At 41.8% G+C, this 115,343-nt stretch carries 117 protein-coding genes and 2 pseudogenes (2 of these 119 cut by a window edge); 61 read left to right on the top strand and 58 right to left on the bottom strand.

Annotated elements, in window-relative coordinates; translation table 11 throughout:
• The 3 genes in view from trpE to trpD are tightly spaced (each overlapping or abutting the next) and all read right to left on the bottom strand, a layout consistent with a single transcriptional unit that may run on beyond the window.
• Window positions 1–670 carry the beginning of an anthranilate synthase component I gene (gene trpE, locus EFE42_RS04450; protein WP_123136102.1) on the bottom strand. Its footprint begins 896 nt before the window's first position, so only the first 670 of its 1,566 coding nucleotides appear in the window; it begins with the start codon at window positions 668–670; its stop codon lies beyond the left edge, outside the window.
• Window positions 670–1,332 carry a phosphoribosylanthranilate isomerase gene (locus tag EFE42_RS04445; protein ID WP_158599191.1) on the bottom strand — a complete coding sequence of 221 codons (663 nt, stop codon included), beginning with the start codon at window positions 1,330–1,332 and terminating at the stop codon, window positions 670–672. Before EFE42_RS04445 ends, trpE begins: the two co-directional genes overlap by 1 nt.
• Window positions 1,283–2,398, bottom strand: a complete 1,116-nt coding sequence (trpD, locus tag EFE42_RS04440; protein WP_233564714.1) for an anthranilate phosphoribosyltransferase — start codon at window positions 2,396–2,398, stop codon at window positions 1,283–1,285. Before trpD ends, EFE42_RS04445 begins: the two co-directional genes overlap by 50 nt.
• A gap of 79 nt (window positions 2,399–2,477) precedes the next feature.
• Here trpD and corA point away from each other — a divergent pair, with 79 nt between their 5' ends.
• Together corA and EFE42_RS04430 are read left to right on the top strand one after the other, a co-directional pair.
• Window positions 2,478–3,545, top strand: a complete 1,068-nt coding sequence (gene corA / locus EFE42_RS04435; protein WP_123136100.1) for a magnesium/cobalt transporter CorA — start codon at window positions 2,478–2,480, stop codon at window positions 3,543–3,545.
• A gap of 103 nt (window positions 3,546–3,648) precedes the next feature.
• The gene (locus EFE42_RS04430) at window positions 3,649–5,937 is read left to right on the top strand and encodes an ATP-binding protein (protein ID WP_233564713.1); all 2,289 of its coding nucleotides are present in this window, start codon (window positions 3,649–3,651) and stop codon (window positions 5,935–5,937) included.
• On the opposite strand, the gene EFE42_RS04425 is transcribed toward EFE42_RS04430, so the two are convergent.
• Complete coding sequence (locus EFE42_RS04425; RefSeq protein ID WP_123136099.1) at window positions 5,934–6,848, bottom strand: UbiA family prenyltransferase; 915 nt, start codon at window positions 6,846–6,848, stop codon at window positions 5,934–5,936. The two genes, EFE42_RS04430 and EFE42_RS04425, sit on opposite strands and share 4 nt — an antisense overlap.
• A 193-nt stretch (window positions 6,849–7,041) precedes the next feature.
• Here EFE42_RS04425 and EFE42_RS04420 point away from each other — a divergent pair, with 193 nt between their 5' ends.
• Window positions 7,042–7,461, top strand: a complete 420-nt coding sequence (locus EFE42_RS04420) for a PleD family two-component system response regulator (RefSeq protein ID WP_123136098.1) — start codon at window positions 7,042–7,044, stop codon at window positions 7,459–7,461.
• Between the two features lie 5 nt (window positions 7,462–7,466).
• Here EFE42_RS04420 and EFE42_RS04415 read toward each other — a convergent pair whose 3' ends face one another.
• The gene (locus EFE42_RS04415) at window positions 7,467–8,282 is read right to left on the bottom strand and encodes a winged helix-turn-helix domain-containing protein (protein WP_123136097.1); all 816 of its coding nucleotides are present in this window, start codon (window positions 8,280–8,282) and stop codon (window positions 7,467–7,469) included.
• Window positions 8,283–8,427: 145 nt separating this feature from the next.
• Complete coding sequence (locus EFE42_RS04410) at window positions 8,428–9,900, bottom strand: cobyric acid synthase (protein ID WP_123136096.1); 1,473 nt, start codon at window positions 9,898–9,900, stop codon at window positions 8,428–8,430.
• Between the two features lie 82 nt (window positions 9,901–9,982).
• On the opposite strand from EFE42_RS04410, the gene cbiT reads away from it, so the two are divergent.
• From cbiT to EFE42_RS04375, 7 genes are read left to right on the top strand one after another with little or no spacing between them, the layout of a single operon-like run.
• Window positions 9,983–10,558: a precorrin-6Y C5,15-methyltransferase (decarboxylating) subunit CbiT gene (cbiT, locus tag EFE42_RS04405; protein ID WP_123136095.1), complete on the top strand. Its 576-nt coding sequence runs from the start codon at window positions 9,983–9,985 to the stop codon at window positions 10,556–10,558.
• Entirely contained in the window at window positions 10,552–11,169 is a 618-nt protein-coding gene (locus tag EFE42_RS04400; protein WP_123136094.1) for a cobalt-factor II C(20)-methyltransferase, read from the top strand. The genes cbiT and EFE42_RS04400 overlap by 7 nt, the downstream gene beginning before the upstream one ends.
• Entirely contained in the window at window positions 11,170–11,898 is a 729-nt protein-coding gene (locus tag EFE42_RS04395) for a cobalt-precorrin-4/precorrin-4 C(11)-methyltransferase (RefSeq protein WP_123136093.1), read from the top strand.
• Between the two features lie 17 nt (window positions 11,899–11,915).
• Window positions 11,916–12,407 (top strand): cobalamin biosynthesis protein CbiG, encoded by a 492-nt coding sequence (locus tag EFE42_RS04390; protein ID WP_123136092.1) that lies wholly within the window; start codon window positions 11,916–11,918, stop codon window positions 12,405–12,407.
• A complete protein-coding gene (locus EFE42_RS04385) occupies window positions 12,404–12,757 on the top strand; it encodes a cobalamin biosynthesis protein (protein WP_123136091.1) in 354 nt (117 codons plus the stop codon). Before EFE42_RS04390 ends, EFE42_RS04385 begins: the two co-directional genes overlap by 4 nt.
• A complete protein-coding gene (cobJ, locus tag EFE42_RS04380) occupies window positions 12,726–13,523 on the top strand; it encodes a precorrin-3B C(17)-methyltransferase (RefSeq protein WP_123136090.1) in 798 nt (265 codons plus the stop codon). The genes EFE42_RS04385 and cobJ overlap by 32 nt, the downstream gene beginning before the upstream one ends.
• On the top strand, window positions 13,513–14,226 hold the full coding sequence (locus EFE42_RS04375) for a precorrin-8X methylmutase (protein WP_123136089.1): 714 nt from the start codon (window positions 13,513–13,515) through the stop codon (window positions 14,224–14,226). The genes cobJ and EFE42_RS04375 overlap by 11 nt, the downstream gene beginning before the upstream one ends.
• On the opposite strand, the gene EFE42_RS04370 is transcribed toward EFE42_RS04375, so the two are convergent.
• From EFE42_RS04370 to EFE42_RS04340, 7 genes are all read right to left on the bottom strand, one after another.
• Window positions 14,227–14,868, bottom strand: a complete 642-nt coding sequence (locus EFE42_RS04370) for a cytochrome c biogenesis CcdA family protein (RefSeq protein WP_123136088.1) — start codon at window positions 14,866–14,868, stop codon at window positions 14,227–14,229. It abuts the gene before it with no gap.
• Window positions 14,869–14,886: 18 nt separating this feature from the next.
• Window positions 14,887–15,390, bottom strand: coding sequence for a co-chaperone YbbN (locus tag EFE42_RS04365; RefSeq protein WP_123136087.1), 504 nt, complete (start codon window positions 15,388–15,390; stop codon window positions 14,887–14,889).
• Between the two features lie 82 nt (window positions 15,391–15,472).
• Complete coding sequence (locus EFE42_RS04360) at window positions 15,473–16,153, bottom strand: 2,5-diamino-6-(ribosylamino)-4(3H)-pyrimidinone 5'-phosphate reductase (RefSeq protein WP_123136086.1); 681 nt, start codon at window positions 16,151–16,153, stop codon at window positions 15,473–15,475.
• A 27-nt stretch (window positions 16,154–16,180) separates the two neighbouring features.
• Window positions 16,181–17,038 carry a CBS domain-containing protein gene (locus tag EFE42_RS04355; protein ID WP_123136085.1) on the bottom strand — a complete coding sequence of 286 codons (858 nt, stop codon included), beginning with the start codon at window positions 17,036–17,038 and terminating at the stop codon, window positions 16,181–16,183.
• 35 nt (window positions 17,039–17,073) lie between these two features.
• A complete protein-coding gene (locus EFE42_RS04350) occupies window positions 17,074–17,523 on the bottom strand; it encodes a universal stress protein (protein WP_123136084.1) in 450 nt (149 codons plus the stop codon).
• Window positions 17,524–17,550: 27 nt separating this feature from the next.
• Complete coding sequence (locus EFE42_RS04345) at window positions 17,551–18,660, bottom strand: amidohydrolase family protein (RefSeq protein ID WP_123136139.1); 1,110 nt, start codon at window positions 18,658–18,660, stop codon at window positions 17,551–17,553.
• Between the two features lie 55 nt (window positions 18,661–18,715).
• Window positions 18,716–19,045, bottom strand: a complete 330-nt coding sequence (locus EFE42_RS04340; RefSeq protein WP_123136083.1) for a pyrimidine dimer DNA glycosylase/endonuclease V — start codon at window positions 19,043–19,045, stop codon at window positions 18,716–18,718.
• Between the two features lie 136 nt (window positions 19,046–19,181).
• Between EFE42_RS04340 and hisS the strand changes: the two genes are divergently transcribed.
• The 15 genes and pseudogenes from hisS to EFE42_RS04260 all read left to right on the top strand — a co-directional run bounded on the left by hisS (window position 19,182) and on the right by EFE42_RS04260 (window position 30,032).
• Complete coding sequence (gene hisS / locus EFE42_RS04335) at window positions 19,182–20,423, top strand: histidine--tRNA ligase (protein ID WP_123136082.1); 1,242 nt, start codon at window positions 19,182–19,184, stop codon at window positions 20,421–20,423.
• A gap of 317 nt (window positions 20,424–20,740) precedes the next feature.
• Window positions 20,741–21,298, top strand: a pseudogene (locus EFE42_RS10875) (PAS domain-containing protein).
• A gap of 39 nt (window positions 21,299–21,337) precedes the next feature.
• A pseudogene (locus EFE42_RS04320) lies at window positions 21,338–21,532 on the top strand (IS5/IS1182 family transposase); the annotation flags it as partial.
• Between the two features lie 158 nt (window positions 21,533–21,690).
• Complete coding sequence (locus tag EFE42_RS04315; protein WP_123136078.1) at window positions 21,691–22,005, top strand: DUF6951 family protein; 315 nt, start codon at window positions 21,691–21,693, stop codon at window positions 22,003–22,005.
• A gap of 43 nt (window positions 22,006–22,048) precedes the next feature.
• Window positions 22,049–22,393 (top strand): uroporphyrinogen decarboxylase family protein, encoded by a 345-nt coding sequence (locus EFE42_RS04310; RefSeq protein WP_233564712.1) that lies wholly within the window; start codon window positions 22,049–22,051, stop codon window positions 22,391–22,393.
• Window positions 22,386–22,547: a uroporphyrinogen decarboxylase family protein gene (locus EFE42_RS10735; RefSeq protein WP_233564711.1), complete on the top strand. Its 162-nt coding sequence runs from the start codon at window positions 22,386–22,388 to the stop codon at window positions 22,545–22,547. The genes EFE42_RS04310 and EFE42_RS10735 overlap by 8 nt, the downstream gene beginning before the upstream one ends.
• A gap of 94 nt (window positions 22,548–22,641) precedes the next feature.
• Window positions 22,642–23,319, top strand: coding sequence for a class I SAM-dependent methyltransferase (locus tag EFE42_RS04305; protein WP_123136077.1), 678 nt, complete (start codon window positions 22,642–22,644; stop codon window positions 23,317–23,319).
• A 242-nt stretch (window positions 23,320–23,561) separates the two neighbouring features.
• Complete coding sequence (locus EFE42_RS04300; RefSeq protein WP_233564710.1) at window positions 23,562–23,960, top strand: threonyl-tRNA synthetase editing domain-containing protein; 399 nt, start codon at window positions 23,562–23,564, stop codon at window positions 23,958–23,960.
• Window positions 23,961–24,093: 133 nt separating this feature from the next.
• Complete coding sequence (locus tag EFE42_RS04295; RefSeq protein WP_158599190.1) at window positions 24,094–24,675, top strand: GTP-binding protein; 582 nt, start codon at window positions 24,094–24,096, stop codon at window positions 24,673–24,675.
• A 248-nt stretch (window positions 24,676–24,923) separates the two neighbouring features.
• On the top strand, window positions 24,924–25,382 hold the full coding sequence (locus EFE42_RS04285; RefSeq protein ID WP_123136074.1) for a 30S ribosomal protein S15: 459 nt from the start codon (window positions 24,924–24,926) through the stop codon (window positions 25,380–25,382).
• Between the two features lie 214 nt (window positions 25,383–25,596).
• Entirely contained in the window at window positions 25,597–26,919 is a 1,323-nt protein-coding gene (locus tag EFE42_RS04280; RefSeq protein WP_123136073.1) for a DHH family phosphoesterase, read from the top strand.
• On the top strand, window positions 26,909–27,139 hold the full coding sequence (locus EFE42_RS04275; protein WP_123136138.1) for a KEOPS complex subunit Pcc1: 231 nt from the start codon (window positions 26,909–26,911) through the stop codon (window positions 27,137–27,139). The genes EFE42_RS04280 and EFE42_RS04275 overlap by 11 nt, the downstream gene beginning before the upstream one ends.
• A complete protein-coding gene (locus tag EFE42_RS04270) occupies window positions 27,132–27,668 on the top strand; it encodes a uracil-DNA glycosylase family protein (protein WP_123136072.1) in 537 nt (178 codons plus the stop codon). Before EFE42_RS04275 ends, EFE42_RS04270 begins: the two co-directional genes overlap by 8 nt.
• Before the next feature lie 122 nt (window positions 27,669–27,790).
• A complete protein-coding gene (locus EFE42_RS04265) occupies window positions 27,791–29,299 on the top strand; it encodes a serine--tRNA ligase (RefSeq protein WP_123136071.1) in 1,509 nt (502 codons plus the stop codon).
• Between the two features lie 130 nt (window positions 29,300–29,429).
• On the top strand, window positions 29,430–30,032 hold the full coding sequence (locus tag EFE42_RS04260) for a 30S ribosomal protein S3ae (RefSeq protein ID WP_123136070.1): 603 nt from the start codon (window positions 29,430–29,432) through the stop codon (window positions 30,030–30,032).
• A gap of 26 nt (window positions 30,033–30,058) precedes the next feature.
• On the opposite strand, the gene EFE42_RS04255 is transcribed toward EFE42_RS04260, so the two are convergent.
• The 3 genes from EFE42_RS04255 to EFE42_RS04245 are packed head-to-tail and all read right to left on the bottom strand — an operon-like array spanning window position 30,059 to window position 32,837.
• Window positions 30,059–31,771 (bottom strand): glutamate--tRNA ligase, encoded by a 1,713-nt coding sequence (locus EFE42_RS04255; RefSeq protein ID WP_123136069.1) that lies wholly within the window; start codon window positions 31,769–31,771, stop codon window positions 30,059–30,061.
• Window positions 31,772–31,812: 41 nt separating this feature from the next.
• Window positions 31,813–32,112: a hypothetical protein gene (locus tag EFE42_RS04250; protein WP_123136068.1), complete on the bottom strand. Its 300-nt coding sequence runs from the start codon at window positions 32,110–32,112 to the stop codon at window positions 31,813–31,815.
• Window positions 32,112–32,837: a fumarylacetoacetate hydrolase family protein gene (locus EFE42_RS04245; RefSeq protein WP_123136067.1), complete on the bottom strand. Its 726-nt coding sequence runs from the start codon at window positions 32,835–32,837 to the stop codon at window positions 32,112–32,114. The genes EFE42_RS04250 and EFE42_RS04245 overlap by 1 nt, the downstream gene beginning before the upstream one ends.
• 181 nt (window positions 32,838–33,018) lie before the next feature.
• Here EFE42_RS04245 and EFE42_RS04240 point away from each other — a divergent pair, with 181 nt between their 5' ends.
• Window positions 33,019–33,345, top strand: a complete 327-nt coding sequence (locus EFE42_RS04240) for a hypothetical protein (RefSeq protein ID WP_123136066.1) — start codon at window positions 33,019–33,021, stop codon at window positions 33,343–33,345.
• 3 nt (window positions 33,346–33,348) lie between these two features.
• Here EFE42_RS04240 and EFE42_RS04235 read toward each other — a convergent pair whose 3' ends face one another.
• The 10 genes from EFE42_RS04235 to ahbD form a co-directional block, all read right to left on the bottom strand.
• Window positions 33,349–34,125 (bottom strand): dihydroorotate dehydrogenase electron transfer subunit, encoded by a 777-nt coding sequence (locus tag EFE42_RS04235; RefSeq protein WP_123136065.1) that lies wholly within the window; start codon window positions 34,123–34,125, stop codon window positions 33,349–33,351.
• Window positions 34,125–35,024: a dihydroorotate dehydrogenase gene (locus EFE42_RS04230; protein WP_123136064.1), complete on the bottom strand. Its 900-nt coding sequence runs from the start codon at window positions 35,022–35,024 to the stop codon at window positions 34,125–34,127. The genes EFE42_RS04235 and EFE42_RS04230 overlap by 1 nt, the downstream gene beginning before the upstream one ends.
• A gap of 6 nt (window positions 35,025–35,030) precedes the next feature.
• The gene (gene hemC, locus EFE42_RS04225) at window positions 35,031–35,957 is read right to left on the bottom strand and encodes a hydroxymethylbilane synthase (RefSeq protein ID WP_123136063.1); all 927 of its coding nucleotides are present in this window, start codon (window positions 35,955–35,957) and stop codon (window positions 35,031–35,033) included.
• Window positions 35,958–35,971: 14 nt separating this feature from the next.
• Window positions 35,972–37,234, bottom strand: coding sequence for a glutamate-1-semialdehyde 2,1-aminomutase (gene hemL / locus EFE42_RS04220; RefSeq protein WP_123136062.1), 1,263 nt, complete (start codon window positions 37,232–37,234; stop codon window positions 35,972–35,974).
• Window positions 37,235–37,253: 19 nt separating this feature from the next.
• Window positions 37,254–38,231, bottom strand: a complete 978-nt coding sequence (gene hemB, locus EFE42_RS04215; protein WP_123136061.1) for a porphobilinogen synthase — start codon at window positions 38,229–38,231, stop codon at window positions 37,254–37,256.
• Between the two features lie 15 nt (window positions 38,232–38,246).
• The gene (hemA, locus tag EFE42_RS04210; protein ID WP_123136060.1) at window positions 38,247–39,518 is read right to left on the bottom strand and encodes a glutamyl-tRNA reductase; all 1,272 of its coding nucleotides are present in this window, start codon (window positions 39,516–39,518) and stop codon (window positions 38,247–38,249) included.
• The gene (locus EFE42_RS04205) at window positions 39,515–40,237 is read right to left on the bottom strand and encodes a bifunctional precorrin-2 dehydrogenase/sirohydrochlorin ferrochelatase (RefSeq protein ID WP_123136059.1); all 723 of its coding nucleotides are present in this window, start codon (window positions 40,235–40,237) and stop codon (window positions 39,515–39,517) included. Before EFE42_RS04205 ends, hemA begins: the two co-directional genes overlap by 4 nt.
• 23 nt (window positions 40,238–40,260) lie before the next feature.
• Window positions 40,261–40,731, bottom strand: coding sequence for a siroheme decarboxylase subunit beta (gene ahbB / locus EFE42_RS04200; protein WP_123136058.1), 471 nt, complete (start codon window positions 40,729–40,731; stop codon window positions 40,261–40,263).
• A complete protein-coding gene (ahbA, locus tag EFE42_RS04195) occupies window positions 40,721–41,176 on the bottom strand; it encodes a siroheme decarboxylase subunit alpha (RefSeq protein ID WP_123136057.1) in 456 nt (151 codons plus the stop codon). The genes ahbB and ahbA overlap by 11 nt, the downstream gene beginning before the upstream one ends.
• A gap of 245 nt (window positions 41,177–41,421) precedes the next feature.
• The gene (gene ahbD / locus EFE42_RS04190) at window positions 41,422–42,477 is read right to left on the bottom strand and encodes a heme b synthase (RefSeq protein WP_123136056.1); all 1,056 of its coding nucleotides are present in this window, start codon (window positions 42,475–42,477) and stop codon (window positions 41,422–41,424) included.
• Window positions 42,478–42,622: 145 nt separating this feature from the next.
• Between ahbD and EFE42_RS10980 the strand changes: the two genes are divergently transcribed.
• The 21 genes from EFE42_RS10980 (at window position 42,623) to EFE42_RS04085 (ending at window position 60,928) form a co-directional block, all read left to right on the top strand.
• Complete coding sequence (locus EFE42_RS10980; protein WP_123136055.1) at window positions 42,623–42,742, top strand: CcmD family protein; 120 nt, start codon at window positions 42,623–42,625, stop codon at window positions 42,740–42,742.
• 10 nt (window positions 42,743–42,752) lie between these two features.
• Window positions 42,753–43,133 (top strand): cytochrome c maturation protein CcmE, encoded by a 381-nt coding sequence (locus EFE42_RS04180; protein WP_123136054.1) that lies wholly within the window; start codon window positions 42,753–42,755, stop codon window positions 43,131–43,133.
• Window positions 43,134–43,161: 28 nt separating this feature from the next.
• Window positions 43,162–44,040, top strand: coding sequence for a polyprenyl synthetase family protein (locus tag EFE42_RS04175; RefSeq protein ID WP_123136053.1), 879 nt, complete (start codon window positions 43,162–43,164; stop codon window positions 44,038–44,040).
• Window positions 44,041–44,052: 12 nt separating this feature from the next.
• The gene (locus tag EFE42_RS04170; RefSeq protein WP_123136052.1) at window positions 44,053–45,237 is read left to right on the top strand and encodes a radical SAM protein; all 1,185 of its coding nucleotides are present in this window, start codon (window positions 44,053–44,055) and stop codon (window positions 45,235–45,237) included.
• A 266-nt stretch (window positions 45,238–45,503) separates the two neighbouring features.
• Window positions 45,504–45,830, top strand: a complete 327-nt coding sequence (gene ahaH / locus EFE42_RS04165; RefSeq protein ID WP_123136051.1) for an ATP synthase archaeal subunit H — start codon at window positions 45,504–45,506, stop codon at window positions 45,828–45,830.
• Entirely contained in the window at window positions 45,823–47,754 is a 1,932-nt protein-coding gene (locus EFE42_RS04160) for a V-type ATP synthase subunit I (protein ID WP_123136050.1), read from the top strand. Before ahaH ends, EFE42_RS04160 begins: the two co-directional genes overlap by 8 nt.
• Window positions 47,755–47,758: 4 nt before the next feature.
• Complete coding sequence (locus tag EFE42_RS04155; protein ID WP_123136049.1) at window positions 47,759–47,995, top strand: V-type ATP synthase subunit K; 237 nt, start codon at window positions 47,759–47,761, stop codon at window positions 47,993–47,995.
• 55 nt (window positions 47,996–48,050) lie between these two features.
• Entirely contained in the window at window positions 48,051–48,602 is a 552-nt protein-coding gene (locus tag EFE42_RS04150) for a V-type ATP synthase subunit E (protein WP_123136048.1), read from the top strand.
• A 7-nt stretch (window positions 48,603–48,609) separates the two neighbouring features.
• The gene (locus EFE42_RS04145) at window positions 48,610–49,683 is read left to right on the top strand and encodes a V-type ATP synthase subunit C (RefSeq protein WP_123136047.1); all 1,074 of its coding nucleotides are present in this window, start codon (window positions 48,610–48,612) and stop codon (window positions 49,681–49,683) included.
• Window positions 49,683–49,985 carry a V-type ATP synthase subunit F gene (locus EFE42_RS04140; RefSeq protein WP_123136046.1) on the top strand — a complete coding sequence of 101 codons (303 nt, stop codon included), beginning with the start codon at window positions 49,683–49,685 and terminating at the stop codon, window positions 49,983–49,985. The genes EFE42_RS04145 and EFE42_RS04140 overlap by 1 nt, the downstream gene beginning before the upstream one ends.
• Complete coding sequence (locus tag EFE42_RS04135) at window positions 49,976–51,712, top strand: ATP synthase subunit A (protein ID WP_123136045.1); 1,737 nt, start codon at window positions 49,976–49,978, stop codon at window positions 51,710–51,712. Before EFE42_RS04140 ends, EFE42_RS04135 begins: the two co-directional genes overlap by 10 nt.
• 2 nt (window positions 51,713–51,714) lie before the next feature.
• Complete coding sequence (locus tag EFE42_RS04130; protein WP_123136044.1) at window positions 51,715–53,097, top strand: ATP synthase subunit B; 1,383 nt, start codon at window positions 51,715–51,717, stop codon at window positions 53,095–53,097.
• A gap of 17 nt (window positions 53,098–53,114) precedes the next feature.
• Complete coding sequence (locus tag EFE42_RS04125; protein ID WP_123136043.1) at window positions 53,115–53,732, top strand: V-type ATP synthase subunit D; 618 nt, start codon at window positions 53,115–53,117, stop codon at window positions 53,730–53,732.
• Window positions 53,733–54,139: 407 nt separating this feature from the next.
• On the top strand, window positions 54,140–55,453 hold the full coding sequence (ablA, locus tag EFE42_RS04120; RefSeq protein ID WP_123136042.1) for a lysine 2,3-aminomutase: 1,314 nt from the start codon (window positions 54,140–54,142) through the stop codon (window positions 55,451–55,453).
• Complete coding sequence (gene ablB, locus EFE42_RS04115; RefSeq protein WP_123136041.1) at window positions 55,446–56,276, top strand: putative beta-lysine N-acetyltransferase; 831 nt, start codon at window positions 55,446–55,448, stop codon at window positions 56,274–56,276. Before ablA ends, ablB begins: the two co-directional genes overlap by 8 nt.
• A gap of 64 nt (window positions 56,277–56,340) precedes the next feature.
• Window positions 56,341–57,777 carry a FlaD/FlaE family flagellar protein gene (locus EFE42_RS04110; protein ID WP_123136040.1) on the top strand — a complete coding sequence of 479 codons (1,437 nt, stop codon included), beginning with the start codon at window positions 56,341–56,343 and terminating at the stop codon, window positions 57,775–57,777.
• Window positions 57,778–57,825: 48 nt separating this feature from the next.
• On the top strand, window positions 57,826–58,800 hold the full coding sequence (locus tag EFE42_RS04105; RefSeq protein WP_123136039.1) for a hypothetical protein: 975 nt from the start codon (window positions 57,826–57,828) through the stop codon (window positions 58,798–58,800).
• Window positions 58,791–59,315, top strand: a complete 525-nt coding sequence (locus EFE42_RS04100) for a hypothetical protein (RefSeq protein WP_233564709.1) — start codon at window positions 58,791–58,793, stop codon at window positions 59,313–59,315. The genes EFE42_RS04105 and EFE42_RS04100 overlap by 10 nt, the downstream gene beginning before the upstream one ends.
• Window positions 59,303–59,764, top strand: coding sequence for a hypothetical protein (locus EFE42_RS04095; protein ID WP_123136038.1), 462 nt, complete (start codon window positions 59,303–59,305; stop codon window positions 59,762–59,764). The genes EFE42_RS04100 and EFE42_RS04095 overlap by 13 nt, the downstream gene beginning before the upstream one ends.
• Window positions 59,761–60,204: a hypothetical protein gene (locus EFE42_RS04090; RefSeq protein WP_123136037.1), complete on the top strand. Its 444-nt coding sequence runs from the start codon at window positions 59,761–59,763 to the stop codon at window positions 60,202–60,204. The genes EFE42_RS04095 and EFE42_RS04090 overlap by 4 nt, the downstream gene beginning before the upstream one ends.
• Window positions 60,197–60,928, top strand: coding sequence for a hypothetical protein (locus EFE42_RS04085; protein ID WP_158599189.1), 732 nt, complete (start codon window positions 60,197–60,199; stop codon window positions 60,926–60,928). The genes EFE42_RS04090 and EFE42_RS04085 overlap by 8 nt, the downstream gene beginning before the upstream one ends.
• On the opposite strand, the gene EFE42_RS04080 is transcribed toward EFE42_RS04085, so the two are convergent.
• From EFE42_RS04080 to EFE42_RS04070, 3 genes are all read right to left on the bottom strand, one after another.
• On the bottom strand, window positions 60,921–63,152 hold the full coding sequence (locus EFE42_RS04080) for a VWA domain-containing protein (protein ID WP_123136035.1): 2,232 nt from the start codon (window positions 63,150–63,152) through the stop codon (window positions 60,921–60,923). The two genes, EFE42_RS04085 and EFE42_RS04080, sit on opposite strands and share 8 nt — an antisense overlap.
• 63 nt (window positions 63,153–63,215) lie before the next feature.
• Window positions 63,216–65,960, bottom strand: a complete 2,745-nt coding sequence (locus EFE42_RS04075) for a VWA domain-containing protein (RefSeq protein WP_158599188.1) — start codon at window positions 65,958–65,960, stop codon at window positions 63,216–63,218.
• Between the two features lie 70 nt (window positions 65,961–66,030).
• Window positions 66,031–66,648, bottom strand: coding sequence for a glycerophosphoryl diester phosphodiesterase membrane domain-containing protein (locus tag EFE42_RS04070; protein ID WP_123136033.1), 618 nt, complete (start codon window positions 66,646–66,648; stop codon window positions 66,031–66,033).
• A gap of 183 nt (window positions 66,649–66,831) precedes the next feature.
• On the opposite strand from EFE42_RS04070, the gene EFE42_RS04065 reads away from it, so the two are divergent.
• Entirely contained in the window at window positions 66,832–67,188 is a 357-nt protein-coding gene (locus tag EFE42_RS04065; protein WP_123136032.1) for a hypothetical protein, read from the top strand.
• Window positions 67,189–67,196: 8 nt separating this feature from the next.
• Here EFE42_RS04065 and EFE42_RS04060 read toward each other — a convergent pair whose 3' ends face one another.
• Both EFE42_RS04060 and hcp (EFE42_RS04055) read right to left on the bottom strand, forming a co-directional pair.
• Complete coding sequence (locus tag EFE42_RS04060; RefSeq protein WP_123136031.1) at window positions 67,197–67,535, bottom strand: cupin domain-containing protein; 339 nt, start codon at window positions 67,533–67,535, stop codon at window positions 67,197–67,199.
• Between the two features lie 32 nt (window positions 67,536–67,567).
• On the bottom strand, window positions 67,568–69,256 hold the full coding sequence (gene hcp / locus EFE42_RS04055) for a hydroxylamine reductase (protein ID WP_123136030.1): 1,689 nt from the start codon (window positions 69,254–69,256) through the stop codon (window positions 67,568–67,570).
• A 118-nt stretch (window positions 69,257–69,374) separates the two neighbouring features.
• Between hcp (EFE42_RS04055) and EFE42_RS04050 the strand changes: the two genes are divergently transcribed.
• Window positions 69,375–69,749, top strand: coding sequence for a helix-turn-helix domain-containing protein (locus EFE42_RS04050; protein ID WP_123136029.1), 375 nt, complete (start codon window positions 69,375–69,377; stop codon window positions 69,747–69,749).
• Between the two features lie 9 nt (window positions 69,750–69,758).
• On the opposite strand, the gene EFE42_RS04045 is transcribed toward EFE42_RS04050, so the two are convergent.
• Window positions 69,759–71,153 carry an NAD(P)/FAD-dependent oxidoreductase gene (locus EFE42_RS04045; RefSeq protein WP_123136028.1) on the bottom strand — a complete coding sequence of 465 codons (1,395 nt, stop codon included), beginning with the start codon at window positions 71,151–71,153 and terminating at the stop codon, window positions 69,759–69,761.
• 144 nt (window positions 71,154–71,297) lie between these two features.
• On the opposite strand from EFE42_RS04045, the gene EFE42_RS04040 reads away from it, so the two are divergent.
• Window positions 71,298–71,957: a rhodanese-like domain-containing protein gene (locus tag EFE42_RS04040; RefSeq protein ID WP_370448661.1), complete on the top strand. Its 660-nt coding sequence runs from the start codon at window positions 71,298–71,300 to the stop codon at window positions 71,955–71,957.
• A 352-nt stretch (window positions 71,958–72,309) separates the two neighbouring features.
• Here the strand turns inward: EFE42_RS04040 and EFE42_RS10610 are convergent, their stop codons facing one another.
• Together EFE42_RS10610 and EFE42_RS04030 are read right to left on the bottom strand one after the other, a co-directional pair.
• On the bottom strand, window positions 72,310–72,657 hold the full coding sequence (locus EFE42_RS10610) for a hypothetical protein (protein WP_199724080.1): 348 nt from the start codon (window positions 72,655–72,657) through the stop codon (window positions 72,310–72,312).
• 337 nt (window positions 72,658–72,994) lie between these two features.
• A complete protein-coding gene (locus tag EFE42_RS04030) occupies window positions 72,995–76,495 on the bottom strand; it encodes a PAS domain S-box protein (protein ID WP_123136026.1) in 3,501 nt (1,166 codons plus the stop codon).
• A gap of 516 nt (window positions 76,496–77,011) precedes the next feature.
• Between EFE42_RS04030 and hcp (EFE42_RS04025) the strand changes: the two genes are divergently transcribed.
• From hcp (EFE42_RS04025) to EFE42_RS04010, 4 genes are all read left to right on the top strand, one after another.
• Window positions 77,012–78,631, top strand: coding sequence for a hydroxylamine reductase (hcp, locus tag EFE42_RS04025; protein WP_123136025.1), 1,620 nt, complete (start codon window positions 77,012–77,014; stop codon window positions 78,629–78,631).
• Window positions 78,632–78,889: 258 nt separating this feature from the next.
• A complete protein-coding gene (locus EFE42_RS04020; protein ID WP_123136024.1) occupies window positions 78,890–79,297 on the top strand; it encodes a DUF2209 domain-containing protein in 408 nt (135 codons plus the stop codon).
• Between the two features lie 31 nt (window positions 79,298–79,328).
• Window positions 79,329–80,585: a GTPase HflX gene (hflX, locus tag EFE42_RS04015; protein ID WP_123136023.1), complete on the top strand. Its 1,257-nt coding sequence runs from the start codon at window positions 79,329–79,331 to the stop codon at window positions 80,583–80,585.
• Between the two features lie 56 nt (window positions 80,586–80,641).
• Entirely contained in the window at window positions 80,642–81,295 is a 654-nt protein-coding gene (locus EFE42_RS04010) for a PHP domain-containing protein (RefSeq protein ID WP_123136022.1), read from the top strand.
• A 7-nt stretch (window positions 81,296–81,302) separates the two neighbouring features.
• Here the strand turns inward: EFE42_RS04010 and EFE42_RS04005 are convergent, their stop codons facing one another.
• From EFE42_RS04005 to EFE42_RS03960, 10 genes are all read right to left on the bottom strand, one after another.
• The gene (locus EFE42_RS04005) at window positions 81,303–82,316 is read right to left on the bottom strand and encodes an AI-2E family transporter (RefSeq protein WP_123136021.1); all 1,014 of its coding nucleotides are present in this window, start codon (window positions 82,314–82,316) and stop codon (window positions 81,303–81,305) included.
• 76 nt (window positions 82,317–82,392) lie between these two features.
• Window positions 82,393–83,445, bottom strand: a complete 1,053-nt coding sequence (gene endA / locus EFE42_RS04000) for a tRNA-intron lyase (RefSeq protein WP_199724079.1) — start codon at window positions 83,443–83,445, stop codon at window positions 82,393–82,395.
• Between the two features lie 67 nt (window positions 83,446–83,512).
• On the bottom strand, window positions 83,513–84,958 hold the full coding sequence (gene cfbB / locus EFE42_RS03995; protein ID WP_123136020.1) for a Ni-sirohydrochlorin a,c-diamide synthase: 1,446 nt from the start codon (window positions 84,956–84,958) through the stop codon (window positions 83,513–83,515).
• An 8-nt stretch (window positions 84,959–84,966) separates the two neighbouring features.
• Window positions 84,967–85,764, bottom strand: coding sequence for a Ni-sirohydrochlorin a,c-diamide reductive cyclase ATP-dependent reductase subunit (cfbC, locus tag EFE42_RS03990; protein ID WP_123136019.1), 798 nt, complete (start codon window positions 85,762–85,764; stop codon window positions 84,967–84,969).
• A 1-nt stretch (window position 85,765) separates the two neighbouring features.
• Entirely contained in the window at window positions 85,766–86,875 is a 1,110-nt protein-coding gene (gene cfbD / locus EFE42_RS03985) for a Ni-sirohydrochlorin a,c-diamide reductive cyclase catalytic subunit (protein ID WP_123136018.1), read from the bottom strand.
• A gap of 15 nt (window positions 86,876–86,890) precedes the next feature.
• The gene (cfbE, locus tag EFE42_RS03980) at window positions 86,891–88,225 is read right to left on the bottom strand and encodes a coenzyme F430 synthase (RefSeq protein ID WP_123136017.1); all 1,335 of its coding nucleotides are present in this window, start codon (window positions 88,223–88,225) and stop codon (window positions 86,891–86,893) included.
• Window positions 88,226–88,243: 18 nt separating this feature from the next.
• Window positions 88,244–88,639, bottom strand: coding sequence for a sirohydrochlorin nickelochelatase (cfbA, locus tag EFE42_RS03975; protein ID WP_072561627.1), 396 nt, complete (start codon window positions 88,637–88,639; stop codon window positions 88,244–88,246).
• A 174-nt stretch (window positions 88,640–88,813) separates the two neighbouring features.
• Window positions 88,814–89,440, bottom strand: a complete 627-nt coding sequence (locus EFE42_RS03970; protein ID WP_123136016.1) for a DUF2150 family protein — start codon at window positions 89,438–89,440, stop codon at window positions 88,814–88,816.
• Between the two features lie 37 nt (window positions 89,441–89,477).
• Entirely contained in the window at window positions 89,478–89,921 is a 444-nt protein-coding gene (locus EFE42_RS03965) for a UPF0179 family protein (protein ID WP_123136015.1), read from the bottom strand.
• Between the two features lie 25 nt (window positions 89,922–89,946).
• Entirely contained in the window at window positions 89,947–91,008 is a 1,062-nt protein-coding gene (locus EFE42_RS03960; protein WP_370448657.1) for an NAD(P)-dependent glycerol-1-phosphate dehydrogenase, read from the bottom strand.
• 124 nt (window positions 91,009–91,132) lie between these two features.
• Here EFE42_RS03960 and EFE42_RS03955 point away from each other — a divergent pair, with 124 nt between their 5' ends.
• From EFE42_RS03955 to EFE42_RS03930, 6 genes are all read left to right on the top strand, one after another.
• Window positions 91,133–91,984, top strand: a complete 852-nt coding sequence (locus EFE42_RS03955; protein WP_123136014.1) for a DUF63 family protein — start codon at window positions 91,133–91,135, stop codon at window positions 91,982–91,984.
• 1 nt (window position 91,985) lies between these two features.
• Window positions 91,986–92,600, top strand: coding sequence for a stage II sporulation protein M (locus EFE42_RS03950; RefSeq protein WP_123136013.1), 615 nt, complete (start codon window positions 91,986–91,988; stop codon window positions 92,598–92,600).
• A gap of 67 nt (window positions 92,601–92,667) precedes the next feature.
• Window positions 92,668–93,825 carry a formate--phosphoribosylaminoimidazolecarboxamide ligase family protein gene (locus tag EFE42_RS03945; RefSeq protein ID WP_123136012.1) on the top strand — a complete coding sequence of 386 codons (1,158 nt, stop codon included), beginning with the start codon at window positions 92,668–92,670 and terminating at the stop codon, window positions 93,823–93,825.
• Between the two features lie 180 nt (window positions 93,826–94,005).
• A complete protein-coding gene (locus EFE42_RS03940; protein ID WP_123136011.1) occupies window positions 94,006–94,206 on the top strand; it encodes a DUF5371 family protein in 201 nt (66 codons plus the stop codon).
• Window positions 94,207–94,220: 14 nt separating this feature from the next.
• On the top strand, window positions 94,221–94,637 hold the full coding sequence (locus EFE42_RS03935; RefSeq protein WP_123136010.1) for a type IV pilin: 417 nt from the start codon (window positions 94,221–94,223) through the stop codon (window positions 94,635–94,637).
• A gap of 172 nt (window positions 94,638–94,809) precedes the next feature.
• On the top strand, window positions 94,810–95,637 hold the full coding sequence (locus EFE42_RS03930; protein WP_148039249.1) for a LamG-like jellyroll fold domain-containing protein: 828 nt from the start codon (window positions 94,810–94,812) through the stop codon (window positions 95,635–95,637).
• Between the two features lie 62 nt (window positions 95,638–95,699).
• On the opposite strand, the gene gatD is transcribed toward EFE42_RS03930, so the two are convergent.
• From gatD to EFE42_RS03900, 6 genes are all read right to left on the bottom strand, one after another.
• The gene (gene gatD / locus EFE42_RS03925) at window positions 95,700–96,944 is read right to left on the bottom strand and encodes a Glu-tRNA(Gln) amidotransferase subunit GatD (protein ID WP_123136008.1); all 1,245 of its coding nucleotides are present in this window, start codon (window positions 96,942–96,944) and stop codon (window positions 95,700–95,702) included.
• Window positions 96,945–96,971: 27 nt separating this feature from the next.
• Window positions 96,972–98,450, bottom strand: a complete 1,479-nt coding sequence (argH, locus tag EFE42_RS03920) for an argininosuccinate lyase (RefSeq protein ID WP_123136007.1) — start codon at window positions 98,448–98,450, stop codon at window positions 96,972–96,974.
• A gap of 128 nt (window positions 98,451–98,578) precedes the next feature.
• On the bottom strand, window positions 98,579–101,389 hold the full coding sequence (locus EFE42_RS03915; protein ID WP_158599187.1) for a PAS domain S-box protein: 2,811 nt from the start codon (window positions 101,387–101,389) through the stop codon (window positions 98,579–98,581).
• A 56-nt stretch (window positions 101,390–101,445) separates the two neighbouring features.
• Complete coding sequence (locus tag EFE42_RS03910; RefSeq protein ID WP_123136005.1) at window positions 101,446–102,258, bottom strand: metal ABC transporter permease; 813 nt, start codon at window positions 102,256–102,258, stop codon at window positions 101,446–101,448.
• Between the two features lie 11 nt (window positions 102,259–102,269).
• Window positions 102,270–103,037 (bottom strand): metal ABC transporter ATP-binding protein, encoded by a 768-nt coding sequence (locus EFE42_RS03905; protein WP_123136004.1) that lies wholly within the window; start codon window positions 103,035–103,037, stop codon window positions 102,270–102,272.
• Window positions 103,021–103,818, bottom strand: coding sequence for a metal ABC transporter solute-binding protein, Zn/Mn family (locus tag EFE42_RS03900; RefSeq protein ID WP_233564708.1), 798 nt, complete (start codon window positions 103,816–103,818; stop codon window positions 103,021–103,023). The genes EFE42_RS03905 and EFE42_RS03900 overlap by 17 nt, the downstream gene beginning before the upstream one ends.
• Window positions 103,819–104,144: 326 nt before the next feature.
• Between EFE42_RS03900 and budA the strand changes: the two genes are divergently transcribed.
• Entirely contained in the window at window positions 104,145–104,942 is a 798-nt protein-coding gene (gene budA / locus EFE42_RS03895) for an acetolactate decarboxylase (RefSeq protein WP_123136002.1), read from the top strand.
• Between the two features lie 227 nt (window positions 104,943–105,169).
• On the opposite strand, the gene EFE42_RS03890 is transcribed toward budA, so the two are convergent.
• The 8 genes from EFE42_RS03890 to EFE42_RS03855 all read right to left on the bottom strand — a co-directional run.
• Window positions 105,170–105,358 carry a hypothetical protein gene (locus EFE42_RS03890; RefSeq protein ID WP_123136001.1) on the bottom strand — a complete coding sequence of 63 codons (189 nt, stop codon included), beginning with the start codon at window positions 105,356–105,358 and terminating at the stop codon, window positions 105,170–105,172.
• Window positions 105,359–105,536: 178 nt separating this feature from the next.
• Window positions 105,537–107,051, bottom strand: coding sequence for a type I restriction-modification system subunit M (locus EFE42_RS03885; protein WP_123136000.1), 1,515 nt, complete (start codon window positions 107,049–107,051; stop codon window positions 105,537–105,539).
• Complete coding sequence (locus EFE42_RS03880) at window positions 107,045–108,190, bottom strand: restriction endonuclease subunit S (protein ID WP_123135999.1); 1,146 nt, start codon at window positions 108,188–108,190, stop codon at window positions 107,045–107,047. Before EFE42_RS03880 ends, EFE42_RS03885 begins: the two co-directional genes overlap by 7 nt.
• A complete protein-coding gene (locus tag EFE42_RS03875; protein WP_123135998.1) occupies window positions 108,187–108,561 on the bottom strand; it encodes a hypothetical protein in 375 nt (124 codons plus the stop codon). Before EFE42_RS03875 ends, EFE42_RS03880 begins: the two co-directional genes overlap by 4 nt.
• Before the next feature lie 183 nt (window positions 108,562–108,744).
• Window positions 108,745–109,677, bottom strand: a complete 933-nt coding sequence (locus EFE42_RS03870; protein ID WP_158599186.1) for a transglutaminase-like domain-containing protein — start codon at window positions 109,675–109,677, stop codon at window positions 108,745–108,747.
• A gap of 42 nt (window positions 109,678–109,719) precedes the next feature.
• The gene (locus tag EFE42_RS03865) at window positions 109,720–110,109 is read right to left on the bottom strand and encodes a hypothetical protein (RefSeq protein WP_148039247.1); all 390 of its coding nucleotides are present in this window, start codon (window positions 110,107–110,109) and stop codon (window positions 109,720–109,722) included.
• 85 nt (window positions 110,110–110,194) lie between these two features.
• A complete protein-coding gene (locus EFE42_RS03860) occupies window positions 110,195–112,942 on the bottom strand; it encodes a DEAD/DEAH box helicase family protein (RefSeq protein ID WP_123135995.1) in 2,748 nt (915 codons plus the stop codon).
• A gap of 64 nt (window positions 112,943–113,006) precedes the next feature.
• Window positions 113,007–115,343, bottom strand: partial view of a hypothetical protein gene (locus tag EFE42_RS03855; RefSeq protein WP_123135994.1) — the 3' portion only. The gene runs 288 nt beyond the window's last position; only the last 2,337 of its 2,625 coding nucleotides appear in the window; its start codon lies off the right edge, out of view; it ends in the stop codon at window positions 113,007–113,009.

The raw sequence follows: 115,343 nt of genomic DNA, 5'->3' as shown, positions 1-115,343 counted from the left end.
CTTCTTCGAGTACATCATTATAGACCTGCGCTGCATTTGAGGAATTTGCAAGTGGAGTTTTCACGTAATAAGTCCTCTTTTCAAGATGATCAAAAACAAAGGTACTTGTAGTGAACATAAACTGCATGTCCGGTTCCTCTGCGCCTTTTGGAATTTCCTGTTTCAACCAGCAGTCATAGATAATGTCATATCCGGCATATCCCATTGCTCCACCCAGGAAAGTCTGCCTGTCAAATCGATTTGCATTGAGAAGGGGCAGTGACTCATCGGTCACGAATACTTTCCTGAGGGCATCTAAAACTTCATATCCGGTTTTTATGATTCCTTCAAAATGACAGGATTTGGATTCAAGAGAATCGCAGACATTTCCCAGTCTTTTTTCCATCAAATCTGTCAGGGCTGATTCATGTGACATTGTCAGGCAAACACGTCTGCCTTTTACGGAAAGTAAGGCAAGGGGGTCTGCACCTACAAAAGAGAAACGTGCGTGCCTGCTCTCTTTTTCTACAGATTCCAGAATATAGGAGTAATCAAAATGATTTTCCAGAAGAGTATAGAGGTCAAGTGGGGAAAGGGACGTTTCCACCTCGGCTACCAGCTGTACAAGGGCCGGATTGACTTCCTTATTTACAAGTGAAATGAACTCATCCTTTCCAATATCAAATTCCATCAATTACTACACCTCACAGCTCCTATAAAATCACAAACAAGATCCAAATCTTTTTTACCTTTCACTTCAACCCCGGAGGAAACATCCACTCCATAGGGGGATACAATGTTCACACATTCGTCCACATTTTGTGGGTTAAGGCCTCCTGCCACAATCAACGGGACAGGGATGTTCTTTGCCACTTCGCTGCTTATATTCCAGTCATGGGTCAGGCCACTACCTCCGCCGCTGCTACAGGCAGTATCCAGGATTACGGCATCAAGCAGGTTATATTCTGCAAGTTCATTGATGATTTTAATCGTTTCCTGGACCTTTGTCTTATCAGAAATCGAAAATTTCTGGATTATCCGGACATGCGTTGCCCGCAGTGCAGTGAGTAATTCCTTGTCAGCAGTGGAATGTACCTGCACCATGTCCGGTCTTGCATTACTTACAAGTTTTTTAGCATGTTCAATCGATTCTGGCATTATTACCATAACCGTGGTGACAAAGGGGGGAGTGGCTTTTATGAGCTCAGTGCTTAATTCCAGATTCAGATTGCGAGGCGTATCCACCGGCACTTCTGTTATAAAGCCTACTGCATCAGCACCACACTTTGCTGCAATACCTATATCATCCACAGACTTCATTCCGCAGATTTTCACCCTTATGGCAGGTTGCATTTGATCCCCTGGAATTTGTGAATTGTGCAAGTTCTTCGAGTTTTTCAAGAGCTTTGCCATTGTCGATTACCTTTTCAGCAATTCTTGCGGCTTCATTGAGAGTCGAGGCTTTGTCTGCAACATAGATGGCAGCGGCAGCATTAGCCACCACTATATCCCTTTTGGGCCCTTTTTCCCCCTCCAGGATATACCTTATGTCCTTTGCATTCTCTTCAGGAGTCCCACCTACAATATCAGGTGCAGTTGCCCTTTTAAATCCAAGGTCTTCGGGTTTTATTTCATAGGTAGTGATTACTCCGTCCTTTAGTTCTGCTACATAGGTTTCCGAGAGGGTGGATATTTCATCCATCCCGTCACCATGAACCACCAGTACTCTTTCTTTGCCAAGTTTACTGAGGACCTGCGCAAAGGGTTTGCAAAGAGCTTTATCATATACACCGACAACCTGCCTGGAAGCGAGCGTTGGGTTTGAGAGAGGGCCCAGCAGATTAAAGATTGACCGGAATCCAAGTTCTTTCCTGATCGGCGCAACCCTTTTCATGGCAGGATGGAAATATGGCGCAAAGAGAAAACCGATTCCCACAGACTCCATACATCTTTTCACTTCTGCCGGTGAGCAGTTCAGGTCAACACCGAGAGATTCAAGCACATCGGCACTTCCCGAAAGAGACGTCACGGCACGGTTTCCGTGCTTTGCGATTGGCACACCGGCAGCTGCAGCTATAATGGCTGCGGAGGTGGAAATGTTGATTGTATTATGACGATCCCCGCCCGTCCCCACAATATCCACAAGTGGTCCGGCAATTGCTGGTTTTATTATGACAGCTTCATCAAGCATTCCTTCTACAAAACCACTTATTTCTTCCACACTTTCCCCTTTGACGCTCAAAGCCCCGAGAAAAGCTCCTATCTGGGCATCCGTTGCCTCCTGTAGGATATATTTCAGAGTTTTCTTTGCTTCAGTAGCATTCAGGTCTTCTCCGTTTACTATTTTTTGCAGGCACCGTTGCATATAATCACCATACATGAATGTATCAAGTTGTACAATTATGTACAGGTATTTCATGGTATAAAAATATAACTCCCATCAGGCAACACCCAAAATAAAAATACAATAAAACGAATAATAAAGAGAGGAGCAATGAGTGAGAGATTATAATTCTGAATTCTCCGTAAAGGCAGGAATGGACCCCGGCACATTGATCCATGTTGGGGATAAAAAGGTGGAAGAACCTAAACTGACAGTGGTGGAGTACAATGAAAAATATCTGGAAGTACATGTTAATCCGGTCATCGACATAATTAAAAATCTTAAATTTACAGAAGAAAGGAAAATATGGATCAATGTAGATGGTTTGCACCAAACAGAATTAATTGAAAGTATTGGGAAAATTTTTGGGGTTCACCCCCTTGTGCTGGAAGATATTCTGAATACCAATCAGCGGCCCAAAACCGAATCATATGACGATTATATCTATGTTACAATAAGGACTCTGTTTTACGAACGTCTGGAAAACGCAGTCAACTCAGACCAGATAAGCATAATACTGGGAAATAACTTTATTCTCTCATTTCAGGAAATGGGTACTGATTTATTCAAGCAGATCAGACAGAGAATGGAAAGACCTGCAGGTAACATTCGGAAAAGGGGTATAGATTACCTTACCTATTCCCTCCTGGATTCTATTGTGGATAATTATTACCTGCTTCTGGAAGATATCGGGGAAGAAATTGAGAGGCTGGAAGACGAACTAATAAAAGAGCCTGCTCCTGCAACCTTGCAAAGTATCCATGAGCTTAAAAGGGAAATGATCATTTTACGCAGGTCCCTCTGGCCACTCAGGGAAATAATTGTATCCCTGCAACGTGATGAATCCGGTTTAATCAGGGAAAGTACTGGCATATATTTGCGTGACCTTTACGACCACTCAATCCAGGTCATCGAAACCGTGGAAACCTACAGGGAAATGTTATCCGGTATGCAGGACCTTTATATTTCAACGGTTAGTAACCGGATGAATGAAGTGATGAAAGTATTGACAATCATTGCTACCATTTTTATCCCTCTCACTTTTATTGCAGGCATCTATGGAATGAACTTCGAGTACATGCCCGAATTGAAATGGGAATGGGGTTATCCTGCAGTTATGATCTTTATGGCCACTATATCTGTGATTATGCTGTATTATTTCAAAAAGAAGACCTGGCTGTAAACCTTTTGTAGAAGCCACATAACTATGAACGTCAAATAATACTAAATAGAACATATATCAATATATATCAAATAAAAAACATTGAAACTATTTTATTAATTGTGTGGAAGGGGTATTTAGGATAAAGTGGAAAAACATAAATCTTGAAACCAAACTGCTATTTCTGATTACAATTGGAACTATAATTATTTTACTGGCTACCACGATGGCTATCACTTCTACAGTTACGGATCAGGAAAGGGACCTCGCATACGATAAATCGGCCAGGACTGCAGAAACCTATGCCAGTCAGTTCAATACGGATATGCAATCAAGTATGTCCATTGCACGTACCCTTGCAAGCAGCCTGGAAAGATACGATACAAGGAACCGGACTGAAACCAATGCCATGCTGGAACAAATACTGCGGGATAATCCCGATTTGATAGGTAGCTACGTCTGTTTTGAACCAAATGCCTTCGACGGGATGGATAGTAGTTATGTAAACACAACCGGCCATGATGCAACCGGCAGGTTCATTCCGTACTGGAATAGAATTGGGGGCGAGGTGAAACTCGATCCACTTGTAGATTACCAGACTTCCTCCTACTACCAGTTGCCCAAAAAGCTGGAAAAAGACGTAGTTACCAAACCTTACCTGTACGAAGGAGCATTGATTGTCAGTTTTGTCTCACCAATAATGAAGGAAGGGAATTTTCAGGGAATCGGTGGTGTGGATGTTTCTTTGAATTATATTGATGATATTGTCAGTGATATAGAAATATTCGATACCGGTTATGCTACTGTGGTGAGCAGGACAGGAATTCTAATGTCCCACCCCACCGAAAAGGAATGGATTGGCCAGAAATCATTGAACTCATTTGACATACCAAACATACGGAAATTGAGAGTCGACGTATTTTTGGGACGAAGTGGCCATATCAATACCCTTGATCCGATTACCGGAAAAGAAGTAACTATTTTCTATGAACCTGTAGAAACAGGCGATTTCTCATTTTTGCTTATTGTCCCTAAAGAAGAAATGCTTGCAGGAGTGACCACACTCCAAAAACAACTTGCAGGCATTTCCTTTATAGCAATTTGTTTCATGGGAGGAGGAGCATTATTAATAGCCCGCTCCATTACAAAGCCAATAAAACGAATAGTTGGCAATTTCGATACGATATCGGATGAAGCAATCGAAGGGAAACTGGACACACGGGCAAATACAGATGTAGACATTGATTTCCGGAAAATTCCGGAAGGGTTAAACAGCATACTTGATGCCCTTGAGAAATCAAATGCTTCGATCCAGGAAATGAGAGAAGTTATGGACAGCAGTCCTGTGATTATTTTCAAATGGAAAGCTACACCCAGCTGGCCGGTAGAGCTTGTATCCACTAACATCAATTTGCTGGGATATTCCGCAGAAGATTTTAATTCAGGATATTTATGGTATGGCGATATAGTACATCCTCAAGACCTCGGCAGGGTTCAGAAAAATCTTGATAAACAGATGGCAGAAGGACAGAATGATTTCTCACAGGAGTATCGTGTAACCACCAAATCCGGGGAGATCAGATGGGTTGATGAAAGGACACTCATTAAGAGAGATACAAAAGGTAACATAAAATATCTGCAGGGAATCATTCTTGACATCACCGAAAGGAAGGAAGCTGAAAAAGCAATTATAGAAGCAAAAATGATGGCAGAGGCGGCAAACCAGACCAAGAGCCAGTTTCTGGCTAATATGAGCCATGAATTGCGCACACCCCTAAACTCTATAATCGGTTTCTCAGATGTGCTGTTAGAAGGGGCGTTCGGAAAACTAAATGAAAAGCAAAAGAAATATACTAATAACATAAACACCAGTGGGAGACATCTTCTTGAAATCATCAATGATATACTGGATCTTTCCAAAATTGAAGCTGGAAAAATGGAGTTAAAACCTGAACAATTCGGACTCGAAGAAATAATTTCCGGATTGAAAAATACACTGCAACCTCTTGTCAAAAAGAAACAGCTAATTTTGGCTATAGATACTAGTTTGGAGTATCCTGTTTATGCGGACAAGCTGAAGATCAAACAGGTGCTATATAATTTACTTAGCAATGCAATCAAGTTCACACCTGAAAAAGGAAAGATTGCAATTGACATTGATTACGGGGATAAAGATATCACTATTAGTGTGTCTGATAGCGGGATTGGTATTCCTCCAGAAGAACAGGACAAACTTTTCGAACCCTTCAGACAAATTGATTCTGATTCCAACAGGCAATATCAGGGCACGGGTCTGGGATTGGCTCTGGTGAGGAATATTGTAGAGATGCACGGAGGTCAGATATGGGTTGAAAGTGAAGTGGGAAGGGGCAGCACTTTCAAGTTCACCCTCCCCCCGCAAAATGATCTTTAAGCAGCTACACCCATACTTGTTGCAACTATCAACAGTCCTCCCAGTATTATAAACTGGCCATCTGCCATCAGGTCGCACAGGGAATTATTTTCTTCAATCTTCCCAAAGAAAATAACGTAGCAGAGTGCATAAATAACGCCTGCTGCCAGTACTAACAAAGAGGCAGTGCCCAACTGTTGCATACCAGTATTTATCATGAAATAACCTGCTGTAAGTGTCAGGCAGATTAATAATATGCGGGTTTTTTCTGCACCAAGCAGTACAGGAATAGTGTCAATTCCTGAAATACTGTCACCTTCGATGTCTCTCATATCAAAAATAACAGTATTGACAAATACCAGGGAAAAAAAGTAAATAAACGTTACAAAGACCAGGTCTCCCATTTGCTGTCCATATACCAGTGAAGGGAGAAAGGCAGGAGTTGATGCCCATGCCATTGCTATTACCAGGTTTTTTACAGATGGGATTTCCTTGAGCCTACGATAACGAAAACCTGAAGGAAGCCATGCAAAACTGTAAAGCAAACCACTGACAAGAGGTATAGCAGTAACAAGAAGAGCTTTATATCCGTAGGGATAAGCAAGCAGGAAAGCAAAAAGATAAGCAAGAATTGAAGATAGGAACAAGAACTTTTCATATTTCTTGGTAAAGGAATAACGTTCTGAGTGGTTTATGGAATCTTCATCCTCGTCTGCTTTACGATCAATATTATATACAGAATATGTGACAAAAAACATTATAGCCATCGTCTGCCAGGATAGGGCAAATCCCTGTAACTGACAGGCCATGTATGCCATTACAGCTCCGGCTATCGAAAGATAAACAGAACTGTAGGTAAGGAAATCAAGAATTCTTTTGACAACTGTACCATCTAGGTTCACCTCGGATGCAGGATATTTAAATTCACTCATGCATGTAATGTTTATAATAGGGGTAAACGTTAGTTGTGGCTCTTAATATTAATCGATCCGATTAATCTTAGTCATAATAATATATGTATAGTTCTCAGCTTATATTGTATATTAGAGGTCAAAGTTCATCCGGGAGATTTACATTATGTAATCTTCCGGAGGTCCCTTCAAAAACAACAGGTGTGTAGAGAACATGCTAAAAGAAGATCCCAGAATTTTGATAATCGATGACGAACCTGACATAATCGAATTACTGGAAATTTTTCTTGAAAATTTCAAGACAATATCATCCTCTTCTCCGATAGAGGGACTTAAGCTCGCAAAAACAGAACATCCTGATCTAATTATACTTGATGTGATGATGTCTCAGATGAATGGTTATGAGTTGTGCAGGGAAATTAAGCAGAATTGCTCTACAAAAAACATCCCTGTTTTCATGTACTCGGCACTTTTTGATAGTTCTGACATTAAAAAAGGACTGCAGGCCGGGGCAGATGAGTACCTGAAAAAACCAATCCATCCCTGTGAACTTGAAACAAAGGTACAGCAGACTCTGCTTAAAAAAAAAGCTGAATGTAGGGATCCTATCGATGGACCCATACGACAAAGATAATACAGTTAGATCAAATCCAATTCAACTGCATCATCCAGATAGTACTCAAACAAATTTTCACCCCATTTGATGGCAGTTTCATCATAACTGAAAAGGTCTGTTGTAGTATCATATGTAACTCCATCATTCTTGTACAAACCCAGGGAAAGACATTTATCAGTGACAGTAAATCCGAGATTTATATCATTATCGACCATGAAAATCCGGAAATTGGGCAATTTTTGAAGCTGGTGAATTTCCTCAATGTAGGGTTGTTGTCTTAATTCTTCAACCACACTTTTTGTGACTATTAATTTTACAGGGATGCCTTCCTGTATTCTGTTCCCAAGAATCTCAGCATGTCCCGAACTCATAATCGCAGTTACTCCATATATATGACCTGCTTTTTTAATCATATCCAGAAAGTGGTGGTACACATTGAAAATTTCCACATTCGTATCACTGACGATTTTCGAATCATAAAGATGGCCTATGGACTCGAGTAGGGGTTGTGGTATAGCCTCCATGTAATGGGACTGCCAGAATTCTTTATGTTCCAATACAGTACCCATGGTCATGACAGAATCTGCAACTCTGGAGGCTACAATTTTACCCAGGGGTGTTAGCCTGTATTCATGTTCCACACTTTCGATCAACTTGTTGGATTCAAGAATTCTTATCTTTGGCAGCAAGGCCTGTGAAGTACTTCCTGTCACTTCACGCAGTCTGGCCAGTGTGTTGTTATCCACATAGAGCGACAAAAGCATTTGTGCCTGCAATCTTGACCTATAGATAGCCTGCACTTCCTTTTGTACATCTTCATATATATCGAGTATATCCATCCGATCTCACTCTCTCTGGAAGAAAGTGGCATTTAATCTATTTAATAATTTCATATTAGATAATTTTGGATATTGCAGCCGCTTTTCATAGACAAATCCAAAAAAAAGAAGATGGCAAACCAAAAGCTACTTTGTATATCCACCTTCAATTCTCTTTCAGGCCCAGGATGGAATATACTTTCCCGATATCCAGGTACTCTTCCATCAACTGTGCTAATTCTTCATAGGGATCATCTTCGAGGTCTTCTTCATTGTACTCGATTCCCTTTTTCTCCAGAAGATAGGATACAAAGGCTTTCCTTATGTTGGCATTGGAAAACAAACCATGTAGATAGGTTCCCACTACCATTCCGCTTTCATCCACACAGCCATCGTCACCAAATACAGGAGCAGTTGAACCAGTATCTCCCATGTGGATTTCATAACCACCTATGGTTTCACCTTTTATTGAATCAAAAAGGGGACTTGCCCGGTTTACTTTCTTGGTTACCTGAACGGTTTTTTTCTTGTATGCATCAAATATGGTGTGAATGTCCAGCAGGCCAAGTCCTTCATAGATCGCATTTGCTTCGCCCTCTATCGCTGCATCTTCTATTTGTTTACCCAGCATCTGGTAGCCGCCACAAATGCCCAGTATAGGTACTTTCCCGTACAGCGATTTGATCTTTTCAGCCATACCGCTATCAAGCAAATCCTGCAAATCACTTATGGTGTTCTTGGTACCGGGAATGATCACTGCATCAGGCGTGCCTAATTCATCATCCAGATCCACATAGCGTATATTTACCAGGCGCTCCAAGGGTTCAAAATCTGTAAAATTGGAGATTCTGGGAAGCCGGATAACAGCCACATCGACATCATACATTCCTGATGGGGATGACTTATCCCCGATAGATACCGAATCCTCGGAAGGGATTCCAAGTTTTGAATAGGGCATGACTCCCAGTACAGGAATGCCAGTTATTTGTTCCAGTTCTTCTACACCAGCCTGAAGGATGGCGGGATCTCCCCTAAATTTATTAATTATCATTCCCCTGACATTTTGCCTGACATCTTCAGGCAGAAGCTGGATAGTACCATAAAGACTTGCAAAGACCCCACCTCTTTCGATGTCCCCTACAAGTATTATTGGCGCATTGGTGATCCTTGCAGTACCCAGGTTTACAATATCCCTTTCATAAAGATTTATTTCAGCTGCTCCGCCTGCGCCTTCCATTACGATTACTTCATAATCGTTTCCCAGTGTTTCAAGGGCCTGGCGAAGTACGCCATGAGTTTCCTCTATTGAATCGTAGTAGGCACCAGCGCTTTTGTCGGCATAAGGTTTGCCCATAAGTATGACCTGTGAAACCCTGTCACCTTTTGGTTTCAGAAGCACGGGGTTCATCTCAGCTGTGGGTTCAACACCTGCAGCCATTGCCTGTATTGCCTGTGCGATTCCTATTTCCTTGCCATCCGTTGTGATCCACGAATTCAGGCTCATGTTCTGTGCCTTAAACGGGGCAACCCTGTATTTGCGGGAAAATATCCTGCAAAGGCCGGTGACGATCGCACTCTTGCCTACATGCGAGGCCGTACCCAGAACAAGTACACTTTTGGGAATACCATCTCTTTCCATTTACAACAACCTTTTATGTAGCTAGTGATATTGTATAGGTACAATATCCAATCAATTCCAATAAACTTTACTTGGGAGAACAATGTCTGAGCTACTACATATAAGCGGCGGGCCTACGAAACCCGAAATAATAGCTGTATCATTATCTAAACTTGACTTGAGTGAAGGATGCACCTTTTATGATATAGGATGTGGTACAGGTGCAGTTTCCATTGCTGCTTCAAAGTTGGCAAGGAATATAAAATTCACTGCCATTGATGCGCGTCAGGAAGCCATTGAAGTTGCAGAAAAGAATTTCAAAAATTTCGGACTCGATCGTGTAAAGCTCATACACGGCGAATCATCGGAAATTCTAGAACAAATTCCTCCCGAAGAAAAAATTGATTGTGCCTTTGTAGGCGGTACAAAGAATATTGATGCTATTCTCAAATCTCTTGTAAAACATAAAGCAGGAAGCATCATCGTCAATGCAGTAAGGATTGAAACTGTGGTTTCTGTAATGAACCAAATGAAAGAACTTGGAATTTTTGACACTATTACTAATATATCAATATCAAGAGGATATCCAATTACCGGGGAAACTATGTTTAAACCAGAAAATCCCGTGTACATGATATCCGGAAAATACAGTAACATTCAAGGTGATAAAAAATGTTGATAGGAGTAGGACTTGGACCGGGTGACCCGGATCTTCTCACGCTTAAAGCTGTAAATGCCCTTAAGGACAGTGACAAGGTATATGTGCCTGGCAAAATGGCAGAGGAACTGGTTAAACCATATACTGATTCGGAAATACTGGATTTCCCGATGTTGCGTGATTATGATGTGCTAAACGAAATATGGAAAAAGAATGCTGACATCATTGCCAATGAAGCAAGAAATGGAACCGTTGTATTCGGTCTGATTGGTGATCCTAACTTTTTCTCAACATTTACACATTTGAAGAGAGTCATGCATAAATACTACCCGGATGTTGAAACTGCAACAGTGCCTGGTATCAGTTCAATTACTTCTTTTGCCTCACGTACCGATTCCGAAATCGATTCATCTTTTGAGGTCTCTGATGGCTCTGATAAAAAATCAAAGATTGTACTGAAAGCAAAACACACACAGGACATCATCCGCAACCTGACAGAAGAAGGATATGATAATTTCATATTTGCTGAAAGGCTGTTTTTGGATCGGGAAAGGATTATAAAGGGCAAGGAGAACATTCCCGGGAAAGGTAATTACTTCAGTATTCTCTATGCAGAAAAGGGGGGTGAATGAATGGATGACAAAATCGCTTTTGTTGGAGCCGGTCCGGGAAACGCCAAATTGATCACCGTATTTGGTAAGGAGAAACTGGAAGAAGCTGATCTTGTGGTGTATGCCGGTTCACTGGTAAATCCTGAAGTGCTTGAATATTCAAAAGGCAAAAAGGTAGACAGCTATGGAATGACCCTTGAAGAGACTACCAAAGTGATGGTGGATGCACTCAAGGAAGGCAAGAAAGTTGTCCGTCTGCACAGTGGAGATCCATCCCTTTATGGTTCTATCATCGAACAGATGGAAGAATTGAAAAAATATGATGTTGAAGTCGAAAGAGTGCCGGGAGTATCCTCCGTGTTTGCAGTTGCTTCAGCTCTTAACACCCAGCTGACATTAAACGGTGTTTCCGATTCCCTTATAATAACCCGGCCTGCAGGCAAAACACTGGGGGAAGATAAAATTCCTGCCCTTTCCAGACATGGTGAAACGATGGCAATCTTTTTGGGGACCCAGAAGATTGAGCAGATCATGGAAAAACTGGAATGTCCTTCAGACACTCCGGTTGCTGTAATTTACCATGCATCCTGGGATGATGAACAGGTAATCTACGGAAACGTGGAAACAATTGCCCAAAAGGTTAAAGAAGCGGGAATCCAGCGCTCTGCCATGATTATTATCGGAGGTGTGGTGGATCCGAAAAATTACAGGAGGTCACACCTATACGGAGTACACCAGCCACCGCTGTAATAACCTTCAATCGCAATATGGATATGGCCCGCCAAATAGCAGAACATGTGGGAGCAGACCTGCTTATCTATAGCAAGGATATTTTCAAGGAGGCCTTTGAAAAATATGACCGGATAATTGCTGTTTTTGCTACAGGTATAGTTGTCCGGGATATCGCTCCTCTCATAAAAGATAAGTGGACAGACCCGGCGATTGTGGTGGTGGATTCGAATCTCAATTTTGCAATCCCTGTCCTGGGGGGGCACCATGGAGGCAATGAACTGGTCCGAAAGATTGCTGAAATTGGTGCGACACCCGTAATCACAACGGCAACTGAAGTCCATAATCGCAACTCTGTCGAAGGTATTGCCAAAAAAATGGGATGCGACATAGTGAACAAGGAATCCACAAAGGATGTGAATTGTGCACTGCTAGAGCAGGATGTCGAGGTTTTGAAAATAAAGGGACCAAAAATTGTGATCGTGGATAGTGATGTGTCCGTACTTAAAAAGGAACAGGAAGACACATGATTATAGGAATTGGTGCCCGCAGGGGAGTCCACGAGGAAGAAGTCCTCGAAGCCATCGCACAGGCACTGGAAACAACAAATACCAGAAAGGAAGATATAGAAGCACTGGCCTCAGCGGAACTTAAAAAAGATGAACAGGGACTTAAAAGTGCAGCTGGAACTATAGGCGTACCTATTCACTTCCTGTCCCACTCCAGGATTAACGAAATTGATGTACCTTCTAAATCCAGGGCATCAAGATTTGGCCTCAAAGGTGTGGCAGAACCCTGTGCACTTGCACTTTCTACTAACAAGAATCTGATAATGAATAAAAAAGTATATGGAAGGGTTACAATTGCAATCGCAGACTGATAAAAAAGGAAAACTCTATGTAATCGGGATTGGACCCGGTTCGGTGGAACAACTTACCATTGCATCCAGGGATGCTATCCTGAATTCTGATTATGTAATCGGCAATGGTACATACCTGGACCAGGTCAAGGAACTCCTCAATAACCAGGAAATCATCAGGAGTCATATGGGAAAGGAAGTTGACCGTGCCAAAAAGGCAGTGGAACTTGCAGAAGACAATGTTGTCTCAATGGTAAGTGGTGGGGATGCCAATGTATATGGTATGGCCGGCCTTGTGCTGGAAGTTGCCGAAAATCATGAGCTGGACGTGGATATTGAAGTCCTGCCTGGTGTTACCGCCATTACGGCGGGAGCAAGTGTACTTGGTGCACCCATTGTCAATGATTTTGCAGTGGTAAGCCTCAGTGACCTGTTAACTCCATGGGAACGTATCGAAAAAAGGCTCAGGGCTGCTTCAGAGGCGGATTTTATCATATCTCTCTACAACCCGAAGAGCAGGCAACGTAATTCCAACTTCCGGCGGGCCATTGAAATAATACAAAAAACAAGGGATGGATCATCTCCTGTGGGCCTTGTGAAGAATGCACTGCGAGGGGATTCCCAGGAAATGAAGGTAACAACCCTTGGCAAGGTGCTGGATTTTGACGACTGGGTGGATATGAGGACCATGATATTGATCACAACCCCTGAATCCCGTATATGGGGCAAAAGTGGCATGGAAAAGATAATAACACCCAGGGGGTATCAGAGAAAATATGACTACTGAAGATAAAAACGGTCAGGAACTTGAAAACCTTGTGGAAATCACAATGGAAGCAGAACCTGAACTAGTGGAAATGTGCAGGGATCTGGGCGCCCAGACAGAAGAAGCAAAAGCCATTTACATGACCAGCAGGCGTATTGCCAGCAAACTGGTTGGCGATGATTCTCCTCAGGGACGTGTCAGACAGAGGTGCATGATATCCACAGGCGATCCTGAAGTTGCCGAAATAATGCGCTTCAAGAATGATCCAATAAAGGCAGGGGTAGAAGCTATCAAAAACGGTGCTCCCATTTTTGTCGATATCAATATGGTCAAAGCCGGTGTTACCAAAAAGGGCCATGATTGTCCGGTAATCTGTGTCCTTGATGAGGACAAGGATGCACAAATCGCTCACAAATATGGCATTACAAGAACAGCAGCCGGGTTTTTAAATTGTCGTGACAGGCTTGAAGGAGCAATCGTAGCCATAGGAAACGCTCCTTCTGCTGCATTTGCAGTATGCCGCATGATAGACCATGGGATGAAACCTGCTCTTGTGATTGGAACGCCTGTAGGATTTGTCAATTCCGCTGAATCCAAGGAAGAGGTTCGCAAACGGGACATCCCCTCAATAACCTGTGTAGGTACGCGGGGCGGGACACCTATAGCTGTAGCCTGTGTCAATGAAATTGTGGCAATCAAAAGAGATGAAGAAACCTGTGACTGATCAGAAAGTCACAAAAGGATTGATGCTGAGCATCCAGATACCTGCGATAATCAGCACCAATCCAGCTCCTTTTTTTATATAATTCTGATATTTTGCAACATTGCCATAATTACCCGTAAAATGGGCGGAATAGGCAACCAATAACATCGGTATCGCAAAACCCAGGGAATAAATGGAAAGCATCGCTGCTCCGTAGTATATATTCCCTTCAACAGCTATCCTGGTGAGCACTGCGCCGAGAATCGGGCCGATACAGGGAAGCCACACAACCCCAAGAGACAGGCCCAGAAGCAATCCACCGCTTACTCCCCGATTTGCGCTGGCAGGTTCAGGGATTTTTGAAAAGATATTGAATATTTCCACATTGCTGAGCATAATGATACCAAAAGCAATAATGACAGCAGCAGCCAGGATATTCAGGTAGGTCAGGTAATCGCGCAGAGCATAACCAAATGCAGAAGTTACAATTCCCATCGATACAAAGGATATGCCCAATCCTATAACAATGGCAAGGGGTCTGAAACGCCCCCGGCCTGTGGATGAGGCAAACAGGGCGGGCAGCAGGGGAAAGACGCAGGGAGAAGCAATGCTAACAATACCTGCAACAAAGATCGCAATGGGAGTTATGGTGTCAGTAACCACTTGTATCCTGCCTTTATATCATGATGTATTGTTTTGCCTGTAGGCTATAGAATTGTCCAGTGCCTGCCTGAGGATATCACCATCCGTCAATCCCACATAACGTGTGGATCTCCGGTCAAAAGAAACATTGCCATCAGGTCCCATGAACAGATACCTGTCATCCTTGATTCCTGCAATGACACTCATGTCGGGTATTGAATACACTCCGAAGAACGAGGCTGCATCTCGCTCTTCATTAATGTTCACCATGATCACAGAGGCATTTCCTTCATAATCATCTGCAATGGTGTCCAGAATCACATCCTGATCCCTGCAGGGGGCACATGTCGGTGAACCGAACTTGATGAGCACAGGTTCCTCTTCCAATAAGGTGTTCAGTTGCTCGATATCTTTAGTGTTCGATTCCTGTACAATGGTCTCTTGTTGCTGGTTAACTTCAGGAGTTGTGCAGCCGGTAGTCACAAATGCCAGTAACATCACAATCAGCACAAATCCGTAAGTAATTCTGTTACCTGCTATCATCCATTAAAAGATTGGTATATTAAAATATAAGTATTATGCATGGTATCCCCAAATTTATACAAAACCCGGGTGTAAAAAAAAATCAGGCCTTTTTGAGTTTCCACTTCAACAGCACCCCATCCTCCATCTTTTCAGCACTTATAAGAGAACATGTTGGCGTTTCGGCTTCATCAAATCCATCACCGTCGATAAGAGTAGGAGCATTTGACCCTCCTATTATGAGATTTCCTATAAAAGAATATATTTCATCCACAAGCCCGTTTTTGACAAGTCCCCAGTTAAGACTCGCGCCACCCTCAACCATAAGCCGGTGTATGCCCATTTCATCAAGTATTAAGAATAATTCAGGAAGATCCACCTGGTTTTTGCCAGCCATTATGACCATAGCCTTTTTTCTCAGCGCCTCTACCCTGTCAAAAGTTGCACTTTCGGAAACTGCAATTATTTTTTTTCCAGCACCTTTTCTGAATATGTCAGCATCTGTGGGAATACGTGCTTTGCTGTCCACCACGATTCGTACCGGATTTTCATCAAGTCCTTTTGCAAGCCTTTTAGCCCGCCTTTCATCGGACTTGACAGTGAGACTGGGGTCATCAGCAAGAACAGTTCCAATGCCTACCATTACCGCATCAGAACTTGCCCGCAATTCATCCATTCTTTCAAAATCTATGTCCCCTGATATCCTTACCTGGCGCCGCTGTCGGGTAGATATTTTCCCGTCAATGGACATTGCAGCATTTATAAATGTAAAGGGAGTGGGCATGAAATCCCTTCAGTTTCAATTATAAGATCAGCTATCGATCAGTGCTTTCATGAGATAACGGTCCCTCAACAGACCAATGAATGTACCGTTTGCATCCATCACAGGAACCTGATCGACCCTGCTTCTCTTCATTTTAAGAGCGCATTCACTAACACTCATATTATTGGATGCTTTGATCAGATCGGTGACCATCACTTCTTTTACAGGCACATCCGGAACTTTTATCCTGGAGACACTATAATATATGCTGAGGGTATCTCGCATGGATTCCCACGTCCATTCATCATCATCAGAACCAGCAGACAGATCAGACATTTCAAGGGAATCTTCTATGACACTTGCACTGATAATGTCACGGTCAGATATTATGCCTACCAGATCAAGTTCAGAATTAAGGACCGGAACTGCTTTTATATTTGCAAGTTCCATATTTCTGGCAACTACGGGTAAAGGTGTTTCACACCATACCGGACCTATGCCTCTTCTGCCCAGATATTTACTTATTGGTTCGTTGAGTTGCAGAGAGGCCATACTTGCCACTATATCGGCAACTGTTATCATGCCTTCAAGTCTGTCGTCATCATCCACAACCGGCAACCTTCTGAAACCATAATCAATCAGGTATTGCGCAGCTTTTTTGATATTATCTTCCGGTTTTACCTTTATTGGATCCCGTGTCATAAGCAACGCAATCTGATCTTCTTCAGGATTGCTCAGAAGATTACTTCTGCTTACGATACCAACAACTCGATTATCTTTGAGCATCGGTACACCGGATACCTTTTTATCTTTCAGGATTTCCAGCACTTCATCGCGTGAACCGGGCAGAGTGGCTGCGGCTACATCAGTCACCATGATGTGCTTTATCAGGGTTTTTTCTGGCATTTTTAAATAACCTCAATAAAATCTTCAATCGTTTTTTATTCCTTTCCACTTCCCCTTACTACCATAACGGGAACATGTGAGTTGCGGGTGACTTTTTCTGCAACGCTTCCAAGAAGGAACCTGTCAAGTCCGCTTTTACCGTGAGTACCCATGACTATAAGGTCAATTCCATTGCTTTCAGCAAAATCAATTATCTCATGACCTGGATGGCCTTCAAGCAGTTTTGATTCTATTTCAATGTCATCTCCGGTGTCAGAGATCACTTTATCGGTTATTTCCTTCCCTTCCTTTTCAAGAAGTTCATACATCATTTCCCATCCGCCATCCATGGGAATGGAATCAAATGATGCGGTATCCGCGACATACGTCACGTATACTCTGGCACCACTGAGTTTTGCCAGTTCAATTCCGTAAGAGACCGCTTTTTTGTTCTCTGTGGAACCATCGGTAGCGATCAGTATCTTTTTGTAGATTTCACTTGCCATGTTTGATCTCTCGAATAAATGAATAGATTAATGGATTATTGATAAAATATCGTCCGGTCTTGCCCGACGAACAAGACCACTTAATACATCCTGTATTCCTTTTAGATTATTTGACGTGCCATCCAATACCATCAGGTTTGCCTTATACCCTTCCCGCAGAGGGCCTTTTCCCTCCATCTCCAATATTGATGCCCCATTAAGTGTGCACATTTTAAATACTTGTCTATCCTCAAGTCCAAATACCTTTGAAAGCAACTCCATCTCAGAGAACATATTTACAGAATTCAGCATAACATTGTCCGTACCTACGCCTACATTTATACCGGCTTTTAACATTTCAGCAACAGGTGCTATCCCCACTCCTGTAAGGAAATTGGATCTGGGGCAGACAACTACCGGAATAGATTCATCGGCAACTTTTTCGAGGTCTGGCTGCACTGCCTGTGTTAGATGGATAAGCATATCCGGCTGCAGGGACAGTGCATCTTTAATATCGTGGCGGGATTTTTCACCGGCATGTATGCAAAACGGACGTCTGGATTTGTGGCAGGTATCTGCAATCTGTGACAATAGCTTCAAATCGACATCATGTGCACCGCTCATCCCTATTCCATCGGCCTGGGAAAGAAGTAAGGAAATTCCCTCGTGCACAGGCATACTGAGCTCCCTGCTGTCGGGTCTTGCAAATATTCTGGAATCAATATCCATATCCTTTAATGCATCCTTCAGTGTCAGCACGCCCCTGTTTCCCCCTTCCCGGAAATCTGCAAAACCGGTGGTTCCGGTGGCAAGCATATCCCTGATGGAAAATTTCATGTATTCTACAAGTTCCCTGTCAGAAGTTTTTGCAAGGATGCGATGTTTTAAGCCATCCGGTGGCCTGACCAGACTGTTCAGATCTTTTTGTATCACAAAATCCTCAGCCGGGCCTATGCAAGGGTCTTTACAAACCGAGTCACCGATATGAGTGTGACAGTTGGTAAAACAGGGAGCAATAATATTTTCAGAAGATGTAGGCTCCTCACACACTTCATGTATGATACCATCCCGGATACATACATAACCTTTCACCAAAGACAAATCATCCCCATGGAGGATGTTGCCATAGATAACCTGTTCACAGACCATTGAGGACATAATCCTGTATTCATATGTATTAATAATTAAAAAATTAACGCTGGATATATCCTGTTTAAATTTTGCAGTTGCATCCTTTTTTCCTGAGAGCATCTTTTTGCTCATCAAGGGATGTTACAAGAGTGTCCTGTCTGGATTCCCCTGTTGTAAGGACAGGATCAAGGGGGCTGTGATGGTTATATCCTCGTTTCTGCATTTCGCCAACAAGGCTTTCATGGCGCAGGTACAGGGCGTGTAATTTACCTTTCCAGCGAAGAGTTTCAGGATGATTGGAATAAGCCTTTTTATTTTTAGTGATAATGGACCAGAGGGCGTGCAATTCCCTGTGTTCTCCCAGGAGGTGCTGTCTGCAAAGATCGGATGGCGGCAAATCCCATATTCTCATGTAATATAGATTGATTTATTCTTATTTGAAATTAACAATCTGTGATTCAGGCATCCAAAACAAAAAATATATTTAATAATGATGTAACCTACTGAATCTTAAATTACAATCATTAATTCATATCAGGTTAGATACGATGAAAATCAGCAGACCAAGAGGAACAAGAGATTTCCTTCCTGAGAATACGCAATTGAGACGTTTTGTTGAAAACAGAATGAGGGACGTAGTTTCCAGATGGGGATATCACGAAATAATCACCCCTACATTCGAAAATCTTGAACTTTTCACCCTCAAATCCGGAGAAGGGGTTACAGGTGAGATCTACAATTTCTCTGATAAGGGTGACAGGGAGCTTGCCCTGCGTCCGGAACTCACCGCACCTGTCATGCGTATGTATGTTAACGAAATGCAGGCAACCCCCCGTCCGCTAAAACTTTTCTATTTCGAGAATTGTTTCCGTTATGAGAGGCCCCAAAAGGGGCGCTTCAGGGAATTCTGGCAATTTGGAGTTGAGACTATTGGCAGCAGCCGTCCTGACGCTGATGCTGAGGTTATAGCTCTTGCCGCAGAAATGGTAGAATCTGTAGGGATCAAAGGAGACTTGCATGTAGGACACCTGGGTATTATTCGTCATATTCTAAAAGAACTCGAGGCAGAACAGCAGACAAAAATAATGAGGTTTGTGGATAAAAAGGACGATACCGGGCTTGATGATTATCTTGAACAAATAAATGCATCAATAGAGCTTCGCAATGAGCTGTTTGAACTTGTCAGCATCACCGGAGAAGATGCAATAGAAAAAGCAAGGCAAATTGTGGGTGATATTGAAGAACTCCAAATTTTTGAAGAACTGATACAAATCCTGGATGCCTATAATGTGGAATATTCCGTAGACTTTGGTATTGCCAGGGGTCTTGACTATTACACTGGTATGGTTTTTGAGATATATGCCAGCAATCTTGGTGCCCAGAACCAGATATGTGGAGGTGGCTCCTACCAGTTGATACAGCTTTTCGGTGGAGGGGATGTTCCTTCAACTGGATTTGGACTTGGTTTTGATCGTATAATGGAGATATGTGAACTTGAACCTGAGCAAAAAAAGGAAGTTGTGCTTGTGGCAACAGATGATACCCGGCTGGATGCAATAGGGATTGCGCGCGAATTACGTAGGGATGTGCCGGTATATCTCGATATAATGCAGCGAAACTTCAAGGGCCAGCTGTCTCACGCCAATAACATCGGTGCCAGGTATGTGGTGATAGTGGGTAAGAGGGAAATGGAGGCTGGCAAGGTTACCCTGAAGGATATGGAATCCGGTGAACAGCACCAGTTGACCGTTGAAGATGCCAGAGAACATATTCTCAAAGGTGAAATGTAACAGCTATCTCCTAATATATGATACAAATACAGATCATATATTGTATTAATAATACTAATTCCATCAATTTCGAAGTATAGTATCATGAGTTGTAAATACTGCAAATTACCTTATGGGAAATCTATAATTCCTAGAAAAGGAGGAATCGTTACCAATTAAGCACTCCTGTAAAACCGATAGTAAAAAGCAAAATAATAAATAGTTTGGAGTCCCAATCTATTTTTCACACTGTTTACTATATAACTAAATTCTATGTGTGGACGAATGTGTATAAAAACATCTGTTCCTTACTATAAAAACGCAGGAAAGAGAATACAATGGCACAATTCGAGGAAAAAGCAGAATTAGAAAAGGTCATCAACAAGAGTCCTGCCATAGTATTTCTCTGTAAAACTGAACTGGATTGGCCTGTGGAATTTGTATCAGATAATGTTGTAAAGTTAGGCTACACCGTAGACGATTTTGAGTCAGGATCGATAAAATATGCTGATATTGTACATCCACAGGACCTAAATTATGTCCGCTCTGAGGTCTTGAGGAATTCAGAAGAGGGAAATACAGAATATACCTAGGAATATAGAGTACTAACAAAATCTGGAGATGTGCGATGGGTAGATGACAGGACATTTATCCGGCGTGATAATAACAACAAGATTACGCATTACCAGGGAATCATACTTGATATTACAAAACGCAAAAAGGCAGAAGAAAATCTGTATCTTGACGAATCCCGGCTTGAGGCCCTTTTGAAACTCAATCAAATGACTGGTTCATCATTACAGGAAATTACGGATTTTGCCCATGAAGAGGCAGTCAAACTAACTAAAAGCAAATTGGGGAGATTTCTGATTAACTCCTCCCCTTACCCAAACTAAATAACAATATTTATATTCAATCAAGATAAATTTAGTTATATGAGTACCTTCAGTAATTTCATCCTGAAACAGGAATATGACCGTTTGATAGCTGCTGGTGACAAACTATCTGAAATAGACAAGTTGATCGACTGGAAACCATTTTGTCCCATACTGGAATCAATATATATCAACAGGACAGACAAAGGTGGTCGACCTGAAAATGATGTTGTAATGATGTTCAAAATGCTTGTGTAACAATAAGCAGAAATTCAGAATAATTGCCTGGGAAACAGGCTAGTAGAGTAATAATAAGAACAAATTTTATAGAAGTTCTGGAAGAGGAACGTTAATCTGAATCCTCACCAGTTTTTTATAATTCTTTATTTATCGACTTTAAGGAGGAAAATTAGATGACTGAAGTAACTGTAAAATCGAATGTCTGTGGCTTTACCCATAAAGTATGTGGAAAGATGGATGGCGACAAGATCATCATCGATATAGATACGCCATGTAAAACGATAAAGGGGATGTCCCATATGGAAGTCCCTATGATGGACGTGTCCGATATAAAGGACAATTATGTCATGCAAAAGGCCCAGGAAGCACAATGTAGTGTTACATGCCTTGTTCCCTGTGCTGTCCTGCATGTGTGCTGGATGGAAGCAGGAATGATGTCGAAATCTCTGGCTAAGGAAGCAGGGGATGTCCGTATAGAATTTGAATAATTTTTGTAATAGAGAATTATGCAGATGATTGGGGAGTGATATATTGTCAGAAGAAATGACATCTAAAGAGCGGTTTGTTAATTCTCTTGAGATGAAAGATGTGGACAGGATGCCTTATGGATATCTCTGGTTCGGGGCAGGCAACAATGTTCTGGAGCACATGAATGCCAGCATGAGTGATGTCTACTATTCTGCAGAGGGGATAGCCAGGGCGCAGATACTTGCAAGACAGATGTACCATCATGATAATGTTATGTCTCCCTGGGGATGTTTGCTTGTTGAGGCAGAAGCACTTGGAACCCGGCTGAACATCAAGGATGAGCGATATCCCACGATAGCTGGCTATCCATTAAGCTCTTCAAGTGAATTGCATCTGCCTTATGGGTAACATCAATCCCAATGTTTTCTGCCGGGATTCTTTAGATGATATTGAGCACGAGGTAAAAAGTTGTATGGACTGCGCTCCAGAAAAGGGTTTCATTCTCTCGACAGGCTGTGAGATCCCTCTTAGCACACCGATCGAGGAAATGGAAACCCTCTGATCGATAAGCTCTCGGTTGTGAACAGGGTCATATGGACGATCTATATTCAAATTCAATCCCGGAATGAAGTGAATTTTATTGGAGAAATGATTCCATGAATCATAAAGAAGAATGTATAGACGAAGAAATATTGGATGAGCAGCAGTGTCATTGGGAAAATGTATTTTTAAAGAACAATTCTATGTTCGGTGAAAAATGCAGTGGTCCAGCCATGAAAGCAGCAGAACTCTTCAAAGAAGAGGGAAAAACAAAAATTCTTGAACTTGGAGCAGGTCAGGGACGAGACTCTTTATTCTTTGCGAGTAATGGTTTCGAGGTATATTCTCTTGATTACTCCAGAAAGGGAATTGAATGTATAAATCAGAGGTCCCGGGAGATGGGATTATCCGGATCGATAACAGCCTTGCAGCATGATGTCAGGGAACCTTTACCTTTCGATGATGGGTATTTTGATGCCTGTTATTCTCATATGCTCTACTGTATGCCCCTAAAAACATCTGACCTTGCATTCATTTCAAAAGAGATCAGGAGGGTCCTGAAACCAGGCGGTCTGAACATATTCTCTACACGACACACAGGCGATCCTCAATATCAAACAGGAGTTCACAGAGGAGAGGACATGTGGCAGATACAGGGTGGGTTCATTGTTCATTTCCTGAGCAGGGAAAAGGTGGAGCGCATTTCGCAAGGATATGATATCGTTGATATGGAGGAGTTTGAAGAAGGAGATATTCCAAGAAAGCTTTTCAGGGTCACCCTTCGAAAAAGTTAATAAAATCATCTATAAAGATTGTAAATGAGGGTTAATGGGAAATATCTGAATCGATAGTGAAGAGAACGTGGGGACAACAGTTCGTGTGAAGTTGCCAGGGTAAGATCGCAAAATGGGTAATTTATTGTTCAATTCTGCCATGCATGGTATACTTGTGTCCTTCATTTCAGACATATCAATAACAACCCGATAAATATAGATCAATAATAATTAGTTTTAGTAGGCAGACCATGAAGATGATTATGTTCGATACCCAATACTTCTGGTTCGAAACTTTCAGCAAGAACCTTGAAAATGTGGATGATATCGAAAAAGAAGAGGGAATAGAGGACACAGCCGTTATTTTCTTGCATGTTGAAATGGAGGATGAAAACAGAAAGAACAAAGTTGTAAAAGCTGCAGTGAAGAATTTCAAATGGTACCTCAATAAGGTAGATAAGAACAGAATAGTTCTGCACTCATTTGCACACCTCTCATCAAGTATCTCATCTCCTGAATTTGCAGAAGAAATCATCTCTGAAATTAAAGAAAAGCTGCAAAATAAAGGTATCGAGGTCCATACCACACCCTTTGGTTACTTTTCCCAGTTTTCGATCCATGTGAGGGGTGAGTCCCTTGCGAAGGTTTTCAAGGAAGTATGATGGATGTGAATTAAAAAAAGCGATATGAGCGAATTGTTATAACCTTATGACAAACAATTATTGCAATAAAGGTGAATTCAGGGTAGATGTGGGGATTACATGAAAGTCACAATAATATGTGGGTTGCCCGGAAGTGGAAAGACTACTTCCAATAAAGGGGCTTGTAAGGTTTCTTGCTGATGAGGGGGAAAAAGCTGCTGTCATCCTTACAGAGAGGGGTGAGGCTGGATTTGAAGACAATATCATACCGGATACAGGCATGATCTTAAAAAATGCTATCAGTGATTGTGTCCCATGCAGTCTCAGGTTCAATCTGGAAAGTGCATTAAAGGGTGCCACAGAACAGTCCAAACCTGATGTTATGATAATCGAGCTATTGTCCAGTGCATCCCCTTTACAGATAAAAGAGAGCATCGAGCCCATGGATATCCCTGACCTGTCGTTTGATCCTATCGTACATGTTGTGGATGCCAGCAGCTTTAGATTTGAGATCGACAAGCTCCCGAAGTTTGTAATTACACAGATCGAGGAGTCCGATATACTGTGCCTGAACAAGGTGGACATCGCTGATCATGAATATTTGATATCTGTCAGGGACCTTCTCAAGACCATCAACCCTGATGCCAGGATCTTTGAATTTTCGGCAAAGATGTTGGATGAAGGCTTCACTCAGTTCATCGATGAGCTGGCAGGTAAAGATGCACCTGAGAAATAAAAACATAGAGGATGGGGGATTCGAGGAAGTATATTCAAAAAGGGCAAGATGTGAAAAGGTGCATAAGAACATAAAGTGGACTGTGAATATTTGGTAATCTCCATGCATACAATCGTAATGGCACAAAATATATAACCCATGTGCCTTTAATTAGCACCACTTCGCCACTACAGGGAATCTCCCAACGTTCATACCTGTAACTTTATCGCCACTTTAAATTCAAATCAAAATAATAAGGAGTAATCATAATGGCAAAAATGCACACTCGCAGAAAAGGCCAGGCAGGGTCCACAAAACCCATTCGTACAGAAGTACCCGCATGGTCTTTGCAGGATGCAGAAGAGATCGAAAAGGTGGTTCTTGACTTGTGGAAACAAGGCAACCCCACCAGTGTCATCGGAATGAAGTTGAGAGATAATTATGGAGTTCCTGATGTAAAACTCGCTACAGGAAAAAAACTCACTGCTATCCTGAAAGAGAATGAAGAAGCACCCGGTGTACCTGAAGACCTGTACAACCTTATCGTAAAAGCTATTGGCCTGAGAAAACATATTGCAGCCAATAATAAGGATGTACACAACAAGCGTCCTCTTCAGCTTACTGAATCCAAAATTCGCAGACTGGTTAAATATTATAAGGCAAACAAAGTCCTTCCAGCCGAATGGAAATACAAACCAGAAACCGCAGAAATGCTTATTACAAAGTAAACGGGGATTTTCACAAATCCTCAACCTTTTTTAATTTAGTTCTGATTTTTCCTGCTGTTTATATCTTCTATTAATTGTCATTTACTTAAGGCATTGTGACGGCAATCTCACACAAATCAATAGAAGTATAAATGTGTGCTGCATAATGAATCTTTTAATATCAAAATTGCTCTAAGATATAATTAGCATATGTGTACCTGGCAGGTGAAAGTTTTTGGAAAAATTGCGACCCATTGCAAAAAAGGCATCTGAAAAAATCAGTGAATATTCACGTGTAAGACTCGTATCCCATAATGATGCAGACGGTATTAGCGCAGCAGCTGTAATGTGCCATGCCCTGCTGAAAGAAGACATAGTTTTCCATGCAAGCATTGTAAGCCGGCTTGATGAAGACGTTGTGGAAACAATTAACAACAGCACTGATAATGGTGATCTCGTGCTTTTCTGTGACATGGGGAGTGGCCAGCCTGAATTGATTGAAAAAATCAGAAATGACACCATTATAATAGACCACCATGCACCCGTGGGTGACACAACAGCAGAAATAATGGTAAACCCTCATCTTGCAGACATAGATGGTGCTTATTATATGTGTGCCTCAACAACTGCTTATGTTGTAGCAACAGAAATGAATCCTGAAAATAAAGAGCTTGCAGGACTTGCAATTGCAGGTGCCATAGGAGATAAACAGCTTTTTGACAGGGAGAATGGTCTGATTCTGAAAGAAGGAATTGAAAGCGGCTCAGTTTCCATAAGGAAAGGACTAAAGATCGGAGACGGTGATCTGGCAGAAGTTCTGGAAACAACACCTGAACCCTACCTTGACATAACAGGTGAGAAAGAAAAGATCACAAACTTCCTGAATATTCTGGGTATCAGTGGCCCGATCGAAGAACTTGATGAAAACCAGATGAAAAAACTTACTTCTGCCGTGGCACTTAAACTGACAAAAAAAGCCAGTCCTGAAGCGATTGATGCCAGTATCGGTGAAGTCTGCATTCTCAATCATGAGACCATACCAAATGTCTACGATATGGTAACCCTCCTCAATTGCTGTGGCAAACTTGAACGTGGGGGTCTTGCCCTTACTGCCTGCCTGAGGGACAAAAAGGCTGCAGAAGAAGGCTGGAAGATTGCGGAACAATACCAGCAGGTTTTGATGGGACAAATCAAAAAGGCAGAGAAAAATATCCAAAAACGCCAGCATCTCAGGTATATTCAGGGAGAAGACATGGAAGCCACCGGCATGATCGCAGGTGTTGTCATCAGGTACATTCACCCTGATCTGCCTTTCATTGCCCTGAACAAAGTTGATGATGTTGTTAAAGTTTCAGGAAGAGGAACCCGCAAACTTGTAGACGGTGGACTGGACCTTGCAGTTGCCTTAAGAGAGGCAGCCTCCGGAGTAGGAGGTAGTGGAGGGGGACATAACATAGCATCCGGTGCGGCCATACCGCCGGGAAGTGAAGACGAGTTCCTGAAAGCCCTGGATTCCATTATCGCAAAACAGCTGGGAAACAATGCCGATGAAAATTAAAAGCACACTTAAACTGCCTGTAGGTCAAAGGGGCAAAACAATTATTGAGTCATTAAGGCCGGACAATCTTGCGAATATGGAAAGTAAAACCCTCTACGATGAAAATTCCATAACTTTGAGGACAGAAAAACTGTCTTCCCTGATATCTGTTATGGACGATCTCCTTATGAATGCCAAAATTGCCGAAGACCTGGATATCAACGGAGCAAAAAATGATTGAATCATTCGAAGCTTTAGAGGAGCAAATAAATTCGTGTACTGCATGCCAGCTCCATGAATCCGCAACCCACAAAGTAATAATGAAGGGTGGGAAAAATCCAAAAGTACTTTTCATAGGTGAAGCCCCCGGCAAGAACGAGGATGCAAGTGGAATACCTTTCTGTGGCAGGGCCGGCAAGATTCTGGATGACATGATAGAAGATATGGATATTCAGCAGAACGATTGGGCGGTGATCAATACTGTCAAATGCAGACCTCCCGATAACCGCAGGCCCCGTAAGGGAGAACTTGCCGCATGCAGGGCTTTTTTTGAAAAACAAATCGACATGCTTGATCCAGATGTGATAATTTTGCTCGGAAATACTGCTGAGGAAGCTTTTTTGGGGAACAGGCAACTTCAATGGGGTGAATGCAGGGAAATAGATGGGAAAAATGTGGTGAAATTCTATCATCCTGCAGCCCTCATCTATACCAAAAGTCGCCAGCCTGAACAGCAAGAGTTTATAGAAAAAAACAGTACATTATGGTAAGTCCGTTCTTTTTCCGACATGCTGGTTTGTGCCATCAGGTAAAACTTATAATAATTAGTAACAATAACTGAGTCGCTGTAAGGACTTTATTAATCATTATTTAATCATTTCGAGGAAATATAATGGATCTGGAATTCAGGTTAAAAGCTGCCTTCAAAACTAGCGGGGACCCCGCACCGGCCGTAGATGCTATTCAGGAGTTTCTTGAGGGAGAAGCCCCAAAGGTACTCGCCAAAGGAGCACCAGAAGGGGAAGAAGCAAAAATTAAGAGCTGGAATGTAAAGGATAACCGGATAGACATTGAGATAGTCTCCGGCAGGTATGTCCGATCCCATGATGCAATTATCAGGCTGCGTAAACCTCTTGCTGGCAAAATTGGAAAGGAATACCATCTGGGCATCCGGGGCATTGATGTTGATGAGTTTGTCATAAAAATGGCTTCCGAAAAATCAGTCGGAGATCTGAAGATACCACATGTCAGTTCAATGGATTATGATGGAGAATACATCACACTCAATCTGGACGTTGGACAGGCAGAACTTGAAAACCGTGTTCCTGACAGAATCCTTACCCTTATGGAAGACAAGATAAGGGAAAAGGTCTATGGCGGCAAGACTGAACACTGGAACCTTCTATGGCAGAGTGAAAAAAAGGCACACCCATTTGAGAAGGATCCTACCCAGGAAATGCTAGAAAAAGGGTGGATTAAAAGAGGAGCCAGCAGAGGCCAGTGGATTCACGGGCCCCAGTCCACGAAATTGTTCCGAACTTTTGAAAAGATAGTTCTTGAAGAACTTCTCGAACCCCTGGGATATGGGGAAATGATCTTCCCGAAACTTGTTCCCTGGGATGTATGGAAGAAATCAGGGCATGCCAAAGGGGTCTATCCCGAAATCTACTATGTATGCCCCCCGAAGACCCGTGATCCGGAATACTGGGAAGAGGTTGCTGATCACTACAAGGTTACAAAAGAAGTGCCTACAGAACTGATCAAGGAGAAGATAGGCGATCCTATAGGTGGTCTGTGCTATGCCCAGTGTCCCCCCTTCTGGATGTATTTACAGGGCGAAACCATACCAACAGAATCCTTCCCCCTGAAAGTCTTTGACCGCTCCGGGACATCCCACAGGTACGAAAGTGGTGGCATCCACGGCATGGAACGTGTTGATGAATTCCATCGTATCGAGATTGTCTGGCTGGGTACAAAGGAACAGGTAGTCAAAGCCTCAGAAGAGCTCCACGAACGCTATATGCATATCTTCAATGAAATCCTCGACCTTGAATGGAGAAAAGCCTGGGTCACACCATGGTTCATGGCACAGGAGGGCCTTGCAGGTGTATCGGAAGAGCAAAGTGCCGGGACTACAGACTATGAGGCGCCCCTGCCGTACAGGGGAGAGGACGGCGAATGGCTTGAGTTCCAGAACGTGAGTGTCAACGGGGATAAATATCCTTCCGGTTTTAATGTGAAAAGCCAGTCGGGAGAGGAACTCTGGTCCGGATGTTCGGGTGTTGGGCTGGAAAGGTGGACCTCGGCTTTCCTTGCACAGAAAGGTCTGGATCCGGAAAACTGGCCGGAAGAATTCCGTAAGCGTTTTGGAGAAATGCCTGAAGGAATAAGGTTCTTCTAAATGGGATAACCGATTTGTTTATATATGGACATGTCTAGTATAGAGGGCCACTAATAGCCTATACTATAGAATTTATTAATTACATTGATCATCGACAGAGAAATATCACACTAACACTGGAGGAAATTTATTGGCAAGAAAAGTACAGAGAAAACTGGATAAATGGAAGAACAAAACCTGGTATAACATTGAGACTCCTGAATTTATTGGCAGGACCATTATTGGGACAACCACTACTGATGATAGTGAGAAACTGGTTGGAAGGACGATCGAAACCACTGTAGGAGACATTACCAATGACTTCTCAAAACAGAACATCAAACTACGTCTGGCTATCGACAGCGTAACCGGTGACACTGCAAATACTGCTTTCATTGGTCACGAGATCACTACAGATTACCTGCGTTCCATTGTAAAACGCCAGACATCCCGTATAGACAACAACCTTGAGGTAACAACCAAGGACGGACGTAAGCTCCGCATCAAGCCCATAGCATTTACTGTAAAGAGGGCAAGAAGCAGCCAGATAAGAGCAATCCGGGAAATTATGGCAAAAATCGTCCTTGAAAGAGCTGCAGAACTTAACTTTGAACACATTGTCGAGGAAATCGTAACCGGTAAACTTGCAGCCAATATTTACAGGAATACAAAAACTATCTATCCAATCAGAAGGGTAGAAATACGCAAGACAGAAGTTCTTCCCGTAAAGGCTAATGCTTCCGCAGCAGCCTGAAATTTGAAAAATAAAAAAGTAGCCTTTCACTTATGAGTGAAATAGGCTACTACTTTCTTTTCTTTTACATCGTCTATCCTGCAGAAGCCAAAACGCTCAAACTGCACAACTTTATCTATTTCATTTGCAATTTGCAATTCTCCCAATCCTGTGAACCGACCTTCAGGAGACAGAACTTCCACTTCCATATTGTCCTCAGCTACCCACTGGACAATGGGTGGGCGTTTTTCTCTGACCTCATCCATTGAATCACCAATATGTTTTGCCCGAAGGGGTTGGGTCGATACAATTTCAATATTATACAGGTTCTTGAGTCTTAATAGAGACCCGGAAGATAGTCCTTTTGCATCCTCGCCACTAATATAAACAATATTATCCACTTCTATACTCCTGTTTCCCATATTTTCCACGGGATGCAGAGGTGGGGTGGCAACAGTGTGTTTTCCGTCTATAATCTCAACCTTTTGAGGGTCGGGGACAAAGAAGAAACGCTTTGCCTGTGAGTCAATAAGTTTTCGGTTTTCAGAATAAAGGGAATCCATGCTTATACTCACATCGGTTTCCCCAACACCCATGTCTACCATAAACTTACGCAGGGCCTCTGGTTTGATGCCACGCCTGCGGATAGCCCTGATTGTTGGAAGCCTTGGGTCATCCCAGCCGGTGTATTCGCCTTCTTCTATAGATTTCCTGAGCGCACTGGTGCTGAATTTTCCGAATTCATGCATTTTAATGCGGCCCCAGTGGGTGGTCTTTGGATATTCCCAGCCAAGGTAATCATAGATATACTTCTGGCGTTTCTCACTGTCCATCAAATCTTTGCCCCGGATGATATGGGTCATGCCAAGTTCATGGTCCTCGATTGCTCCCTCAAAGTCCAAAAGCGGCCATACTACGTATTTATCACCCACTTCCGGGCGGGGATGTGTATCTTTTATTATCCTGAAAGCACCAAAATCCCTTAGTGCAGGGTCTTTATGGTCGATCTCTGTCTTGATACGCAATACAGCAGATTTTTCTTCATACTCACCCTCGATCATCTTGTACCAGTATTTCAGATTCTCGGCAGGTTCCCTGTCACGATCAGGACACGGGGTACATGAATCTTTATACTTTTTGAAATCAGCCCCTTCACAGAAGCAGACATAAGCATGTCCCATTTCGATAAGTTTTCGGGCATATTCATAGTAAAGGGTTATTCGATCTGAGGCCTTTACTACCCTGTCCGGCTCGATGCCCAGCCACTGACAATCATCAAGGTACCATTCATAGGCTGCAAGCAGCGGGCGTTTGGTCTGGGGATCGGTATCATCAAAACGTATTATGAAATCCCCGCCATACATTTTGACATATTCGGAGTTGATTACCATACCTCTTGCACTACCCAGGGTAGCCGGTCCGTTGGGATTGGGAGCAAAACGCATAACAACTTTTCCCCCTTCTGCAACATCAAGGGGTTTGAGGCCTTTTTCAGGTTCTTTCTTTGTATTGAGTTCTTCAATAAGTTCAGGTGCGACTTCCTCAAGTCTCTGCTGCCATACGTCCGGATTGCCTTCTGCGACCTGGTTTATTACTTTCTGTACTTCTGCCGTAACGTCTTTGGCCATGGGGCGCAGGTGGGGACACTGTCCCATTACACGACCCATGACAGCGCCAACCTGGGGAGGTTGTCCGTATTTTACCGCATTTTGCAATGCAAATTTCTCAATCGTTTTTAAATCTTCATCCTCTAATGTCATCTGGCTGACCTCTATAAAATTAAAAACTGATGCAAATACAATTAAATTGAATTTCTTATCTGCTGGATATGAGATGCCTTCTCAATGATGTCGGATATTTGCCCATCAAATTCTTCAAGGAACTTTTTGGTATTCTCACCGGCAACTGCTCCGTGTGATGAAGGCTTTATGAGATGTTCCTGTTCAAGTACTCGCAATGAATATCTCACTTTATGGGTTGGCATCCCGGTTTCATCCGAAAGTTTAAGGATACCGATCGGACCTTCCTCAATAACCTTCCTGAGAACGATAAGATGTCTTTCAGTTAATTCAAGTTCCCTGTAAATTTGATCAAAAAGCATTATGATACCTCATTGGATAATGTGCCTATACCCTCAATGGTTACATCTACGGAATCACCGGAATTAAGTTCACCCACACCCGGAGGGGTACCAGTGGCAATAACGTCCCCTTTTTCAAGGGTCATGACTGAAGATATGAACTCTACCAGAAAATCAACATCGAATATCAATCTGGAAGTTGATGAATTCTGTCTGGTCATTCCATTAACACTGCAGTTAATGTTTGCTACAGACGAATCGAAATCTTCCGCAGGAGTTATGAAAGGGCCAATCGGGGAAAAAGTATCAAAACCCTTTGCTCTGGTCCACTGTCCATCTTTTTGCTGAAGGTCACGGGCGGTTACATCATTAAAACATGTGTATCCTTCGATGACACTTTGTGCATTTTCAGCATGAATACCATGGCACTGCTGCCCTATGACAACAGCAAGTTCTGCTTCATAATCAACACGATTGCTGCAGGAAGGATAGATTATTCTTGCACCATGCCCGATTACAGAGGATGGTGGTTTCATGAAAATAATTGGTTCATCCGGGATGTCCATATCCAGTTCTTTGGCGTGATCAATATAATTCAGTCCCACGCAGATAATTTTGGAAGGACTCGAAGGCGCAAGTATATCAAGTGCATTAACATCATAAACATCTCCTCCGGGAGATATTACCCTTTTATCCTGTACATTGCCCTCAAATATCTCTGTACCGTGTTTGAATTTTCCGATCATGTTATCCACTTGCTAATAATAAGGAGATGCATTGTCCTGGCAGACAAATTATGAAGATATGGTATAAATATAAATCCTTTTTCTTATCAATTCCGGCAAATGAGCGCCGGTTTGCCAGAGTATAACCAATCGGGAAAACTTATTTGACTGTTTGGAATGAATACTTTATTGGGGAGTGGATATGAACGATCTTTACTGCACAGAAGAAATAAACCATGTACTCAGGTATGTGAATAACATTCCGATTTCGGGTAGATACAGGAGTGAACTGGTACGATGGATAAATACCTATCTTGATGAAGAAAATGTCGAAAAACACCTTACAAGTAAAAAGGATACATTTGACATGTCGGTAAAACAGGCAGCGCAAAGAGATCTTGAACTAACCATCCTTTTTGCCAAAAAAGAAGACAGGACCAATTCAGGAATAATTTTCCTGGAAGGGGAATTGCTTTTTCTGTTTAACCTGCTATATGAAAAGGTGAAGACACAAAAACTTGCTGCCTGATAATTAAAAATGGCACTTGCGACCTGAAGAATCACGTTCATAATGTCCGAATTCAGATCCTTCAAGTTCACCGCCATTGAATACGGGGCCGTCCCTGCAGACACACAGCCCATCGGGGTCCATACTGCAGGCTCCGCATACTCCAATGCCGCATTTGAAATAGCGGTGCAGGCTGAACTCTGCCTTTACATGAGCATTGCGTGCTTTCAAAATTTCAAAGACCTTATACATCATAATCTCCGGGCCACACACATATATCCTGTCATAATCAGAGGTATCCGTTTCTGCCAGCTGGTCGGTCACAAAACCGCCCCTGCCTTCGGAACCGTCATCAGTGGTAATATCCACCCTGCCACAGGCAAAGCGTTCCCTGAACAAAAGTTCATCACAGCATCTGGAGCCCAGAATTGTGCGGCCTTCAATTCCTCTTGCCTTTACAATATCTGCAAGGGGTGCAATCGGTGCGGCTCCTACGCCTCCTGCAATGAAAAGCACGTTTTCACCATTTCCGGGAATGGTAAAACCTCTTCCAAAAGGCCCCCTGAGCCCCATATGGTCACCTATTCCAAGTTCGAACATACGGGATGTGGCATCCCCTACTTTCTGGACGGTAATGGAATTCTTGCCGGATAGGGTCATAGGAACTTCATCGGTGCCATGTACCCAGACCATTACGAACTGGCCGGGAATGGCTTCGTCGAATTGTGTGTCAAAGAAAAAAGTACGCACATTGGGTGATTCTTCGACAATTTCGGTGATTTTTGAATGAATGGGACGCATCAGATCATCTCGTGTGATAGGCCTGTTATGTCTTCTGTATATGAATAACCGTACTTTTGCAGATATGTATCAATACCTTTGCTTATTTTTACAAAAATTTGTGTATCGTCATGTACAGCAGATCCGATCTCAACAGCACTTGCCCCCGCAAGTATCATTTCAATTGCGTCTTCCGGGCAGGTAATACCTCCCACACCGATCACGGGTACATCAAGTGCTTCATACAGGTCATAAACACATTTTACGGCCACTGGTTTTACTGCTGGGCCTGAAAGGCCTCCAAAACGGTTGCCAAGTATCGGATACCCGGAATGGATGTCAATAGCCATACCCCGCACAGTATTGATAGCAACGATTGCCGATGCACCTGCGGATTCTGCTGCCCTGCCAATGGAAGTAATATCCGTAACATTGGGTGTGAGTTTTACCCATACGGGTACATCCACAGCATCAACCACCGAGGCTGTGATTTCATGTACAAGATCAGGATCAGTTCCCACCGAGGCCCCATAACCTTCAGCATGGGGACAGCTGACATTAAGTTCAAAGCAATCAGGCTTTGAGGAAAGCAACCCTTTCGCAACTTCAGTGAACTCTGCAGCGTTCCCGCCGAATATGCTGGCAATTAACGGTGCATCCATTTTCCCCTTCGCAATTCCAATTTCCTCACAGAAACCCGAGTAGGAAGGATTGGGAAGTCCCATCGCGTTAATATATCCACATTCCAGCTCCACCATTGAAGGGTTATTATGGCCTTTCTTGGGAACCGGGCCAATTGATTTGGTCACCACTGCGCCGGCACCGTTGCGGCTCATTCTTGCAAGGGCTGCTCCCGTGGTTCCCATTATGCCTGAAGCCAGGATTGTCGGATTTTTGAGTTCTATACCTGCTACCTTCATGGATGATCAATTGTTTTTGGGAGATAACTGGGAAACGGCTTCTTTAACCAGCTCTTTTCCACCCATCTCAACAAGTCTCTTACCCAATTTTTCAGCATGCTCACGATAATTATCCACAGGGATCGTCTCGTCCAGACGGATGTCCCGTTTCCCGTCAAGGGATAATATCTCGGCACGTATGTGTATCATGTTGCCGTTGTCCACAAATTCTGCAAATGAACCAACCGGTACAATACATCCGCCTTCCACATCCCTGATCACCAGTCTCTCGACATCTGTAGCTATGCGGGATTCGGCATGATCGATCTGGGAGCAGAGTAATTCCGCTTCGCCGCCTGCCAGGGTAACCACGGCAATGGTTCCCTGGTTGGCCGAGGGACAGAAATTATCGGCGTCCAGCCTGTGACATTCGATATCCCATCCCATGCGTTGTAAACCCGCTTCTGCCAGTATAATTGCGTCATACATACCGGATTCAAGTTTTTTAAGACGGGTATTTATATTACCACGCAAATCCTGGACGTCCAGATCCGGACGATAGCGCAAGAACTGGGCCCGCCTGCGCATGGATGTTGTCCCTACAATCGCCCCGTCGGGCAATTCGTCAAGGGTTGAACCATCATTCGTGAGAAGTATGTCATGAGGAGAATCACGTTCAATTACTGCTGCGATGGAAAGTTCTGCGGGTCTTTCAGTGGGCAGATCCTTCATCGAATGGACTGCAATATTAATCTCCCCGGAAAACATCCGGTCATCCAATTCCCGCACAAAGGCACCAACACCCTCTACCTCGTGGAGGGGGCGGTCAGTGAAAGTATCACCGCTTGTTTTTACGATCTTGCGGGTAGTGGGGAAACCCCGGCTATCCAGAAGGCCCCCTACGGTTTTTGCCTGTGCAAGAGCCAGGTCACTTCCCCTTGTACCAATTATCAAACCAACACGTCCTATTACAGGCAGGCTTCATAAGCTTTAAAGGTCGTTTCCAGGTCATCTTCGGTATGTGCCAGAGAGAGGAAATTCGTCTCAAACTGGGAAGGAGGTATGAAAATACCCTGATCCAGCATTTTATGGAAGAAGTTAAAATAGCCTTCCTTGTCACATTTGAGAACATCCTGATAATTTGTTGGCATGTCTCCAAAGAAGATCTTGAACATGGAACCAACACCTGAGACACTGTAGTCCAGTCCTTTATCAGTGATCATCTCGGAAAGTCTGCTGCGTACATTTTCTCCCATGGCATTGAGTTTCTCATGAGCATTTTCCTTCTCAAGCACATCAAGCACTGCATGCCCTGCAGCAACAGATGCCGGATGACCACTAAAAGTCCCTGCCTGGTATACCGAACCGGAAGGTGCAATCATTTCGATGATATCTTTCCTGCCTCCGAAAACTCCTATAGGCATTCCTCCACCGATAATTTTACCCAGTGTTGTCAGGTCAGGTGTCACGCCATAATACTCCTGTGCACCGCCCATTGCAAGTCTGAAACCGGTTATTACTTCATCGAATATGAGCAGGGTGTCGTATTCTTTTGTAAGTTTCCTGACCTCTTCCAAGTAACCTTCCTGTGGTAATACCGGCCCGACATTACCCATTACCGGTTCCATGATGACAGCTGCTATATCATCGCTTGATTCAAGCAAGTCTGTCATGGCTTCGATATCATTATAGGGTGCCTGGAGAGTATGCTTGGTGAAATCCTGTGGTACACCCAGGGAATCGGGTTTACCTAATGTGGAAGCACCCGAGCCAGCTTTGACAAGTACTGAATCGTGAGCGCCGTGAAAACCACCTTCTATTTTGACGAATTTGTTCTTTCCTGTATAACCACGTGCTGCCCGCAGGGCACTCATTGTAGCTTCGGTGCCTGTGGATACAAAACGAAGCATATCGATGCCGGGATATGCGGCTGCAATCCTTTCGGCCAGTTTGAACTCGGATTCTGTGGGTGTACCATAGAGCCATCCCTTTTCAAGTTGATCACTTATTGCTTGCTTGACTACGGGATTTGCATGACCCAGCATATTGGGGCCGTAACCGAGGCAATAATCGATGTATTCATTACCGTCAACATCTGTAATACGGCATCCGGAAGCTCTCTCGGTGTAGAAAGGATGGGGTTTGATTGCTCGTACCGGACTGCTAACACCACCAGGGAGATATTCCCTGGCCTTTTCAAACATTGCTTTTGATTTTTCCAGATTGACCATGTAATCACATCAGTAAATTTTATTCATTAAGTAATTGTGCCATTTCCTTGGCAAAGTAAGTAATTATCATGTCCGCTCCAGCCCTTTTTATTGACATCAGGGATTCGTACATGACCTTTTTCTCATCCAGCCATCCCTGCTGGGCGGCTGCCTTGAGCATGGAATATTCTCCGCTGACATTGTAAGCCGCAGTCGGCATACCAAACTCCTGTTTTACCCGGTAGATAATATCAAGATACGGGAGGGCCGGTTTAACCATGACTATGTCGGCACCTTCCATGATGTCCAGCTCTACTTCTCTCAGGGCCTCATCCGAATTTGCAGGGTCCATCTGGTATGTAGAGCGATCTCCGAAACAATAGCATGAATCAGCAGCATCCCTGAAGGGGCCGTAAAATGCGGAACAGTATTTTGCAGCATAGGACATAATTGGGACATCATTGAAATTTTCCTGATCCAGGGCTTGCCTGATTGCACCCACCATACCGTCCATCATACCCGAAGGGGCTACCATATCTGCGCCCGCCCGGGCATGGCTTACCGCAATCTCGCCCAAAACGGGTAGAGTCTCATCATTAATCACATCCTGGGTTTCATTATCAATAATGCCGCAATGGCCATGGGATGTGTATTCACACATGCAGACATCGGTAATCACAACCATGTCGTCACCAAGTTCTTCCTTGATAGCACGCGTGGCCTGCTGGACAATATCTTCATCCCCACAAGCACTGCTCCCCGTTTCATCCTTCTGTGAAGGAATGCCGAAAAGCATTAAAGAACTGATACCCAGGTCCGCCACATTCCTGGCCTCATTGACAACCTCGGAAAGAGGCAACCTCAGGACACCTTCCATGGATGGTACTTCAACTATGGATTCTGCGGTTTCGTCAACAAACATCGGGTATATGAGGTCATCAATCCCCAGGGAAGTTTCACGTATAAGATTACCTATCTTTCCGTTCCTGAGCCTGCGCATTCGAATATTTGGGTACATTGGTATCACAATTCCTTATTTGCAATTTTCCTTTTCTTTTTTAGCATAGGGTTTGATATTAAAAAGCTTGCAGGCCGAATCAAGAAAAGCCTCATCATTGTATTCAGCTGCATTACGCAACACTTTGGTAGGTTCTGCCAGGACCTTGTTTGCTATGGCCCTTGTCAGGTCATCCAGGACCTTACATTCCACATCCCCAATTGTGTGATAAGCTCCCAGCCTGTTCACAGCCCTGTCCATCTCATGTTTTCGCAGAGTATATATCTGGCTGTAAAGTTCGGACAAAAGAGCATCTGCCTTCTGTCTCTTGTACTGGTTAATGAGCATTTTGTATTCTTCGTTAATTATAGTTTCAACTTTCTTTGCCTCTTCCATTCTCATCTGGAGATTACGCTCATTAATTACCCTCAGGTTATCGATATTACGCAGGATAACTCCGGGAAGGCTTTCAACTTCGGGATCTATGTCCCGGGGACTGGCGATATCTATCAGCAGAAGGTTATCATTCCTGTTTTTAAGGGACCTTTCCACGGTTGCTTTCTTCAGGACATAATGGGGAGCAGATGTAGCACTGATGATGACATCGGCCTGCTGTGCATAGCGGTCAAGACTCATGAAATCCACGGCCTCGCCTCCCAACTCATCTGCAAGTACTTTTGCCTTCTCATATGTGCGGTTTGCCAGATACACAACATTCATGTCCCTGTGCGATAATGCCCGGGTCACAAGAGTGCCCATCTCACCGGTGCCAATTACAAGTATATTACGTCCCTGCAGGCCCTTTAGCATTTCATCGGCAAGATCCACTGCAGCAGATGCAATAGATACAGAACCCCTGTTGATGTTGGTTTCCGTACGGGCTCTTTTACCTACCTGGATTGCCTTGCTAAAAGCGGTCTCCAGGATTTTGCCCATAGTGCCTGCATTTTTAGAGATGGTAAACAAATCCTTTATCTGTCCCAGGATCTGATCTTCTCCTATTATCATGGATTCAAGGCCACAGGAGAGTTTTAAAAGATGATATAAGGATTCTTCGTGGTCATAGAATTCGACAATGCGGGAAGAAACACCCATTTTTTTTGCAAAATGGAAAAGGACGCTGCTTCCTCTGGGGGATACCACATACATTTCCAGTCGGTTGCATGTCTTAAGGACTGCGCATTCGTACACAAGCTCATGGGAACTTAGCTGGGAAAGTATATCCTCGATTTCACCCTGCCAGGCATCTTCCATTTCCTCCACTGTTGCCTTTGCATGGGAAATAACCATGCTAGATATTTCAGTCAATGTTGTCCTCCGTTATTCGAGCAATGATCCAGCTGTTCGTTTGAATATTCATTTCCACTATTCTCGATCTGCTCCAGCATTATATCGTATGCTATATTATACGCTTTTTCATATAACTCTTCAAAAGCATCCCATATTCTATCATCTTCAAGCACATCCCAAAGAATTTGTTTTCTGAGGGGTTGGCTGTCAATTCGTTTTTTCAGGTTAGTGCGTAACTCATCCTGCAGATGTGCCATATCTGCGTAATTTGGAGTGATAGTATGTTCAAGTTTTATGCGCGTATATCTGGAAAGAGCGGGACTGTGCCCCAGAGTAGAGATTCCAACAGTTACCGGTCCTCTTTGTATCACTGACGGGACTATAACATCTCCTCTGGAATCCACAGAATTTACAAATATATTCATACCAGCAGCAATCCGGCTTATCTTCATATTGAGCTTTTGGTCATTTGTGGCCGGGATTACGATAAATGCCCCTTTGAGGTATTCATGAATTGTATCAGAAGACATTGCCCTGATATCTGCCTGCACTATATTTATTGCCTCAGAAGAATAAAGGGAAATGATTTTTTCAGAAAAATCTTCACTTATAACGGTCACTTCGCCATATTTATAGAAAAGGGATGCTTTGCGCTGGCCGACATGTCCTCCTCCGAAAATCACAATTTTCCGGGAAGATAAATCAAGAAAAAGTGGCATATATTGGCGATCATACATTCTTGGACCCTCTCCTATTACAGTTACAGCCTTACACCTGTTTTCTTGAACTCATGTTCACTGAACAAAAGACGATAGTCATATATCCCGGTTGCATCTGCAATTTTTCCGGCAATTTCCTCACAGTCTTTTTTACTGTAAGAATGGACCATTGTAAAAAGATTGTATGGCCAATCTGGGTATCTGGGTCGCTCGTAACAATGAGTTACTTCGCTAAAATTGGACATCACTTTGCCTACCTCTTCCACCCGTTCATCCGGTACATTCCAGATACACATAGCATTGGCAGTTATTCCGATGGTACGATGGCCTATTGATGCACCAAAACGGCGTATGATTCCCTGATTTTGCATTTCCTTAAGCCGATCTACAATTTCCTGTTCACTTAATCCCGTCTCCTCTGCTATTTCTTTGAACGGAGAATGGGTGTATTCGATGCCGTGTTGTGTTACTTCCAGGATTTTGCGGGAAAGAGGATCGAGTTTATCGGACATCGAACTTCACCCCTATCTTGAAAAGACGTTTTGTGGGCAGGTCAAGTATAGGACACCCGGTTTCATCCACAATCTGTTTGATTATAGTGTCAAGACGTTCCCGATTTGCTGCAGAGATGGTGAACCATATATTATACTCCGCCGGGCGCAAATAGTTGTGAGAGACTTCCGGATGTTTATTAATGATTTCTCCGATCTCATGGGTTTGTGAATCCGGGGCTTTCAGGGCTATGAGGGTACTGGTTCCTCCGATCTTGCGGGTATTTATCATGGGACCAATGCGCCTCAAGGCTCCCTGGTTGTTAAGTCTCTCCAGTCTTTTTAGCAATTCCTCTTCAGGGATACCTATCCTTTCAGCCAGCACTGCATAGGGATTAACTGAAAGGGGAAATTCAAGCTGGATCTCATTCAATATCCTTTTGTCCATTTCATCAAGTCGGATCATGGGGAACTCACATTTATTCTTGAGAATAGAATAGGTTACGAGATGTAATCATGGATTATAATGTTTTCTTTCAAATTATCTGAAATATTTGCAATAATAGCACTTTACATGGCACGCCAGTCAGAAATTATAGATTCATAGGTGGAAACCATACTATATACTCAAAACAGTGACATAAGGCAATAAATTACCGCATCGACTATTAAAAATAAAAGGGGATTTTTCGACCCACTTAAAATCCGTTTTTATTTTTGGCGCGGATGATAGATACAGTAAGGTTCTTCTTCCAGATAATCCCCGGTTGCTGCATATGCCCGGGCACGGCACCCGCCACACACATTCTTGTATTCACATCTGCCGCATTTGCCCTTTAGTAGACTGAAATCCCTGAGTTCATTGAACAAAGTTGAATTGTTCCAGATTTCTCCGAAAGATTGGTGTCTTATATTACCGGCGATTACAGGAAGGTAGCCGCAGGGCTGTACATCCCCGGTACTTGAAACAAAACAAAAGGCAGTACCTCCCAGACATCCCCTGCTCACAGCATCAAAACCATGGGTATTGATTGAAACTTCTATACCTTCTTTTTCCGCACACTGGCGCATAATCCGGAAATAATGGGGCGCACAGGTAGCTTTGAGTTCAAGGGAAGTATGCTTTTTCTGTTCATAGAACCAGCGCAGTATCCTTTCATACTCTGCCGGGGGTATCTCCTCATCTGCAAGGTTTTCCCCTCTGCCTGTAGGCACAAGCAGGAAAATATGGAGGGCCTTGGCTTCTAGGGAAGTAGCCATTTTAAGGATACGTGGGATATCTCCCAGATTTCTTTTGGTTATTGTAGTATTAATCTGAAAATCCATGCCTTCTGTCTTCAGGGCATCAATTCCTTCCATGGCTTTGTCAAAGGCACCTTCAACTCCCCGAAATCCATCATGGGTTGCAGAATCTGCCCCATCAAGACTTATGCTTACCCTTTTTATTCCCGCTTCTTTGAGTTTTCTCACAGTTTCCCTGTCAAGGAGGGTGCCATTTGTAGCAAGTACCACCCTGAGGCCTTTATTTGTGCCATAGTTGGCAAGTTCATATACATCAGGGCGAACAAGTGGTTCACCTCCACTGAGAATTAATATAGGGGAACCAAGGGAAGCGACCTGGTCAATGAATGTTTTTGCCTCGAATGTGTCCAGTTCACCAATAGCTTTTTTGTCGGTGGATGCACCTCTGCAATGCACGCATGAAAGGTTGCATCTGGATGTCAACTCCCAGGCAATTAATCTTGGAGGGTTTGGTTCTTCTGACATATTATATCACAGTAATTTCAATTTATTTAAATAATGGTATACCGATTGTACCATTGATCGAATATATAGAATATTTGCCCGGACCACATGACACATATAAGAGATAGGTAATCTAGTTAATTACAAATGAGTTGTGGTGCAAAACATGGACTCACTGAACACGGCATTTTTGATTGTGACTATGACAATAGTTTCATATACAATATTCCTGATTCGAAAACGTTCACAGCTTCTTCGTGAATTTGAAAGGTTAAATCCTGAATGAAGGGATACTGATGGATAAAAAACAAAAACAAATTCTTGCAGTTATTACAATACTTGCATTTGCTATTCTGGGCCTGTGGGGCATAGATACCGGCCAGACTTATTACACGGTATCTGAAATTAAGAAAAATCTAGATGATTTTGAAGGGAATAACATCAACACAATGGGTGCTATCAAACAAGGAACGCTGGATGTAAAACCCGGTAATATAACTTTCATGCTCCAGGACATAGAGCAACCCGAAAAGTACATTGAAGTTGAATATACCGGGGACCTGCCGCCCAATCTTGAAGAAGGTAAAGAACTGAGTATTGAAGGAAAAATAGATGGACAGGGCAATCTCAAAGCGGAAAAAATTGTCATGGGTTGCCCTTCCAAATACTCCGAATAACCTATGGCCACATTAAAGAGGTAAATCGATGGATATTGAAAAATGGGATGAATGCCGGAGTATAAACAAAGCACTAATTGACTTTGTGGAAGAAATTGACAACGGTTCCAATATGAAGAAAGTAGTTGCCCACATATGTCAATCCTGCGGGAAAAAAACCCGTCCTGTGATCCTCCTCTTGTCATCCCGTATATGCGGTAGTAAAATTGGAAATGCCCTTGATGCTGCTCTGTCAATTGAACTTATCCACTCTGCATCCCTTATTCACGATGACCTGCTGGATAGGGGTATATTGAGAAGGGGAACTAAGACTGCCCATGAAGTATATGGTACCCCTGCAGCAATGCTTGCGGGAGATTACCTGATATCCAAGTCCATTGAACTAATATCTGCATACGGCAAAGAAGTAGGCATGGAATTCGGCAGGGCAGGTATGGAAATGGCCGAAGGCGAGGCCATGGATGTAGATTTGCTGGAAAAGAACAGCAACAATATTGTTGAGTATTTCAATTGTATTGAAAAGAAGACTGCTTCACTTTTTGCTGCCTCGGCAGCGATGGGGGCCTATGTTGCAGGAGCAGATGAGGATACAGTTTCTAAATTCAGGCTCTTTGGAAATAAACTCGGAACTGCCTATCAAATCGTTGATGATATGCTGGAATACACCAGTAAGGTAAACAACAAGGAATCAATACAAATATCCCCCTCGCTGGTAGATATATACAGGCAGGACATGGCGGATTCAAAAGCAATAGAAAAAACCAGGGAAATTGTTGAACAACTAGTTTCTGAAGCACATGAAATAGTCGATCATTTCCCGCCTTCCCAATCTCTAAATAGATTACATGAGATTACCAATTATGCCACAAAAGACCTTTTCCCTGAAGTTGGAACAAGGAAATGCTAAAAAGGTGAATTTATGAGAGTATATGAAAAACCCATGATTAAAGTTGATGCAAATGTGGAAGATGATAAAGTTGTACTCACCAGTGAGGGTCCCCTTTCCACCATTGCAAAACCTATTCTGAAACGTATTAACCGAATTTTTCAGGAAGAAAAACCCATTACATTTAATGATAAAGAGATCATATTTTCAACATGGGTCCCCCCGATTCCCAGCAATGCATTCAACAGGATGATCAGTTCCCAGATTGCCGCCATCATGAAAAAACGTGTGCCTGACCAATTCTCAATAGCCATTACCGATAGGTGCCCGAATAATTGTATTCACTGCGGAGCTGCGGGTTTCCTTACTGAGGAAGAACTAACTACCGAACAAATCAACAGTGCTATCGATCAATCCCTTGATCTTGGTGCTTACCTTATTTCTTTCGATGGTGGGGAAACAATGCTTCGAAAGGACCTTATCGAAATGGTTGGGGCAGTGGATAAAGACAGGTGCATTGCAACCTGTTTTACTTCTGGCTTTGGCCTTACACCTGACAAAGCTGCGCAGTTGAAGGATGCGGGCATGTATGCCATGAGAATAAGCATCGACAGTCCTTTCGAAAAAGAGCATGACCGCATTCGGGGCAGGGATGGGGCATACAGGGATGCTATTGCAGGTATCAAGAACACCTTAGGAGTGGACATGCTGGCAGATATGTTTGTGGTAGTGTCACCCGATAATATCGATGACCTTGAAGATTTCTATGGTCTTGCTGCAGATATGGGGATGCAGGAGATGTCCATCTATGAGATCGTTGCTGTGGGTCGCTGGCTTGAACATGAAGATGAAGTCATCACTCCAAAGGATGTGAAGTCAATGGAACGTTTCCAAAAACGGATGAACAGTGGGGCAGACGGGCCACGTGTTACTTCATTCCCGTACTTCATGGGTCCGGATATGTTTGGTTGTTTTGCCGGAAGGCGATGGATGCATGCCACACCTGCAGGTGAGATTATTCCCTGTGCCTATACACCCCTGTCCTTTGGAAATATAAAAGAAGAAAGTCTCTCGTCAATATGGGATAATATGGGCAAGCACCAGGCATATCGTTCCAATTCCGATTATTGCATGATGCGGAATCCTGAATTCAGACAAAAATATATCCATACGATACCCAAAGATGAAATATTACCATATAGAGTAAGAAATGAATGAATTCTGTATTATATTTCTAAAAAGTAGCCATGTTTTTCATGAATAATTATTATAATCGGCAGGTTGCGAACCGGTAAGAACCGAATGGCTTATATGTAAAGTTGCGTATGGGTACCTGCTGTTAACTTGAACCCCCTATCCGAATGATTAAACATTGCAATTATTCAATAGCAATCACCTGAAACCGAATAACTTATATGCGAGGTTGCTATAAGGGGCATAAAATCACGCTGCTTAATTAAATCACAGACGCGATGAGGATTCACATGGCCAAGGACAAAATCTTATCCGAGATAAAAGAAGCAGAACAAAGTGCTGCCAAAAAGGTGGAAGCAGGCCTGAAGGAGAAGGAGGACAAAATCGCCAGTGCCCGTGCAGAAGCCAGAGAAATAATTAAAGAGGCAGAATCAGATGCAGAAAAATCTGCAAATAATGCACTTAAATCTGCACAGGAAGACCTCCAGAAAGAGCACGAAGAAATCGTCAGCAAAGGCAAAAAAGATGCAGAAGAGTTGATAAGCAACGCAGAATCCAATGTCGATAAAGCTGTTGCAATGCTAGTGGAGGAATTCGAGAGGGCGATCTATGCTTAAGCCAAAAAGTATGACCCGTGCTGTTATCGTCGGACATAAAGAAGTCATGGATGAAACAGTAGAGACACTACACGATATCAATATCTTCCATATTGAAGAATACAATGAAGAAGATTCTACTTTTAAGATAGGCAAGCCCTTTGAGAATGCAGGGGATGTTTCCAAAAAACTTGTTCAACTGAGGTCAATTTCCAGTTTTCTTGGTATCAAGCCAAAAGAAGTTCCAAAACAGGACACAAAAGTTCTGTGGGCTGAACTCGATGAAAAACTGGCTCTTCTTGAAAGTGAACTTGATAAAAAGACCGAAGAAAAGAACAGTTATGAAACAAGGTTAAAAGAACTGGATTCCCTACAAAAAGAACTTGAACCTTTTGTTTCAATCCCTATAGACCTTAAAAATTATAGAGGTTATGAGAATGTATCTGTTTTCACGGGTACTGTAAAGGGAGATATCAGTTCTGACATATCTGCGATTACAAATGATTATGAACTCGAATTTGATCCCGATAGACTCACCATTGCTCTTTTTGTCAGGAAAGACAATGAAGAAATCGTGGCTGAGATGTTGGCTGATAACGAGTTCCGTGAGATTCGTGTTCCAAATATGGAAGGAACTCCTTCAGAGATAATCGCGAATGTAGAAAGTGAAAGAAACACTATCAAGGAAAAAATTTCTTCACTTGAAAAGAGTATTTCTGACATAAAGGAACGTTATTCTGATTTCATACTTGCAAGTGATGAGATTCTTTCTATCGAATCCCAAAAATCCGAAGCACCCTTAAGGATTGCTACCTCAGAACATACTTTCGTAATCGACGGGTGGGTTCCATCTGATGAATATAATAAACTTACCCGTAAACTCGAGTCCTCTACCAATGGAAGAGTATTTGTTTCTAAACAGGAAGTTGTGGAAGAGGAAGAGGAAGTACCTGTGAAATATGACAACCCAAAGGTTACTAAGCCTTTCGAGGCAATAATGAACCTTTACGCAAGGCCAAAATACAAGGAGATCGATCCAACAGTATTAATATTCGTCTTTTTCCCCCTCTTCTATGGTATGATCCTGGGAGATATTGGCTACGCTCTTATTCTGTTGGGACTTGCACTTGGAATCAAAAAAATGGTCAATTCCGATGCAATCAAACCATTGATGAACGTACTTATATACTGTCAAATATCAACGTTAATCTTTGGAATTCTTTATGGTGAATTTTTAGGATTCCCACTCGCCAGTCTGCACACAGAACATGGAATAGAAGCAGGCCTTATAGCCGGTTTTGAAACCATTAATCTTTTTGCATCACCTATTGGCGGCGAGATGGTCACATTCCCAATTCATCGTACACATCTCTCAATGACATTGATTGTACTCACAGTGCTTATTGGTATAGCACATATCAACTTTGGTTACATTCTCGGATTCATTAACATGAGGCGTATGCATGGATTCAAACATGCTATGCTTGAAAAAGGAAGCTGGTTAGTAGTCGAAGTTGGAATTGCTCTCATAGTTCTGGGATACCTGAAATATATCAACATTGCAATTGGAATACTTGTATTCCTAATCGGCTTTGTAATGTTGGTTAAAGGAGAAGGTATCAAAGGACCCATTGAATTACCCAGTCTCTTGAGTAATTCACTCTCATATACCCGTCTTATCGCTGTGGGACTTTCATCAATTTATATTGCATCCACTGTGAACCTCATCGCCTTTGAAATGATCTGGCCACAGGGAGGCATCGCAGCTGTATTTGCAATATTTGTATTCATATTCGGTCATACTCTAAACACGGCCTTAAGCATAATTGCCCCCGGACTACATGCTTTAAGGCTTCAGTATGTCGAATTCTTTACAAAATTCTATGAAGGCGGGGGCAAAGAGTACAGTCCATTTGGATATATAAGAAAATACACGGAGGAATAATAAAATGGTAGGAGAAGAAGCAATAACAATGATAGACCCAGCAGGACTTAAAGCAATTGGTGCAGGACTTGCTGTAGGATTGGCAGGTGTTGGATCTGGTATTGCGGAAAAGGATATTGGTGCAGCCGCAGTCGGTGCTATGACCGAAAGAGAAGAAATGTTCGGTAAAGGCCTGATTATGACTGTAATTCCTGAGACCATCGTCATTTTCGGACTTGTTGTTGCACTGTTGATAAGCTAAGCAAAGTTTAAGAGCATTCAAAAATGCTCTTAAATTCTTTTTAAGGTGAGAGAGCATGGGACTCGAAACAGTAATCAAAGACATTATGGATGTTGCGCAGGCGAAAGTCTCTGAGATTAATGCAGAGGCAGATGCCGAAGCGTCCCGTATTCTAGAGGATGCAAAGCAATCCGCCAAAGAAATCAAAGGAAAACGTCTTGCCAAAGCGGAAGATGAAATCCAGCGCATGCGAAGGCAAGAGATATCCAGTGCAAATCTCGAAGTCAAAAGGACAATGCTCAATGCACGCAAAGAAGTGCTTGAAAAAGCCTATAACCAGGCATTCAATGATATTGCAGGTTTGTCTGCGGATAAGCAGGAAATATTTCTCAAGAACATCATAGAAAGCCATGAATCTAAAGGCAGCCGTATCTATTCTAATAAGGAATCAGAAGATATGGTGAAAAAACTGTCCTCCTTAGAGTATGCAGGCAACATCGATTGTGTTGGAGGTGTTGTTATAGAGAATGAGGATGGTAGTATCAGGCTTGATTATACCTATGATGGAATTCTTGACAGCATATACGAGCAGAACCTGAAACAGACCTCAGATATCTTATTCGGGTGATATCAAGATGAGGCTTTTCCAGAAACTCCGGAGAAGAGGTTCCCCTGCAGCAAGCAGTGGGAGCTCAAATTATGCTTATGTTACTGCACGTGTACGTGCAATGAAGAGCAATCTGCTTCCGAATGAGACATATCCAAGACTTATAAATATGGATCTTGATGAAATTACACGTTTTATCGAAGAAACCCAATATAAGCAGGATGTGGATGAACTTGCGCGGAAATTTAAAGGAGTAGATCTCATCGAGCATGCATTGAACAGGAATCTTGCAGTCACATTCTCTAAAATGATCGATATTTCCGAGGGTGAACTCAACTATCTCATCACGGAATATCTGAAAAATTATGACATCTGGGATATCAAAACTATTCTCAGAGGCAAGTATTACAATGCAACTCTTGAAGAGATAAAGGATAATCTCGTTTCTGCAGGTCAATTCAAATATAATTTCCTGTCAGAACTTGCTGAAAAGGAATCTTATGAGAATGTTATAGATGCACTCAGCAATACGGATTATTATCCAATTCTTAAGAATTATGACGGGACTAACCTTCCTGAAATTGAAAATCAGCTTGATACGTTATATTATCAGAGGCTGTTCAATGCAATTGGTACACCCAAATCAAGTGATCGTAAACTATTTTCCAAACTCATTCGTACTGAGATTGACATAAAGAATATTAAAACAATGTTCAGGATGAAGAAAGAAGGTGTTGAAGATGGTGAACTTGAAGACCTGGTTCTAGATGGTGGTCTCCGTTTTAGTCTGAAGGAAATAAACAAAATGATTCCTTTGCCTTTTGCAGATTTCATAAATTCACTTGAAAAATACCCGTACTGGGAAGCTATGTCCGATTTGGTAACTCCTGATATGGAATCTCTTGTTGATCTGGAAACAAGCCTCACCAAGTACACCATAAAGTCTGCTGCCAGTTTCTCGCATGCGTATCCCCTTTCTATTGTTCCGATCATGGATTACATGATCAGCAAGAAAAACGAGGTCAACAACCTGAGGATAATTACGAGAGGAAAGGCAGCTAATCTGGATGAAGATATAATTAAAAACCAGTTGGTGATTTGATGGAGCTGGCAGTTGTAGGCGATGGTGAATTTGTTACCGGCTTTCGATTGGCCGGTGTGCAGAAAGTCTATAAGATTAATGAGGAATCCAAACTGGAGGAAACAGTAAAGGGAATATTCAACGATTCCTCCATTGGTATTATTGTAATGCACAGTAATGATTTTAATAAGCTACCGGAGACCTTAAGAGACACTCTGAGTGAATCCGTCGAACCAACATTGGTAACCCTTGGCGGAACCGGACAAAGCTCTAACTTACGGGATAAAATAAAACAAGCGGTAGGTGTAGATTTGTGGAAATGAATGGTGAAATTTATCGAGTGGCAGGACCTGTTGTCACAGTCACCGGTATCAAGCCGAAGATGTATGATGTGGTAAAAGTAGGCCATGAAGGACTGATGGGCGAAGTAATCCGTATAGAGGGTGAAAAAGCTACAGTTCAGGTATATGAAGACACATCCGGCATAAAACCGGGAGAGCCTGTAGCAAATACGGGAATGCCTCTTTCAGTAGAACTGGGTCCAGGCCTTCTGGAAAGTATTTATGATGGTATACAGAGACCTCTGGAAGTTCTCCAGCAAAAAATGGGAGACTTCATTGAAAGAGGAGTAACAGCAAACGGTCTTACCAGGGAGAAGAAGTGGGAATTCACTCCTATAGTATCCAAAGGAGACAGTGTCGAAGGTGGAGATATTATTGGTGTTGTCCAGGAAACACCCAATCTCGAACACAAGATAATGGTCCCCCCGAGAAAGTCAGGAACTGTAGAAGATATCAAAAGCGGTAAATTCGTAGTCGATGAGACTGTTTGTGTACTCTCTGACGGCTCTGAACTATCCCTTATGCAAAAATGGCCTGTAAGGGATCCCAGACCAGTAGGCAAGAAACTCTCGCCAACAAGGCCTCTTGTAACAGGACAGAGAATCCTTGACGGGATGTTCCCTGTGGCAAAAGGTGGTACAGCAGCGATCCCCGGTCCTTTCGGATCAGGAAAAACTGTTACCCAGCAGCAACTTGCAAAGTGGAGTGACACTGATATTGTGGTTTACATCGGATGCGGCGAACGTGGAAATGAAATGGCCGATGTACTGAATGAATTCCCGGAACTGGAAGACCCAAAGACCGGAAGGCCACTGATGGAACGTACAGTTCTTATTGCAAACACATCCAATATGCCTGTGGCTGCTCGTGAAGCATCTGTTTATACAGGAATTACCATTGGGGAGTACTACCGTGACATGGGATATGATGTATCTCTCATGGCAGACTCAACCTCCAGATGGGCAGAAGCAATGAGGGAAATTTCCTCCAGGCTTGAAGAGATGCCCGGTGAAGAAGGATATCCGGCATATCTGTCTGCCAGACTTTCTGAATTCTATGAACGTGCTGGAGCAGTTCATTCCCTGGCTGGCCTTGATGGTTCCATTACTGTCATCGGTGCAGTTTCCCCTCCTGGTGGAGACTTCTCCGAACCAGTTACACAGAATACCCTGCGTATCGTAAAGGTATTCTGGGCACTGGATGCAAAACTGTCCCAGAAGAGACACTTCCCTGCAATTGACTGGCTTAGCAGTTACAGTCTTTACAATGACAGGCTTGCAGGCTGGTTTACAGAAAACGTCGGAAGTGACTGGAATGAGCTAAGGGATAATGCAATGGATATTCTTCAGGAAGAAGCCGAACTTCAGGAAATCGTGCAACTCGTAGGTTCAGATGCACTCCCTGAGGACCAGCAGCTTACCCTTGAAATTGCCAGGATGCTTCGTGAATACTTCCTGCAGCAGAACGCTTTCCATCCTGTGGACACATTCTGTCCCTTTGATAAGCAGTACAAACTTCTGAAATCCGTATCCCGGTTTGGCGAAAAGGCAATAGATAAGATGGAAAATGGTGTCCCCATCAACAAGATCATGGAAATGGAGTCCAAGGATGAACTTGCCAAGGTCAAATATGAAGAAGACTTTGACGCAGCCCTTGAAACAATCATGACAAAGATGGATGAAGAGTTCACACAGCTTGGAGGCAACTGAAAATGACCAAAGAATACAAAACCATTGTAGATATTGCAGGACCACTTATATTCCTTGAAAAAACTGAGCCTGTAGGATATGGGGAACTTGTTCAGATTAATCTCCCTGATGGGACTACCAAGAGAGGTCAGGTCCTTGACACCTCCGCAGATATGGTTGTTGTACAGGTTTTCGAAGGAACTCAGGGCCTGAATGACGAATCCGGTGTAGTATTCAGTGGAGAAACCATCAAACTTCCTGTTGCAAAAGACCTTCTCGGTCGTATCCTTTCCGGTTCTGGAGAACCCCTTGACGGTGGTCCAAGAATCATCCCTGAAAAAAGGGTAGATGTGAATGGGGCGTCAATGAACCCTTATTCCAGGAGACCACCTGAAGAATTTATCCAGACAGGAATATCCACGATTGACGGTACAAACACTCTTGTAAGGGGACAGAAACTTCCTATCTTCTCTGGATCAGGTCTGCCACACAATGAGATTGCTCTTCAGATTGCAAGACAGGCAAAGGTACCCGGTTCTGAAGAAGATTTCGCTGTGGTATTTGCTGCAATGGGTATCACCAATGAGGAAGCCCAGTCATTCATGGAAGACTTTGAGAAGACAGGTGCTCTTGAAAGAGCGACAGTTTTCCTCAACCTTGCAGATGATCCTGCAGTCGAGCGTATCATCACGCCGAGGATGGCACTGACAGCAGCAGAGTATCTTGCATACGAACACGATATGCATGTACTTGTAATCCTGACAGATATCACAAACTACTGCGAAGCCCTCCGTCAGATGGGTGCAGCCCGTGAAGAAGTGCCCGGTAGACGTGGATATCCCGGTTACATGTACACTGACCTTGCATCCCTCTATGAACGTGCAGGTGTAATCAAAGGTAACAAGGGATCTGTAACCCAGTTTTCTATCCTGACTATGCCTGGTGACGATATAACTCACCCAATACCCGATCTTTCCGGTTATATTACCGAAGGTCAGATTGTAGTATCCCGTGAACTTCACAGGAAGGGTATCTACCCACCGATCAATGTGCTACCATCCCTTTCTCGTCTTATGAACTCCGGTATCGGAGATGATAAGACAAGAGATGACCACAAAGCAGTATCCGATCAGTTGTATGCTGGATATGCTGAAGGACGTGACCTTCGTGGACTGGTTGCAATTGTCGGTAAAGAATCCCTTTCCGAAAGAGACCAGAGAATCCTGGAATTTGCCGATCTTTTCGAAGACCGTTTTGTAAGACAGGCAAAAGATGAAGACAGGAATATCGAAGATACTCTTGGCATAGCATGGGAAATTCTGTCCGAGCTTCCGGAAGCACAGCTCACCAGGATAGACAATAAGTATATCGATAAATATCACCCTGCACATCAAAATGCAGAGTGAACAAAGAGTGATCCACTATGGGCACAAAGGATGTTAAACCAACTCGTTCCGAACTTATTGAACTGAAGAAAAAGATAAAACTGTCCCAGAGCGGCCACAAGTTGCTTAAAATGAAAAGGGATGGTCTTATCCTGGAATTCTTTGAGATTTTGAACAAGGCCAAGGGTGTACGGAACGAACTGGATGACGCCTATGACAATGCCACTGAAAAAATAGGGATCGCTGAGGCAGTCGAGGGCAGAATGGTAATAAAATCCACTGCTCTTGCTCTCAAAGAGGGACCTGTAATAAGTCTAGAAAGCCACAACATTATGGGTGTGGTGGTCCCTAAGATCGAAGCATCCAGTGTGCATAAATCCATCAACAAAAGGGGATACGGTATTCTCGGGACAAGCTCCTGCATCGATGAAACTGTCGATTCATATGAGATCCTTGTTGACAAGATTATTCTTGCAGCAGAGATTGAGACCACTATGAAAAGGTTACTTGAAGACATCGAGAAAACAAAAAGACGTGTAAATGCCCTTGAATTCAAGGTAATTCCCGAAATGCAGGAAGCAATGGACTTCATTCGTTTCCGGCTGGATGAGATGGAACGTGAAAACACCTTCCGCTTAAAGAGGATTAAGGCATAATGCCTACCGCAGCACCTGATCGGCCAGGACTGGCCGACAGGCTTTTTTTTAGGATCACACAACCCCACAACCTTGCGCGTATTCTGCGTTGGGCATGGTTAATATCCCTCATAATGCTTGTATTTGGGTATCTTATCATTTATTTCAGGGTTTCAGAGTACTTGAATATCTGATTATACATTTGACTGGAATTATTCAGTAAAGTATATATATCTTCTTCCACTATATATGAACCGATAAATAAACAACATGCGGTTCTACTAGTTGTGATATTTTGCTCAATAAAGGTGATATACCTATTTAATTTCATTCTGCCTGCATTATTTTTTAGCTGTGCGTATGTTCTTATGCAATTTTTGCAGGCAAATTCATTCAATAAGTAATATAAATTAAAAATGTGGTACATTATGACACAGCACACACAAGCACAAAAAGAAATAGCTAAAAAAATCGATTCTGATACTGTTATTGCCAACTGGAAGGACTGGAGATGGCAACTCAAGCATTCCATCGGTGATATTGATACATTTGAGACTTTACTTGGCATCAAATTCAAACCGGGGGAAAAGGATAAACTCAAACAAACCCTGGAAAAATTCCCATTATCCGTTACTCCATACTACCTTTCCCTCATAGATGCCGAGGATTTCAGGAATGATCCCATATTCCTGCAGGCCTTCCCTTCACCAAAGGAGCTGGACATCGATGAAGACGATCTTGAAGATCCTCTTTCAGAGGATGAGGACAGTCCTGTTGAGGGAATCACACACAGGTATCCGGACAGGGTACTGTTCCATATAAGCAACACCTGTTCGATGTACTGCAGGCATTGCACACGTAAGAGAAAAGTGGGAGATGTTGATTCCATACCCACCAAAGATGCGGTTTCTGAAGGACTTGAATACATCAGGAATACCCCCCAGGTGCGAGATGTCCTGCTGTCAGGCGGGGATCCATTGATGCTGCCTGACGCTTATCTGGATTGGATTCTGACAAAACTGCGGGAAATTCCCCATGTTGAGATAATTCGTATCGGTACAAGGATGCCTGTCGTGCTTCCTTACAGGGTAACTGATGATCTTGTAGAAATACTCAAAAAGCATCATCCGCTCTGGATCAACACCCATTTCAACCATCCACGTGAAGTAACGGCCTCTTCCAGGGAAGCCCTGCGCAAACTTGCAGATGCAGGAATTCCCCTCGGAAACCAGACGGTGTTGCTTTCAGGAGTGAATGACTGTCACAGGATTATGAAAAGGCTTGTACAGAAACTTGTGCAAAACCGTGTACGTCCTTATTACCTCTACCAGTGTGACCTTTCGGAAGGCCTGTCCCATTTCCGCACTCCGGTGGGCAAGGGTATAGAGATTATGGAACACCTCATCGGACACACAAGTGGTTTTGCAGTTCCTACTTATGTAATCGATGCTCCCCATGGAGGAGGTAAGATACCTGTCATGCCTTCCTATCTTATATCCTGGTCCTCCAACAGAGTTATTTTGCGTAACTATGAGGGTGTGATCACCTCCTATAAAGAACCGGATTCCTATGAGCCGATATACTGTGACCGTAAATGTGAAGAATGTAAGCTCCAGCTCAAACTTGACGATGCAGCTGAATATAAATCTACAGGTATTGCAAAACTGCTTGCCGATCATGATGAAATTGTAAGTCTTGTACCGGAAGATACCGAAAGAATGGAGAGAAGGGACGTTGAGTGATATAATCGAAAAAATCGGTAAATCCCTGGTCCAGCACGGTACATACAACAATCGTATTTATCTTATGAAACTGGATACCGATGACCTGCCGGATATTATACCTGAGATGGATCGATTGGCCGAAAAGCATGGCTATAGCAAGATATTTGCAAAAGTCCCTGCAGATTCCAGAGCTGCCTTTGATGCAAAGGGCTATGTAAAGGAGGCCGGTGTTCCCGGCTATTATTCCGGCACGAAAGAAGCCCGGTTTATGTGTAAATATTTCACGGGGAACAGGCAGGAAGACACACAGGCCGAGGATGACCGGATCATCTCCACTGCCAGGGATAAGGCAGGAGACATCAGGAAACCTGAATTACCTGAAGGTTTCCTGATCCGGATGTGTACGGAAGCGGATATGCCTGCAATGGCAGAGATCTACGCTGAAGTGTTCCCTACATACCCTTTCCCTATCCAGGACCCTGCCTACCTGAAAGAGACTATGGAAGATAATGTTGTATATTTCGCAGTTGAAAATGAAGGTGACATAGTTGCCCTTTCCTCTTGCGAGATCGATTTTGAAAACCGGAATGCGGAAATGACCGACTTTGCTACACTCCCTCAGTTCAGGGGAATGGGTCTGTCCACTTATCTCCTCTCAAAGATGGAAACAGAAATGAATAAGAAAGGGATCCTTACATTGTATACCATCGCCCGGGCCGCGTCCTATGGTATGAATACTGTTTTTGCAAGGCTGGGGTATGAATTTACCGGAAAGCTTGTTCAAAACACCAATATATCCGGTAACCTTGAAAATATGAATGTATGGTACAAGCGCATCTGAGTAACTCTTAAATAAACATTCCCCATATAATTATTGTTGACCAAAAGGGGAAAGATGATGTTTTATGGAAGGCAGCGATAATTCAGGAAATAAAAAACAAGTAAATATGGAAAATGAACCCATATTTCCCTGGGATAATGAACCTGCCGCTGACAATGAATCCTTTTTTGAGCAAACTGAAGATACAGGCAGTCCGAATCTAAAAGAAGATGATGTTGCCGACAATACTGATGATAACGACCAATTGGAAAAGACACAACCGGTTGCAAGTGATAATACTGACAGTCCTGCGGGTTTTGTCCAAAAATTGACATCAATGGTAGGGCGATTGACCCGTAGAAGGGATTTCTTCCAGAAAATGGATGATATAAAGGAAGGAAATCAACAGTCAAAAGCAAAAAATCATGCGAAAAAATCGATCCCTGCAGAACTACAGGTTTCTGATGAGTTTGACGATGAAGTTTTTTTCGATGAGAATACAGAAACCTACGGAGAAAATAAGGAATCATCTCAGTCGCACGCTGAAGAAATGACATCTATTCAATCCAATACGGAAATTGCAAAAATAAATACTCAGATAGAAGATATCAACCGGTCCCTGGAAAATCTTGGGAATGAACAAAATACATTATCTTCAGAAAAAAGGCAAATTCAGGAAACTTTTGCCTCACAGATTGATTCTACCGGCTCTAAAATAAACGACCTTCAGGACAAGATTGAGACTATTGAATTAAATGTTCAGTCCCTGCAGGAAGAAAAAAACGAAATCCGTGATGCCCTGCAATCTATAGAACAAAATATGCAAACAATTACTTCCTCACATACCAACCTGCAGCAATTACTGGAAGACAACAGGGAAGTTGCTCAATCAAGCATGGAATATTCCAACAAAATTGTCCAGGAGTTTGCGGATGGCCTCGGTGAACTCAAAGTTTCGGGTCAAAAAAATGAACGCAGGATGGATGAAATTACAGAGGCCCTTTCTCTTCTTATGGCAGACATATCACTTGTGAACAGCCAGAATCAGGAAGAAGGAAGTAAGGTTGAAGAGTATCGGAAGGAAAGTATACAGTTAGTTAAGGAACTGAAAAACTTTGTTGATGAAGAACTCAAAAAAACGGGCTCTTCCGGTTACTATCATGGCAGTAATGGTGTGATAATAAATAATATTGTCAAAAATTCCACCAACATAAAGCTTTGTATGGAGTGGCTTGAGTATCTCATGGAACTTGTTGGAAGGAACAATTTACAGGAAATCCTGGCTTATTATGAAGAACTCGGATGGATAAGTGATGATGTGCGTCTGGATCTTTTGAGATATGCAGAAGGAATTGATTTCTATATCGAAAAAACCGACTGGAAAATGTCGCCCGATGAACATGTGAGGTCCATCTGGTTCATGGAAAAACTGGCAGGTTTGGAAGTTGACCGGAACAAACTTTCTGTTGTGGAAAAAGATATAAAGAAAGTCAAAAACGGCACGGAAATCTACGGCATATAATAATAATAGTTATATTTTATAAAATACTAATGTATAATGATTAGTAGTATGAAAGATGAATCTGGACAGATAGCGATTGATTTTTTAGCAGGATTATCACTATTCCTGATAGCACTTACTTTTACTATACAGTTTGTACCCGGCCTATTTTCAACTATATCTTCCAGTGATGAAGATTTAAGTATAATTTCGTACAGAACTGCCACTATCCTTTCAGAAGACCCCGGCTGGTGGGATGAGAAATCCGGAGTTCCAAATAGTACTGGTACTGATTGGGAATATCATACAGATCATGTGTTCAGATTGGGGTTTGCAGCAGATTCCAGTCATCAATCCAGGACAACAAACAAACCAAATATTTTGAACTATTCAAAAATAGAAAGTACACAAGGTCTTAATGAAGATGAAATCATCACAATGCTAGGGCTTTTTGATAATATAAATGGAGCAAGAATTGAATATGAATATAATATTTCGATTCTCCAGAACGGCATACCTGTTCGTATAGGTAACCAAACAGCAACATTTGGCACTCAATCCCCTGGCAGGGATAATGTATTCCAGACCAAAAGACTGGTTCTTGTGGAAAAAGGAGAAATTGCAAACTTTAGTGCAGATGATTTAAAGGCATCCAGTTCCAGTAACGATATGGCTATAATAAATATCACAGGGCCGATTGAAAAGAATATTATAGTCCAGATTTCAGGTTTCAATGTGACAAACAACACATCTTATATGAGTTCGGAACTAAATGGGGATTTACTTATACAAGATTCACAAAATTACAGTGTCTATATAAAAAGGGACGGTAGCAATGACTTTAGGCCTTATACAGACCCCATTAATCCCAACGACACTCTTAAACTTGTATATTATCAGGATATTTTCAATGAAACCCACAACCAGTTGGGAATCAATTTTTCGGAGATGAATATTGCACCGGGTCCTCTATATATAGAATATGCAGATTATGCCAAACAACACTATGAAAAGGCTGAACTGGTTGTGAAAGTATGGAGATGAATGATAAAGCCCAGCTCCAGACTATAGAGGGTCTTGCTGCTGCATTACTGATTACATTAACCATAATGACGGTAACACAGAACTCAGTACTTGTTACTCCCCAATCTGAAATGCAAACAGAAGTGCAACTTCAGCAAATAGCAAATGATGCATTAAATATTGTTGATAGTGCCCCAGAAGGTACTTTCCAGACAAATCTTACAGAATCAGTTGCCGGGTTGAATCTAAGTCAAAATGCGAATCTCAACCAATCTATTATGGAAGAACTCGACGTGTTATTGAGTGAAAAAATCATTCCGGATACCGTGTACAACGTTGATATTGCATACGTTGAAGGAAATAAACTGAAAACAAAAAACGTCATAATAAATGGTGTGCCTACGGAAAATGCAGTTGTGGGAAGAAGACTTGTGACATTTGATAACAGTACCGTTACGGCAGATGGAGGAAGCTGGAATTTTGACAACTCCAGTATACGTGTTGTAGAAGTGAGGTTGATATTATGGAAGGTTTGAAAAACGACACATCCGGTCAATGGATATTGTTATCTGGCCTTGCAATTGCAATCGCACTTGTAACCATTGCAGTCCTATTAAATCAGGCAAATCTTAATGGATACTATTCAGCAGACACTGCAATTGGTTTCCCAAAGGATGACATTCGTGAACTTAAATTACAAACTCACGAAGTCGCAGGTACAGCTGCTGATATTGCTTATAGCGAGAATCAGACTTCAAATCAGAGTATTGATGTCGGACTTTCAACTGTAATGGATAGTTATAATGAACAAGTGCAAGTACTATATGCTGCCCATGGGGAATTTGTTGATGTGGAATACATGAAATACACAAAGGAAAATAACTCTACAAACACTTCCATTGGGCAAGTGTGGGTTAATGTTACTTTCCTTAATGCTGACACTTCCTACTCATCAAAACCTGAAATTATTGAGGTGGGTCCATGAAATCATTTCTGAAAAATGAAAATGCTGTTTCGATAACAATGGGTTATATCCTTTTTTCCGGCATCTTCATATCATTTTTCTTAATAATTCAATTTGGGATTACAGATGTGATTGTAGAAGAACCTTCCGAAGTTGTTATGGAAAAAAATTTTGCAGATGTTGGAAATAAAGTAGGAACACTCGTTACTGAAATATACCTTATCGCTCCAGAAAACGGGAAGATAGAAACAAGTTATTCCATACCTGATCGTATTGCTGGAGAATACTATATGATTAGTGCAGAGCCTGTTAGGGATGACCAGGTAATCTCGATTACTTCTGCAACTTCAGACAAAGAAGTCAATGTAACCCTTGCAGGAATTTCACCGATCATTGGAATATACGGAACAACAACAAGCAACAATCAAACTCATGGTATCAAATATGTTTCAGATGAATAATTTTATGGACGACAGGGCTGTCTCAGAAGTAGTGGGCTTTATCCTGATATTTGGAATAGTCATACTTTCCATCGGTTTGATTTATGCAGTTGGTTATCCGACGTTACGTTCAAATATGGATGCCAGTGTATTTGAAAGTTCGGAGCAGAGTTTTGTCGTTTTGCAAAGCAATATGGAAACAGTCGCATTCAATGAATTGCCTGTAAAAACAATGAAATTCAAATTATATTCATCAAGCCTGGGGCTATCAAATAAATCAAATATAAGCATAGATTATCCGGGAATAGACTCATCGCCCCAAGCAATTGGTACTGTGGAATATGGCAAAAATGATAAAAGAATAGTCTACGAAAACGGGGCAGTCTTCAAATATTACCCCGGCCAGAGAGTGGTGCTTACTTCCGCTCCTCCGATATTCACTTCAAAACTTGATTCGGAAAATATTACCACGATCACAGTTATAAGGACTTCAGGAAATTCATTTCAATCCGGTAGCGGAGTATCCACTCTAAAAATGAGCTACAACAATAGCAGTCTTACAACGAACAGTTCTGTGAATAATTTAACAATTACCATAAACAGTGAATTTGCAAGGCTGTGGAAAGAATATCTGGAAGAAAATGATTTTTCCATATCTTCATCTTCACCAGATCAGGTAGTAGCTCATAGGAATAACACTTATCTGATATATGGCGAGCATCTTATTGATGTTGACATCAATTAAGGGTTATAGAGCCTTTTGGTCTGACATAGATTTTTGCTGAATCAGAAACACTGTTGTTCCCATTGCTTGCAAATGAATACATAAATGCATTCCCGGCAGTTGAACTACTGAAATTGACAGTTTCAGAGCCGCTTACCGTGAGATTAAATGGATACTGGCTTCCACCAAATCCTCCCAGGTTTGTATAAAGCAACGCATTTGCAATCGCAGGGTTGCCATCGGAATATCTTGCCGTTATTGTAACAGGATCATTATCACTGATATTGATTATATCTGATTGTGGTTCGATATTTACGTCTCCCAGGGATACATAATCAACAGAAGCCCCGCTTCCACCAATGCTTGTATCTCCACTGTAGGATATACTGATATTTATTGAAGTCCCATTGATATCGGTGTAGCTCAATGTGGATGTGGGGAGGATTAGTGGAACTGTACCTGCTCCCTGTACCCTCAATTGATACCAGACACCCCATTTGTCTCCCATACCCATCGTAGGAGGAAGATCCCACCTGAGCACGTCTCTGTCACCTATATTTTCAATATCTGGCTCACTACTATCGGTTACGTTAGAAGGATAACTTGGCTTTACAAATGTAGAGTTGTTCCCTATCGTTGAGTTACTACTATTGTCCTGATAAGTAGCCGTTGCAATGGAAAGATTGGTTATGTAGTTGTGAGGAATGTGCAGTTCAAGTTTTGGGCCTGTTGCACTAAAGTTTGTTATATCTGATGCAATCCCCACAAATATATCTTCAAGAACTGTGGAGTTGGGTGCAAAGTAATATTCCCCGCCCGTGATATTTGCAATCTGTTCCAGCACAGGATCGACTTCCGATTCACTGCTACCGAAACCGACTGTATATATCACTGTGTTCTGGTCACGTGCACGCTGTGCCTGCTCCAGGAGTGAGTGGGAACCTGCATTGTCAATTCCGTCTGTCATGAGAACCATTGTGGAATTACCGGTTATGTTTTCCAGTTCATTATTAGCCACATAAATGCCTTCATCAATTGCTGTGAGTCCCTCGCAGGTCATGGTATTGACTGCATTCTCAAGGTGGTATGTATCATTTTTAAGTGTAGATTCGGTTTTAGCAGACCAGATCTCCCAATCAATCGTTATATTATCAACATCTGAACTTGTTACATTGATATCAAAAGCAGAGTCATTTATGTCCCCTGATTTTTTCTCTATAACCAGTTTATAGTTTTGGGAAGACTCAATAGTTTCTGAAACAGATACCGGAGATGAATTCCCTGAAGTAGAATTAATTATATCGATTCCTTCATAGAGTTGCAAATCCATTGTGGAATTATCTTCCCATGATAGTTCAAATGAATAATTTCCTTCGTTGTAATTGTCAACCTTGAAATACCCTACCCACTGACTTCCATTACGTATATAGGAAGATTGGTTATTAGTATAGTTGGAAGATGTATTACTATAAAGAACAAGTCCAACTCGATCACCCTGGCTATCATTAAAACTCGTAAGGAAAGCAGAGGAAGCAATCTTTGTTGCACTCTTTTTATCTATATAGGTTCTGAGAGCAAAAGTTTCCGGAAGAGCGGAAGAAGAAGAGACATTTATGGTCCAGCTTCCATTCTCTACCTGTTTCTGATCACTGTCAGGATAAGTGCCTGAAAGAGGATCTACCCAGGTATATTCATATGTATCAGGTGCAATAGAATAATTCACCCTCAACATCGGGCGTCCTCCGTTAATTACATTACGATTGTCTTGAGGATTAGTTTCAGAAGAACCGAATCTATCCAGGTGTTTATTTGAATCACTTCCCTTATACCCCGAACCAACAAGTACAAGTTGACATGATTCTCCCCATACAGGATTTCTGTCAGATCCCCACATAGCACCTGTGACATTAAAATCTATTTCTTCTCCTTCTACCGAAGAAGAGAGAGAGATGTTATCTACTGTATATGTATTATTGTAGTCAGCATTACTAAAACTACCAGACGACCATGTAGTACTATTATTCCATGTAGGTTGTTCACCGAATGAAGATTCCATATCATATACTTCAATGGTACGCTCTTGTGAACCAGCATCCCACCTATAACTCCACTCCCAATACCATTCCCAATCCGACCATGACCATTTCCATTCACCTATATCAGATGGTTGTCCATAAAGATGCATTGTTACAGAGTTTATTGTTGCGTTGTGAGTAGGTTCTTCTGGTAACTTCCATTGAAGCATAGAAACTGCCTGGTCATCGTTTGAATTGAAGTCATCAGTTATACAGAGATATTCTGAATTTTGCTAGGAATCGTCAGGATTTCCCGAATAGATTGAAGCATCTTTTTGAACAGAGCGTACATCTATGTCTATCGCTTGCCTGTCATCAAAATAATAACCTGTTGTATCCCCGTTAGCTCCATATATTTTACCAGATGGACTTATTAAGGAAAGTTCTAAATCATTTGAAGAATTTATCCAGTCAAGCCTTACTTTTAAATCATTAATATTCGTCTTGTTTATCCAAAAAGAGTCTTCATAGTGATAAGAAGAATTTAAATTTACATCCTCAGCTTTATAAGAATAAGGTGTGAAACCTTCCTCGCCATATTCAATATCTGTTACATCATAATCGGATATATTCTGTGCAATTGAATTATAGACCTCTTGTAGATCTGAACTTGTGGGTGCGTTATAATAAGTTCCGTCGGTAGCAGTTGCAATGTTTTGAAGGGTTGGCTCATCTATGTAATCACTGCTACCCAATCCAATGGTGTAAATTGTGATTCCATGAGAATTTGCATCATCTATGGCTTCACTACCATCTCTATCGTCACCTGAAGTAGCAACACCATCTGTAAGTAAAATAATTACTTTACTTGAATCATTACGGCCTTCATTTATCAAGGCATCATTGGCTCTTGCAAGTGCATCACCCATGGCAGTACCACCATTGGCAGATTCCATTGCATCAATTGCATTTCTCACTAATTGTTTGTTTGAAGAAGAATTTAGTAAGGTTAAACCTATATCTTCATCTATATTGTAATAAGAGGAAAAAGAAATTACTCCTACCTGGCTGTTTGAAACCAGATTGTCAAGGAACGTTTTGGCAGCAGTCTGGGCATCTGTAAGGGGTTGTTGGGGTGATGTCCCAAGGAATTGCATACTACCCGAGCGGTCCAGAACAAGTACCACATCAAGGGGAGTGCCTGCATATGAATCAGGGTCCATGCTGCCGGATTTGTCTAAAGTGAGCATGGCAGTTGCTGCCTGTCTTGTTACAGGTAATTCACCTTCTACAGAGACTACCGTTGTTACATTTATGATATCACCTGAATCTACAGTTGCAGGTGTTATGTTTACCCACGAGGTAATGAAAGGTGAATCATGTATGTCAATGATTGTAGAACTTTTTATGTCACCACTGGTGGCATTAATTGTACAATTGCCTTCAAGATTCCTGCTTTCAAAGGTTGCACTGAATCTGCCTGCTGAATTGGTGGTGGTGTTAATTGAGTTAGTTTCATTTATCCCTTCCATGGTAAGATTTCCCATGGATACATTCGTGTTGACAAGGGATATATTCACGTCACTTAGAGAATGGCCCCATTCATCAAGTGCTATCCCACGAATTGAAGAAATATGGTTACCAATCAGATTTTTAGTTAATATCGTTGAAGGAATTGCAAATAACTTTATCTGCGCAAGTTCACCTTTGATAAAATTCACATTTGTTGAATTACTTATACCTGTATCACCGGTTTCATTTCTGAAACTCGCTGTCACGGAAATATTTTCCACATAAGGGGTAGGACCCACTTTCGTGGTGGCAGTGCCGTAAGGATTCAGGGGAATTTTCGTTGTTCCGCCATTGAAGTATACCTGCTTTTTTATATTTGGGCCGTTTGGAAGTATGGGATTCAGGAACTGGTCTACAGGAGTTGCTGATAGACTGTAAGAGTCTACATTGTTTGCATAACACAGGGAAGGGGTATACGTCAAATGCATATCTTCTGCGGAATCTGCGATACCGGTTATGGATATTTCCTTATAGAGTGTCTCATTTTCAGATACTGATATATTTATGATGTTGTCCCCTGCTCTTTTATCAGTCCTGAATGAAGCAATGGCACTACCTTTTATGTTGGTTATTGTAGAAGAGGGATGAATTTCACTTGAATTATAGGGAATATGTGAATTGTAACTCGTATTTATGGGTGGTGTAATGTTAAATATTACAGTCGAATTATTGATGGGATTCCGGTAACGATCATAGACGTTGACTGATATATTTTCAGTTGTGTTTACCGTGTATTCTTCATCATAAGATTTAATTTCCAATATAGAAGGGATAGCCGGGGAATAAGTTATATTTGTCATATTCGAGACGGTGCCGGATGATACATTTAAGTTCACAACAGATGCAAATGTGGAGTTCAGCAAAACTGTCGCAAACGGATGTACAGAAGTTGAATAATTAGACGTTATGGAATTTGCTGTAATATTGATCCCGGTATAATTATAAGCCGATAGGGAGAGGGTGGATGAGTTACTGATACTGTTGTCATATTCAATTACTGAAATCTCAACGTCCATAGGTGCAGTTGTGTTGATATTGCCGTATGTATCGTATGCAGTGAAATTGATGGTAGAAATATTTCCTACTACAAGAGCCTGAGTTTTACAGGACCAGTCAATAAGGTTTACTTCAGCAGGTTCAACATTGATGGACAGATTATTGGATATGCTCCCGTAGTTTGCGCTTATGTTTGCACTTTTCGCTTCTGTGGAGTTAAATATTGCAGTTGCTACACCTGAGGCATTGGTAGTTCCATTGGAAGATATCTGGCCAACGTCAGCAGAAAAATTGATAATCTCTACTGGTATGGGAGTCGAATTATTACTCAAAGTGGCATAGATGACGGCATCTTCGCCTGCTTCTAAAGCATCAGGGCCACTTATTTCAAGAGTCTGTCCTGTCACGGGTGTAATTGATAATGCAAGAATAAAAAGCAAGAATATTGCAGGGATTATTTTCACTACCATCAATAAATATATTGTGTGTTTTAGTATGTAAGATTTATGGAAACTAAAAGATAAAAAAAGTTGAAAAAAATTAAAGGGGCTTCTGTACCCCTTCATTTGCATCAGATGAAGTGTCATCAACTTCTTCAAAATCTGCCACATAGGTATATGCGGTTCCATAATTCTCGATCATACGATATGTGACTACCACAGATGCTATCACAACAATCGGAGTGGTAATCAGGGAACCAAAGACTACATAGCTGCCAATACCACTGATTATCCAGAGGATAATGGAAATGATTGCTGTATCCAGGAAATTGTTTTTTCCGATCTCAATACTTTCCTTGATGGCATCAACTCCACTGTAACCCCTGATGACAAGTAATGGAAAAGCATACAACAGCAGGATGGAAAGGATAATTCCCGGTATGATGAGCAGTATGTATCCAACTAGCAATAGAACAGCCGCCACAATAGCGAAAACCCAGCTTCTCACGAAGTGATCAAATCCACTGAATACATCTTTGTAATCAATAGGCTCTCCCTTAACGCCCCTGACGGCCATATCTACCAGACCGTAGAACAGCGGGGCAATTGTCACAATAAGAATCGAACCTATCATAGCAATCAATGTAGCAATGATGTATGTCACGAAGTTTTCTTTGAAAACATCCCATGTGTCTGAAAATATCTTCTCATAATCCATAAATGATCTCCTGGAAATTGTGTATAATTACGAATCTAAAATATATGAGAACTTTATTATATAAATAGATAACCTGTCGATTTATAGTCACCCATGTGAGGAGGCCAAATGGATTGCTCAGGTTGTATTCTCTTGAAAAGCAATTTAACGTAAAACGTACATAGTAAAACTAGGAGGATAAGAATGAAAAATACCATTACAAAGAGTTTTGGACTGGGGGATTATGCAATAATAGGAGCGCAGATTGATGGCTTTTCCATGATGCTGCATGACCGCGAACATTTGAGCACTGAAGTTAAATATGTGCCCGCTTGCTGTGACAGCTTAACAACAGATCAGGTTGAGGAACTGATCCAAAGAATTATGGAAAAAGCACGGTATTTCATGGAACAACTTCATGAAAACATCAAATGCAAAGTCATTTTCGTGGATTTTGAAGAAACGGGTTTCGCACCTGATAGTGACATGCCATCAATAGAGGTGCGCTCCCTGGAAAAGTTACACGTAATATACAGGTTTTCAGTTGAATATTATATCTAAAAAATAAATTACAGGAGTTGGGTGGATTCTTCCTGCTTTTGCATTTTCACAACCAAAAAACGCAGAATTCCGTCACCTGCGTTAGCTATCAGATGTGGTATCTTTGCAGGGCTCTCAACAATTGAATCCTTCTCCACAATCTCGGCTTCATCGCCAATCTCAACCCTGGCCTTGCCTTCAAGTATATAGAAAAACACATCCACCGGAGTAATATGTTTTTTCAGAGACTGCTTGGGTTCAAGGGTTATATGCATTGCCTGACCATGGTCTGATGCATACATCTTTCGCACATCTGCACCATGCGGATTCTTTTTTTGCTCGGCATCTTTTACGTATCTGATTTGCATATTAAATTCTCCTAAAGAGGGGATGGGAGGCTTTAGAGCAGCCTCTCCAGATCATTTTCTACAGTTGTGTTCTTACTGATGTTGAAATTCTCAACCAGCACGTTCAACACATTCGGGGAAACAAACGCCGGCAATCTCGGTCCCAGTACAATGTTCTTGACGCCAAGACTTAGCAGGGCAAGCAATACAAGGACTGCCTTTTGCTCATACCAGGCAATGTTGTAGGAAACCGGCAGATCATTTATGTCATCCAGTTCAAAGGCTTCAGCCAGTTTTTGGGCAATGACGACCAGTGAGTAGGAATCATTACACTGGCCCGCATCCAGTACCCTGGGGATACCGCCGATGTCTCCCAGATCCAGCTTATTATACCTGTACTTGGCACAACCTGCTGTAAGAATTACCGCATCCTGTGGCAGTTGTTTTGCAAATTCAGTATAATATTCCCTGTCGTGCTGTCTCCCGTCACAACCCGCCATCACAATGAACCGGGATATCTGGCCGGCTTTTACTGCATCAACAATCTTGTCTGCAACTGAAAGGGCGGCATTGTGGGCAAATCCGGCAGGTATTGCGCCATTTTCCAGCTGCTCGGGTGGTTTGGATTGCTTAGCCATTTCAATGATTTCAGAGAAGTCTTTTGTGCCGTCTTCTTTCTCTTCGATGTGCTTGAGTCCTTCAAATCCGACCATTGCTGTTGTGAATACCCGGTCTGAATAGGAATCCTTTGGAGGTACAAGACAGTTTGTGGTCATAAGCACAGGACCATTGAATTTTTCAAACTCGGTTTTCTGTTGCCACCATGACCCACCGTAATTGCCCACCAGGTGTTCGTACTTCTTAAATTCAGGATAGGCATTGGCAGGCAGCATCTCACCGTGGGTATAGACGTCGACACCTGTGCCTTCAGTCTGTTTCAGTAGTTGTTCCATATCCTTCAGATCATGCCCACTGATAAGGATTCCCGGATTGCTCCCGGTTCCAATATTAATCTCTGTGGGTTCCGGATGACCATAGGTTGCAGTGTTGGCTTCGTCCAGCATTGCCATTGTCTTAACACCGAAACTTCCACATTCCAGCACCAGGCCGGTGAGATCATCTACTGATAGGGAGTCATCAAGAGTGGCTACCAGTGCCCTGTCAACAAAAGTCGCAACATCTTTATCTTTGTGACCAAGTACACGGGCATGGTATGCATACGCAGCCATACCTTTTAGACCGTATACAAGTAATTCTCTCAGGGATCTGATATCTTCATCTTCAGTTGCCAGGATACTGACTGAATCCGAGTTTCCAAGTTCCTCCGGGTTGACCGTTGCAGCCTGCGGAAGATCGCTCAGGTCCACTCCATGTGCCTGAAGTTCGGATTTAATTTGTTCCCTTTTATCATATGCATCCTGAATCCACTTTTTGAAATCAGTAGCACTGAAGTTTACATTGGTTACTGTTGAGAAAAGGGCTTCTTCCATGAAACGGGAATCAATATAATCTTCTGGTTCTCCTTCCTCTTGCTCGTTTCCTTTCAGGGCATTTATTAATCGGGTTTTCAGGCCCGGATTTTCGGGAACTGTGTCTCTTGCTTTCTGATTGACAGCGGCAAGCCCTTTGAGCATATAAACAAGCTGGTCCTGCAGATTTGCAACGTCATTTGATTTCCCGCATGCTCCACCCTTTGTACAGGCTTCTCCTTTTGCTGTTTCTTCACATTGGTAACAAAACATATTTTTCCTCCACACTTTATAGATATTTTGCAACATTTATATCTAGCAAAGTATCTTATCGATACTAAGTATTATTAGGATACTGGTTTATATAATAGAAGGTTTCTAACTAGATACTATGAAAGATTGTACCCTTTACAAGATGATGGACATAATTGGCAAACGCTGGACGCTGTGTATCCTACTGGAATTGCATAAAGGAGATAAATACCAGAAACAGTTCAATGAACTCAAAGCAATGTTGGGAGATATTACACCAAAAATGCTGTCCACCCGCCTGAAGGAACTTGAGGCACATGGGCTTGTTGAAAAGGAACTTGATTCCTCGGCCATCCCTGTAAAATCCTTCTATTCGTTAAGTGAAAGTGGACAGGAATTTATCGAAATAATCAAGGAGATCAAGGGATGGGGGCTCAAATGGAAATTTGATAATCCTCTTTGTATTGTTTCTGATTGTAAATATTGCGGCGTTGCAAAAGCAACCGACAACTAAAACAGTAATTTATCGGGCAGATATCTCCAAAATTCCCCTTGCCGCCAGGATTCCGGTTGCAGAAGCATTAACTATGTCTCTGGACAATCCTGCTCCGTCCCCGGCTGCAAACAGGTTCTTGATGCTTGATTGCATATTCCCGTCAATCTGTATTTTCATGGAATAGAACTTGACCTCCGGAGCATAGAGAAGAGTGGAGTCGCAAGCCACGCCGGGAATGATCCTGTCAAGGGTTTCCAGTCCCTCTATGATGTCCATAACTATCCTGTGCGGCATGGCCATCGAAATATCCCCGGGAGTTACATCTTTTAGGGTATTTACCACCGGATTTCTTGTAAGACGCGCTTCAGTGGAACGCTGTCCTCTTCTCAGATCTCCCATCCTCTGGAGGACAGGTTTGCCCCCTCCTATGGTGGTTGCCAGTTTTGCCACTGACCTGGCATACTTGATTGTATTCTCAATGGGTTTTGTCAACTCGATGTGTACCAAAAATGCGAAATTGGTATTCTCAGAAACCGTGTCATGCATTGAATGCCCATTGGTGGCGATGAATCCTTCATACTCTTCCCTGACGACAAAACCGTGTTCATTGGTACAGAAAGTGCGTACAAAATCGTCATACTTGCGAGTCTGGATATGGAATTTCGGATCACGGTTTATTTTGGTCACAGGGTCCATTATAATTCCGGGAACCTCAACACGAATCCCTATGTCCACTCCTGCATAACGGGCCTCGATTGAATGTTTATCAACAATTTCATTGACCCATTTACCCCCAATCCGACCAGGTGCCAGAAGCGTATAACTGGATTCTATTGTCCTGCCATTATTCAGGAAAACACCTTTGCAGGCATTGTTCTCAATCCAGAGGTCTTTTACATCAGTATTCAGGAGAAAATCCACTCCACTTTCATCCAGTTGTTTTTTAAATTTCCCAATAACAGCAGGTGCGTTGTCGGTTCCTATGTGCCGTTGTTTGATATCGATGAATTTCGCTCCCACTGACGCAGCCCGGCGTTGAAGTTGCTCTACATCTTCTCCCTTTGGTGAGATCATTTTTTTTGTGGCACCACACTGCAGGAATATATTATCCACATAATCCACAAGTTCCCATGCCTTCTCCTGATCATGAGTGAATTCTAAAAGGTCTCCTCCGATATCCGGTCTTAAATTCAGGGTCCCGTCTGAAAATGTACCCGCTCCGCCAACACCACACATGATATTGCAGGGGGTACAGTGCATACAGTGTTGAACGGATTCCATGGGACAATGTCTTTTTTCGACATCTCTGCCCTTGTCAATTACCAGGATTTTCAAATCATGACCGGAAAGTTCATTGGCTGCAAACATCCCGGCAGGCCCGGCTCCGATTATTATAACATCGTATCGATTATCCACTGCCATAATACCTCCATTTCCCCATAAAACTGGATTTTTTATGATTAAATAGTTGTCCTTATTTTCATCCTGTATTTCGCTATAAATCCAAATATCTGCTAATGGTCCGGACTAATGATTCTTACCCGGGGTCCAAAATTAATATAAGTTATTTGGATAGAGTATTCCATAATAATTTTAGGAAAAATCAATACATACAATTTCAAAGGGGGTATTTGGATAAAATATGTAGAGCATAGTAAAACAGTAATTTTCCTGCTCAGTTTAATTCTACTGGGAACAATTACAACAGGTTTTGCTTTTGTAGATAGCGATACACAGAGCAATGTATCTGCATTTGATATCAGTGTAAGCGGATATACGGATGTAAGTGTTACTCAAGCTAAACAGATGCTTGGTACTGAAGATATTTTCCTGCTGGATGTCAGGACACAAAGTGAATTCGATGAAGGTCATATCAAATATGCAAACCTGATTGGTGTTACACAGCTGCCTTCCCGACTGGATGAAGTGCCGAATAATGAAACAATACTGGTATATTGTAAAAGTGGGGGGCGCAGTGCAAGTGCAAGCAGCACGTTGGTAGGTGCTGGTTACACCGATGTGTACAACATGGAAGGAGGTATCACTGCCTGGAAGGCTGCAGGATATCCTGTTGTGACATATGACATTTATGACGAAAACGAAAATTACGTAATAGACATTGAAGAAATATCCACTTCAATCGATGACTATCTGGTGGGTCAATTGGCAATAAGTGAAATATCACAACTTGTGGATTATTTCCTTTCCGGAGATGAATATTGTTGAAAACAGATTGTGAATTTGGATGATTAGAGACTGTCGGAAAAGTGGTAAAATCGAAACATTTCAAGCAATGGCTGAAAGTAAAACGCTATGCTGTATTGCACTGTATTTAATGGATATGTTATAATTTTCTTGAATGTGGGCTTTTCCGACAATCTCATTATAAACGTATAATAAAGAAGTAGAACAGATACGACTGCAAGTATTTTTAAAATATTTCAATATATTCATGGAATTAATCATTACTGATAATTTCCGATAGACTCGAATTGTATAAATAAATAGTCCGGCAATGTTACCGGACATTGCTATTAATTATTCGATTTAACTTTACTTTTCACTTATTTATTGTACTTTACAGTGTGCACGAACCATCCCTTTTTCTTTCCTGCATCATATCTCCATTGCCATTTCCATTGCCATTTCCATTGCCATTGCCATTTCCATGTCCAAGGGATTTATCATTGATACCATCACCATCTTCATCTATAAAATTATCACAGACCCCATCACCATCTGCATCCAGGAAGTTGTCATTGATACCATCACCGTCTTCATCAATGAAATTGTCACAGACTCCATCACCATCTACGTCTATGAAAGCATTTGTTCCGTTCCCTTGACCTGCAGCCATGGCAGATACTGCTAAAAGACTGACTAACATGACTGCCACAGCAATCATACTAAATGTTCTTATTTTCATTATTTTACCTCTCTATATTATTTTCTATACCGATTGGTTCTGGTTTATTCTACCTGAACCTAATAACCATATTCTCTGTTGAAAATATAAATATACTTTACTTTACAAAAACTTTGATGTACCTTTCCAGTAAAAATAAACCTTTAAAATGCTTTATTTTTAGTTGAATTGCTTTATTACCTATTAGATAACTCTTTTCAAGGCAATTATAGGGAAAAGAATAAATATAATTTTTTATATGAGCTAAAATTGAAAAGTAAGGTCTCTAACACCATATTTATGGGAAATTGAACACAATTACGATCCAAGGTTAAGCAGAATCAAAAAAATTATAACATCAATTTGCTTTTTCCATAGCAGGTATTTTTACTATGAAAGTACTTCCCTTATTTTCTTCACTTTCTACTTCTACCTTGCCCCCATGAATTTGTGCATAATGGTTTACCAGTGTTAGGCCAATACCCAAACCACCATGTTCTTTTGTAAGAAAATCATCGAGTTGTTCGAAAGGTTCAAACAAAAATTGCATCTTTTCTTGTGCAATGCCAACTCCATTATCAGATACCTTTAGTTCTACACAATCTTCCTTGTGGCCTATACTGACTTTAACAATACCATTTTCATTAGAAAACTTAATTGCATTATCAAGAAGATGATACAACATTTGATTGAACATCTGTTTATCTACAAAAATATTTTCAGTTCTATCTCCAGTTGTGCATTGTATTTTAATATTATTTTTTCTAATTTTTGGAGTTAACGTTTTTTTGACTTCACGAAATATGTCCTTAAAATCATAATATTGTGGGTTAAAATTGTCTGTTTCTGATTCTGTACTTGCATAAGCAAGTAATTTATTTATTTCTGTCAAGAGATTTTTCCCATTATTATTTATATGTTCAGCATAACGCTTTTGCTTTTCATCAAGGTTATCTTTACTATTTAACAAAATATCTGAAAAACCAATTACTGAATTAAGCGGTGTTCTCAACTCATGACTCATGTTTCCAATGAACTCGGATTTTGCTTTCTTTGAACCTTCTTCTATCAACCTGGCATTGATAATTGCACGTTCTGCTTCTTTTCTTTCAAGAAAGCCGCTCACCTTGCTTGATATCAAGGAAAAAATATCTATGTCCTCTTTTCTCCATGATGAGATTGCTTTTGGATTAGTCACTCCTATAAATCCTGTAAGTTTATCGCCTTTCCATAAAGGCAGGATTAATATGGATTTTGTGTTCAATTTATTAAGTAATTCTTTTTCGGCTACCGCTTCTTCTGGTATGAAATCCAGATGTATTATTTCGTTATTTTGAAGTTTTTCCATAAACCAGGTGTATTTATCGATGTCCAAAGTTTGCAGATTTTGATTTTGTATTTCTAAGCCTTCAGCATGCCATTCGTAAGTTTTATCCATTAATTTCCCATCATTTCCAAAGAAAAATGCATAAGATTTGTCCGATTTTGTAAGTTGACCCAATTTGCTTAGAGTGCTGTTCAAGCCTTCCTCTAAAGTTACTCTTTCTGCAAAAACACCTATGATTTCATTAACTACAGTTTGTATCTGGAGTTTTATATTCAATTGTTCTTTGTATGCTTCCCTAAGTAAGGTTTGGCCAATCATATCAGCTGCTATATTAAGAGCATTGAGTTCCTTGTTTTCCCATTCTCCTGTATCAGTAGTATTATCGAGTCCTATGAATCCTGCAAGTTCTCCTTTTTTCCATACAGGTAGCACTACTATAGACTTGATATCTTGCATCTGTAAGATTTCTTTTTCAGCTGATGCTTCTATTGGAAGTTCATCTACATCTTTGATATGTATTATTTCATTGTTCCCTAATTTTTCCATCCACCAAGGGAACATATCAGAAGGTAAATCTTGTAGATTTTCTTTTTGTGGCTCTACTCCTTCTGCACACCATTCATGGGTATTATCCATCATATCTCCATTTTCTTTTAGCAGAAATAGATATGACCTAGAAGCACCTGTCAAGTAACCTAATATTAACAAGGATTTTTCGATAGCTTCATCAAAGTCATCGAAGTCTATAAGGGTTGCACTCATAACTCTTGTAGCTTCTTTTATCCTAATATTTTGGAGAAGACGCTGTTCACTTTTCTTTCTTTTATCAATCTCAAGATGCAGTTTACGATTGACTTTTGTAAGTTCTTCTGTCCGTTTATCTACTTTCCCTTCAAGGTCTTCCTGGTATTTGGCAAGTTTTTCTTCTATATGTTTCCTTTCTGTGATGTCCTCATGTGTTCCAGTCATACGTAAAGGAAGACCTTCCCCATTCCAACTAACAACTTTTCCTTTATCATGGACCCAAACCCAATGTCCATCTTTATGTTTCATGCGTATTTCGCAATCGTAATATTCTGTCTCTCCTTTGAAATGTTTTTCAAGTAATTCAAGGGATAAGGCGAGGTCTTGTGGACGGGTAAATTTCATCCATGTATCAATTGAAAGCGGTTTAAGTTCTTCCAGATCATAGCCTATGATCTCAGCCCATCTATCATTAAAAACCACTTCACCGCTTTGAACCTCCCAGTCCCACATACCCAATTCAGTTGCCTCGATTACAAACTGTAACCTTTCCTTGTTTTTCCGAAGTTTGTCTTCTGCTTCCTTTCGATTTGTTATATCTCGAGAAATACCCATTAATACATTTTTTCCATTCCAGACGCCTCGGACAACTTTTGTTTCTACAGGTATTTGTGTTCCATTTTTTGTAAGCAGAGGTATGGGACAGCTTTTCTTTGTACCTTTGAGCATTTTTTCTACAATAGAAATAGCTTCAGTCTGACGATTTTCAGGATGAAGGTCAATTACTGTCATATTCTGTAGCTCATTATCAGTATATCCAAGTTTGTCGTAGACAGCTTGATTTACCTTAAGTATGCTACCATCTTCACCTAAAACAAAAAGAAAATCTTCAATTGTAGAAAACATCTTCTCCAGATTTATTTGCTGTTGGAACAATGCTGTTTCAGTTCTTATTTTTTGAATAATTTCTCCCAAATGGGGAGCAATAGTTTCAACAGCCATTTTTGTGGCCATTGTCATGTTTTCATGGGAATGAGAGCCAAGATTTATTGCAGCAATTACTTCACCCCCAACTTTGATAGGTATCACCGCAATTGCTTTAAGTTCTTCAAAAGAGTTATTTTCTGCATTTACTGGAAGAAGATGTGAATAGTTAGTGTATACAGGTTTACCCTTCATAACAAGCTGAGCTTGTGGGGATTCTGCCTCATAATAAGAAGTCTTTTTAATAAATTCATCAGAAAGCCCATTATGTACAACTAATTTCAATGCCTCACTTTCTTTTTCAAGAAGATAAATGCCTCCTGCATCTATCGACTCTATACGGAGTAAGTTGGTCAGTACATGGTCCAGATTTGCTTTTAGCCCATTTGAAGTATGTATGCCCATTGATATATCGTGTTGTATGGTGAGAAGTTGCCTCTCAATTTTTTGTTCTGTTATATCAATAGCATTACATGTCACATATTCAACTTCACCATCTTCTCCAATATGAGGAATTTTTGTAATTGACAAAAGATGGAGGTTATCTTCTCCATCAGGAACCCATTCTTCTGTTTGAATAGCAATCCCAGAACTAAAAATTTTGTTATTGTTTTCTATACACAATTTGCTTATGGGTTCAGGCAAAACCGTATCAATATGGTTTCTTTCTATTTCTTGTTTATTTTTTCCCAGAAAATCTGCATGTGTTTGATTTATTGAACCATATGTATATGGGTCAAGAAGATACCAAGTATGGATATCGTTTATGTCAAAAATATTAGGCGATACTGTAATTTTATTCATGTAGATTCTCCAAAAAAATATATGCAGGAATAATTAATAACAACTTTTATATTGTGCACTAAATGGAACCTATACAATCTCCTATACTTAAATATTCTGTTTGTTGAAGAATGGCTTAGGAGAAAGTTAAGAATTCAGCTAGTAGTGCAGTGTTTAAGGTAATTCAATAGGGGTAGGAACAAGATGGAGGGAAAATTAGAGAACTACTGAATTTGTATATATTGGATTTGGACTAACATATTCCAGTGGAAACTATGGGGGGTATTATAGAACGAAACATAATATAAATAAAATCACATCTGATTTTTGTCACTAGCATTTTAAGTAGATGTGATAACATAGTTTATAGAGGAGTGGGTTTTAGCAGTATTCGTTTTGGAGTATCGAAGTGGAAACTATCTCTATAAATAGTCAGATCTCAGATATGTAAGTGTTAACTTACAAGATGGCGACCACAATCTCATACGAATAAATGGTTGCATACCTGCATTCGTAATTAAAAATAAAGGTGATAAAATGTTCTGTTATCAGTGTGAAGAAACAATGAACGGGGAAGGTTGCACTAAGAATGGTATGTGCGGTAAGAAAGGGGAAGTTGCAGACCTTCAGGACGATTTGATCTATGTGCTAAAAAGCATTTCATTCTACAACCAGAAAGCAAGAAAGGCGGGCATTTCTGAAAAGAGCACTGATGATTTTATGTTCGACGCATTGTTCTCAACCATAACAAATACCGATTTCAGAGCAACCGGTATTCAGGAACGTATTGACAGGGGATTCGAACTTCAGAAGGAGATCAAGCAGAAACTTCTGGACAACAATGCACTTGACGAGAACGATCTGCCCGATATAGCAGCTGTGACCCCGGAAAACCTCAAAGATAGGAATACCGGCATACTTGCAACAGAGGATGAAGATATCCGGTCATTAAGAGAATTATTGATTTTTGGTATCAAAGGAATTGCATCATATGCACATCATGCTATGATGCTTGGACATACCAATAAAAAGGTCAATTCGTTTATAGAAGACGGCCTGGTGGCAACTACGGATGACAGCCTGACTGAAAAGCAACTTATCTCGCTGGTCCTGAGATGCGGGGAAAAGGGTTTTGATGTGATGGCAGCACTTGACATGGCAAATACCACTACATTCGGCCATCCCGAATCGACTCAGGTCAATATCGCAACTAAAAACAACCCGGGAATCCTTATCAGTGGGCATGACCTGAATGACCTGAAACAATTATTGGACCAGACTGAAGGCACCGGTATAGATGTCTATACCCACGGAGAAATGCTGCCTGCCAATGCCTATCCTGAATTCAAGAAGTACGAACACCTGGTGGGCAACTATGGGGGGTCATGGTGGCACCAGAAGCAGGAATTCGAGAGTTTCAACGGACCAATATTACTGACAAGCAACTGCATAGTTCCTCCGAAGAAGACCTATATTGATAGATTATACACTACAGGATCCGTAGGTTATGATGGTGCCACACACATCGTGGCTAAAGATGGTAAGAAAGACTTCTCTGCCATCGTCGAGCAGGCAAAGGCATGTGAACCTCCGGTACAACTGGAAGAAGGTACCATTACGGGTGGGTTTGCCTACAACACCGTATTGTCCAATGCAGACAAAATTGTTGATGCTGTCAAAGCGGGTAAGATAAAGAAGTTCATTGTCATGGCAGGATGTGACGGACGTCATAAGGACAGGCAGTACTACACAGATTTTGCAGAGGCGTTGCCTGAAGATACTGTCATACTTACCGCCGGATGTGCAAAATATCGCTACAATAAACTTAACCTGGGAGAAATTGACGGAATTCCCAGGGTACTGGATGCAGGACAGTGCAATGATTCATTTTCACTGGTAATCATTGCACAGGGACTTATGGCCAGACTTGGATTTGAAGATGTCAATGATGCACCTATCTCCTACAATATCGCATGGTATGAACAAAAGGCAGTCCTTGTATTGCTTACCCTCCTGAGGCTTGGAATAAAGGATATCACCCTTGGACCGAGACTGCCGGCATTTGTTTCCCCGAATGTATTGAAAGTGCTGGTGGAAAAGTTCAACATAACACCGAACACAACTGTAGAAGAGGATATGGAAAGGTTATTAAAGTAAACTCTTAAAAATGGAGACAGGACCCTTCCGGGTCAACTGTCTTTTTCTATTCTTCCATTCTCAACATAAGGCAGTCTTCCTGCCGGCTCATCAATGGATAGTGGACAGCAAGAGAAATGACCATTTCCTCAGTATTTCTAAATGGATCTAACCTATATCTAAAAGATCCTCTTCAAGGTCTGCATGCTAAAAAGACAAATATTTTATTACTAAAACCCTTACTAAAGGCAGAATACTTCAGATAATCGGGGATACGAAATGGAAAGGATAATTGCTGTAGATATATCAGGCCGGCATCGCCATAATTCCAGATACCTGATGGTATGTGCTGCTGTATCCCTTTCGATAGCCGGAGGGCATGTGAAACAGATACATGATGTAAATATCAAACCATTTGTGAGTGACACCCCTCCCGAGGTTGTGGATGTTGTGCAGATGATTGAAAGAACAGTTGAAGGAATGGTAGGGGTTACCATAGTGGCAGAGAAAGGGGACCTTTTCAACCAGTCTGAATGGCTTTCAAACAGTATGTTCACCGCATCTTTCAAGTATCCAGAATCCCTGAGTGAAAGGATGGGTATTGAAATCGCTCACCATATATCCCTGAGCAGTCGCAATTTACTTCTTGATTCCCGGTCATGGGAACCAATCAAAGATAATCTATAAACTATATTTTCATAATCCAGAGTTAAACCATATGAAAGATGTAATTCTTGTACAGAGGAGAATTCCCCGCTGCAGTGAGTCAGAAAACCAACGCAAACTCGCTGAATTAAGGGAACTTGCCAGGGCTGGAAATTATAATGTAGTCCAGGAAGTGATCCAGACCCGTTATCCTGACAGGCAATACCAGATAGGCAAAGGTAAGGCAGAAGAGGTTGCAGAGCTGGCCCTGTCACAAAAACCTGCAAAAATAATATTCTACAATCCCCTTTCTGTAACCCAGGTCTATAACCTATCCGAGATGTGCAAGTGCGAGGTAATAGATAAGTTTCAATTGATATTGGAAATTTTTGCAAGCCGGGCTACCACCAGGCGTTCCCGTATGCAGGTTGAACTTGCCCGGCTGGAATATGAGCTTCCCAGAGCCAGGAAAATCGTATCCCTGCTAAAAATGGAAGAGCGCCCCGGTTTCATGGGGCTGGGGGGCTATGAGGACTCCTATGAGCAGGATGTCAAGAAACGTATAAGTCGCATTAAGAAAGAGCTCAGCACAGGACAGAGGGACAGCGAAAGCCTGCGTGGTTACCGACATTCAGAAGGGTTTTCCCTGTTGTCCCTTGCGGGTTATACGAATGCGGGAAAAAGTACATTATTCCGCACCCTGGTCGATGAAAATGTGGAGGTGGAAAATATGCTTTTTACCACCCTTTCCCCCACCACAAGATATCTGAATATTAATGGCCGATGGACCCTCCTCACAGACACCGTGGGATTTATCGAAGATCTCCCCCACTTTCTGGTGGATGCATTCCGCTCAACCCTGGAAGATGTATTCAGGGCGGATATAATCCTGCTTGTGGTGGATATCAGTGAGCCGGTAGATATTATAAGGAAGAAACTCGCCGTATCCCATGAAATATTCTGGGAACAGCTCGAAAAAGCCACAATAATCACCGCTATCAACAAAGCTGACAGGCTTTTTCCCGAAGAACTCAGCTCCCGGCTCAAATCGATTGCCTACCTGGCTCCCAATCCAGTGGTGGTCTCTGCAAAGACCGGCGAAGGGCTGGATGAGCTCAAGGACATTATTCACTCCCATCTGCCTGAATGGAAACGGTTTACCCTGGAGTTACCTATGTCAGGTGAAAGCATGTCTGCTGTTTCCTGGCTTTTTGAGGAAGGAATCGTGCACAGTGTAAATTATGGTCATAATATTGTTATGGATGTGGAGGCCAGGAATGAGGTCTATCGCAAAGCCAAATCCCTTGAGAAAAGATTAAGTTTCCGGTAATACAGCCAAAACCACCTCCAAAGATTTATAAATTCAGATTGCATAGCCTTTATTATATGTTGATTGATCTGCATGTGCACTCCTGTTTTTCAAAAGATAGTGATTCTCAATTTGATTCAATCCTGGAATGGGCTAAAAGAAACGGGCTGGATGGGGTTGCAATATGTGATCATGACAGTGTTGAAGGTGGTTTTGCCTGTGCCAGACGAGCTTTAGAAATTGCTTCGGACATACTGGTAATTCCGGGGCAGGAAGTAAGTTCTACTGAAGGTCATGTGCTAGTGTTGGGTGCATCGGAAAGTGTGCCTGCGTCAATGAGTGTCCTTTCCACAATCGAATATGCACACGATCGTGGTGGCCTTGTAATTATTCCTCATCCCTACAAAAAAACCTCTCACGGGATCGGGTACCTGGAAGGTCTGGATGTGGATGCGGTTGAAGTTTTCAATTCCCGTTGTCTAACTCCTTATGCCAATACCAGGGCAAAGATAGTTGCCGATAAGCTGGGATTGCCGCAAGTAGGAGGCAGTGATGCCCATGAACCATGTATGGTTGGCAGGTCCTATACAGACATCGATGTTGTGGATGGATCGATGGATTCTGTCCTCTCTGCGATAAAAGCAGGCCGTGTAAAACCGGGGGGTAAGCTGACACCTCAGAAATATGTGGTAGGGCAGATGTTCAGGGGTATCAGGAAAAAAATCTATTAACTGCATATCAGGTTTTGATGTAATCTTCATGGAACATTCTTAACATCAGCAGGAAGGAAGAAAGGACCAGTGGCCCAACTACGATACCTACCAACCCGAATAGGTATATTCCTATGAAAATTCCCAGCAGGGAAACAAAGGGATGGATTGCACCTACCTTCTCCTGAATATACGGACGCAGGAAATTATCTATGTTGCTGATTACCATTCCTGCTATGAAAATGACCCCTGCAGCAAAGAAATCTCCTTCTATAACTTTGAAAATGATTGCCGGGATCCATACAAGAGGAGCTCCTACAACAGGCATTATTGAAAGAATCAGTGTGACGAATCCCCATAGTACTGCTCCCTGGATGCCAAGCAGATAAAAGGTCAACGCAAGTAATCCGCCCTGCACGGCTGCTATGAAGAAAGTGGCTATTATTGTGGAATGGATGATATTCTTCATTTCCCTCATCAATTTGTCCTTGTTGCTGTCACTGAAAGGGATTATATTGGAAGTCACGTCTTTAAGTGTCTCATCATCCGTAGTAAATAGATAGTACAACAGGAAAACCATTATAATCAGGCCGATAAGCTGGTTTCCTAGGTTCTGAATGGTTCCCAGCACAAGCTGGCTTACGAATCCCCCTATTGTTGTGACGATATCCGAGGCTTTCTGTTCCAGATCCAGAGCCGGAGCCAGTTCATTTATTTTTTGCAAATCCCCGTAGACAATATCCATATTTGATGTTACGAGATCCAGCACCAGGCCTACCTGCTGGGATAGAAGGATTATGAGGTAGTACAAGGGAATTATTATAATTACAATAGATAGCACGATCAATACAACGGAGGCAAGCCGTTTGTTGATTTTCAGCCTTTTTGTCAGTAAATCATGCGCGGGTTTCATTATTACATAAATAATCAGGGCAGCAAAAAAAGCTTCAATATAGGGATACAGGGCATAGGTTATTGCAATTGCAAGTATTACTATGAAAAGCAGGGCGATTGCTATTTTTGCATCCTTTTCATTTTTCATCTTATACCTCCTCTTGAGGCTGATTCCCGGGATTTGAAATATACTGGCCTTTTGTTCTTGCTTGTGTTTTGGATCTTTACATTTTCACACGTGTAATATCGATATGACGTATTTCATCGTCTTCTATTGCAAAGAGCATTTTTTTACGTACACTGTTGGCCAGCCTGATTGCCCTTGACATAACCGGCAGGGAAAATTCATGCTGCGTCCCGATCGAGTGGGTCAGGTATTCGGAGTGGGGAATCTTTGATGCGGATTTTACTTCGCTGTAGACCCTGAAATGTGTACCGAACTTGAATCCGGTTTTAGGTACAAGTTTGCGGATCCTGAGGTCTTCGTATACCCTGTATTTCCTCTGGAAAAGAGGTTCGATATGCGCGGCTCTTTCGCAGAACTCATCAAAATTGAGTTTATTGTCATCCTTTCGTGTGGTTACTTCAATTATGTTATTCTTTAGCAGGAAAGCGCCTTCTACAAGGGACAATTGCAGACGTTTCTGGTCCAGGGGTTTTCCATAAAAACCATTTTCGTACAGTTTACCTGAAGCTTCACCGTCCCAGACAATGACACGATCCTCAAGCATTGTTGCAGGAGTATGCAGTGAAGGATACAGCTGTTCCATATTACCTGCAGGGTCTGATTCCTGCACTTCATAATAGGTAATGTCGCTTTCCTCGTCCACAACTGCAATTATGAGCTGTTTGCGCACGTTACCGGCTGATTCCAGATTTTTCAAAAGAACGGACAGGGGAAGGGCAACTCTTTCCGAATGGACATACACATAACTCCTGGATGAGGATTTTCCGGGCTTGCCACCCCGTGGATATACCCTGAAATCCGCAACTCCCGGCTGAACATAAAAACCACGTTCTCGAAGGTCCTTATACACAATATATTTGAGTTCAAAATTGGGGTTTAACAGGGATGCACTCTTGAAATATTCTTCAAATCCAAGGGATACGCCTTCTCTTTCGATTTCGAGTTTCTCACGGTAAAGCAGGTGTGCTGCTTCAACCAGGGTGAGTATTAGATTGCCTTTTTTGGGTCTGCCGTAATAACTTGTTTCATATATCTCTTCAATTGCCTCTTTACCGGCAACAACCCTGTCTTCTTTCAGTTTTCCTATCAAGCCGAGCACCCGGTAAACAGTAAATAGCGATGGCACAATGAGATTTGCTTTTATTTATAAGTTGGTTTCACTCCAGTATAGTATCCACAAAGGACCTCGCAAATCCACGATAGGAGACACCTTCCAGGTGTGCATAAGACCCCAGTGTATTTTCTACTGTCATCCCGTCCCATTCACCTTTGATTCCGATTCCCCGGGAAAGTTTAATGGCAAAATCCGTGTTATCCGGGATGTCCCTTATCTCGGAGTGATGGAATTCATGACCCCTGAATGTATTTCCCTTTTTGCCAATGATCGCATCCTTTACAATTTGGCCGTTATTGTAACTAACCACACGGGTATGTCCCATAAGGGTGTGGCCGGGTAATGCTCCCACCATTTCGGTGGTGGCTTCGGGCATTTCTGCCATATGGTATGTGCCTTTCCCTTTTACGCCGGTGGTGAGTTTCTCTGTCAGGTACATAAGCCCGCCGCATTCTGCATAGATGGGCATTCCTGATCTGGATGCTTCCCGCATCTCCCGGCGCAGGGATTCATTGTCCTGAAGTTGGGAGGCAAAAAGTTCGGGATATCCTCCGCCGATATACAATCCATCAACATCGGGTAACTTACCATCATGGACCGGGCTGAAATATTCCAGATCTGCACCTGCCAGCTGGAGCAATTCGATGTTATCATGATAATAAAAATTGAAAGCCTCATCCAGTGCCACACCGATTTTAGGCCTCTTTCCTTTTATGTCACGGGATGTGAACATGGTTTTTGGAGGTTTTTCGACAGGTTCTGCAGAGTTTGCAATTTTAAGTATCTCTGCAATATCCACTCCCTCGTCCACCCTGTCCCGGATAGTCCCGATTCGCTGGTCCAGGTCACTGATACGGCTGCGTCCTTCAAGGGCCGGGATCAGTCCCAGATGACGCATGGATATCTGCATTGCATTATCCCTGCGAATGGTTCCAAGTACGGGAATCCCGGTGTAGTGTTCAATGGCTTCACTGGCCTTTTTTGCATGGCGGGGGTTTCCTATATTATTCAGGATGACCCCTGCAATGTTTATACTTTCATCAAAAGAGGTGTAACCTTTCACAAGGGCTGCGGCTGAACGTGTGATGCTGCGGGCATTGATTACAAGCACGACCGGACATTTGAGTATTTTTGCTATCTGGGCAGTACTGCCGATGTCGGTGAAACTATCAAAGCCTTCATAGAGGCCTCTTACGCCTTCGATGATGGCAATATCAGCTTTTTCGTCAGTTTCACATCCATGGGTGAATACATCACGAATTCCTTCCTCATCCATGAGGTAGCCGTCTATATTGCGGGCATTGCGGCCTGTGATTTCAGAATGATAACTCGGATCTATGTAGTCCAGGCCTACCTTGAAAGGTTGTACCCTGTATCCCTTTGCAGTAAGGGCTGCCAGCATTCCGACAACGATTGTCGTTTTACCGGAAGAGGAACGATCTGCGGATATCAGCAGACGCGGCATCTCCATAAGATTTTGGTCGGGCATACAATTCCTTACCGGGTAAGTTCCCTGAGCCTCTCATCTGCCAGTGCCCGGGGGTCGACCGCACAATCACTGGCCATTATATTTCTTGCAAGGGTGCGATACACTTCGGCAATATCTGTATCTCCCGCCTTTTCAAGCACTGAATAGCCATCCCTTTCGCAGTCCTGAACGATCTGCTCCTTTGGTATAAAGGCCACCAGCTCACTTCCAATCTCATTTGCAAATTTGTTTACTATCTCCTCTTCCCGGCTGACACTGCGTGAGTTGCAGATTACGCCGCTAAGCTTCGTATTTATACGGGACAGTCCCTTGCAAATGTTGTTGGCTGCATACAGGGGCATGTATTCCCCTGATGTAAGGACATAGGCCTCATTGACCAGTCCTTTCCTGATCGGAGCCACAAATCCGCCACAGACGATATCACCGGGCACATCGTAAATGATAAGGTCCATTTCTTTCATGGATTGGGATATCTTTTTGAGTTTCTGGATGGCAACAATGATTCCCCTGCCGGCACAACCTATACCCGGTTCAGGTCCACCTACCTCTACACATTTCACTGCCTTGTACCCCTCAAAGACCACTTCATCCTCTTCTTCAATTTCCATGCCGTCCCTGAGTATATCCAGGATGGTGGGGATACGTTTTCCTCCCAGCAGGGTTATGGATGAATCACTTTTGGGATCACAGCCGATAATCATGACATTATAGCCCTCATCAGCACAGGCGGCGGCTACATTGGATGCAGTACTTGATTTCCCGATGCCGCCTTTACCGTAGATAGCGATTCTTTTTTGAGGATTCATTTTACTCCTCCCGGGCAAGCTGCCTTAATGTGGCTCCGAATTCGGATTCCACGATATTTGTCACACCCAGTGTTTTTGGATGGAGGTCTATCTCCACAAGCACATGTTTATGCCCCATATCTTTCAGGGGATGAACCTGTCTGGGTCCATTTGTGATTGATATAAGTTCCATGCCTTCAAGCGCTTCCATTGGTATAGCATGGGGTACACCGGCGATCACGGCAAAATCGAAATCTCTGTATTTTGATTCTATAAGTTGCCTGACCTGCTGGCCTGCAATGGGATATTCATCCAGTCCGCCTATAATTTCATCTATTTTTACGTTATTATCCATATCTGCAAGAATATGTTCTGCATGCTGGCGTACCCGGGGTAGGCCAAGCTCGGTATCCAGATTTGCGAAATTGACTATATTGTCCTCAACACCGAGTTTTTCAGCAACTTCCTGCAGGGCCACCGTTATATCAGCAAACATGTAGGCGGTTTCTTTTTTGGCATTGAGGATGCATATCCCTTTCTTGCCTGCTTTGAGCATTTCTATGACTCTTTTTGCCACAGTATATTTTACATCACCACGGGATGGTTCAAGATAGTCTTTGCTTGCTGCTCCATATTTTTTTTCGACATTTGTGGCTTCATTGAGAAGATGTTGCTGTCTTTCAAATTCCTGCCTGTCTATTATTCCAACGTCAAGGGCCGATTCCAGGGCAAACAATACTCCTTTGGTGTTATCATTATAGCCGGCATGGACCTCTACTTCGATCACAGGGGCATCCAGATTTGCTTCCATGACCGCTTCATGGAGTTCCTCGCCGATTATCATGCTCACACATGTCCCGACGACCCCGATGCGTTTCGGGCTGAACCTTTCTTCGACTTTCTGTAACATATCCACAAGTCGGTCATGTCCTCCGAACACGAAACCGTTTTCATCCAGGGCAGTGGTCACAACCCGGATCCCGTCCTCTTCCAGCAATCTTGCATGCTTGAAAGAACAACCCGGGGGCCCGTGGAGGATTGCGACTTCTACGTTAAGATCTCTCAAAGTGTACAGCGCCGCGACTATGGAACTCGGGCGGGGATGCATTATAGAAAGGTTCTTCTGCTGCATTTTTTCTCCTCTTTTTTACCTGAAACATTTAACGCAGGATATAATGGTGTCGCCGCTGTCGGTTAACGAAACGGCACATTCCAGGCCTTCCTGCAGGTTTTTCCTGTGAATGGTATTCTGTGAACTTAAGTTTTCCATGCGTTTGCCTATCAGGATCACATGGTCAAGGAACTGTTTGTATTCTGAAAGCAATATTTGGATGTTTTCCGGAGGAAAGCCTTCGCATACCTGTGCGGCATGTTCTCCGATAATCAGCACGTTCTTTGCAGATTTATTCAGTCCCATTTCAATGGCCGATCTTGCTGAATCAATATCCAGTCCGGAACTGGAGTTATCAATGAGTCTTCTTTGTTGAAAATCCACCTGCCGCATTCTTCCCTTTACACCGCTAAATCCTTCAAAGGTTCTCCGGATGTCTTCCGGGTCTGCTCCTGCCCGCAGGCCGGCACATGCGCTGGCGGCAAAAGCAATTGCATATTCTTCAGGATTGTAACCTGATTGGATTTTGTAGTTGATGGTATTCCCATCATAAGTCATACTGATAGTTTCTCCGGATATTCTGCTGATAAGATCTGCTTTTTGATTGCCGTTAGCAAACGTTATGATCTCAGTCTTTGTGTTATTTTCTATGAGACTGGCGTCCTGCTGGTTCATTATCACAACAGGATGTTGCATAATCTGCCATTTGGCTTCACTTGCCCATTTGCTGTCTGAAGCGATCCTGTAGTCAGGGCTGAGGGTTGTGAGTGTGCCCATCTCTCCTGTGCCAGTTGTGCCCAGGGATTCTTCCAGGACATAAACCGATGGCTCAATTTCCTGCTCTCTGACAATATTAACAACTTCAAGTATGCTTGCGGGAGTTATACTGAGACCTTTATGGAGCATGATATGTTGGTTTTCTGATAGGTATTCTATGCCCCGGGTTGTATGTAGTATGACTTTTTCTTTAAAGGAAAGTATCCTGGCGAGAAGGGTTGCAGTACTTGTCTTGGCTTTAACCCCGGTGATCTCGATTACTTTTGCTTGACTGAAGATGCCTTCCTCACGCAGGAGCTGACCGGTGAGGTAATGGTGAGAATAGATGGTATTTCCCTGCGATCTGGCTTTTGCAAGAACAGGATAGTTGGGGTCCAGATGAACAGGTGTGATTATAATAGCGTTTTTATCCGGCAGAGGTGGCTTACTAACCACATCTACTTCAGCAGGCAGGTCAGAGAATTTTTCTTTCGGGAGTGTGCCGTAAACATCCACTGCGGTTACTCTGTATCCGTGGCCTGCAAGTTTACTGCTTATCAACAGGCCACCGTGATTCAGGTCAAGCACTATGAAATGTCTCTGCCCTGCTGTCATGTGGTCTCAGTAATTATTTCAGATAACTTCCTTTGCCCTTTCAAAGACAAGGTCTGCAAGCATTTCATGGTTACCGAGAGGTTTTCCGTAAACAACGGGAACTTCATTGCCATCGACCTCAAATTTTCCTTCGTTTGTTTGCGGATCGAGTTTGAGAATCTCGGGAATATCTTCGGTGATGTGTACGCCGGATGCCAGAAATACCGGTACTGCTGCAATCCTGGTGACGCCGGTTCCCTCGAATTCTTTCATGGCTTCTTGCACGGAGGGGCCACAGTTTTCCATGAAACCTGTACGGATTACATATTCAGGGTGTTTTTCTGCGATGGTATTGGCGATGTTTGTAACTACTTCTTTGTTGTAGGGTAGTCTGCTTCCATGTCCGATAGCTAGAATTCCGATTTTTTCACTCATGTGGAATACCTCTTTTTGTCAGTGTAATATACAAGTAAAAACACCAGTCTTACTTTAGTAGGGTGTTTGTGTTACTCCCTATGAATGAGTAATTACATAAAAATAATTCGGATCGATCTTGCAGGGTGAACTTTAATAAAAAATAAGGGTGGAGGGGATCAATAAGGGTAAGGTTCAGACAACTTCGTATTCTCCATCGTCTTCCTTGTAACTGTCAGTACCTACCATTGCGGCTTCTATGGAATCAATTCCGTCCATCCATTCGGCAACAATGCCATAGGGCATATCTTCCATTTCTTTGCCCGGAAGTTCCTGACCATCCAGTACAAGGGCACCGATTCTTGCAACATATCCCAGGGCAGCCTCGAAATCCTCATCCTGTTCAGATTCGATTGCACCATTTATGAGGTCGGATATTTTTGATTCCTGATCAAAGTCCCCGTTCAGGTAACATTCGAAGGAGACGAATGTTGCCAGCAAAGAATTCTGAAGGGATTCAATCATCATATCGGTATCTTCGGATATGGAATCTACTTTTTTCAGAACGATTTCTTCGATGCTGGAGAGGATATCAAGAGTTTCTTCTACAGAATTTTCTCCACGCTGGCAGGTAGCTATGACCTTCAGGCATGCCAGGATTACATCATCCTGCATATTCACAAAAATAGCGCTATCTTTCTCGGGAGCATCCCCGGATTCTTCAAGTTTGAAATTGCTTTCTCCAACTTTTTGAAGCCAGTTGTTCCATCGCTTTTCCGTATAAAATTCGTGAAATATCTGTTTATCACTAGTTTCTGGCATTATGGCCCCTCGCATTATAATTATATCGGGATTTTTTTCAAAACTTAAGTTTGACTTTCTTATGTCCGCTGCATTGGTCACTTTCAATATTTCCCAGGACTTCTGCAACTGTACATTTGTCACCGTTCTTAATTCCTGCAGGATGAAAGAGATCGTAGAGTTCCTGGTCATCTGTGTCACATTTTGGTTCCTTATAACGGATAGTGGAACCCTGGACAGCGTTGCGTGAATCAATGGCAGCAACGATTGGAGCTTTTGCCACATCAACCACGTATGCTCCTTGTTCATGAACAAAACATTCGTGCAGGGTATTTGTCCTTATTTTCCGGACTACATACTTGCGTCCTTTTTCCAGATTCATGCATGTATTCCTGAGTTTGCATTTTTCGCATTCAGGAGCTTCCCCTTCAAATATGAACTCTTCCCCTTCCCGGGCAATTTGAGTTCCGATGAGTGTAATCATGGTATCTTCTTCATCCATAAGCATCACCTGTAATGACCAATAATCATGAAATTACTCCGGTGGTCCTTGCCACCACCTCGGCTGCGTCAGGTGTTATCCCGGTCCCGAGTATTGTGTACCTTTCCGGCCTAATTTTATGAGACTCAACAAGCGCTTGTAATATATATTTATCTTCGATGCCCATTTCACGGGCGGTTGTGGGAGCACCAATTATCCGGAGGGCATCCCTTATTTCCCGCCAGTCCCCACCATGCAGGTACATCATCAGGATTGTCCCTATACCACATTGTTCCCCATGCAGGGCAGGATTTGGAGCTATGCGGTTTAATGCATGGCTGAACATGTGCTCCGAGCCCGAAGCGGGCCGGGATGAACCTGCGATACTCATGGCAACCCCGCTTGAAACAAGCGCTTTGACAACCATCCGAACCGAGCTTTCAAGTTCAGGTTTTATAGAATCTGCAGAATCTATGAGAATGTTTGCGGTCATACTGGCTAAAGCTGCCGAGTACTCACTGAATGTAACATTCTGCAACCTGTGTGCCAGTTGCCAGTCAAGTACTGCCGTACAATTGGATATAATATCCCCGCAGCCCGCTGCAAGTAACCTGAAAGGTGCTTTTGCGATGACTTCGGTGTCGGCTATTACTGCCATGGGTGCACTTGCCTGGATGGAGGTTGTTTCTCCGTTATGTGTAATGGAAGCCCTGGACGAGACGATGCCATCATGAGACGCGGCTGTGGGTATGCTCAGGAAAGGTACATTGTGCCTGGTAGCAGCCAGTTTGGCTACATCTATGGATTTGCCACTGCCCACTCCCAGCAGGAAATCTGTATCCATCTCTCTGGCAATTTCCATGACATTTTCCACTTCTTCCATGGAAGCACTGCCTGATACATGGATCTGGACATTCCTGCCGGTCTCTTCAAGTTCCTCTGCGACCTTGATACCTGCGATATCCCGGGTTTTCTGGCCCGTTACGATAAGCGCATTGCGGCCGAGTTGAAGATCGCTGCATACATCGGCCACCTTCCCTAACATGTCGCTGCCGACCAGAACGTCCCGGGGCAGTTGCATCCATTTGTTGCTCTTGAGTTCGTTCAATTGAATTACCCTGCTCTTATTTGTGAAAACACTTATATTATATCTATCTCTTCTATAATTGTGTTTTCCGCCGGACTCTTCTGTATATTAGCCCCAACGGGATTTTTCGGATTGTGATTTAGAGATGAATACGTTTACTGATAAGATTTTGCAATTTGTAAATAAGTATTATATTGAACCCATTATTTATGATAGTGGTTATAACCCGGTTAATACACTAACATGGGCCCTGATTCTTGGTGCATGTATTTTTGGTGTTATAAAGTTGCTTGACCGGATGAAAGTTGAAGTGGATGAACGCTTCATTTTGACCATAATTCCCTTTATCCTGGCAGGTTCGTCCCTCAGGGTGCTTGAGGATGCCAATGTATTCAGTGCTCCCTTGAAATATCTCTTTATTACCCCCAACATCTACTTTGTGGTTTTTGTTGTGACGCTTGCCTGTCTGGTAGTATCCAAAAAACTCTATGACCTGGATGTTGTAGGCGACTGGAAAAAGACATTTGCTGCTGCAGGAGGATTGTGGTTTTTATCCAACCTGTACGCCCTGCTCTATTTTGAGGATATTGTAAGGCCGGATGCACTTGTCCTGATTCTGGTGCTAGGGACATTGGTTGCTTTTTCCATTTACGGCCTGGCACGCTGGCAGGGAATCGGCCTGATTACAAACAGGCTCAATTTCACCATTCTCTGGGTTCATTTATTGGATGCGTCTTCCACGTTTATCGGTATTGATATGCTGGGATATTACGAAAAACATGTTGTGCCTTCCTACCTGATCGGTCTGACAGACACGGCACTTGTGATGTATCCCCTTAAACTTGCGATTTTCATCCCGGTGATCTATGTGCTGGATACCCAGTTTAACGATAGCGAGGAATCAATATCTTTAAGAACTTTCGTAAAGATGGTTATTATTGTACTGGGATTGTCTCCTGCTACGAGAAACACACTGAGGATGGCACTGGGTATCTGAAATGAAACGCAATAATATTTTTCCCCGGTCTCTGGTTGCTGAAGACCTGCAGAGGTACTTTATTTCACTGAAAAGCCTTTTTATCCTGTCCATTGCGGTATTTTTCATCTCGGCACTGGCGGGTTACATTTATACTTCCATGAATCCTGCCTCAGCTGAGGTGTCCCTGCAGGAGTTACAAAGCCTGGTGGATATCATCAAGGAACTTTCTCCCCTGCAGATAATGCTCTTTATTTTCCTGAACAATGCCCTGAAAAGCCTGGCGGTTATCCTGCTGGGTGTGAGTATAGGTGTCATACCACTTTTGTTCCTGGCCTATAACGGTTATGCGCTGGGTGCAGTGGCCTATGTGACCGGTACCGAAGAGGGCCTTTCATATGTATTGCTGGCGATTACCCCCCATGGCTTGATCGAGCTGCCGATGATATTTATCTCGGTTGCTATCGGAGTACGTATAGGTTTGACCACTCTTGCAAAGCTGCGGGGCCAGACAGTATCGGTAAAACAGGAAATAACAGCAGGAATGGCTGTTTTCATACGTTTTGTAGCCCCTCTCTTGCTGGTGGCATCAGTGATCGAGACATTCGTTACACCCATGTTCATTGCCCTTATCTGAGGGCCTACAACAAATCTTTTATTCCAGATTCCTATTATGTTCCAGAAAGATTCACGAGGATTTTCCCATGATTGACAGGAAAGAGATCATCGATATAGTTAATGATTATAATACAGACAATATTCGTATAGGTACAGTAGCTTCCCACTCGGCTCTTGATGTTTTTGACGGAGCTGTTGAGGAGGGTTTCCACACGCATGCTATATGCAAGAAGGGACGTGAAAAGACCTATACGGATTATTTCCGCGCGCAAAGGGATCAGAATGGCAATGTTGTACGTGGCGTGGTCGACGATTATGTGAACTATGATAATTTCGATGAGGTCCTGCTTGAGAAAAACCAGAAAAGCCTTGTGGACAATGATGTGCTTTTCATTCCCAACCGCTCTTTTACTTCCTACTGTGGAATCGATGAGATAGAGAATGATTTTGCAGTTCCGCTTGTGGGCAGCCGGAACATGTTGCGCAGTGAGGAAAGGGGACTGGAAAAGGATTATTACTGGCTGCTGGAAAAAGCGGGAATGCCTTTCCCGGAGAAGATCGGTGATCCACAGGATATCGATGAACTCTGTATTGTCAAATTGCCCCATGCTGTGAAAAAACTGGAGCGGGGATTCTTTACGGCTTCAAGTTATGAGGAATATCTTGAGAAATCCGAATCCCTCATCAAGCAGGGAGTTATCACCCGGGACGCGCTTGCAGAGGCGCGTATTGAGCGCTATGTTATCGGGCCGGTGTTCAATTTTGACCTGTTCTATTCTCCTCTGGAAGAGGAAATGAACCCTATCGAGTTGCTGGGCATTGACTGGAGATTCGAGACGAGTCTGGATGGTCATGTGAGGCTGCCCGCTCCCCAGCAGATGGCCCTGGCAGAGCACCAGTTGACACCCGAGTATACGGTTTGCGGGCACAATACTGCAACCCTGAGGGAATCGCTGCTGGAAAAGGTTTTCGAACTGGCGGAGATGTATGTGGATGCTTCCAGGGAATACTATGACCCGGGTGTAATCGGCCCATTCTGCCTGCAGACCTGCGTGGACAAGGACCTGAACTTCTACATCTACGATGTGGCACCCCGGGTTGGCGGTGGTACCAATGTGCACATGTCCGTGGGTCACCCTTATGCCAATACCCTGTGGAGAAAACCTATGAGCACGGGACGCAGGGTGGCTTACGAGGTCAGAAGAGCCATCGAGACAGAACAGCTGGATAAGATAGTAACCTGAGCTGGAAGTTTAATTAACATGGTAGTGCGGCTAAGTTGCCGCAACATCATTTTATTTATATTTTTGGCTCTCTTTCGCTTTTTTTCGTTAGCAAGACTCTTATATCATAATCCCATTATTATGATTATGAGAAGGGACCTATTCCTGTACTCACCATTTATATATTGGGAGTGTTAATAAATGAAGATTGTACATGCTCAAACTGTACTGACTGACGAGCAGCTTGAGGCCTTGAAGAAGAAAAGCAACGAATCTTCTACAAAGGATGCCCTCAGTATCGCAGTGCAACATTACCTCGAGTGTGAGTACACTGACATGGATGACGAAATGTGGACTCGCAAGTTAGAGAAGGTCGTACAGAAAAAGAATAAGAAAGACTGAAAAGGAGAGTTTTAATGCAGATTCCAGAAATGTTTAAAAGAGACGATGCAGTATCCCCGGTCATCGGTGTCATTCTGATGGTCGCCATTACTGTCATCCTCGCAGCGGTTATAGCATCGTTCGTGTTCGGAATGGGTACCCCAGAGACAGCACCACAGGCAAGTTTGAAGATGAGTTCCAATTCTGATGATAACATTACAGTGGCTCATCAGGGTGGAGATGTTATCTTCAATGATACCACTGAGCTCATTGTAACAAATGTTAGCAGTTCTGATGTGCTTAATATTGATTATAATATGCCAGCTGAATTTTCAGTAGGTGATTCATTTGAAATTAATGGTACATCGTTTACATTCAATAGTACTACCAATGTCAAACTCGTTGACACACAATCTGACCAGCTGATTAGCAACCAGAATGTAAGGTTCTAAACCTTAATCTGAAACACCTACCGCCGCAGCACTTGCGGCACCACTTTTCTCTTTTTCCAACAAACCCTGTTTTGCGTATGGCATGAATCCTATGGGACTCATGTTTTATTGACAACATTGCTCTACAGAGGAAATATATTTATGCAATCTGCTTATTAATTATTGATTGTACATGTCTTTTGAAAACAATCTTTGCAAAGATGCGGATGGCCTTGCTCCGGTAGTCGGTACAATCCTGATGGTCGGGATTGTGGTCGTACTGGCTGCGGTTATCGGCACACAGGCTCTTTCGGTCGATACACCGGATGACCACTACGAGCGGTTCAAGGAGATTACCGAGCAGAATGTTGAAGACCTGCCGGATGGATTGGTTGGATGGTGGACCTTTGATGATACTATAAATGATGCATCACAGAATAGTAATCATGGAGTCATGAATGGAGATATTTCCTATATTGATGGTGTATCCGGTAAGTGTCTTGACCTTGATGGAAATGGTTATGTTGAAATTCCTTATGATTCAACTCTGGATATGACTGATGCAATTACTGTTTCTGTTTGGCTAAAAACATCGGAAACAAGTTTTGCCTATGCAACAGATAAATGGTGGTATAGCGGATCTGCTGATCGTGCCTGGTCACTGAATTTTCAGGGTAATAACCTTGTTTGGCGTGCTTCTTATAATGGCCAGGACAGTGGCAGTGAGGAAATAAAATACGATTACTCGGATTATAATGGTGGTTGGCTTACATCACCAGAATGGAAGTATGTTACAGGAACCTATGATGGTAACAATTTAAGTTTATATGTTGATGGAGAATTCATTGGGGAAAAAACTCTGTCAGATGGCATTATTTCTACGTCAAGGCCCTTATTTGTAGGGGCTGGGAATGATGGGGAAGATTTCCATTATGATGGACAGATTGATGATCTACAGATATATAACCGGGCATTGTCGGAATCAGAAATTTCTGCCATTTACAACTCGTATTTGAAATAACCATTTGGTAAATCGATTTAGTTCTCAAAAAAAAGCCGCCGTGTGGGCGGCAACCTGCTTTTTCACTCAAGACTGCAATCCGAGATCTCGTTAGCCCTTTTTTCCTGCATCAATTTTTGAACTTCTGACAGGTCGGAGGTCTGGCCCAGTACGCACATAAGTTTTACAAGGGCAACTTCCGGCAACATGTCCTCGGCTTCGATTGCTCCGGCTTTGAGCATATCCGTGCCGGTGTCATAGACACGGTCACAGACACGTCCGTGCAGGCACTGGGAGGCGATCACTATCGGTATGTTTGCTTGTGTTGCACGCTTGATCTCAGGGACCCAGTCGGTGGACACATGACCCAGGCCGGTTCCCTCGATTACAATGCCCTTATATCCTGCCTCGATATAATTACCCAGGATTTCGGGTCTTGCGCCGGGTGTGAACTTGACAATAGCACATTCGGGTTCGATCTTACCCTTAAGTGCCAGTTCTGTCTCTCCGCGTGCGGTGTATTCTGATTCTGTGGATATTTCGCCTGTGGCATAATCCACAAAACCAATCGGGCGGGAATTAATGGACTGGAAAGCATCCCTGCGTGAGGTGTGCATTTTCCTGACTCTGGTAGCGTAATGGATGCCGCAGCGATCATCGGAACTGCTCTCATGCATGACCGTGCAAACTTGCGCAATATCACTGACAGCAACCTTTGTTGCACAGATTGCATTCATCACATTGTCACTGCTTGGCCTGTCTGCACTGCGCTGGGAACCTACAAAAACCACGGGGACCGGTGTGTCAAGCATGAATGCCAGGGCTGCTGCGGAATACATCATTGTATCGGTACCATGGGCAATCACGATGCCGTCTGCTCCGTTGCCAATTTCTTCATATACAGCCCGTGCAAGTTCTGTCCATATCTGTGGTGTCATATTCTCGGACAGGATATTCGCAACAACCCGTCCTCTTATATTGGCAATATCATCAAGTTCGGGGATAGTGCGGACAATATCATCTGCAGAGAATTGTGAGCTCACAGCACCGCTGCGGTAGTCGATCTTACTGGCAATGGTACCTCCTGTGGAAATAAAAACCACATTTTTAAGCCCTTTATTTTTGGTAACCTTGGCTTGCTTCTCGGGCTTTTGCATTTCTTTTTTAGGCTCCAGGAAAGTGATCTGTGCACCATCCGGCTCTATTCCTACATTGTATCCACTGACCATCTTCAGCACAATATGGCCGGTGACACTGGGCATCACAACCCCCTCATAGGCTGTTCCGCCCTTCTCGGCCCTTATCCTGTCTCCTTCCTTGTAATCCATAATTATCCCTGCAACGAATTTATTATCTTATTTTTGCTGTATGTAATCTTCAACAACCTGCATCAGCTTTTCAATGGAATTTCCGGTATGGTCCCTGATCCTTTCAACTTCTTCGGTCCACATTCCCGTTTTCGTACCAAAGTTGTCTATTGCTGTTTTCATGGCCTCGGGTGCAGGTCCTCCAATGACCTTTCTCTTCTGTATGTTGAGCATTGGGTCCAGGGCCTGTTTTACCATATCCTCATTCAACCCCTTTTCTACAAGACTTTCCCCGAGGACTGTGCGCCCCACGGCTTCTACATCTTCCAGGGTCGGCTCATTATCTCCTTTTGCCAGGATACCCACAATCTGGTGTGCGGTCCTGAAAGGAATCCCGCATTCCCTGACCAGGGTATCGGCAAGCTCGGTGGCGGTAGTAAATCCGGTTGAAGCCTGCCATTTCATAGTATTAGTGTTAACCTTCATACTATCCAGCATGCCTGCCATGATCCTTACTGACGCACGTGTGGTTTCCACGGATCTCCAGATATGGGGACTGGCATCCTGCATATCCCTGTTATAACTCATTGGCAGGGATTTGCAGACCGTGAGTAATGACATCAGGCTTCCCACAGCAATCCCGCTTTTCCCTCTCACAAGCTCTGCAGTATCAGGATTCTTTTTCTGTGGCATTATTGATGAGGTGGATGCATATTGGTCGGATAATTCAATAAAACCAAACTCCGTAGAAGACCACAGGACCAGTTCCTCTGATATCCTGCTCATCTCGATCATAATATTTGCAAGTACCGAAGCCGTTTCCAGCAGGAAATCCCGGCCACTGACCGCATCCATGGAGTTTTGCATTACTTCTTCAAATCCAAGCAACTCTGCAGTCCTGCTTCTGTCAATTGGAAACCCCGTGGAAGCAAAAGCCGCAGCTCCGAGAGGGCAGCGATTGATCCTGTCAAGACATCCAAGTATTCTTTCCATGTCTCTTCCCAGGCTCTCCGCGTGGCTCATGATATGGTGGGCCAGTGTGGTAGGTTGGGCATGCTGCAGGTGTGTATATCCCGGCATGATGGTATCATGGTTCTCAGATGCAATTTTTGCCATTGTATTAACAAGTTGCAACATCTCTTCTGCCAGTTCCAGTACTTCTTTGCGCAGTCTCAGGCGGATACAGGTGGCCACTTCATCATTGCGGGAGCGGCCGGAATGCATCCTTCCACCTACGTCTTCTCCTGCCAGGTCAATAAGTCTGGCTTCCAGGGATATGTGTATATCTTCGTAACTATGATCTAGGGAATCGATACCCTCTTCGCGGATGCGTTTCAACCCATCCAGGATTTTGGCACAATCATCTGCGGGGATGATTCCCTGCTCTTTCAGCATGGCCGTGTGGGCAAAATCCACTAGGACATCAGAATCAAATATCCATTTATCGTCTTCCATGGATGAAGTATAACGCAGTATTTCCTCGTCCGGGAGAGAATCAAGGCGTCCTCTTCTTAAAATATCACTCATGATTATTCCTCAAATGAACAAGTTTAAAGGGTCTGCCCACATGAAAAGTGGTTTAGCGGAACTTTCTGAATGCCCTTCTATTTAAGGTCTTATCAAATAAAAGTAGCTGTTCTGAGAACTGTAATTCTTTATTTTTCGGCTACGGGAAGTTTAATATGCACTTCTGTTCCTTTTCCTTTACCTTCACTTTCCACCCAGATTTCTCCATTGTGTGCCTCTACTATGGTCTTGGCTATATAGAGGCCAAGCCCGGTGCCGCCATATTTACGTTTCTGTGACGAATCTATCTGATAAAATCTCTGGAATAAATTGTCTATCATATCTTTCGGTATGCCGATTCCCGTATCTTTGATATTTATATGTATGTATTCATCTTCTTTGTTTGCAAAGATAGTAATTGAACCGCCCTTTGGAGTGAATTTGATAGAATTATCTATTATATTGGTAAACATATCAGTAAGTTTGTCCCGATCTCCTTTTATTGAAGGAAGGTCCGGTTCGATTTTCTTAATCATTTCCAGATTTTTCACTTCTGTCTGGATCTGCAGGTCCTCTATAATCTGATCTGTCAGTTCGGATATATTCAAGGTTTCAAAATCATACTGAACAGTGCCTGCCTGTGTGCGACTGAGGTATAGCAATGAATCCACAAGTCTCTGCAACCTTTTTGTATTACGCATCACGGTTTCTTCTGCATGTTTCTGTTCTTCTCCCAGTTCACCGAGGCTGCCGTCATTTAGAAGTTCTGTATAACCTATGATCGATGTTAGAGGTGTTTTCAATTCATGACTCACATTTGAAAGGAATTCATCTTTCATTTTATCCAGTGACTTCAATTCCTCATTTGCCTTTGCCAGGTCTTCTGCATATTTCCTGAGCTCTTCTTCGGCCTTTTTACGTTCGGTAATATCACGGGCCACAATCAGGATTGTAGGTTTATCATTATATTCTATCACACGGGCACTGATTTCCACAGGAATTGTAGTGTCATCCTTGTGTCTGTATGTAGCCTCAAAGATGGCATGCCCCTTTTCTTTGACCTCTTTGATCCTTTGGGGTATCTCTTCCATAGAAAGGCCAGTGTTTATGTTCTTTGTCTTCATGCGGAGCAATTCATCCCTGCTGTAACCCGTGGTTTCACAGGCCGCCTTATTAACTTCCATGATGTTGCCTTTAAGGTCATGCACAAAGATTGCATCATTGGTGCTGGCAAAAATTGTGCGGAACTTATCTTCTGATTTTTCAAGTTCCTTTTCAGTTTTGCGGCGCTGTACGATTCTCCACATTCCCTGCATGAGGAGGGTAAGCTGTCTTACATCAGAACTGTCATAATTTTCATTCTTATTCCCCACGCCGGCAAGGGCTACAATCTTGCCCTGCTCAAAAATGGGTACATCCATATGGCGAATCAGTTCCACATGTTCCTTTGGGTATCCGCCCTTCCTGGGATGTGGTTTTTTGTAATCATTATTTATAAATGGCCGCCTTTGTCGTATACTTTCTCCCCAGAGTCCCACATCTTCGATCTTGTATTCTATCTTCTTGTCCTTAATTTTACAACGATTCATCGGGGTGTCGGACCAGGATTTCAGTTGTATGCTACCTATGTCTTCATCCACAAATGCAAGATAGCCAATCTTGCTTTCTGTAAGTCGCACTCCTTCAGCTCGTGCAAAATCGATGAGTTCTTCCAGGGAGGCTTCTGTCATATGGTTAAGCTTTACAAGGGTTTCCAGGCGCGATTCATCCAGGTGGAGGGCTTCTTCGGCTTTCATGCGGTCACTGATATCTTCAACAATCCCGACCCCTCCCAGCAACTCGCCATCTTCTGATATGTATGGGCTGTAGTCTGCTTTTATGGGTGTTGCCTTTTTGCCTGTGGTGGAATGATACTTTCCCTCATAATGACCGGAGCGTCTCTGGAATACAGCTTTTACGGCTTCATACATCTTTTTGTCTTTTAAGTCTTTGAGTATGTTGAAACCGATTATTTGGTCTCTGGTCACCTCGAGTATTTGCATTATATTCTCATTGCAGTGGGTTACCACCCCATTTTCATCGAAATGGAATATTCCCAGGGGTGAATTCTCAAAGATCAATCTGTATTTCTTTTCAGATTCTCGCATGGCCTCTTCGGCCAATTTACGTTCTGTGATATCAATTATGATGCCCTGGTAGTACGAAGGTTCCCCAACTTCACTCCTCCCGAGGAATGATCTCTCAATCACCCAGCGCACTTCTCCGGATTTGGTAAGAATGCGGTATTCCTTGGAAAAAAAGATTTTGCCTTCAATTTCAATTTTGTTGACCTCGCTGCGTACCATGTCAAGGTCCTCTGGGAAGATCATGTCTCCATAAATAAGTTTGCCGGAAGTGAAATCTTCGGGGGTATAACCAAACTGGGATATGTTTCCGGATACGAATTCCACGGGCCAGTCTTTCTCTGCGGTCCACAGGAAAGCCACGACAGGACTGTTTTTATAGATTTCTTCGAGTTTCCTGTCCGAACGGAGTCTTTTACGTAAGGTTTTCTGGCTTATCTTCTGCTCGCTAACGCTTTCTACAGTACAGATCATCCCGTCATAATTTCCTTTCCTGTTGAGCAAAGGTATCAATCTGCCTGTCTGGAAACTTAAGTTGCCGCTCTTTGTAACGATTGGCATGGTTTTGTAGGGAATGGGTTTCAGAGAATCTCTCGCTCTCAGGAACATTTCCCTGAAATGGGCTTCATCACCAACGCTGTGGCGGGAAGCAGACATATATGGTTCCAGTTTTTTGCCCACCACTTCTTTGCTTTTGATGCCGGTGATTTCTTCCATTCCCTTGTCAAAGTAGATGAAAACTTCGTCCTTGTCAACGGCCCATGTGCCTTTGCAAATAGTGTCAAGTATTCTTTCCAGAAGATTTTGCATAGTAGTACCCTTTGTTATCTCGCCCATAAAAAGATTACAATAATTGATATCTGGCTGATTCAATTAATATTTTATCATTAATTTCATGCTGTTTTTTTATTTTTTCCCTTGAATGGGAAATGCAGCATATAACCGGCTGCCATTGTTAGTATAATCGTGGCTCCGGAAGGTACATTTAAGTAGTAGGATAAAAACAGGCCTGTAAAAGTAAATACCGTGCCGAATATAACGGCAAGCATCATCATCCTGTCAAGTCTGTCTGTAAACTCACGGCTCAATGATGCCGGTATTGTTAACAGGGCGATCACAAGGATCAATCCTACAACTTTGAACATGACTATTATAGTAAGGGCTATCAGGCAAAGCATGTACAGACTCAGCTTTTCAACCGGTAGTCCTGAGACCTGTGCAAACTCTTCATCAAAACTTATGGCCATGAATTCTTTGTAGAGTAGATAGACACTTGCAATGATCAGGGTATCAATTAATATCATCAAATAGAGGTCATTTATAGGAACTGTCAGTATATTACCAAAAAGGTAGCTCATAAGATCCGGTGCATATCCCGGTGTAAGGCCTATGAATAAGACTCCCAGTGCCATACCTACAGACCACAGTATTCCGATTGCTGTATCTTCGGCTATATTGGTACGTCTGTTGACAAGACCTATTACCAGTGCAGAAAGCAGGCTGAAGGGCAGGACACTGAAAAGGGGATTCATTCCCAGGTAATAACCCAGGCCAATTCCTCCGAAAGAGGCATGTGCGATCCCTCCGCTTATGAAAACGATTTTCCTGACAACCACATATACCCCGATAATCCCGCACGCTATGCTGGCCAGCAGGCCTGCAACGATAGCATTTTGCATGAATGTGTATTGTAAGATATCCAGCATGTTCAATCTCCTTAATGGGCTTTCAATATCCTGTGGGGTACACCATGTGCTATCATTTCTACGGGGCACTTATAGGCTTCTTCCAGGTCTTCTGGTTTCAATTCTTTAGTACCATGGTAGTAGAGTTTCTGGTTCAGGCAAGCCACTTTGTCTACATAAACAGAAATCGCACTTATATCATGGGTGACCATAATGATTGTTACACGGGATTTGAGTTCTTCAAGTATTTCATAGAACTCTTTTTGCATAGTTGTATCTATTCCGGCCACAGGTTCATCGAGAAGTAACAGTTTTGGCTCCGATGCGAGCGCCCGGGCTATGAAAACCCTTTGCCTCTGCCCACCGGAAAGTTTGGCAATATGACGATCCCTGTATTCATACATTTTGACCTTTTCTAGGGCTTCTTTCACTACTTTCCTGTCATTGGGATTGTATTTCCTGAAAAGGGATGTCTTTCCAATACGTCCCATCATAACAACTTCCCATACATTGATCGGAAAATCCAATCTTGATGCACTGTGCTGGGGTACATAACCTACAATATTCCTCCCTTCCTTCGGTTTTTTACCGAATATACGCACATCGCCCCTGTCTGGTTCTATCAGGCCGAGAATTACTTTTAATAAAGTACTTTTTCCTCCTCCGTTAGGTCCAATGATTCCCAGGAATGTTCCTTCCTGCACGTCAAGATTTATTTCTTTGAGGGCGGGTACATCGTGGTAGTACGACCACACATTTTTTATTTCCACTGCATGCTGGTGGTTATTTAAGTCCTTCACGGAAAGCCTCTGTTACTTTATACATATTGTCTGTATAATTGCGGGCAAGGGGATCCACTTTCACAACTTTGCCATCAATTTCTTCTGCAACGGCTTCTGCACTCTGTGTACTGAATTGGGACTGCACAAAGATAACAGTTATGTTTTCCTGCTTTGCAAAAGTTATGATCTTGCTGAGCTGTCTGGCACTTGCTTCCTTCCCTTCGGTTTCGATGGGTACCATATTAAGGTCGTATCTTTCTGCAAAGTATCCCCATGCAGGATGATAGACCATGAAACTATTCTCTGACTTATTTTCAAGTGTTTCCTGGATCTCCATGTCAAGCGATTTAAGTTCCCCGATGTAGGAATCCCGGTTTTGTGTGTATGTTTCTTCGTTGGATGGATCGACTTCAATCAGGGCTTTGTATATGTTATCGACCATTATAATTGCATTATTGGGGTCATTCCATACATGAGGGTCCATTCCTTCTCCCATGGGCCTCAGGTCGATGCCTTTGGAAGAATTCACGAGTAAGATATCTTCATTTATGCCCTTTATTTTTTTCAGCCATACTTTTTCAAAAGGTAATCCGGAACCAACTTTAACGTATATTTCCGCTTTGCTGAGTTCTTTCAGCTTACCTGAAGTTGGTTCATAGGTTGCAGGACTTGCACCCGGGGGGATCATCACAATTGTTTTAACATGCTCTCCCCCTACCTTTTCCACAAACTCGGCCTGGGGAAGTATGCTTACAACAACGGTTGTTTTTTCCTGCCGGTCTGAATTGTTTTCTTCCATACAACCGGAAGTGGCAATTATGACTATTATTAGTAGAAGGAAAAACGCATTTTTGGCATTCGGCCAAAAATAATCATTTCCATATATCTTTCTCATACTCATTCTCTCATTTGATATAGTTTACATATAAACATTTTCGTTTTTCCACTCGTATGATGTGTTTCAGGTTTAAATCATTTGGGCATTTTTGGTACTACTCAAAACTGAATTTGTAAATTGCTATGGATGCACCGCCACATTCATGGTTGCAATATTCGGGAAAATAACTATCAATACCATTTAAACACAAAAAAAATATTAATATATTGGTTGTTATACTCTTTACTATGATTGATAATGTCTGGCGCATTGCCCTGTTGAGCATTCTGCTATTCCTTGCTTTTTCAGGTTGCACCGCAACAACAGATGAAACTTCCGTCTCCAACAATGATGTTCTTTTCCAGATATCTACAATTGATTCTTTAATTGCCGGTTCCTATGATGGGGCTATGCCGGTTTGCGACCTTAAAGAACAGGGTGATCTGGGCCTGGGTACCTTTGACCGCCTGGATGGTGAAATGATCGTTATGGACGGTGAAGTTTACCAGGCAAAAGCAGATGGACATATTTATCAGGTAAACGATACGACTACCACTCCTTTTGCTGCAGTGACTTTTTTCGAAGCAGATGATACTATTACAATTGGATCAGGTACAGATTATGCGTCTCTCCAATCCACCATTAAAGAAACGGTTCCCGGCCCAAATCTCATGTATGCATTGAGAATCGAAGGGGAATTTGAAAACATAAGTATACGAAGCGTACCTGCGCAAAATAAACCCTATCGCCCTCTACTTGATGTGGTGGCAGAAGAGGAAGCTGTGTATCATCATGAAAATATAAATGGTACAATGGTTGGTTTCCTGCTTCCTTATTATATTGAAAATATCAATGTGCCGGGTTATCATTTCCACTTCATAGATGCAAACAAAACAATCGGTGGACATGTGCTTGCATGTAATCTGACCTCTGGTTCAGTTGAGGTGGATTATACATATGATTTCACCCTGTCCATTCCTGAATCTTCGTCTTTATCTGAAACATTACCCGGGGATAAAGATGCCCTTGAAGCCATTGAGCAATAAGTGACCTTTTTTCTTTTTTACGGGCTTGCCTCTAAAGTGCCCCACTTTATAGTCAAAACGCCTACTTTATAGTCAGAACACCTATTTTATGGTCAAAACACTAACTCGGAAAACGTTTGCTGGTTATATTAGATACGAAAATCAGAAATGATGTACAATTGCAATATCAAAAACTCAAACTATTAGAATTAAAGAGACTGTCGGAAAAGTGGTAAAATCGAAACATTTCAAGCAATGACTGAAAGTAAAACGCTATGCTGGGTTGCACTGTATTTAATGGATATGTCATAATTTTCTTGAATATGGGCTTTTCCGACAATCTCTGTTAGTTCGATTCCATCATCTTTAGTGGAATTGTTATGTTCCTTTTTCTCATTCCATCTAATGAGTTTATGTGCATTCTCAATTTTCTCCATAAATCATCATTCCTATACATTGTTGATACCTCCAATTTTCAACAAATTCTCATGAATTTTATATTGTTACAATCCAATAGACCTCAATTTCTAAAGGACTGCATATTGATACCAAGATTAATTGGATCGTTCGACCTCAATCCAAAAATCCCATAAAAATGGAGGCCGAAAGCCTCCATCATTTATCTGCAACACATTCGCCTAACTTCTCCTGTACCTCCTTCATTTTTGACAAAATGTCATCTTCATTGGATTGTAGCCTGTTATAGAGTACTTCGGGTGGTTCGTATTCGATTTCCTCATATTCAATTTCCTTGTACTTGGAAATACTTAGATCGTAATCGTTTTCCCGAATCTCATCTGCAGGCACAAAGAAACATTTCCCTGTACGGTCAGAAAAGTCCTGATTTTCCCTGTCATGGAACTTTTCGATGATGTCGGGAATGTCACCCTTCCCATCGATGAAAGTCCGCTTATCGTCCAATGTGAAGCCATCTGCTTCCATATTGTAGAACCAGACTTTTTCGGTTGGTTCACCTTTGGTGAAGACAAGGATTCCTGTCGATACACCTGCATATGGTTTGAACACTCCCGATGGCATTGAAATAACTCCACTCAAACTGCATTCGTCTACTATCCTCTCACGAATTTTTTTATGGGCATTGCTACTGCCAAATAATACACCATCGGGAACGATTACAGCACATCTACCACCTGTCTGTAATAGGTCACACATTAAGTCCAGATACAACAATTCAGTTTTTGTCGTAGTAATACTGAATTTGCCTTTGATTTCTTCCTTGTTGATGCTCCCTTTGAAGGGTGGATTTGCAAGGACAAGTGTGTATTTTCCTTTCTCTTTTTCACATTCCACTAGGCTGTTTCTGTGGGTTATATGTGGATTTCTGATTCCATGCATCATCAGATTCATCATTGCAATGCGTACCATTGTCTGATCGATATCTGAGCCATAGAATGTATCATTGAGCAGGGTTTCGTAATCTTCTTTGCTTAATTGATCCCCGACAAAATTATGCTTAAATCCCTGTCCATCGGTCTCAATGAACTTGTCAGATGTATGTTCTTTCAGGATATGCATCATTGCAGAGACAATGAAACCTGCAGTACCACATGCAGGATCACAGATCATATCTCCAACTTTTGGTTGTGTCAATGCTGCCATCAATTTCCGAATATGGTTTGGTGTCCTGAACTGGCCATTCTTTCCTGAAGTTCTGAGCTCACTCAGGATATACTCATAGATGTCGCCCTGTGCATCCCTGTTCTGTTCGGTGATATGAAGGTCATTGATAATCTTTACAGATTCGGATAACAATGAACCTGAAGTTATTACGAAAACCGCATCATCCATGTACTTTGAATATAGGGATTTTTTCCCATCGATTGTTTTCAGGAATGGGAAAACTTCATTCCGTACATGTTCAAGCATTTTATTGGACTCATATTTCGTCCAAACAGACCATTTGCAATCTTCATTTCCCGCAAAAATAGAGTTATAGATCTCGTTTCTTAGTCGGGCATTGTTCTTGTTCTTGTTATCTTCATCTTCCAACCTTTTCATGAAGATCAGGTAGGATATCTGTTCTATGGCTGTCAGGGGATTGGAGATTCCGTTACTCCAGAATCGGTCCCAAAGTTTGTTTATATTGGATTTCATCTCAGGACTTAGCATACAAGTTCACCTCTGAAGGCTTTATCAAGGAAAGAATTGAACATTTCATCCATTGTCTCGGCAGATTTTAACTGACTGGATTTCATGTCTTCAACGGACTGTACAAAATCAGCGAATTGTTGTTGTAGGTGCACGGGTGGGAGGGGTATTTGGAGTTCTTTAACTTGCTTGGAATTTATGTGTGGTTGACCTGCTCGTCTTGACAACATTAATAGTATTTTTTGATAATACTGAGAATATAATAGTTGTACTAAGTAAAATTCATTCAGTTTATTACTATTTGGATTCAAAATGAGATCATATCCTGCATATGCAGAACTATATTTTTCACCAACCAGTGCACAATCACCTGTGTTTACACCACTTCGAACAATTAAAATATCATTTTGGTCTAGCTTACATTTTTCAATTTTGTGTGATTCTGATTCGGGAATATATTTCATATTTTTTTCTAATATCCGACCTTTCTTAATGTTAGTAGCTCTGATAAATGGAATTCCACTTTCAGAGAAGGTAGGTGGGCTACTTGTTCCATATCTAACATTTTCAATACATTCTTTTAACAAAATTGTAACCCATCCTTTTGGATTTTTCTTAGGATCTCCAAACATCTCCAGAAATACACTCTGAATCAATTGATCGGAAATACCAAGTGTTTCTTTACGCAGGTGTTGAAGTTCTTCCATGGAATCGAGGATATCAATTATCTTTCGCTGAGTATCAACAGGGGGGACAGGAATTTTAAATCCTTTTAAATCTTTGGGATATACGTGTGGTTGGCCACCGCCTTTCTGTAAATTATAAATTTCATTTTGACGAGATTTTAACATTTTATAAACAAAACTTGGTAGTAAGTCTCCGCAATTGATTGGTTTAATTGTACTACAATCTGATGCAAAAATTGGCTGGATAAAATAATTTACATAGCCTGCATATGCACCTGAAGCACTTACTGTAATCGTTTCCCCATTTCTATTGGATTTATCATGGAAGTAAGCAGGTTCCTTTCCACCAGCAACTACGGGAATGTCTCCTTCGCCGATTTTCTTTTTAGTGATACTGCTCCCTTTGCGAATTTCACATACCTCGTCAAGTTGCTTCCACTCCCATCCATCAGGTAGGTTTCTATCAGTTTTCATATATCGTTCCTCATGAATTTTTCAGAAATAGCAACAGAATCCTCTTTCATCTGTCCAATTAATGACGATCTCCGTTCCATACCTTCGTTAATGGCATCCTGGAGATCTCTCAGAAATTCAGCAGAGATATTTTCAATCACAGCATGACTTTCCCCATGATCTGTAGTCACATACCATGAAAAAAGATCCTTATCTGGAATGTATTCAAATACATTTTTTCCTGCAACAAATTGATGCATCGGATTGTTAATTTCAAAAAGAATCAACTCCCGCATGTATGCAGACTGCGATAATCCCTTCTTATCACAGATATATTTGAACTTGGAAAAATCATCCTGTCGTAGCTTTGTAGCCAGGGTTTTGTATTCCATACATGGGAATACGCAGTAATAGTATATAAATTAATTAGGTAAACCAATGTTTACCCTATTTTTCTAATTTTTACCAAATTTCTGTTTTAAAATCAACTTAGTATGATTTTCTCGATGTATATCGTAATTAGCAATGTTTAGTTTATGCTAAAACATGAAATAAACCGCATGATCCAAAAATCATCATAAAAATAAATGCTTTTCTTCATCCAAATTATAAACGAGATGTTTTGGTTTGTTTTCAGTAATGTTAACAGGTAATTGATACTTGAAAAACGGAAGATGCGGATTCATCAATGTAAAGGTATAGTTCCCTGTCCCCAGCTTAAAAGTAGAAATCCCTGACTTATTGAAAGATTGCTTTCTGGTTGCAATTATCGGTTTGTCATATTTTCCACCTTTTGTGTCCTTCAAATAGTGATTGTAAACGTAGAGATCGTATTTATCAACGGGTTTACCATTTTCATGAATTTCTACATAAACATCTGAACGATTGATATATTGGTCTGATACATCTATCCAGTTGCTATTTTCATCGATGACTTCTATGTAACATAGGTCTCTGTTCCAGTGTTTTGCAAACTCAAACCTAGCAGTTCCAATTACACGATTACATGACGGATCCACAACAATCCAATTTCCATTTTCATTTTTGTATTCTGCCCAACAATGATCACCTGCAGGACTATGAATAAATCTGGCTTCTGCTCCATTATGCCTCATTAATTCGACAAAAACTCTTGAATATTCTTCACAATTAGCAGTCCCGAAATGAATTATCCATGGAACAGGAGCATCTCGCCAAAATAACTTAATCTCCTCGATACTTCCAGAATAGTTGTATAAGCCAAATTCCTGCAACTTACTATCTTTATCAAAATTATTATACGGATTATAAAAATGACGTGATTCCCATGACATTATTGATATAGCCATTTCATTTGGGTCACTAGAATTACCAATAACCATTGAAGATGTTTCATCCATCACAGTTTCACCATATACATAATCGAAAAATACAAGACTCGTCTTCGGTAATAAAAATATGGTTAAAAGAATTATCAAGGATATTGCTATTGTTTTTTTGTTGAATGCCTGTGTAAAACTATATTTCATATTGTTAAACACAGACTTGAGGTCGAAGTTCATGGAAATCAATTATTTACTGGAATCATCGTCATTTGCGTGTTTTCCATTATTTATTTTCATTCTTAGAACATACAAAAATTCAATTAATGTAATCCCAAATGTAAAGAAAATTCCAATAGACAGATAATTAATGGTACTCTGTAATTTGGTTATACTTTGATTAAGTACAGTAATTTTTTCATTGGCAATAGTAAGTTCATTTTTTATGTTCGTAATATATTTGTTAGAAATATTCGTGGACCCGTTTTCATATAATTCTTCATACTGCTCTTTGTAGTATGCTGTTTCATTTTGAGATTCTTCGAATAGGACTTTATAGCTTTCACTGGTTGAATCATCAACTGTTTGAGTTTCAGTGGGAGAATCGTCCTCTGGTGGATCTGCTGCACATATTGGCAACGATATAATTAACATCAAAACAAAAAATAAAGATAAGATTGATTTCACCTGATATGACATAATAATCCCTCTTTTATACCCATTTTCAGTACATCTGAATTCTAGAAAAGTTATCAACAATTTCTTTCAGTTCATTTACGTCATCGAAAATATCAAGCGGACGGTATTGTGCAATTGGATCATGACTGAAATCTGAAAGTTCAATATATTTGTTCATAATGAACTGACTCAGAGCAACGTTCAACAAGCGTTTCTGTTCTGTGGAATAATCATGTCCATCAAGAACCTTGGCTTCAAACTCTGCCTTGATAACTTCTTCAGGAGTGTCATCAAAATCGATTTCCAGAATATCCCGCAGGAATTGAAGGTAATCAATCTCACGTAGCCATTGGATACGATCTATAGTAAGTCTCCTGTCAAGGTCTTCAAGCAATGATTCTAGTTCTTTTAGTTCAGCGGAAGTAACTCCCGTACCCTGGCGAATTTTATCTGCAATAGGATTGTTATCCAGTAAATTGCCTATATCAGGATCATCCTTTATTTCAAACTCAATGTCCTTTTCCATTAAGATGTGGTCAGGTGCATCGATTTGATACTTTTTGCCTCGTTCGGGTTCATAATATTTCACAAGTGGAGCAAATTCACGTACAATCTGATCAACTCTAGCAAAAGTAAGGTCATCCCAGAACTTGTCCTGTAACATTGATAATATCAGGGACTTATTGTTCTTGACTTCCTGGAGATTATCCTTCTGAAGTATATTGGTTGCATATATTTCGAAGTAGTTCTTTAACTCCTTGATTGCTTCCCCATCTTCATTCAAGATGTGTATATACAACTCTTCAATTTCGAGGATGAAACGCATTATATTGGGATCATTTCCACTATTGTACATTATCAGTGGTACAATTTCATTATTCAGATCGTTGATGTATTGAGAAAGTTCAAACGGGCTGGAATTCTTAATCTTTTCAATCGCTGGTAGTTTTTTCCTGATTATATGGGAATTAGTATCAAGACTATTGACCGTCTCGATTATATGTGCCCCAATAACCTCCTGTTGTTCCTCATTGAGATCCTTGGTCAATAGAGTCACTCTTTTAATGAATATCTGTTCAGGCAGACCAATACGTTTTCGTTCTTCATCTTCGGACTGGCCTCCAAGATGATATTCAACATTTGAATGATCGCCAACTTTGAAATCCAGAATGAAAAAATTGTTCTTTTCTCTGTTTGGTACCCACTCAAGATGATTACATGATTCCTGATTACGTGTTCCCCTGCCAAACATCTGCCAGAAACGTACACTTGAACGAACTGGTTTTATGAAAACAAGATTACAGATTTCAGGGATATCTACACCCGTGTCAAGCACACCAACAGAAAGAGCAATCCTTGGATCTGATTTTGTCTTAAACCTCCCGACTTCATCTTCATAACGATACTTATCGGAAGTGATTACCTCAACATATCTTCCTATTTTAGGTACCACTTCGTCAAACATTTTCTTCATATGGTCAGCATGATCAATACTTGAACAGAAAAATATTGTTTTACATGGCAGACCGTCGTCGGATTTATAGCATGTATCCAGGAAAGTTTGAATAATGATCTTATTGGTTTCATTATCCATGAAAACAACATCAAATTCGTTCCCTTCAAATTTCAAATCATCGGGATTTTCTTCCTGTCTTCGAAGTTGATCTTTGAGTTCTTCTGATAACCCACTACCATCAATACCTTTTGTCAATACTTCTGTTTCCACTACCTTTGTGCTGTAGGGTACTAGAACACCATCATAAACCGCATCTTCATAAGGATATTCTGCAGTAGGTACACCAATATCACATCCAAACAGTTGATATGTATTCTTGGATTCATTTGATTTTGGTGTAGCAGTAAGACCCAGTTTCATCGAGTCGAAGTATCCCATTACAACATTATTTTTGTCATAATAGGATCGGTGAGCTTCGTCATATATAATAAGATCAAAAAATCCAGGACTGAACTTCTGATACATCCTGAAATCAGCATCATCTGGCTTTGTCATAAGTGTTTGAACGGTGGAAGTGTATAATCTGGATGAGTTGGTAAATCCATTCCGTAGATCCGCTATCGGTTCCTTAAAGAATTTCTGGAATCCCTGTGTATTTGCCTGCGTTACCAGTACTGAACGATCTGCCACAAACAAAATATTCTGAACATATCTGGACTGGATGAGACCATCACATCCTGCCATTGCCACTCTTGTTTTACCAGTTCCAGTAGCCATCTGTATAAGAGCAGAACGATATCCATTTGAAAAATGCTGATTTAGGATTTTTACAATATCAACACTTTTCTTTCTGTCGACTATTTTCGGGTTGACGCCATATTGAACGGTGTCCTTTTGTTCAAGATATAACCGCAATCTTCTCCAGAGATCATCCTGACTGAATGGACCGCTTACTTCACGTTCATACCCATTATGGTCTATAAATCTCCACTCTAAACCATTGGTCAGAAAAATTGGTATGGGTCTGTTAGTCTGTGCCTCAATATCTTTGGCATAAGTTCGTGCCTGAATTCTGCCTTTATCTGGGTCTTTGGAATATTTCTTTGCTTCGATAATAGCAAGTGGTGAGTTATCGTCTGCCAGAAGAAGATAGTCAATGAATTTATCGCCTTTTTTGTAAGTACCATCATCCAATACATAGGTGTAATTTTTGAAATCAGACTGAACTGTGTTTACTTCTGTGCGGATGTATTTAGATATAGGCAACCACCATTTTTCCAACTCAGAATCTATCAATTTTAGACGTGTTGCTTCTTCACTATAATTTGTGGCATTCATTAAAAATAATTACCGTTTGGGAGATATATATAACTATTGAATTGATTTTCGATTGTAAGACATATTACTGTGAATACCAATCATTAATCATCCCTACGCCTTTGATAACTGTCGTAAATCGTTTTGACAAAACTACTGGTCTTTGTGTTTTTGCTTTTCTTTTGAGGGAAGGTGTTTCTGCATAATACTTCTTAATGACATCTGTAAAAATTTGTGATACCTGATCTTCTTCAAGATGTTCTTTATACAAATCTATAGCCAAGGAATATAAAGAAGCATTACCGATTTCATTTTCAATCTGATTCATTAAATCATTTTTAAATTTGTTTTTACTCAGTAGTTTTATTTCCTCATCGTTTAAGTCATCGTTCTCTTGTTGGATTAATTCAAGTATACTTTTCTCATTAACAAAATCAAATAAATTAATGTCTTTTTCTAATGAACTAATTGCCATTTGTTCTTCTGTGGAGACATAACCAGAAGCGAGTTTTGTAATATATTCAGCAATGTCTAATTCTTCAATTTTAATATTGTTTGGAAGGTTTTCACCATCAAGAACACCAAAGCTATAATTGGAAGGGGATATGCGCTGGATAATTAGACCACTCTTAAATTCCTCTTCTGAATCTATTTCATTAAACATTGAACCCAAGTCACTAAAAAATTCGGATTTGAATTCGAGAAATGATTTGCCTTTTGGTAAAATTCCAATGCGCGTACTATCTGAGAATTTGACAAAATCATACACTGCATTTACTTTATAGTTGTTTTTAATTAGTTCTATTTCATTAGGAGTCTTTTTTTCCCATTTCTTATTTTTATCAGGACTAGAAGTTCGTATGGATAATTCGTCTACATATTTGAGTAGTCTGCCTTCCTTTGATTTGCCCATTATGATATATGCACCAAATACTTGGGAATCAATTGCTTTATCAACTGTTCCAATTTTAATTTTACTAAACGTTTTTTTAATAATATTATTGATTGTTTTGTAATTATCTATTTGAGACAGTTTATCTTCAATTTCGCTAGATAGTGTTTTGATATATTCCATCATCAAAGAAGCAAGACTATCTTCCCAAGTCCCTTTTTTTAATTGTTCCTTTAGAAATTTAAAATCATTACGATTGCGATCCATTAGATGTTTTTTAATTAGTTCGATGTCATCCATTAAATCCTTAAGATATACAATAGATTGTCCATCTTGTTCCTTCATTTTATCAAGATATGATCTAATGATTGCTGTTGATTCATCATTACCAGAGCATTTACAAGCAATTTCACGCAACATGATATCATCATGGAACTTTAATGATATCGATGCCCGAACAAAAGCATTTGATAATGTTCCCAAATCAGCATTTTTTGGCAATGTTTCCTTTCCTAACCGATAAGATAACCTTATTACTTTTGTTTCAAATATATCATCTGTGTGATTTGCTGCTTCACCTATTACAAAATCTAAATCTGGTATTTTTTGTACACTAATTCCATTTTTCTGTAAGAACTCTTTGTAGGAATTTAGGTATGACAAAAGCCTACTTGCACTAAATAGAATTTCATTGATTTGTGATAAATCAAAACTATCTAGTGTTTTTAAAATTGTTATAACATCTTTATTTTTATATCGTCCTAATTTGGTAGTGTGTAAACGATTATTATGTAACAATATATCCGATAATTGAACCAATTCTTGATTACTTTCTTTTATTTCTCTAAATATACTGGATGTATCAATTCCATTATGTTCTTGATATAATAACATAATGACCTTACTGGATACTTTTTGATTATCTTGTTTCAATCCATATGATATTTTTTCAGATATAATTTGTTCATAATCACGAATTTTATTGTTTTGTGCGAATATAATAGAATCTGGTTTGTGGAGGATTCCATTTAGTTTCTCAATATCATTTGTTATGCCATAATATTCCACAGCCGATATGAATAAATCTACTTGATATTTATAATCCGCTTTATTTTGCATAAAATTATATGCACTATCTACAAATGGAACAAAATCCCCTACGGTTTGAAATACACCTTTTGTCACTTGTTTTATAGATGAAACTTTGTTTTTTAATTGACCATCTTCTTGAATAGGGGGTCTATTTTTGATTTCTGGTAATTTTAATTGCTGTAAATCATTTGTGTGATTATAAAATTCATCCAAATTAGATTCGAATTTATTTTTTAATTGATTATAAATATGAAATTGATAAAGAAGCGCACTTATTACAGATAAATTTAATAATAGTAGTATAACAGGTATCTCAAGTGGTATAATGGGTATCTTAATAACTAAGTTTAAATCAGGATACACAAGTATTAAAAATGTCAACAATAATATAACAAAATACAATACAGTTAATACTTTATTACTTTCTTCCAGTGCAGA

This window comes from Methanohalophilus sp. RSK (genome assembly GCF_003722075.1).
GTDB lineage: Archaea > Halobacteriota > Methanosarcinia > Methanosarcinales > Methanosarcinaceae > Methanohalophilus.
The sequence above is the reverse complement of the archived record's forward strand: the minus strand, read 5'-3'. Positions and strand labels throughout refer to the sequence as shown.

Bases quoted from the DNA above. Each gene is read 5' to 3' on its own strand.
- EFE42_RS04445 (WP_158599191.1), bottom strand. From the start codon at position 1,332: ATGCAACCTGCCATAAGGGTGAAAATCTGCGGAATGAAGTCTGTGGAT.
- trpD (WP_233564714.1), bottom strand. From the start codon at position 2,398: ATGAAATACCTGTACATAATTGTACAACTTGATACATTCATGTATGGT.
- EFE42_RS04425 (WP_123136099.1), bottom strand. From the start codon at position 6,848: ATGAGTGAATTTAAATATCCTGCATCCGAGGTGAACCTAGATGGTACA.
- EFE42_RS04420 (WP_123136098.1), top strand. From the start codon at position 7,042: ATGCTAAAAGAAGATCCCAGAATTTTGATAATCGATGACGAACCTGAC.
- EFE42_RS04415 (WP_123136097.1), bottom strand. From the start codon at position 8,282: ATGGATATACTCGATATATATGAAGATGTACAAAAGGAAGTGCAGGCT.
- EFE42_RS04410 (WP_123136096.1), bottom strand. From the start codon at position 9,900: ATGGAAAGAGATGGTATTCCCAAAAGTGTACTTGTTCTGGGTACGGCC.
- cbiT (WP_123136095.1), top strand. From the start codon at position 9,983: ATGTCTGAGCTACTACATATAAGCGGCGGGCCTACGAAACCCGAAATA.
- EFE42_RS04400 (WP_123136094.1), top strand. From the start codon at position 10,552: ATGTTGATAGGAGTAGGACTTGGACCGGGTGACCCGGATCTTCTCACG.
- EFE42_RS04395 (WP_123136093.1), top strand. From the start codon at position 11,170: ATGGATGACAAAATCGCTTTTGTTGGAGCCGGTCCGGGAAACGCCAAA.
- EFE42_RS04390 (WP_123136092.1), top strand. From the start codon at position 11,916: ATGGATATGGCCCGCCAAATAGCAGAACATGTGGGAGCAGACCTGCTT.
- EFE42_RS04385 (WP_123136091.1), top strand. From the start codon at position 12,404: ATGATTATAGGAATTGGTGCCCGCAGGGGAGTCCACGAGGAAGAAGTC.
- cobJ (WP_123136090.1), top strand. From the start codon at position 12,726: ATGGAAGGGTTACAATTGCAATCGCAGACTGATAAAAAAGGAAAACTC.
- EFE42_RS04375 (WP_123136089.1), top strand. From the start codon at position 13,513: ATGACTACTGAAGATAAAAACGGTCAGGAACTTGAAAACCTTGTGGAA.
- EFE42_RS04365 (WP_123136087.1), bottom strand. From the start codon at position 15,390: ATGATAGCAGGTAACAGAATTACTTACGGATTTGTGCTGATTGTGATG.
- EFE42_RS04360 (WP_123136086.1), bottom strand. From the start codon at position 16,153: ATGCCCACTCCCTTTACATTTATAAATGCTGCAATGTCCATTGACGGG.
- EFE42_RS04355 (WP_123136085.1), bottom strand. From the start codon at position 17,038: ATGCCAGAAAAAACCCTGATAAAGCACATCATGGTGACTGATGTAGCC.
- EFE42_RS04350 (WP_123136084.1), bottom strand. From the start codon at position 17,523: ATGGCAAGTGAAATCTACAAAAAGATACTGATCGCTACCGATGGTTCC.
- EFE42_RS04345 (WP_123136139.1), bottom strand. From the start codon at position 18,660: ATGTCCTCAATGGTCTGTGAACAGGTTATCTATGGCAACATCCTCCAT.
- EFE42_RS04340 (WP_123136083.1), bottom strand. From the start codon at position 19,045: ATGAGAATATGGGATTTGCCGCCATCCGATCTTTGCAGACAGCACCTC.
- hisS (WP_123136082.1), top strand. From the start codon at position 19,182: ATGAAAATCAGCAGACCAAGAGGAACAAGAGATTTCCTTCCTGAGAAT.
- EFE42_RS04315 (WP_123136078.1), top strand. From the start codon at position 21,691: ATGACTGAAGTAACTGTAAAATCGAATGTCTGTGGCTTTACCCATAAA.
- EFE42_RS10735 (WP_233564711.1), top strand. From the start codon at position 22,386: ATGGGTAACATCAATCCCAATGTTTTCTGCCGGGATTCTTTAGATGAT.
- EFE42_RS04305 (WP_123136077.1), top strand. From the start codon at position 22,642: ATGAATCATAAAGAAGAATGTATAGACGAAGAAATATTGGATGAGCAG.
- EFE42_RS04300 (WP_233564710.1), top strand. From the start codon at position 23,562: ATGTTCGATACCCAATACTTCTGGTTCGAAACTTTCAGCAAGAACCTT.
- EFE42_RS04285 (WP_123136074.1), top strand. From the start codon at position 24,924: ATGGCAAAAATGCACACTCGCAGAAAAGGCCAGGCAGGGTCCACAAAA.
- EFE42_RS04275 (WP_123136138.1), top strand. From the start codon at position 26,909: ATGAAAATTAAAAGCACACTTAAACTGCCTGTAGGTCAAAGGGGCAAA.
- EFE42_RS04270 (WP_123136072.1), top strand. From the start codon at position 27,132: ATGATTGAATCATTCGAAGCTTTAGAGGAGCAAATAAATTCGTGTACT.
- EFE42_RS04265 (WP_123136071.1), top strand. From the start codon at position 27,791: ATGGATCTGGAATTCAGGTTAAAAGCTGCCTTCAAAACTAGCGGGGAC.
- EFE42_RS04255 (WP_123136069.1), bottom strand. From the start codon at position 31,771: ATGACATTAGAGGATGAAGATTTAAAAACGATTGAGAAATTTGCATTG.
- EFE42_RS04250 (WP_123136068.1), bottom strand. From the start codon at position 32,112: ATGCTTTTTGATCAAATTTACAGGGAACTTGAATTAACTGAAAGACAT.
- EFE42_RS04245 (WP_123136067.1), bottom strand. From the start codon at position 32,837: ATGATCGGAAAATTCAAACACGGTACAGAGATATTTGAGGGCAATGTA.
- EFE42_RS04240 (WP_123136066.1), top strand. From the start codon at position 33,019: ATGAACGATCTTTACTGCACAGAAGAAATAAACCATGTACTCAGGTAT.
- EFE42_RS04235 (WP_123136065.1), bottom strand. From the start codon at position 34,125: ATGCGTCCCATTCATTCAAAAATCACCGAAATTGTCGAAGAATCACCC.
- EFE42_RS04230 (WP_123136064.1), bottom strand. From the start codon at position 35,024: ATGAAGGTAGCAGGTATAGAACTCAAAAATCCGACAATCCTGGCTTCA.
- hemL (WP_123136062.1), bottom strand. From the start codon at position 37,234: ATGGTCAATCTGGAAAAATCAAAAGCAATGTTTGAAAAGGCCAGGGAA.
- hemB (WP_123136061.1), bottom strand. From the start codon at position 38,231: ATGTACCCAAATATTCGAATGCGCAGGCTCAGGAACGGAAAGATAGGT.
- EFE42_RS04205 (WP_123136059.1), bottom strand. From the start codon at position 40,237: ATGTATGATCGCCAATATATGCCACTTTTTCTTGATTTATCTTCCCGG.
- ahbB (WP_123136058.1), bottom strand. From the start codon at position 40,731: ATGTCCGATAAACTCGATCCTCTTTCCCGCAAAATCCTGGAAGTAACA.
- ahbA (WP_123136057.1), bottom strand. From the start codon at position 41,176: ATGATCCGACTTGATGAAATGGACAAAAGGATATTGAATGAGATCCAG.
- ahbD (WP_123136056.1), bottom strand. From the start codon at position 42,477: ATGTCAGAAGAACCAAACCCTCCAAGATTAATTGCCTGGGAGTTGACA.
- EFE42_RS10980 (WP_123136055.1), top strand. From the start codon at position 42,623: ATGGACTCACTGAACACGGCATTTTTGATTGTGACTATGACAATAGTT.
- EFE42_RS04180 (WP_123136054.1), top strand. From the start codon at position 42,753: ATGGATAAAAAACAAAAACAAATTCTTGCAGTTATTACAATACTTGCA.
- EFE42_RS04175 (WP_123136053.1), top strand. From the start codon at position 43,162: ATGGATATTGAAAAATGGGATGAATGCCGGAGTATAAACAAAGCACTA.
- EFE42_RS04170 (WP_123136052.1), top strand. From the start codon at position 44,053: ATGAGAGTATATGAAAAACCCATGATTAAAGTTGATGCAAATGTGGAA.
- ahaH (WP_123136051.1), top strand. From the start codon at position 45,504: ATGGCCAAGGACAAAATCTTATCCGAGATAAAAGAAGCAGAACAAAGT.
- EFE42_RS04160 (WP_123136050.1), top strand. From the start codon at position 45,823: ATGCTTAAGCCAAAAAGTATGACCCGTGCTGTTATCGTCGGACATAAA.
- EFE42_RS04155 (WP_123136049.1), top strand. From the start codon at position 47,759: ATGGTAGGAGAAGAAGCAATAACAATGATAGACCCAGCAGGACTTAAA.
- EFE42_RS04150 (WP_123136048.1), top strand. From the start codon at position 48,051: ATGGGACTCGAAACAGTAATCAAAGACATTATGGATGTTGCGCAGGCG.
- EFE42_RS04145 (WP_123136047.1), top strand. From the start codon at position 48,610: ATGAGGCTTTTCCAGAAACTCCGGAGAAGAGGTTCCCCTGCAGCAAGC.
- EFE42_RS04140 (WP_123136046.1), top strand. From the start codon at position 49,683: ATGGAGCTGGCAGTTGTAGGCGATGGTGAATTTGTTACCGGCTTTCGA.
- EFE42_RS04130 (WP_123136044.1), top strand. From the start codon at position 51,715: ATGACCAAAGAATACAAAACCATTGTAGATATTGCAGGACCACTTATA.
- EFE42_RS04125 (WP_123136043.1), top strand. From the start codon at position 53,115: ATGGGCACAAAGGATGTTAAACCAACTCGTTCCGAACTTATTGAACTG.
- ablA (WP_123136042.1), top strand. From the start codon at position 54,140: ATGACACAGCACACACAAGCACAAAAAGAAATAGCTAAAAAAATCGAT.
- EFE42_RS04110 (WP_123136040.1), top strand. From the start codon at position 56,341: ATGGAAGGCAGCGATAATTCAGGAAATAAAAAACAAGTAAATATGGAA.
- EFE42_RS04105 (WP_123136039.1), top strand. From the start codon at position 57,826: ATGAAAGATGAATCTGGACAGATAGCGATTGATTTTTTAGCAGGATTA.
- EFE42_RS04100 (WP_233564709.1), top strand. From the start codon at position 58,791: ATGGAGATGAATGATAAAGCCCAGCTCCAGACTATAGAGGGTCTTGCT.
- EFE42_RS04095 (WP_123136038.1), top strand. From the start codon at position 59,303: ATGGAAGGTTTGAAAAACGACACATCCGGTCAATGGATATTGTTATCT.
- EFE42_RS04090 (WP_123136037.1), top strand. From the start codon at position 59,761: ATGAAATCATTTCTGAAAAATGAAAATGCTGTTTCGATAACAATGGGT.
- EFE42_RS04085 (WP_158599189.1), top strand. From the start codon at position 60,197: ATGAATAATTTTATGGACGACAGGGCTGTCTCAGAAGTAGTGGGCTTT.
- EFE42_RS04080 (WP_123136035.1), bottom strand. From the start codon at position 63,152: ATGCTTCAATGGAAGTTACCAGAAGAACCTACTCACAACGCAACAATA.
- EFE42_RS04075 (WP_158599188.1), bottom strand. From the start codon at position 65,960: ATGGTAGTGAAAATAATCCCTGCAATATTCTTGCTTTTTATTCTTGCA.
- EFE42_RS04070 (WP_123136033.1), bottom strand. From the start codon at position 66,648: ATGGATTATGAGAAGATATTTTCAGACACATGGGATGTTTTCAAAGAA.
- EFE42_RS04065 (WP_123136032.1), top strand. From the start codon at position 66,832: ATGAAAAATACCATTACAAAGAGTTTTGGACTGGGGGATTATGCAATA.
- EFE42_RS04060 (WP_123136031.1), bottom strand. From the start codon at position 67,535: ATGCAAATCAGATACGTAAAAGATGCCGAGCAAAAAAAGAATCCGCAT.
- hcp (WP_123136030.1), bottom strand. From the start codon at position 69,256: ATGTTTTGTTACCAATGTGAAGAAACAGCAAAAGGAGAAGCCTGTACA.
- EFE42_RS04050 (WP_123136029.1), top strand. From the start codon at position 69,375: ATGAAAGATTGTACCCTTTACAAGATGATGGACATAATTGGCAAACGC.
- EFE42_RS04045 (WP_123136028.1), bottom strand. From the start codon at position 71,153: ATGGCAGTGGATAATCGATACGATGTTATAATAATCGGAGCCGGGCCT.
- EFE42_RS10610 (WP_199724080.1), bottom strand. From the start codon at position 72,657: ATGAAAATAAGAACATTTAGTATGATTGCTGTGGCAGTCATGTTAGTC.
- EFE42_RS04030 (WP_123136026.1), bottom strand. From the start codon at position 76,495: ATGAATAAAATTACAGTATCGCCTAATATTTTTGACATAAACGATATC.
- hcp (WP_123136025.1), top strand. From the start codon at position 77,012: ATGTTCTGTTATCAGTGTGAAGAAACAATGAACGGGGAAGGTTGCACT.
- EFE42_RS04020 (WP_123136024.1), top strand. From the start codon at position 78,890: ATGGAAAGGATAATTGCTGTAGATATATCAGGCCGGCATCGCCATAAT.
- hflX (WP_123136023.1), top strand. From the start codon at position 79,329: ATGAAAGATGTAATTCTTGTACAGAGGAGAATTCCCCGCTGCAGTGAG.
- EFE42_RS04010 (WP_123136022.1), top strand. From the start codon at position 80,642: ATGTTGATTGATCTGCATGTGCACTCCTGTTTTTCAAAAGATAGTGAT.
- EFE42_RS04005 (WP_123136021.1), bottom strand. From the start codon at position 82,316: ATGAAAAATGAAAAGGATGCAAAAATAGCAATCGCCCTGCTTTTCATA.
- cfbB (WP_123136020.1), bottom strand. From the start codon at position 84,958: ATGCCCGACCAAAATCTTATGGAGATGCCGCGTCTGCTGATATCCGCA.
- cfbC (WP_123136019.1), bottom strand. From the start codon at position 85,764: ATGAATCCTCAAAAAAGAATCGCTATCTACGGTAAAGGCGGCATCGGG.
- cfbD (WP_123136018.1), bottom strand. From the start codon at position 86,875: ATGCAGCAGAAGAACCTTTCTATAATGCATCCCCGCCCGAGTTCCATA.
- cfbE (WP_123136017.1), bottom strand. From the start codon at position 88,225: ATGACAGCAGGGCAGAGACATTTCATAGTGCTTGACCTGAATCACGGT.
- cfbA (WP_072561627.1), bottom strand. From the start codon at position 88,639: ATGAGTGAAAAAATCGGAATTCTAGCTATCGGACATGGAAGCAGACTA.
- EFE42_RS03970 (WP_123136016.1), bottom strand. From the start codon at position 89,440: ATGCCAGAAACTAGTGATAAACAGATATTTCACGAATTTTATACGGAA.
- EFE42_RS03965 (WP_123136015.1), bottom strand. From the start codon at position 89,921: ATGGATGAAGAAGATACCATGATTACACTCATCGGAACTCAAATTGCC.
- EFE42_RS03955 (WP_123136014.1), top strand. From the start codon at position 91,133: ATGAATACGTTTACTGATAAGATTTTGCAATTTGTAAATAAGTATTAT.
- EFE42_RS03950 (WP_123136013.1), top strand. From the start codon at position 91,986: ATGAAACGCAATAATATTTTTCCCCGGTCTCTGGTTGCTGAAGACCTG.
- EFE42_RS03945 (WP_123136012.1), top strand. From the start codon at position 92,668: ATGATTGACAGGAAAGAGATCATCGATATAGTTAATGATTATAATACA.
- EFE42_RS03940 (WP_123136011.1), top strand. From the start codon at position 94,006: ATGAAGATTGTACATGCTCAAACTGTACTGACTGACGAGCAGCTTGAG.
- EFE42_RS03935 (WP_123136010.1), top strand. From the start codon at position 94,221: ATGCAGATTCCAGAAATGTTTAAAAGAGACGATGCAGTATCCCCGGTC.
- EFE42_RS03930 (WP_148039249.1), top strand. From the start codon at position 94,810: ATGTCTTTTGAAAACAATCTTTGCAAAGATGCGGATGGCCTTGCTCCG.
- gatD (WP_123136008.1), bottom strand. From the start codon at position 96,944: ATGGATTACAAGGAAGGAGACAGGATAAGGGCCGAGAAGGGCGGAACA.
- argH (WP_123136007.1), bottom strand. From the start codon at position 98,450: ATGAGTGATATTTTAAGAAGAGGACGCCTTGATTCTCTCCCGGACGAG.
- EFE42_RS03915 (WP_158599187.1), bottom strand. From the start codon at position 101,389: ATGGGCGAGATAACAAAGGGTACTACTATGCAAAATCTTCTGGAAAGA.
- EFE42_RS03910 (WP_123136005.1), bottom strand. From the start codon at position 102,258: ATGCTGGATATCTTACAATACACATTCATGCAAAATGCTATCGTTGCA.
- EFE42_RS03900 (WP_233564708.1), bottom strand. From the start codon at position 103,818: ATGGAAGAAAACAATTCAGACCGGCAGGAAAAAACAACCGTTGTTGTA.
- budA (WP_123136002.1), top strand. From the start codon at position 104,145: ATGATTGATAATGTCTGGCGCATTGCCCTGTTGAGCATTCTGCTATTC.
- EFE42_RS03890 (WP_123136001.1), bottom strand. From the start codon at position 105,358: ATGGAGAAAATTGAGAATGCACATAAACTCATTAGATGGAATGAGAAA.
- EFE42_RS03885 (WP_123136000.1), bottom strand. From the start codon at position 107,051: ATGCTAAGTCCTGAGATGAAATCCAATATAAACAAACTTTGGGACCGA.
- EFE42_RS03880 (WP_123135999.1), bottom strand. From the start codon at position 108,190: ATGAAAACTGATAGAAACCTACCTGATGGATGGGAGTGGAAGCAACTT.
- EFE42_RS03875 (WP_123135998.1), bottom strand. From the start codon at position 108,561: ATGGAATACAAAACCCTGGCTACAAAGCTACGACAGGATGATTTTTCC.
- EFE42_RS03870 (WP_158599186.1), bottom strand. From the start codon at position 109,677: ATGAAATATAGTTTTACACAGGCATTCAACAAAAAAACAATAGCAATA.
- EFE42_RS03860 (WP_123135995.1), bottom strand. From the start codon at position 112,942: ATGAATGCCACAAATTATAGTGAAGAAGCAACACGTCTAAAATTGATA.